The organism is Paenibacillus sp. YSY-4.3 (assembly GCF_054767475.1).
This window is the reverse complement of record NZ_BAABMC010000001.1, coordinates 1,381,057-1,493,591: the sequence shown is the minus strand read 5'-3', so window position 1 is coordinate 1,493,591 and position 112,535 is coordinate 1,381,057. Positions and strand designations below refer to the sequence as shown.

Genomic DNA, 112,535 nt, shown 5'->3' with positions numbered 1-112,535 from the left:
TGTTTGACTTGCTCATTTTGAATCTGACGAGATCAGATTTGCATCTGACTCTAATTTTTAGATTTCACTTGCGTGAAACCCGCTCACTCGTTGTTCAGTTTTCAAAGATCAACTTTGCTTCTCGTTTCGGCCTTTAAAAGCGCCGGAAGATTAATATATCATGCCGATAAGCTTCATTGCAAGAAGTAAAACCTTCCATTTTGCTTACCGCCCCACCAGTTCAACCGGTAGGAAAACTAATGTAACATATCAGCCAAGCTCATTTCAAGGCGTAAGTTTTTCCAACTTACTGCTTCGATTGTTTGCTTCTCCGGTTTCAGTTGGCATTAATACCATCTCTCAATTGGCCGGAATATTAATATACTACTTTCACAAGCTTCAAGGCAAGAAGAAAATCCTTCCTGTTCGCTTATCGTCCAACCATTTCGCGGCTGGATGATTAATATATCATGTCCTGCAGAGACCAACAAGTATCACTGTTTTCCACAGATGGTAAACCATTCATCCCCCCTCACAAACCGCTTATACTCGATATCTATTAAAAGAAGCCTTCGTTCATCGGACAATCAGTCTTTCTATTAAACTAACATGATACAGCCAAAATGCAAGAATCGGGAAGCAGAATAATTCAATTGGGAGAAGGTAATACTACGTGCATTCGGCTTTGGCACTATTTATAACCAGACGGGAGTGCGATAAATGAGCAACACTGAAAAACGCGGACACGTAGAATTTCACTCGTCCGTGAAGCTGACGGCTGAGTTACCTACTGATAAGAATATGCGGGAGCACCTCGATGAACTGAAGATGAATGACGGTTTTCAGGGCTCCTGCACCACCGTATCGCCGAATGCGCTCACGAAACGAAAGGTAGACGAGGCTGATGAGTGAAAACCTGCAGTCCATAATGGACTGGCTCGATAATCATATCGGCGGAAACCTGCATATTCGCAAAGTGGAGCAAGGAGATACCGACGAGGTCCAACTCAAGCTGGAACATAAGGGCATACATGATGATCATACCCATGCATTAGATGGTTACACGAATGAATCGGTGTTGATTTTGCGAGGAGAAGGCCGGGTTATCCAGCCGGGTGGTACAGAGCTTCCCCTGCCAGAGAATACATTTCTAATTCCGGTGGAGAAAATAATGCAGACCCGGATGGACAACCAGACGATGATGGTGGAGACAGAGCGAGCCCGTTACGATATTAGCGAATCCGAATAGGAACAGCATTTTTCGAAAACACTCCCGAATAGCAGCTACGCCTGCGTGAGGGAGTGATTTAGGTTTGGACATTTGTTTTAATCTACAATGTTTATCATGGTTCAACTTATTCTTTTTCCACTCCAGCGTTACCTGCGATAACTTGTGCCTCAGTATATTGCGAAATGGCGACTTCGAAAGTCTCCCCATGAATAATATGATTATCTTCTAATGTAATTCCCTTTGGCGGTACATCGAAACCTTGCGGATGTTGATCCCAATAGTTCTTTTTATAAGTTATATTTTGAGCTGGAGGCATGACATGCAGGACGACAGGTGCATCGCCTCCGTAGATCACGTTGTTTTCAATTAAGATCCAGCGAGCACCATAATCCACATATAAGCTGAAATTGTAAGACGTTATTGTATTGTATATCACATTGCCTTTGACGATGGCAGCATCGGCTTCAGAAGTCCCTTGGCTTTCTGCAAGATAAATGCCTCCGCCGTCGGCCAACTTCTTCATGGTGTTAAACACGAGATTATTTAATATTTCAACTCCGCGAGCCATTTTCCCGCCATATACAACAATACCGCAGTGTGGTACGTCATTGATTTGATTATGAGCTATAGTTGAATACTGTGTGTTCATGAGCAATATGGCGGAGGAGCCATGATACTCGCAACCTGTATTTTGAATATGATTGTACTCCATGTAATTGTTCGACGTTTTACCCTCTTCAAAACCAGCAAGATCCGTACCTATCATAATTGCTGTAGCCGAGATATCGTGGAAACGATTGTGCTTGATGTAATTAGAGGAACTTCCTGTAGTAAATTCAATCGCACCTGTTCCTAAATGAATGAATTGGTTGTACTGTAATAAAATATTCACTGCACTTTCAAATCGTAAAGCGCTTGGCGTAACTTCGGGATGACTTGGAACGTTCAATGATGCGCCCGCCGCCCATTCTACGGAATGGACATCGCCTCCGTTGTAATAAGTGGCTCCGTGATAATGCAGGAATCCATCCGGTCCGCTAGGACGATGCCATGTAGCATGTGCAAAGGTAAAGCCTTGAAACACAAGGTTTCTTAGTGGATTATCAGGAGTACCTCTACCGTCAATCAGGGATTCATGTACGGGAATTACAGCTTGAATCAGATCCATATCCTCACCCTCACGAGGTATATAATACAAGAAATGGTTTCCTGGTTGTGAAGAGCCGACCGCGAAGGAGCCAGGCTTCTGAAGATAATCCAAAGCATTTTCGATCTGGGTTGGGCGGGAAAGTCCATACATTTCGTATTCTATATAGTTGTCACCATCTGTGGACGCCTCAGGCATTGTACTTTGATACAGTTTGACAGCATTATCGTAAGCAGGCTGTGTCATGGTGAAAATAGTCTCGGATCCGACGGTTTCAACCGAAGCGACGCCCATACGCGCTTCTGACCACGGATAAATGCCCGTGTATACGAATTCCAGATCTTTGTCATTGCTCCATCTTCTTTCTGTCAGCCCTGTCACCTTATAACCAGTATCGGTTTGGATCCATGCGCCCTTTAAACTGTCCACTGCAGCACGTTCTGCTCGTTTGTCATTGATGAACAATTGTCGTGGTTTACGATCACCGATCGAGGTCTTCCAAATATTAAATTTCGGATCATGTAATGTCCAGCCAGTAAGCGGTTTGCCTCCACTAAGCATAACGGACTCCTGCTGTTTCGTACTAAAGCCGAAGGCTTGATAAATAACTCGAAAGCCTTCTCTTCCAGAATCCCCAGCATCGCTTAGAAATTCAAGCGGCTCATCAAGAAAGTAATGACCCGCCCGAAAGTTAACCGTAATATCTGAATCCATTAAAGCACTCATCTTACGAACGCGAGCTTGTGCCTCTCTGAAGGTAGCCAGCGGTGTCTCAAATGATCCATTGGCCGAATCGTTTCCATCCATTGCGACAAAAATGTGGTTCTTATTTAGGTTTGTAGACAATTGATCAACCTCCATTAATCACATTTTATTAATTACATATTAATTTTATTTCATTCATGCAAATGCTAAGGTTTATTCATTTATTTCTTTTATTATAGAACTAGTAATCATGCAACCCGTCATGTAGTTTAATATTTAACTTTAAGTAATTTGAAGAAAGGCAGCCAATCTTCTGATCAGCTGCCTACTTAAATTGAATTTTCGTTTCCCCATGGCCGTTATACAACGTCCATTGTTCCCTATTGACTCTAACTGTCGATTAGAATTTCCTACTGTACTTCCTTCTTTGCAATAACATCAAGAAGATGATGTAAAGAAGCGATGCCGCGTACCTGTTCAATCAAAGCTTGATCAATGAATTGTAGAGATTCACGAGCAATTTGCTTAACTTGACCAATGTTATTGTTATTATCTATCCCCGACAATACTTCACGAACAATATTCAAGGAGTAAGCTGATCTTTGAACCGTTCGGATGATAAGTACCTTACGAATATCAGAAGGACTATTCGGAATCCACTCTCTTTGTCTCGCTCGGGTCTGATTAAACCCTCCTTCTCCCAATGTCGAATCGCAGAAGCAGATACATTCGCTTCTTTAGCTACCTCTCCAATCGTAAACGTATTTTTAGAGGTGTACTTTGGGAGATCTATCAGCTCTTTTAAATCAAGCATATCAACGGTTCTTTGTGCAGCTTCCTTCTCTGCATGCAGATTAACTTGAGCTTCGTTGATTAGCCATAAAGCATCAAGTATCTCCCCATTCCTTATGCGTGGCATAACCTTTCTAATCATATCCATTCCAAAACCAGTATTCATTGCTCGTATGCATTGAAAATAAGCTTCATGTTCCTTTGTATAATTGCGATAGCCGTTTTCTGATCTCTCCACTTTAGGTATAAGTCCCCAAGCTTCGTAATGCCTTAATGCACTCGTGCTTATCTGCAATTTCTTTGCTATCTCGATACCTTTCATCTCGTTCCACTTCCTTAACCAATAAATAATACAAAGCCATCAATTAGACCTTATGTAACAACAAAAGCCGCCATTTTGGCGGCAAAGTGCGCATGGACTGAATCTATCGTTCCCGGTTACTTCAACAGTCCATAGATATACGAACCACTCCATACTGCTAATGCAATCCAAACGGCTATTATGAGTGTGCCTGTAATCCAATTGTTAGGTTTGCCTAATTTTCTTTGTTCCTCTGCCTTTGCTCTGTATTCTTCAAGCACTTCTTTGGGAAACAGTCGTAGGGCAATGTAAACACCTAACGGTACAAGAATTAAATCATCAAGGTATCCAAGTATCGGTATAAAATCTGGTATCAAGTCCACAGGGCTAAAAGCATACGCAACAACGCAAATTGCAAATATTTTCGTAAATAAGGGTACTCGTGCGTCACGATATGCAAAATACATCACCAACAAGTTTGCTTTGAGTTTCTTTGCCAGCGTTTTCAATCTATTTAATAATGATTGCTTCGTTTCATTCGCTTTAGCATCCATTGTCAATTCACTCACCCTTTTGAACTAGAAGTATCGGGAGGCACCTCTTTAATATACGCTATTAACATTGAACAATCCTGCCCACTACTTCAATGAACCAAAAAGGAAGCTTCCGTAAAGCTAGAATGGCTTAACGACCATAAGCACCAATATGGCAATCATCAGCAGCTGTACTGCCGTCTCGATGGGTACGATCTTTTTTATCAGCATTCCGAACTCGGCGGGTATTTCATTAATCTGGTCTTGACTTTCAGATATGATCTTTATGATTTTTTTCATTCGCGGCTCGATCCATCCGTCGATCATGACGACCATGAGCAGCGATAAAAGGATGGATACATTCAGCCACATTTGGGATAATCCCATCTTGGTTATGATCATAAGCCAAACCCCGGTTATAATAAGTACGGCTCCGCCAATTTTAGGCATTATGGCAAGTTTGGTCGTTATACCAAAAGCAAAGTGCAGCTGGCCGACGGTTCTAGCGGATCTCCGAATGATGGGCATCACGAAAGCGGAGCCAATTATGGTGATTGAAGCCAATATATGCAAAACGAGCAGTAATCCAAACAACCCCATTATCCCCCTTCTCCTCAGCGCACTGTAATATTGCTTTGATAGGCTAGACCGACCCTTTTTCTTTTAAACGCTCCTCCGAGCTCAAGATGGTCCAACATACATTTCGCGACATCGTCATAAGCAACATTCAGCTCTTGAAGTCGGCTGAACAAGTGACCGGCTATATCTGCCTCGGTATATTCCTTGATCGTCTCCGGAATCGGAATGGGCAAAGTTTCCGTTGTTACATGTAGATGAACTGAATCTCGGTGCTCTCTCGAATCCATCATTGTTCCCGGACACATTATGGACCAATCGAGCCCAGTCTGTTGCAGCCTTTCGAAATTCCGGTTGTGATTTTTATACTCAGGTGGGAAGCCCGGTAAATTGTTGCCGATATGATCAGTATATGGAATCTCCAACAGACCAGCTCCTCCCATGATCCATACCCGCCCAGAGAAACTAGACTCCAATTCACATTGGCTTACGATGTTATCGACCATACGAACAAATTCTTCTCCCTGGCCCGCATGGCCGGCCGCAATAATAGCGGCGTCTTGATGTGCGAGCGCCTCACCGACGGTCACCGGGTCCATAATATCGTCTACGATCACCTTTACATGCTTGGCGGAATGCTTACCTAGCTGATCATAAAGCTTCTCTGAATTTCGCACAAATGCGGTCATTTCATGCCCTATTTTTATCCCTTGTACCAACACTCTCTTCCCTGTATTCCCCGTCGCTCCAAAAACAATAACTTTCATTGGTCTTTCCTCCTCTTAAATGGATCCAATGTTTGGTTGACTCAAGCTTAGCATCGCTTCAAAATGATGTTAAGAACCTACTTTAAAGTAGGATACTTACTTAAAAGTAAGCATGACATGATCTCGAACCCAATAATTAATTCATCCGAGGAGTGTGACTGTAGGTAAACAAAAGCTGCCCGGAATCCCGTGGCAGCTTTTGTTTTAAGTGGATTGAATTAGTGTACAAGTTTATTGAACCAGGTTTATGACGCTGACTCTTCATATTTCCGCTTATTATGATTTTCTCCCCAAGCACACATGACTTCTGCTACAGGAATCAATGTTCTGCCGTATTCACTAAGAGAATATTCTACTTTTGGAGGGACAACAGGGTAGACCGTTCTATCTATTATGCCTTCTCGTTCCAAATCTCGGAGATGTTGTGAAAGCATTTTTTGTGAAACGTCAGGTATAAGCTTTTCCAGATCGTTGAATCTCTTTGTGGATCCAATCAAATGCCATAAAATCATTGGCTTCCATTTGCCGCCTAAAACATGAATGAGTGTCTCAACTGGACATTCACGCTGATGAATCATTGATAAATCATCCCCTTACTTTTAAGTAAGTACATTACCTAAAATTAACATAACAAAATTTTTGCGATAGCGCTACAATCAAGTCAATCATTGAAACCCAAACAGAAAACAGCCATCTCCCCCCAGCGGACGGAAATGGCTGTGATGACGGTACCGGGCGGACATGTTTTCCGTCAGCGCGCTTTCGCGAGTTTCGTGCCGCGAACCGATGCCGCAGCGTATACGAGTAGCGCTGTCCAGATGAGCGCGAAGCCGATGAGAAGAACCGGCGAGACCGATTCCTTGAACACGAATACGCTCAGTATCAGCATGATCGTCGGCCCAATGTATTGTACGAAGCCGAGCGTGGACAGCGCCATTCGGGCGGCCGCTCGCGCAAAGAAAAGCAGCGGTAGCGCTGTTACCACGCCGGAAAGAAGCAGTTCGACGAACGTGGACACAGGTAGCGTCCATGCCGTCGTCTTTCCCACGGCGGCCAAATAGATCCAGTAGCCGAGCGCAATGGGCAGGACTACAGCCGTCTCCGACAGCAAGCCTACAGAAGCGTCTTGTCCGATCTTCTTCTTCGCGAGGCCGTACAAGCCAAACGTCGCGGCCAGTGTGATTGAGATCCATGGGAACCGTCCGTAGTCGATGGCGATGATGAGCACCGCGGCGCCAGCGATGGCTATCGCGAGCCATTGGCCACGGTTTGGCTTCTCACGAAGGAAGACAACCGCAAGCAGCACGTTCAGCAACGGGTTCAAATAATAGCCGAGACTTGTCTCGACGACATGATCGTTGTTGACCGCCCAAATGAAGATGAGCCAATTAGCAGCGATCAGCAGTCCGCTAGCGGTGAGCGACAGCAGAAGCGAGCGGCTAGCCGCAATCCGCTTTATGTCACCCCAGCGACGCTGGACGGCGACGAGAATACCCATGAAGACGAACGACCAGACAACCCGATGTGACAGAATCTCGCCTGCCGGCACATCGTTAAACAATTTCCAATAAAGCGGGAGTACCCCCCACATGATATACGCGATAATAGCATTGACCAACCCATTGTTCATAATCAATTTCCCTCTTCTCACTCCGATGTCTTAACGGATTATACGCCTCGATCATCGTCTAAGTAAAGGGATAAATATTTTGGCGTCATCCTAACGGATTCCATTTCAAATTTCCCATTGCGGGTTCCAAACTACTTCCCATAAATGACCATCAGGATCTTGAAAATAGCCAGAGTAACCACCCCAAAAGGTATCCTGTGCCGGGACTGTAATAGTAGCACCAGCCTTCTTCGCTTCATCCATTACCTGATCAACCTCTTCTTTGCTACTTACATTATGACCAAGGGTAAATTCAGCAGGGTTCTTACAGGACGATGTTGATCGTAGGTTATAGTAAATGGCTCGTCAATGAATCTATAAAGCAAAGTCTTAAATTCATTTTCTTAAGATCATGTTCAAATATAATGTCACTGCAGCCGTCTGGCAACACCCGATCGATACTATTCTCACGGAGCGATTCAAAAGATTTAGTAGACCCCTGACCTATGATGTGACACATTTTGTTCTCGTAGCTGGGTTGGGAAGGTTTAAGATCATCTGAAGTCCATATTTCTCAAGGCCGGAGTTAAAAGGATTGAGGAAGTAAGAAGCCGGGTTCGAAACGGCCCCACGCTATGAATGCTGCCAGCGCAAGATAAATCAGGTTCCCCACCACTGGTATGACGTCGCCGTGGCGAAGGTGGATGATGATCGCGCCGATCATCACCAACACCCAGCAGACAGCAGTCACCGGCACCATCAGCGGCGCGATGCCGACTAAGGCGGGCAGGATCAGGCCTATCGCAGCCAGGATTTCGAGGATTCCTATAGTCTTGAGGAAACCGACGCTACAATCTTTGACCCATCCCCCGAAAGGGTACTCGGCCAGTTTCTCCTTGGGTAAGAATGTCTTGTTAATACCGCCGGACAGGGCTACTACAGCGAGCAGTCCGGTTGCGATCCACAGTGCGAGGTTCATTTTTCCTCAGCTCCTTTACGTTTTGCCCATATAACAATATAAGGCTCTGATTTGTGACATCGGAAACGAACGAATGATTCCTCGGGTGTTTTCTTCACATATTAATTTCAAAGACCCAACTTTTTCTACATAATAAACTATGTTTGCAGCAAAAAGCCTCTTCCAAGTTCAACTAACTTAGAAGAGGCCGTGTAGCAGCGTATATCGTTCGATTGATTTTCAATCAGCACTTCGTATAAAATTCCAGCGGCTCTAGCGGCTTCAATCTTGTCGCTCGAAATAAACGGTTTGCCAGCAAAGGCGCGAATCGGGCCGCGCTTGGCAAAAGTTGCTGAGCGGCAGGCTTGCCCATGAGCCATTGCAGCAGGCTGCCCCATCTTAAAGGACTGGCGAATTCCTGCCGGACCGTTTGCGTATAGCGTTGTTCCCATTCCAGTAAAGAAATGCTTCCCCGCAGAAAACTGTCGGCGAGCGGAGCGCATAATGCCGCCGAGCGCAGCGCCATGGACATCCCGTCACCGCACAGCGGAGCGATCATCGCGGCAGCGTCTCCTAGCCGAGGAATCCCGCCCCATGGCGATGGCTTATGCTGTAGATAGACGGGGGCGATAGCAGCTTGCGTATCGTGGACGGGCACAGCTGTTGCAAGCCGCTCGGCGAGCCTCCGGTTGCGCTGAATCGCCGCTTCCAGAATGGACAACACTGATTTTCCCGCCTTTACAAATTCGCTACGGTTAAGCAGCGCCGCAGCATTCACGCTGCCATCCTCAACCGGACATAATCCTAAATATCCACCGTGGAAGAAATACATCTCAAGCACCGGCTCCATCTTTAAACCGGCATAATGGGTTTTAACGCCAATGTAGGCTTGCTCTGAAGCTGCTGCATCTGAACGATGTCCTGCATTCGCAATCCGCGAATTCGCACCCCAGGCAGCAATGACAGCCCTGGCATGCAACAGCTTCGTACCCGTTCCCTGCTTCGTTCGAACAATATAACCTTCACTATGCTGCTCAATTCCAGTAACCGCGGTTGATAGGTGCAGTTGTGCTCCGGTCTGCATCGCGGCTGTATGCAGCGCCTCATCCATCATGTATCGGCTAAGTCCCCAGGCAGAGCCAGGGATCGGTAGCTCGATTTCACCACCCTGCTCGAAGATGAGCCGAACCCGATCAATCCGCGTTGGATGAAGAGACACGACCGTCTCGGTTAATCCTAGGGCGTGCAGCGTGCTCTGGGCTTCTGGCGAAAGGAATTCCCCGCACACCTTATGACGCGGGAAGGTCCGCCGATCGACCAAGGCCGTCTCCCACTGCTTATCCGCGAGTGCCTTAGCGATACAGCTTCCCGAGATGCCTCCCCCGAGAACGACGACATCCACATCATGCTCCAATTTGATCAGCTCCGTCCGCTTAAATATGAATCAGGCTTACCGATCACGACCGCATAACGGAACAACGGCCTCCAGGAATACATGATCTGATGGATCCCCATCACCTGCTTAAGGCGCTTCCAGTCCTGCGAGCGGAAGCCTTTAGCCACGGACAAAGGGCCATCATTCAAAATATACCTGTTCGATGAAATAACCCGGGTCGCAAACCATACCGCCGTCCAAGCGATCCAGTGCCGATGGATATCATTCACGACAACGCCAAGCCGGGCTGCCCGCAGCATGCTTGCAACTGCACGAGGCAGCTCTTCCTCTGAAAAATGATGCAGAAGCTGTGTGCCTGTCACGATATCCGCTCCTGCCTCAGGGAGTGTAAATAAATTGCCGCGCATGACCTGAACACGCGGTTCATCAAGGTATAATTGACGCGCTTCGGCGCAAGCTTCTTCCGTCATATCGACCAGCGTGATCATCAAGGCAATGCCTTGCCGCGATGCCCACTGCAGAACGCGCCGATTCACATCACCAGAGCCTGCACCGACGTCTGTAATGGACAGATGTTTCGGCTTGCCCGCCTCTCGCCACAATTGCTTAATTCCGTATAACGTTGGCGCGCTTGCTGCGAACAGCCGATTCAAGCGGCGAAGCTCCCGTAGTGCTTCACGAAGCTCCTCGCCGCCACTTGTGAAATCGTCCATGAGCTCAGCCGCCGATGCCCGCCGATGCAGTTTAGGAAACATAATGCGCATCATCCGTGCGGCGCTTGGCTGGCACGCTGGAAGCAACATAAGTAATTTGGATCATCTCCGCAGTCAACCCAGGGCCGAAGGCTAATGCGACTCCGGAGGCCCGTTCTGTACCTTGCTCCTGCAGTTGTTCCCTCATCTTCTTCATAACGAACAAAATCGTAGCGGATGACACATTTCCAATCTCTCGCAGGACACTAAGACTTGGTGCAACCTGTTCATCCCTCAGACCATATTTCGATTGAAGCGCTTCGACAATGCCTTTGCCTCCCGGATGAATCGCCCATAATTCGGGAGGCTCGTCTCCAACAAGATGTGCTACTTCGGCTGGAACATGATCGCCAATCAATCTCGGAATATTCGGGGACAGATATAGGTCAAACCCATCATTGCCGATTTCCCATATCATTTCATCGGCTCCCCCGGGCAGCAACACCGAACGATCATCGCCAAGCTGGTATACATGCTGATGCTGTGAAGATGCCACACCGATTACGCAAGCCGAAGCTCCATCGCCGAAGAATGATGCGCCGAACAAAGCTTCCCGATCGCCGGAAGGCTGAATATGGAGGGTGCACAATTCCACGCACACAATCAATACGTTCGCATTCGGATCTCCGGACACCAGCTGCTTCGACAAACATATCGCCTTCATCCCTGCAGCGCATCCGATGAAGGTCAGCGGGATTCGCATAACCGAAGGCGTAAGCCCTAGCTCTCGAATCAATACCGCATCGATGCCCGGAAGGAATTGGCCGGTACAGCTAACCGTGATCAGATGCGTGATCTGCTCTGCATCCATCTTCGCATCCGCTAAGGCCGATCTCGCCGCAGATAAAGCAAGGGGGACGGATTCCCGCTTATAGACCGCCATCCGTTCTGCCGTCGACGGCACTTTTGAACGATCTTCTTGCGGCATATAACGGCATACCGATCCTTCTTGCAGCAGATCCGGCTCGCATGTATACCGGCTCTCGACGCCGCATTGCTTAAATATTCTTCTAGCCCAACGGGCTGAATCCGGGTTACTGCTTAGCGCGTCAACGATCCGTCTTGCCGTATCAGCCTGGTCCATGTGATAAGGCGGCAACGCGGTGCCGATTCCTGTGATAGCAATCATTGGTCTAACAGCTGCCATAGCATCATTGCCTCCTAAATATTCGTATACGGCTTCAACTCTACGGTAATTCAAGTTCACTCCAAAAGCCGTTCTCATCAGCTTACCCATCTTATGAACATGACAAAACCCAGCCCGATTTGGACTGGGTTTTACCTATTGTAGATGTTTGGGTTTTCCCCGCCTTATTTCATGGTGTCCGCGGGCTCGGGTGTCACAGCTGCCAAGGACGTAAAATATGCCTGAAACCTCCGGTTCAACCATAGGGAAGCCGCAATAAACAACGCCACTCCGATAAACTCGACGGGTCGGTTGATAAAATCGGACAGATGCGTTCCGATATAGGAAACGCAGAATACCATGACTCCTTTGCCTAGAGCTACGGCTGCCGCAAAAGAAACCGTCCGCATTCGCGTTAATCCCGCTGCCATGTTAATGACGACGAACGGTCCTATCGGGAGCATGCTTAAGAGAAAAACGAAGCTAAATCCGTTCCTCTGCGCCCACACCATGGCCTTCTGTACCTTCGGTTTGGCCGCCCAGCGACGAATAAAAGGTGTATCCGACGCTTTGCGAATCAGCCAGAACGTAAGCAAGCTGCCCGTTACGAGGCCGATCCACGAATATAAAAAACCCAACCACAACCCATAAATGGCGGCATTAGCGCCAACGATCACGATGGTAGGCAGTGGCGGAACGAATGATTTCAGAAAAGTTAGCAGAATGCCGGGCAGGGGCCCCAGCGTGCGGAAACGTTCCAAAAAGAGTTCGATGTTTTGCTCCGTAAAATACTCCATGATGCTGATCTCAGCGCCAAACATTGAATGTGATCCCTCCTATAACTCCAAGTGTTTTCATTATACTACAGAATCGGAAAGGCCAGTTCGGGTCGTACTAGTGACTCGACCGCCACATCCGCATGTAAAATATCTTGAGATCCATCAGATAACTGAACTATTTACGTAATCACTAGCTTGCAATTAACTTAAACTATTTCGCTGATAATCACGAATTGTTTTCCAGGATATCAACTTAATGTTTTGGTTCTTAATCCGTTCTTTCACATCAGGATCATTGTAAAGTCGATACTCAATTTCACGATTCTCATAATACTCTGTCAATTCTTTAAGTTCATCCGATACAATAGCTGGATGTGTAGTAATTTGTGTAATCCCAGGCTTCAGATTATTAATTTGCTTTATTAACTCTTTTTTTGCTCCTTCATAACCTTCATCACTCGAAAAATGATAGGTAAGTCCAGTTATATCGTCAATCAATCGGATACCAAGTTGATTTGCTAGATTAATCCTTTGTCTAAACATTTGTTTTTGTTCTGAGCTAAAACTCGGGTGCTCCAGTATCTTGATAGGTAAACAAAATGGAAGAGCATACTTTTTGCACAAGTCAAAAACAACTTCTAAAAAATCACGACTATGATAAAGGCCTAAAATACTTCCTGCATGGCTATCTAAATGTGTTGGTTCTATTCCTAATGAAATTGCCGTCTGAATTTGAGCCTCGACTTCTATTCTTACCTCATCTGGATCTGCATTCTTTTCAAAATCGGATCCCTCATCGTAAAAGAATCCATGCTCATTGGTTAAACTAGAAGACCTCCTCAGTTTATTTATTGGTTTATAGTAACGGCTTTTGTGACTGGTCAAAGTTATATGTATTCCGACATTCATAGATTTTTCCTTTGTACATTGTAGCGCTGCTTCATGAGCAGCATCTGCCGATACCATTATTGATGTTGATGTAATGGCGTTACTTTGGAACATTTGCATAATTGCTTGATTCGTGGAACGCGTCACTCCCAAATCATCCGCATTGATGATGACTACTCGATCCGTTGGGCTAAACCCTAATTCTTGAATCATTCTTCACTACCTCCCACCTCTTAATCTGGTCACCGATCATGGAAAAAAATAAGGGGCACAACATGGTGTTGTGCCCCTCTTATTTTAGAGGATGGTATTGGTTCATTGGTAGTATACACCAATCTTCTGAAAAGTAAATAGCGGTTAGATCAATTGAACTTATACCCGAGCCAGCTTATCCGGGTTACGCACGGCAAACATTCTAGCTAGCTTTCCGTCTTGGAGCTGTATAAATATAGCGGCTACGATTTCGTTCTCCGACCTGATTACGATACCGGTCTCACCGTTCAGAGGTACGGTCTCAAACTGAAATGTTCCCTGAATAGTTCTGAATCCGTCGAGCAAGACCCGAGCCACTTGTTCGCGCGTTTGTATTGGGTGCTTGAACGCAAGAACTTTGCCGCCTCCGTCGGCAAAGAATATGACGTCCTCATTAAGCAGCGACAGCAAATGATCGATATCCCCTTGCTCGAGTGTTATGAGGAAGCGATAAATCCATTCCTTTGCAGTTTCATCGGCCTTTACGGGCTCCTGCTCGGATATCCCGAGTTTGCTTCTTGCCCGGCTCATCAGCTTGCGGCAATTTGCCTCCCGCTTGCCGATCAGATCAGCGATTTCGAGATAATCGAAGCCCAGCGCTTCACGCAGGACGAAAACCGTCCGCTCTGACGGCGTCAGCCGTTCCAGTAGTACGAGCATAGCGTAAGATAGCAGGTCGAAGCGAACAACTGTTGTCTCGATCGTATCCTCATCAGGCGTCCGAACCGGTTCGGGGAGCCAAGGACCGACGTACATCTCCCGCCTCTTTCGAGCCGATTTCTGCTGGTTGAGGCAGTGATTGGTTACCATTTTGCACAAATACGCCTTCGGTTCCTCCAAACGTTCGGGATGTACGTCGCACGCCTTAACAAACACGTCCTGTACCGCATCTTCCGCGTCTGCCGCGGACCCAGTTAGCTGATAGGCCAGCGTGAATAACAGTGCTCTATATTGCTGGTATAGTTCTTCCATTCTGAGCTCCACCTTTTCTTTGCTGTTCAAAAATGCAAAAACGGTCCATTTTTTATTCTATAGAAGCTTACTGCCTGCTTTCCATGCAATATTCCTGAATTTCCACGCAATCTTGCCCGTTAATATCATATTAATTCCTCGTTTGCGTCCCCACACCAACCCGCGATTTTCCCCAAGTCCAATACAGAAGAACTCCAAAGGAACCTTTTTATGAACTGGGGCGGGGCGTCCCTCCAAATCGGCCATCACGATTTTCCCCAATCGATCTGCTTGTATGCCACCCTCTTTGCATGTCATTTGATCCGCCTCGCCGTTTCTCGGGTCGACGATCCTCGCGCAGTCGCCAATACTGTATACACCCGGCGCTCCTTGAACGCGATAAGATTCATCAACCAGCACCTGGCCATTGGGGGTAAGTGGCAAGCCCATGCTGCGAAGAGCCGGATTCGGAATCAAACCAATCGTCCATATACATAGACCCACCGGGAGACAATCGCCATTGTTGAGCGTCAATATTCCTGCTTTCTCCCCCGTTGCCTTGCGATTGTGAAGCACCGTCACACCACATTCGCCGAGTAAGGATTCCAGCTTGAGTCCAACCTTCTCCGGCCCATCCGGGAACAGCCGTTCCTGCGCATTCAACAAATAGACAGAAATATCGGACGAGTTCAATCCTAACGACGATGCTTCCTTCTGCATTTCAATTGCCAGCTCAGCGGATGTCTCAACGCCACTAATGCCCGCCCCCGCAACTGCGACTGTCATTAGCCGCTTACATTCTTTAAAATTAGTTTCACGAACAGCTTGCCGCAGATTGGCACGCCAGCGCTCCCGGATGACTTCCGCGTTTTGCGGATCAGTTAAGGCAATTCCCCCCTGATCAGGATCCGGTTGCCGAACACTGCTGCCAACCGTCACAACTAAAAGGTCATAATGAATTCGGGCTTCAATTCCTTGTGAATCCGTATACCGAATTTGTTTTCCCTCACGATCCACGAACGTAACCGACCCTTGCACGAACTCGATTCCTTCTGGGAACCAATGCGTCCAGGGAATCATAATCTCTTCCTCGCCAACGGCCGGCCGGAACAACAGCATTTTGCGAACATGACCGGGCTGCTTATCGATCAGGACAAAGCGAATCCGTCGTCCATTCGCCATGCCTCGGGTCGTTTCCTGAATTGCCTTGAGCGCCTGAAGCCCGGCATGGCCACCTCCGATGACGATGCATGTCAAGTCGTTCATCATTCATCAGCTCCTTTACGTTTTGCACATAAAACAATGTAAAGGCGTGATTTGTGACATGGGTAACCCGTCATATATTTCGTTAGACAAAAAAGCCGCGTTTAAGCGACTTTTAAGTATGTACACCCATTAGTTGGATTTAGTTATTTTGGCCAGCCACTCCAGAGATCTATCTTGTTACCGGCCGGATCATAAGCAGTGAAATTACGACCGCAGTCACCATGATCTTCGATGTCCGCCACACGTGCTCCATTTTGTTTCATTGCCTGATCCTCTTGCACGGGACGCAACAACTTCAATTCGAGGTATTCAATATACCATTTGGCCGACTCTTCCATATTAGTTGCGGGCAAATAAACACAGTCTATTCTCCTGGTAATTATTATACCTAAAATTGGATTGATCTCCTAGATCATTCTACTTTACAACTATGATCTTATCTGTCCTATACAGATGCTGGTCTTTAGTCGGGGGCAATCACCTCCCGTAGTCTGTTCCAAATCACTGAGGATTTCGTTAAAATATTGTCATGTGTTCTTGAAGGAGCGATGGATGATGAATTACGAACGTAAAATACGGAGGGAACTTGCCGACTGGGAACAAAAAATGTTCAAACCGCCGGGATGGCTGGAAAAAACATCGAAAACAATCGGAAATCGAATAAACCACATCATTCCCCCGAAGGTACATGACATCATTACGACCACCATCCGATCGATCGTACGCACGGCCTTGTTCGGCGCGGAATATACGCCTAGCCGTTCGGTAAAGTATTCTCCTGAACTCGAGTCTGCCGATCAAGAAGCGAAAGAGTTGTTTGCACTGTACCAAAAAATCGCAGTTGCCGAAGGTGCCGGCACTGGAGCAGGCGGCATTGTGCTTAGCATGGTAGACTTTCCGGCATTAATTGCGATCAAGATGAAATTTTTGTTCGAGCTAGCGCATGTTTACGGCTATGACACCAAACACTTTTCCGAGCGGGTGTTCATTCTAAAGGTATTTCAAATGACGTTTTCGGGGCCGGAAAACCGTGCAAAGCTGCTCTCTTCCATCAAGAATTGGCATATTGAAAAAGAAATATGGCTCTCTGACGCCGAATATTCCCGCAATATGGACTGGGAGACATTCCAAATCGAATATCGCGACGCCATCGACTTCCGGAAAATGCTGCAGATGCTGCCCGGTATAGGCGCTTTTGCAGGCGCATGGGCGAATTACACCATTCTCGAGGAACTGCGCGTATTCGCCATGAACGCATACCGGCTCCGCAGATTGCACGATGATTTCATGGTTATGGGATAATCTTTTTTCTATAGTTTCTTAAAAAAACAAAAGGCAGCTCATCTCTATGATGGACTGCCTTTTGATTTATGCGGACATTATCGGTTAATTCACAACATGAATGAATCTCTAAATTTTCAACAAAATCTCGATTCTGGTTCCTTGATGGAGCTCGCTCTCCACTTGGATTTCCCCACCGTGAGCCTTCACGATATCGTGCGCGATGGCCATGCCAAGGCCGGATCCCTTGTGAAGCTCCCCCGTATGGGTCCCGCGATAATACCGGTCGAAAATCCGCTCAAACTCCTCTTCTCGGATTCCTTTTCCATGGTCCTCGACAACGATGCGAACGAAATCCCCTTCTTTCTCGACACTGACTTCAACCGCCACATGCTCATCGTTATGGACGACCGCGTTGTAGATCAAATTGGCGACCGCGCGACGAATCAGGATTTCGTCGGCTTCGACGAGGATCACTTCGTCGCTGTACCGGAAATCGATATTCCGGTTGCCGTACTGAGCATCGTTCAACATATCGATGACAGCGTTCCGGACGAGGCTGACGATGTTTACGCTTTTCAAATTAAGTGTCAGTCCCTTGTTTCTCAGACGGGTGGAATGGTTCAGATCCTCGATCACATCTTTCAAATAAAGTGACTTCCGTTCAATAATTTCCGAGTAATCCCGCAGCTCCTCGGTTAGTACGTTGACGTTGTAAAATACGTCCTTGTAGATGCCCTTCGTTTCGTAGTGAACGCGGTAGTTTTTATGGGCCAGCTGTTTAATCCCGTCAATGAGTGCGGACAGCGGCCGGGTTAACCTTTTGCTGAACAGATAGGCTATGCAGAGTGCAATGAGGCCATCAACGCAAAGCAAGGTGAGCATTCCGATTTGAAGGAACCGTCCGACCGTTCGGATATCATAGGTAAATATATTCCGCTCTAAGTAAGGATTCTCAAAGCCAATCAAATAGCTGTAGCGTTCCCCGTTTCCCTTCTTTTCCCCGATAAAAACGGTCGACATCAGTTCTTTTTCCATATACTTGTAGGTCTGAATGATATCTATCGGCGGATAAGGCCAGCGGGAGCAGGATGTTTTCCTTGACCGTCAACGTATCGAGCAGATTGTAGTCCTGAAAAATAAACCCGAGTTTATTGCGACGGAAATCGGACAGCTTCTCCTCGTTCATGGCAACGATGTTTTGCCCGTCGATCGTGATTTCGCCGGAGGTCGGCGTATCGATGGTCGAGAAGATGTTCAGCAGTGTCGATTTTCCCGCCCCGGAAGGACCCATGATGCCGACGACCTCACCTTCTTCAACGCTTAGATTGATGTTTTGCAGCGCTGTATAGAGATTTCCTTTTGTGCCAAAGATTTTGTTTACGTTTTTTGCTTACAGTATAGTTTTCATTAAGGTCTCTCCTTAAAATCCATAGATTCATAAGCACAAACCTAATCTTAAAGCCCCAATCTTACAGCATTTTAATGCGAACCTTACATCAACCTTAAAATTATTTTTGATAGATTTGTTCATGGAAAAATGGTACATTATTATGGATAAAACAGCACAAGTGTTCGTGTTTAATTGTGCTGTTGGGATAATGTGCAAGTCGGAATATCGTTTAGGCTCATATTATTTATATTTTGGGAGGACGTCGGCATGGACAAGAATTCTGTTAATAGAACAAACATTATAGGCGCTGGCGAGGTTGGCAGCGCCATCTCGGTCGACATGGATAAGGATTCTATTCATAAAACAAACAGCAACTTTTGGGACACAAAAGGAAATGAAATCTTAGGAGCAACCTCACTTCCTCTTTATGGAGCATTTGTCTCAGAAGAAAAATGCCAGCTTTTTGGTGATGTCTCAGGAAAAAAGATGCTGGAGATCGGCTGTGGAAGCGGTCAATCTTTGCAATATCACGGGGAACGTAAAGCATCTGAACTATGGGGTATGGATATGTCAGAAAACCAAATCGAAAAGACAAGGCAGCACTTGGCGACGTGCGGCCTTTCAGCGCGATTGATCTGTTCTCCCATGGAAGAAAAATGCGGCATACCAGAGAATTATTTTGACTTTGTTTATTCGGTTTATGCCATTGGCTGGACCACCGATCTTGAGGGTACTTTTTGCCGGATTGCTTCTTACCTTAAAAAAGACGGTGTATTTATTTTCAGTTGGTCTCACCCTATACACAAATGTGTTGTTGCAGAAAATAATATGCTTGCTTTTAAAAAATGTTATTTCGATGAATCTTGGTATTCGGTTTCTCTTGAAGACAGCACGTTAACATTATCGGACCGTAAACTATCAACCTATGTGAATGCGCTCTCAAAAGCGGGATTTGTCATTGAGCAAATGATTGAGCAATCTGATGAAGAAATCATACAATCTTGTGGAGATAACAATGAATTTGCAAAAAAAGCGAAGATGCTTCCTGTAACTTTTGTATTCAAAGCAAGAAAACTATAGTATTTGTCAGTGCAGTAAATCACTTACTAAATGCCATTTTTGATGTATATACAAATTATGGTACTTATGCAAATTATGAATAATATGAAAAATGGGGTGAGTAATTCAATGAGAAAACAATTGTTTTTTATGAGTATTGTCTCAATTATTGTATTAAGCGGGTGTATAAGCCAACAGTCAGAAAATAACGCAGGGCTCTTAGAAAGTGACGTAGAAATTAAACAGTTAGTAAGTGATTATAGTAATGGCAATATAGAAGGCCAATCTGCTTCAATCAATTCTACGCAACTAATAGTTACAAACCAGGATAATAGCCAGTTAATCTATACGTTGCCGAAAGACGAGTTCTTTGTTTCTATCGCACCATACATTGATCAAACACATCCTTGTGCCACCCATAGCTTGACTGGATGCCGAGGAGAATTGGTAAGTAAGGAGTTCGAGGTGTATATTGAAGACAGCGAAGGAAACGTTATACGAGATGACAAATTAACGTCAAATTCCCATGGATTTATTGATTTATGGCTGCCGAGAGATAAAGAATATCATATCTCAATTACCCAAAATGAGAAAACTGTGGAATCCAAATTTTCAACGTTTGAAAGCGACGATACATGCATTACAACCATGCAGCTGATATAAAAGGGCTGGAAAACCTCTTCAAAATTAAAGGAGCAGTTGTCATCGACACATCTGCTCCTCCATTCATTTATAACTCCCTCGCTCTTTCTAGCAGCCACAACATTTTTATTTCCGCAAAATCTTCTCCATTGCTTTTCCCTTAGCTAACTCATCGACCAGCTTATCCAAATAGCGAATTTCCTGCATTGTTGGTTCTTCGATGTCTTCTACTCGAACACCGCAGACCACACCTTTGATTAACGACCGTGAAGGATTCATTTGGGGAGCTTCCGCAAAGAAAGTCTCAAAGTCTGTCTTTTTTTCCAGTTGCATTCCGAACTCTTCTTGGCTATACCCTGTCAACCAACAGATGATTTCATCGACTTCTGTTTTCGTACGTCCTTTTCTCTCCGCCTTCGTAACATAATGGGGATAGACACTTGCGACACTCGTTGTATAAATCCGATGTTTGGTCATGATGTATCCTTCCTTATATGGTTTTCTTTATTATAGTAAATAAAATTGTATCGGGGAATGTATAATGCGGGAACAGAAAAACAAATAATAACCCTGATTCATTACCATTTATGAAAAGGAGATCTTTCATCATGCATTCGGGTTTCGAAAGTCCATTTTCACGAATTCACCTGTTGTATCATGCAAATATAAATGCAATTACACCTGAGGAGATCCAACCTGAAATCAACAGCCACGGCTATCATTTTAGTCCGCAGCAAGTTAAGCAAGAGCTGGATCATTTGACGAGCGAAGGTTATCTGACTAACAAAGGTTCCCAATACGATATTACATTAAGAGGAAAAGATGAACTTCGAAGTGTCCAGCAACATCTGGAAGCATTGTATCAAGAAGTCATCAAGAATAAATAACGCCTCATTCCCAGGTCCGCAATTTAACTGGAATGGAGACGTACAGCGCAAGGAAAAGAAATAAGCCTTTCACGAGAGATAAACTACCCTATATCCATATATAAAAGCCGAAGACCGTGATTCTTCGGCTAATTGACCATATAAAATAAAAAGAGCCTGAAATATCAGGCTCTTTTCACTGCTACTTTCCTTTAGAAACAGCTGTACCATAAAATAGTGGATGAAGGAAATCTTCCAAACGAATACGTTGGAAATATGAAGCCCTGTGTGAAACCAAATGGGTCAGTCGATGTGACAAACATAAGAAAAACATTAAAGGTACGAGTGACAATAATTGTCCATCGGTTCTGACAGCCTGCAGCAAATGCCACAGCTCCTTGGGACGGTTGCTGGAAGACAAAGTTCTGCACTTGAGCCGGAGACTGCGATAGCTGCTGAAACGTACCCAGTAATTGAGGCGGTGGCGGTGTAACACCTGGAGGCAACCCTGCACCAGGCCCTCCCCCTGGTGGCCCCGGAATTCCAGGCGCGGAAGGCACCCCGCCTGGCGGGAATGGAAAAGGCGAAAATGGAGCGAATGCTCTATTGTTATTCATGGATCTCACCCTCTCTTGTAAAGATCGACATATATCGTTACGCTACAGTATGCACAGGCGATAGCACATGTTCTTCGAACCGAATCGGTATAACAAATATTTTCGCTCTTACAATATTTCAATGTATCCTTCTGTTCCATGCACCCGGATTCGTTGCCCTTCTTTTATCCGTTTGGTAGCATTCTCCACTCCAACAACGGCTGGTAGGCCATATTCTCGCGCGATCACTGCTCCATGGGTCATCAGCCCGCCGACTTCGGTGACTAGGCCTTTTATGGATACAAACAATGGTGTCCAGCTAGGATCGGTAAAGGCGGTGACTAATATATCCCCATCTTCTAGATCCGCATCTTCCATGTTTAAGATGACACGCGCTCTTCCCTCTATCACACCGGAAGAAACAGGCAGACCCACAATAGCATCGGCTGGGATATTTTCTCGTTTGTACTTCCCAGCAATGATTTCACCATCAGACGTGATCACACGCGGTGGAGTTAGTTTTTCATATAATTTGTACTCGTCCTTTCGTTTCACGATGATCTGATCATCCAGTTTACTCGTGCGTACGGCTTCGTGAAGTTCGTCAAAAGTGAGGTAGTATATATCCTCTTTGTCACGAATAACGCCCGCTTGTACGAGTCGTTCGGCTTCTTTCAGCAAAGCCTGCTTATAAACAAAGTAGCGATTCACCATGCCGTATTTCGGATATTCCCTAAACCCGCTGAAATTTCGGATGAGGTCGATCCTTCGTTTGGTTTCCTTGGCTTTTTGATCGCCATCCGGTAATTGTCTCAATCGATCCAACAACTCTTGCTCTTTTTCTAATGCTTCCTGTCGACCTTGCTCAAATTTCCGCTGGCTGGCATTTGGCTCAAAGTTTTTGACGTTCCCAAGAATCAACGGGATAAGCGTAATTGGTTTCTCACTCCAACGAGTTCTAGTGATATCGATTTCTCCGGCACATCTCATGCCGTATATCCCCAGATAAGAATAGATCGCGTCTCGGGTTTCCTGCCCGCCATCCAACTTAAGCAGTTCATCCCAAAAGTCATCTTCCTTGACATGTTGCAAATATTCAATGACTTCTGGATAAGGTCGGATCGCATCGGCGACATCCAATAACGCCAGGCCCATTTCTGAAGTAATATTGCCCTGTACAGATTGAGATAGCGTATCTGCCACGTTTTTTTCATCTAACCACTTGTTCATGTTTTCATTGATCCATGTTGAAGCAGCCATAGCAGCCATAATCACAGCCGAACTTTGCGGGTCAAATAAAATCTTCTTTAATTGCTGAATATCACCCAGGATAAAATCAAGTAAATCTATTCCTGACTTCGTTTGGATGTTTAGTTTTAACTCTTCGATCGAGGTTTGACTACGGTGAATCAATTCAGAGACGATGGAGGGATCGTATTCGGTTGGTGCAGGCGTCCCCGCAGACGACATATCTTTATTGCTTTCGCTGGAAGTCCGTTCTTTGTTATCATCAGGTAACGGTTTTATAAAATCTCCCCGCTCTATAATGGTCACAAGTGCGTCTTTCATGAGCGGATCATGTTGTCCCATAGTATTTAGTAAAATGTTTCTACTGACCGGTGAGGCCAGCCTATGTGTGGCATCAACAAACAACCTTCCGCCAGCTTTACGCATAGGTGCAGGAGTCGTTAACAGGAAAAAAGACAATCCCAATGGTTTCATGGGGTCAGTCATCATTTGTTGATGACCGACGGATATATAGACATGGTTTTCTTGATCATTCGCTTCGGGGATGGGAAAAAGAGTCGTGATTGGACGGCTTTGGACAATATAAAATGTATCTTGGTCCAAACACCATTCGATATCTTGTGGCTGGCCAAAATAAGCTTCGATCTGTCTTCCGACACGTGCCAGTTGTAAAATTTGTGAGTCAGTAAGTGTTTGCGTCTTTTGCTGATCAGGAGAGATCTCGTGAGTCTCTGTCCCGCCTTCTTTTCGTCCATAGATAGCCAATTTTTTGGTTGCGATTCTTTTTTCGACGATTTCCCCTTCCCGTACTTTATAACAATCAGCAGATACTAAGCCGGAGACGAGTGCCTCTCCAAGTCCAAAGCTGGCATCAATCGATAGCAGCTTGCGATTAGAAGTAATCGGATCGGCGGTAAATAAAATTCCTGAAGCTTGTGGGAAGACCATCCTTTGGACAATAACGGATAAATAAACTTGACTGTGGTCGAATCCATTTTGCATACGGTAGATTACCGCGCGATCCGTAAATAGGGAAGCCCAACATTTGCTGATATGCTGTAAGATGGCTTCTTTGCCGATGATATTTAAATAGGTGTCTTGTTGACCCGCAAAAGAGGCATGTGGTAAATCCTCAGCAGTCGCACTAGAACGCACGGCATAAGCATGTTCCTCGCCAAACTGGGAGAGATAGTGAGTAACTGCTTTTACAACATCAGAAGGAATGTTTACGTCCATAATGATTTGCCTGATCTTCCTGCTGATTTCACCAATTTGATCTCGATCTTCTACTTTTAGCATAGTTAGCCGACCCAGCAAAGCATGATATGTTTCGTTTTGTTCGATGGCTTTTTGATATCCCACTGTTGTAACACAAAACCCTTCGGGTAATTGTATTCCTTGAATTTTTGATATTTCCCCTAAATTCAACCCTTTTCCGCCAACGAGCCAAAGTTGCGTTTTTTCGATTTCCTGTAAGCCGAGAACCAATGAACTCATTCAACATCTCCCCTAACCATTGGATTGGAAAAAAACCATTTGACAAGAGTTTACCGGCATGATACACTTAAAGTGTAAGATGGATTAATTGTGCCTACATATACTATGACGGTGACGATCTGATTATATCATTGTGTTTATTTACGTGCAATAACAAAGAACCTGACAATTTGTCCAGGTTCTTTTTTGATTTTCCGCTATGCTTGGCCTCATCAAAACCAGTTCGGCTGCCCCCCCTCCCCTCCCGCTACAACAATAACTGTTCACAACACTTAATGCCCCCCGTTCACTTGTATGTTTTTGCTTCAACTGAATTGTACGTAGGAACAAAAAAGTTCCTATGGAACTATGAAGTATCTATAGCACTTAAAAGTACGTACTTTTTTTAATGGCTTGTTTATTTCATAATAACATTTGCCTGATGATTTTCACCGTGCCGCTACTCTTTCATTGCTTGGGTATGATTATTTTTATTGTTGGTCATACTACTGTCAGTTATTTTACTTATGTTTACCGATTTGCATAAGGTACTACGAACAACATACTAGGAGGACAATTTTATGATAGCCAAAAACTTACAAGACAAAACCACTTTGCATAACGGTGTTAAAATGCCCTGGTTTGGAATTGGGGTGTTTAAAGTTGAAGAAGGGCCTGAGTTAGTTCATGCTGTCAAAACAGCCATTAAGCACGGTTATCGCAGTGTTGATACGGCAGCTGCTTACGAAAATGAAGAGGGAGTTGGTTTAGGTATCCGTGAAGGGATTAAAGAAGCCGGCATTTCCAGAGAAGATCTATTTGTGACATCGAAAGTATGGAATGCCGATTTAGGGTATGAATCTACAATTACAGCCTATGAAACGAGCCTAAATAAACTTGGTTTAGAGTATCTGGATTTATACCTTATTCATTGGCCTGTACAAGGTAAATATAAAGATGCTTGGAGAGCATTAGAGACTCTTTACAAAGCAGGACGTGTAAAAGCTATTGGGGTAAGTAATTTTCAAATTCATCATCTCGAGGACTTAATGAAAGATGCAGAAATTAAACCGATGGTGAACCAAGTGGAATACCATCCCCGTTTGACCCAAAAAGAACTTCAGGTGTTTTGTCAAGAACATGGAATTCAGCTGGAGGCTTGGTCTCCGTTAATGCAGGGTCAATTACTGGATCATCCGGTGCTGAATGAAATCGCTAATAAGTATGACAAATCTACTGCGCAAGTCATTTTACGTTGGGACTTACAAAACGGCGTTGTAACCATTCCCAAATCTACAAAAGAACATCGAATTGTTGAAAACGCAGCGGTGTTTGACTTTGAATTAACCGCAGAGGATATGGAACGAATTAATGAGCTGAATCAGAACTATCGCGTCGGTCCAGATCCGGACAATTTTGACTTTTAATACACGAATTTCGGAGGGACATACATGCATTTGCACTTAAAAGGAAAAACGGCTCTGGTTACTGGGTCTACATCAGGAATTGGAAAAGCAATCGCCTTGTCATTAGTAGCTGAAGGAGCCACTGTACTCATTAATGGACGCCGCGAAGATAAAGTTAATGAGACTATAACAGAAATTCAAGCCAAGTATCCTGAGGCTATTCTTCAGCCAGTTGTCGCTGATCTAGGAACAGAGCAAGGATGCCAAAAGGTTATTGAGAAATACTCTGAGGTAGACATTCTCATTAATAATCTGGGAATTTTTGAACCTGTAGAATATTTTGATATCTCTGATGAAGATTGGTTCAAACTGTTTGAAGTCAACATTATGAGCGGTGTTCGGCTTTCTCGTTGGTACCTAAAACAAATGATTCAAAATAAAGAAGGCAGAGTCATCTTTATCGCCAGCGAAGCAGCGATTATGCCGTCTCAAAAAATGGCTCATTATAGTGCGACCAAAACGATGCAGCTCTCGCTCTCCCGCAGTTTATCCGAGTTGACTAAAGGAACAAATGTGACTGTAAATACAGTTATGCCTGGTTCCACTCTAACTGAAGGAGTGGAAACAATGTTAAATAGCCTCTATCCTAATGAGAATTTGACAATGGAAGAAGCTGAAAAACGATTTATGAAAGAGAACCGGCCAACCTCCATTATTCAAAGACTTATTCGGCCAGAGGAAATTGCACATTTTGTCACCTTCTTAAGTAGTCCTCTCTCTTCTGCAATTAATGGTTCCGCCTTACGGATCGACGGGGGATTAGTACGTAGCGTGTTTTAACTAATTTAAAAGGATGAGTATAGATCCACGGTTTCAACTGTGAATCTTGCTCATCCTTTTTTAGCATGCTGTCAAGCCCGATGACATGTATTTACGTTCAGCAAAACCTTATCACCTGCACTGCGGATCGGATATCTTATCGTTCCACCTGATTTGATAGAACGTATCTTGCAAACGAAAATCGAACTGCATCAAACCACTTCGGGCATTACACAATTAGTATTGACCCGATTTATTGAGGATGGTCATTATGACCGGCATATTCTGAAAATGAAATTACGGAAGGCCTATTGAGGATTCACCGTTTTTTGAACGATTGATTCCTGCAATTGTGTATGAAAAATCTTATAGATTCCGCTGAAATAACGAAAAGATTTGGCGCATATTTTGACGATTCTATACGAAAAACCAAACTGATTAGCTCTCCACTTTGACTCTTAGACTGATCCTATAAAAAACAGCGGCTGTCTTGGGCTGGAAAATAAAGTCCTAGACCGCCGCTTATTAATTCAGCTAACGTTCCTTTATTTACTTGTTTCCATGACAGCGAAGTAATTTTCTTCATGATCTGCGAAGTTAAAGACTCTTCCAGCGGGAAGTTCTACAATTTCTCCAACGGTGACGTTTTTGCTTGTCAAATCACGATATAATTGATCAAAATTTTCCGTAAAAAACATTAAAGATGGTGTTCCCAGATTCATTCCAGGATTCATTTGGGCAACAGCCTCTTTATTATGAAGAACAATGCTAGTTGCGGCACCCTTAGGAGCAACTTCGATCCACCTCATCGGACCATTGGTTTCCTCCGAAATTACCTCGAACCCTAGTTTTTGTGTCCAAAAATCTTTGGATTCGTCTTGGTTACTCACATACAACATAACTTGGCCAAGTTTATTAATCATGAATTTAAACACTCCTCATATAGAATAATTTATTGGGTTACTTCATTGACTCCAACAGCTCGCTCAAGCGATTCCAAGTTTCGGTGATTCCTTGCAGCATGCCCATGTCCATAACGGTTTTAAGGGCTTCTGCCGACACATATTCAGCGAGGTTTACCAATTTGGTCTTGTCGCCCAGATCGATAAATTCCATCGTGATTAGGCTCGACAATTTCATTATAAACGCCTTTCCCCCATGCTTCCATACCGTAAAACTGACCAAGATTCTAATCAACGCACTTCATACAGTAGTGCCGCACGCCGCCCGGACGGAAATCAACGTTGCAGATCTCCCAACCCTTCGGTCCCCACCAACGCTTTAGATGCTCAGCCTCCTTAAACATCTGGAATACGAGATCGCGTGGCGCATCGATTCGCACTTCCACAATCCTGCTATCGCTAAGCACTTTCAAGTGCTTCGATGCTTGTGGTTAGCGAAGACCCAGCCGATTGGCAATTTCGCCGATAAGACACTTGTTTGAAAATAAAAGATGGTTTTTCCAGCACGTTAAGGATAGGATACCCGGCTCTTATTGCTTATTATGCTATAGAAGTTAATCTTTATAGAGTCTTAACATTGATTTTCCATTTTGCTGAAATTCATACGATACAACTCTTTCTTCAGCTTTCCAGCCTAAGTCATGAATAAACATTATGATCTCTTGTAGATTCTCGTATCTGTTTCCAGTTAGATCTGCTAACGGAAATATTCTGATTTCCTTTCTGGCTACTCGAGTCATCTCTTTAAGCGTTTCTTTATGAAATTTAATATCCAACCTGTCTGAATACATAAATAGGAAGTGTGCAGATAATATCATATCAAATTGACCGTTGTTAAATGGTAATTCAGGTAGAATGGCAGGTGAATATAACTCAGGAAATTGTTTCATATGTTTAACACAATCATGTAATGCGGAGTTACGCTGTTCCTCTAGTTCATCTATAGAATTGAAATAATCCCATTTATATTTTTCTTTCACCTTTGAAATTCCTGCAATAGCATGCTCTATGTCATCTAGCCCTTTCTGATACAATTGTTCCACGGAATGAAAATAAGCTATGTCTGCTGCAGAAACCTGGTATCCTAATTGACTTGCAGTAGCAGTAAAAGAACATGCTCCAGCAGGTGCATCTAGAATTGTATAATTCTTTAATTCTTCATCTGTTAAATCAAACATTTTGACATACTCATCATAAGTCCTTCCGACGAAGATTACCCTTGCTAATTCAAGTCCAATATTTTCTTTTCTCATCTCTGCTCAACCTCTCCTCTTCTCATCTCATCTTGTTAATGTTTTGAACGGTTCTCCTTAAGTTGTCTGTAATCACAAAATGACCCAGCCATAGATAACTCTTATCTTAGGCCGGGTCAATTGTTGTCTGAGCTTCTTCCATGATTATACATCTAATAATCAAGGGAAGATAGCCCTGTACTTGAATACAGTGTTATTTAAGATTCACCATTAATTATTTAGTTTCTCGCGGATTAGATCAGATACAAGTCGATCAGGGGACCGCTTGCCCCTTCCAACCCTCATATGACTACACACTAATCACCTATTGCTTCCAGTTAGTTCAACGAACTAACACAGAGCCACAGGGTTTAATACTCTCCCTTAATGACAAAAAACGAGCCACGGATGGTTCCTGCTAGTTTAGACTTCTGTCTAGCAAACTTAAACTTCTCTTCTAACTCCTTGGGTATCTCCATCCCCTCAGAAAGCTTAAAGCCAACGGCCCGCTTCTTAGGGTCATCAACTGTATACATGACGTTGACCGAAAGTCCATCCTCATAGAAGATGTAGGCCATTTTGATATTTTCTACTTGAAAACTGGACGTCTCTAATGGTTTGCTTGAAAATTCTATATCCCGTTCTTCTTTCAAAATCCGGTTCACATAATCCAAGGTCTCCTGGCTTTCGCTGGCGGGAACAACCGTAAATTCATGCTTGTATTTGTTCATAAAGTAACGGGCTTCATTCGCACGTAAACCAGCAAGCGCTTCTGCTACAGGTGAAGACTCTAAACCAACCGTAGACACATCTTTAAAATCAACCATATAGGACATTTCCTTCTCTCCTCGCATCACTCTTTTAAAAATCACAGTATCATTTGACTCATTTGTTTCCTCTTCATCATTATTTCCAAATTTTCAAGTTGATTAACAGATAACCAGACACCATTTGGTGTCTAATTAATTATATGACACCATTAGGTGTCGTGTCAATGGAAAATTGATATACCTGATTAATGGCGTTATGGGGTTTACTATAAATTAAAACCCTGATTTTTCTACACTCAGCAGAACAATCAGGGTTATATGTTACTTCTGTACAATCTGAATAAGGTTGCCGCATGTATCGTCGAAGACAGCTATTGTGACGTCACCCATTTTTGTCGGTTCCATCGTAAACTTTACGCCTTTATCCATTAATCGTTCGTACTCATTGCGAATATCTGCAACGCCAAACATGGTTGCTGGTATGCCATCGGCAAATATCTTCTTCTGATACTCCCTTGCGGCAGGATGGTTATTCGGTTCGAGCAAAAGCTCTGTACCGCCTTGATCATCGGCTGAAACAAGCGTTATCCACCTAAATTCTCCGACAGGAACGTCCTCTTTATTACAAAGCCCAGCTTTTCTGAATAAAACTCCAGCGCCTTGTCTTGATCTTGTACGAATATACTGGTAACAATGATTTTCATACTGTTTTTGCCTCCCTAGATGAGTTATGATGCCCTGTTCTAATTATATATAAAATTTACTTATTCACCCTCCAGCATGGCCTCAAATTCAGTGAATCAAACTTTGCCAATAACATTAACGAAGAAGCACCTGCATAAGCCTAACGCTTACAACATGATGCTTCCTCGTTTTCTCGTATTTAACGATAGCGCGTTCTTTTTAAAATTTATCAGGAAACTGTTTGACAATGCCCTCTGTGAGGATATCGGCAAGATGAATTCATCTATTTATTGAATTCATTAGCTGGAAAAAGTATTCAGGTTTCTGAGTCTTATTTAGGTTATACCATGAATCTAATGTATCTGGTGCAAATACATCTAATTTTTTCAGTACTTCCATCGCAAATTCCAGAGGAGCTACTCCTGATGCAGTAACCAAGTTCTCACCAGATACCGCAGGTTCCATCTCATAAAATTTTTCTCCTTTATAATTAGGGCAAACCGTTTTAATATACTCTAAGTTATTGCTTGTATGCTTTCTAGAATCTAGGTATCCCATATTCGCAAGGGCCTCGGTTGCACCACAAATTGCAGCAACAATAGTACCGAGCTTTAAAGCTTCGCCAATTTTTTTCAAGATTGGTTGATGAATAACTTCTCCCCAAGTATTCCCTCCAGGTAAAACAAAAAGATCTTTACTCTCGAGATTACACTCATCAAGGGAAATATCGGGTTTTATGTTCAGTCCCCCCATCGTAGTAATCATTTCTTTATTAGCTCCTACTGTAACTACTATTAAAGGTGCTATATCTTTTTTGAAATATCTTCCTGTGTTTAGTTCAGCAATTAAGTATCCATATTCCCAGTCTGACATTGTGTTAAATACATAAAGATAAACTTTTTTTGTTTGCATCCAATAACACTCCCAATCACAATTGATATAGCCAATTATAAGATAACTTCCCTGACAGCTAACGTCAGGGAAGTTATCTTACTTGATGAAATTTTATTAATTCCGACAGAACTTCAATAAGAAAGCTTGCATAATTCATTCCAGCATGATTTACACAAAATGAAGTGTGTTACTTAAAAATTTTAAACTTTGCTTCATGGAAAAAAGCAATGAGACAGATGTCATAAATATAGAGCCCGCCAATGCAAATGGCGGGCTCTATGGTCTAATCTTAACTTTTCAACTTATACATATTTACTTCTCCGACTTTGTACTTTAACACAAACTACATCAAATATTTTCCCGTAATCGATTGCTCCGCATGGATGATCTGCGCTGGTGTGCCCTCGAACACGATCTGGCCGCCCTTGCTCCCTCCATCCGGTCCCATATCGATAATCCAATCCGCTTGGCTGATCACCTCAAGGTTGTGCTCTATCACGATCACGGTATTGCCGGCATCGACAAGGCGGTTCATTATACTGAGAAGATGGCCGATATCCGACATATGCAGGCCGGTCGTCGGCTCGTCCATCACGTAGATGCTGCCCTTCTTGTGCAGCTCGCTTGCCAGCTTGATGCGCTGGCATTCCCCGCCCGAGAGCGTGCTAAGCGGCTGGCCGAGCGTAATATAGTTCAAACCTACATCGCTCATCGCCTGGAGCTTGCGTACGACCTCTTTGAGCTGGAAAAATTCCAATGCCTGCTCCACCGTCATCTCCAGTACATCTGCAATCGATTTACCGTTCAGCTTGTACTCGAGTACCTCTTCCTTGAATCGTTTCCCTCCGCATACTTCGCATGGCAGTTTGACGCTTTCGAAGAATGATAGATCCAGATATACAACGCCCAGCCCTTGGCAATTCTCGCAAGCGCCCTTGGAGTTGAAGCTGAACAAGCTTGCGCTCACCTTGTTCGCAGAAGCAAACGCTTTGCGTACATCATCCAGTATGCCCGTATAGGTCGCGGGATTCGAGCGAGTTGACACGCCTACCGCCGACTGATCGATGACGATTGCATCCGGATGCTGGCTGAGGAATACGTCGTTAATCAGCGTACTCTTCCCCGAACCGGCTACACCCGTCACTGCGGTCAGCACTCCGGTAGGAATGTCTACGCTTACGTTCTGCAGGTTGTGCAGTTTGGCGTCATGGATAGACAGCTTGCCGGATGGCTGCCTGCATTCACTCTTTAGCTGCAGCGGCCGCTTCATATGAGTGCCTGTCAATGTACCTGACTCCAGCAGGCCTGGGTAGCTTCCTTCATACACGATGTTACCCCCGCGGCTGCCGGCATGGGGCCCGACGTCGACGATATGATCTGCCACCTTGATGACATCGGGATCATGCTCAACGACAAGCACGGTATTGCCTTTGTCGCGCAGCTTTTGAAGCAATTCATTTAACCGGTGTACATCACGGGGATGAAGGCCAACGCTAGGTTCATCGAAAATATATGTGACATCGACCAGGCTCCCGCTCAGGTGCTTCACCATCTTGACCCGCTGCGATTCGCCACCGGATAAGGTATCCGTCTCACGGTCCAGCGTCAAGTAGTCAAGTCCGATATCCACCAGATGCTGCAGCCGCTCCGTCAGCGACTTGACCATCGGCGCGGCCGAGGCATCGTCAATCTCTCGAATGACATCAATGAGCCTACCGACCTCCATGGAGGATAGCTCCGCAATATTGTGTCCATGGATCCTGCAACTCAGCGCGGCTTGACTGAGTCTAGCACCGTGACAGCTGGTGCAGGGACCCTCGGTAATGTACGGCGCTACGGTTTGTTGAGTTCGTTCGGACTTCGTCTTCACGTCCTGCTTGATGTATTTGTTGGTGAACTTTTCGATGACGCCTTCTACGGTAATATTCGTTGCCTTCCCAGCGAAATCCATCTTCACTTTTCTTGCCTTGCCATATAGCAGCTGCTCTAGGTCGTCATCCGAATAATCGCTGAGCTTCTTATCGAGATCATAGGAGCCCGACTGAACAATCATGTTCCATTCCCATCCGTCCACTGTATAGCCTGGAAGCATAATTGCCCCTTCATGGAGCGACTTGGTCATATCTACCGCTCTGCTCATGTTGACGCCAAGGCTGCGGCCAATCCCGTTGCATTCAGGACACATGCCATGCGGATCATTGAATGAGAACATATTCGCTCCACCAACATGAGGCTGACCTACTCGTGAAAAGAGAAGACGGAGAATTGGAGAAATATCGGTAATTGTGCCCATCGTAGAATGGGAGCCGCCTCCCAGCCGCTTCTGATCTACGATAACCGCCATGCTCAGGTTCTCGATTGCGTCCGCATCCGGCTGCGGATATTTAGGCAGGAACGTGCGTACGAACATGCTGAAATTCTCATTCAACAATCGCGTGGACTCTGCAGCAATCGTATCAAAGACGATCGATGACTTGCCCGATCCGGATACCCCGGTGAATATCGTGATCTTCCGCTTGGGAATTCGCAAAGATATGTTCCTGAGATTGTTTTCCCGCGCAGCTGAGATGACAATATATTCTTGATTCAATTCGCTCATGGCCAACTTCCTTTCTGTCGTGTTCATTTCTATATCAAATTTGCTAAGATGATATTGATAGCTCCTTCAAAGCAGACATAAAACCGGCTGCATCGTCTTGCAGCCGGCTTATGTGGATTCTGTTCAAGCGGTCTTCTTATTGTTCCAATACCTGTTCAAGCTTATCGACCCAGCTGCTCCAGCCATACTTAGCACCTTCGAGCCCTTGCGTATTCGAGAATCCGGTTTGTTCGAGGTGAAGGTTCACCTTACCGTCCCCTAAATCCTGCAGTGTCAACGTAACCGTTTGCTTCTCTTGTCCGGTAGCCCATTCATAGGACAACCGGTTTGGTTCGTCCACGATCAGTACTACGCCATCGACGATTCCATCCCACCATTCGGACGGTTGATGGCGAAATTGAAAGCGATGTCCTACCTCGGCCTTAAAATCATTTTCCGCAATCCAGTTGGCAAGCTTGTTCGAATCGGTAATGGCGGACCAAAGCTTCTCAATCGTTGTGGTGAACTGAAAATCCATAGTTAATGATAAACTCATTCTTCCTCTTCCTCCTCTAATAGTTGTTTCAGACGCAGCATATTCGTACTCCAGTACTTGCTGTAGAAAGCCACCCAGTCTTGAACCTCTTTGAGTGGAAAAGCGTTCAGCCGAAATCGTGTTTCTCTGCCGACTTTTCGGTCAAGTACCAGCCCGGCCTCCTTTAGGATCGTCAAATGTTTCGATACCGCTGTGCGGCCCATTTGAAAGTGTTCCGTTAATTCATGGAGTGGTACTTCATCGGCTTCAGCCAACAATTGAATCAATCGGCGCCTTGTTGGATCTGCAATTGCAGCAAACACATCCCGCAACTGGTTATTCTCGCTCACGACACCCTCTCCTAAATATTATTGCCAAGGGGCAGCCGCTATTTTCACAACTTTCTCAAAAAACAAGCTGCTAATTGGACACCATTTAGTGACGCCTTGATTATATGCCACCATTTGGTGTCGTGTCAACATCGCTGTGGCTTTGTTCTTCTTTGCTTTCACCATACCCGATAACGCTCCTCCCGTTGCCGCAGCGAGATCGATTAAAATCTTTTAGGTATTACAAAAAATCCTTCATCTTCATGAAGGATTTTGGAGTATGATTAAATCTTGTAGGTAGAAATTTTAATATTTAGATATGATACTGAATTTTAAATTCGAAAATCTCATCAACAGCTTGACGATACCCGCCTGATTTTCGAAGAGATTCCTTTATATTTGTAACAGCTTCCACATAAGAAGAGCTTAACACATGATCTACGCTTTCACGCAGTTGATTTGCAGTCAAGCTATGCATCTGTAATTGCATGCCAGCTCCGATATGGGCGACTTGTTTCGCTATGACCGGCTGATCCGCGCTTTGCGGGATCACAATTAGCGGTACTCCGAAATAAAGTCCTTCATGGGTGCTGTTCATTCCGCCATGTGTAATAAATAATTTAGCGTGCTGCAGAATATCGGTTTGTGGAACATAATTTTTGACGATGAAGTTATTAGGAATTTTCCCTAAATCAGATATTGGGGTTTTACTCCCGATCGACATGACAATCGAATGCTCCGTGTTGCCTAATGCCTCAAAACAAAGCTTATAGAAATGGGTAGCCTGGTTAAAGACAGTACCCAATGAAATGTAAATGGGGTTATTCCCCTGGATTGCCGCAAAGTCGAATTTTTCTTGAGTTATACGTGTAGAGAGGGATGGGCCGACGAATTTATAAGTTTGGTCGAATGCATCTCCATATGGCTGAAATTCCCTGGTTGTATAGACGATAGTTAGTGGTGCGGGATTACAAAATACCTCATAAGGAGAATGGATTTCCACATCATATTGTTCCTTGATCTTTTCCGTCAAGCTTTGAAATTTATCGTTTATAGGTTGAACTATTTCTGCGGGGACGTTTTTGAAGATTTGTTCCATGGAATGATCGAAGGATGCTTTTGTCTGAGCAAAAGAAGTGCAAGAATTGATGGCAGGAAGCTTAAGAATTTGAGCAAGCAATCGTCCGCAGCCAAACATGGAATCATGGATGATGTAATCGTAATACTCTCCTTTGATCTGTTCAAGAACGCTTGGTATTACGATATCTGCCGTAAGTAAAAGGCCGTTGACTCTTTCGAGTAAATAGTCTCTACCACCTGAGATAAAGGCTTCTATAAATTTCTGACCGTCAAATGTTCGTACCGAAGCCCCTGTCTTCTCTACACGCTCCCGAAATGCTTCTATACAAAAGTAGACTACCTCTTCACCGCGCGAAACAAGCTCCTCTACAACTCCAAGCGTTGGATTGATATGTCCCTCTGATCCACCATTAATAAACAAAACACGCGCCATTATTATCTCTCCTTAATGTATTCTGTTGTCTATATGCATTATAAAAGACTGCCGGCTGCTCCGACAGTCTTTCTGTTACATGAAGCATACTCTCGTACTAATCGCTGGACAACTCCTTGAACGATTTGATTTTACCATGAGGACGGCGATCTTGCTTTCGAGACTTCCAGGCAGCTTCTTTCCTTCTCTTCTGGTGAGTCATAACAAATATCCTCCTCCGGAAAATGAGATGTATACCACTTCCTTATGTTGTCATTCCTGGGTCTTGTTCATGCATGAGCGACAATTTTACATCTTTTCATTTATCTTATCGGACCATACCGGTTCTGTTGCGTATATGAAAAGTTACCTTTGTCCCTACGCCTAACGTACTTTCAATATGAAGCCCTGTTCCGAAGTGCCGTTTTAAACGCTGATCCGTATTGATCAATCCGACTCCTGAATTACGCTCTGCACTTCTTTCTAGTATTCGCTGCAATTGTCCCTCGTCCATTCCGATTCCATCGTCTTCAACTGTGATCTCTGCATGCTCTTTATAGACGAAAATCCGAATAAAAATCTTTCCACCACGAGCACGTTTCATAATCCCATGGAGTATCGCATTTTCAACTAAGGGCTGGATCGAAAGAAAAGGGACTTTCAACTCCTCATAGTCATTTGCCTCCCAAACAAGCTCTAACCTATCTTCAAACCGGACCTTTTCAATATACAAATAAGAACGCACAAGACTGAGCTCTTCTTCGATGGGAACAAGCCCATCCATATTTTGAAAACTGAATTTATTTCTCAAAAAATGGCTGAATTCTTCAAGTAAAGTACGCATCTTGTCCAAATTGACATCACTTAAAGCTGCTATAGCATTTAATGCATTAAATAAAAAATGAGGCTGAATTTGCGCTTGCAGCCAGGCAGCTTCTAACCGCAATTGCTCTTTGACGACTTGTTTTATCGTAGTCAGCGCCTCGATCCGCGATCTGATTTCTAAGGGTTCTACCGGCTTTGCTACATAATCGTTGGCCCCTGCTAAAAAACCGCTTTGAATATCTTTCGGCTGGCTTCTTGCCGTAAGCAGCAAAACAGGAAGCTCTGTAAGTGTAAATCGCTCGCGAATCTTTCGCGTTAGCTCATAACCAGACATCCGGGGCATCATAATATCTGAGATGACCAGGTCCCATTCCTTCGTATCCAGTATAGCCAGCGCCTCTTTACCGCTTGTTACCATCACTGCCTCATATTCGTCTTGGGGCAGTATTGCTTCAAGCACTTGAAGGTTGACCGGATCATCATCAACAATAAGTATGACTGGCCGATTATTATTGATTTCTATTGAAGTTGATTCCTTTGCATCCGGCAGAATTTCCGATTTTGCCAAACCGGCTGAAACTTCCTCAGTCGGAGGGGTATAGGCTAAGGCCAACTGTTCGAAGAAGTGAGGTGCATCATCTTCCTCTCCTTGCAGACTCGCCATCTCTAATGAAAATGTAAATTTTGAGCCTTCTCCTAAAACGGAGGACACATCTAACGCACCTCCATGAAGCTCAACCAACTGCTTGCTTATACTTAAGCCTAATCCAAAACCGCCTTCAATCAACGTCTCGTTCGTATCCGCTTGCTCATAAGGGCGGAATAAACGCTTCACCATCTCCTCATCTATTCCGATCCCGGTATCGGTAATAGCAATATAAGCTCTCTCGTCCTTAGCATAGGCTTGAATTGAAATTACGCCTTCATTCGTATATTTCACAGCATTATGCAGCAAATTGAAGACGATTTGGATAACCCGGTTCTCATCCGCAATGACGGGTGGAAAATCCTCGGGAATTTGATTTACAATTTTTACGGACTTCACTTCTACGTTAAACTGCAGCATGTCCAGTACTCCGGTTAGGATCGGCTGAATTCGTATGGCTTTTTTCTGAAGCCGCGGATGGCCATCCTGTAAACTCATCACGTCGATCAAATCATTTAAAATCAAGGTCAGCCGGCGTCCTACGGATAAAATCGTTTCAAGTTCTTTGATACTCCTGTCCTGCATGTAATTTCGTTCTCTTTTCAAGACGGATTGCGACATGTTAAGCATACTATGTAACGGATTTTTAAATTCATGAGAAGTATTGGCTAGAAATTGATCCTTATGATCATTCATTCTTTGCAGTGTTGCGGCAAGCTCCTTTGTATTCGCATGCATGATAAAATAATCCCTAAACCATACAGAGGCCAAGCAGCCCATCGAAAGAATCATATCAAACGGATAATAGACAAGACTCAAACCGCTTTCCCGCCAAAATAACGACCAAACAAAATGATGAATCAACACAAAGATTGAAATAAGCAGCAGAAGATTGCCCTTTTTATCCTTGATGGCTTTATTAGAGATGGCAAATATCGTGATCACTGCAGCAATGCCAGCCAGTAGATAATATACCGGGAAGAGCATAATCACCTGACGAGGGTTTAGAAACAACGTGATGCCAGCAGTCCCGAAACTTATTACTCGATATACAGGATACATCTTTCTCCAGTAAGGGAGTTCGCGATGATTCGTACACTCCAGCAAAGCATAGGTTCCAATAACAAGAGCGACATTAGATAACCGGAAATCCCAATCACTGCCTATGTAAAATAATTGGTGAAACAACTTCTCATCATTGCTTAGAACATTAGTAAGTGTTATGGATAACATCACCACAGAAAAATAAAGCAGCCTTTTCTCCTTATTTCCCAGCAAAAACAAAATCAGCGCATAGATAGAATGCATAAAAAATATAATAGCCGCCAGGAGCTGCATAGAAATGGAGACTTTCATCTCCTTTGTAATCGTTTCTTCAGAACCAAATTTGATGGACCGGGCAATGCCGCTGCTTCGGCTATCCACATAATTGGCCGCCTGAATCACTAGATCGATTACCCCGTTTTCGTCTGCCGTAAAGGTTGTCGAATAAGGCAAGTTTTTTGCAGTATAACTATCCTTCGTTTCCGCCACTTGCCCGGATTGGGCAATCGAACGGCCATTTACGTACAATTCTGATGAGGTACGCACGCTAGGCACGCGAATACTATAATTAATGTCCTCTTGCGGATTTACATAAAGACGCAAACGATATGACGCATATCCATATGGCGTTGGCTTGTCAGCACCCAGAGCTTCATTCCATCCTCCCGGAACCTGAATAAGCCTTGGCATGTTTTCACTTAATTCCTGCAGCGATCTGCCATCCATCAACCATTGATAGGGATAAAACTCCCATTCCCCATCCAGCAAAAGTACGTCACCATCTTTTGCATTCCAATCTCGCAAATCTAATTGCCCATTTTGAATGGAGACGTGTTTTGGATCAGCGAAAAAATCCATCCAAAAAATACGCAAACTGGATAAGATGATAAGTAATAACCCCAAGAATAAAATATGGCTTTTTTTAAATCGGGACTTTGCCGGATCTCTGGTCAAAAAATATTCCTCTCCTTTGCTGCTCATACGAATGCTACGAATTAGCCCTTAAACACCAAGACATTGAAGCAGGAGACACCCCATAATATACTATAACAAACATGACCTGTCAGCGGTCGATAGATATACGATATGATTACGTAAGGCTTCTCCAATTAGGAGAATCAGAAAGGAGATTGTTGAATGTCTGTCTTTCCTTATACATCCTATGACGCTGTAGGGCTTGCTCAGTTGGTTCGAAATAAAGAAATTTCTCCTATTGAGCTCGTAAATGCTGCTATTGAACAAATCAATCACCACAATCCCAAACTAAATGCGGTCGTGCATACCCGTTATGAAGCAGCTTTAATTGAAGCTGGCCAAGTCAACGTCGGCGAACAGCCGTTTGCGGGCGTACCTATTTTGCTCAAAGATATTTCTCAAGCCATCGGTGGTGAACCGCTAACTTCCGGCTCTCGTCTGTTCCAGCATCATAAAGCCCAATCGGATTCCCATTTTGTCGCCAAACTGCGACAAGCGGGCTTTATTCCCCTTGGGCATACCAACACTCCCGAGTTCGGACTGAAAAATATTACAGAGCCGCAATTGAACGGCCCTACTCGCAACCCATGGAATCCTCTCCACTCACCTGGCGGTTCAAGCGGAGGCTCCGCAGCTGCAGTCGCTTCCGGTATGGTCCCGATGGCAGGCGCGAGCGACGGTGGCGGATCAATCCGCATACCAGCTTCATTCAGCGGCCTATTTGGCCTTAAGCCGACACGCGGCAGGACTCCGGTAGGTCCCGGCGTCGGTAGACAGTGGCAAGGCGCCTCGATCGATTTTGCTCTATCCAAGACCGTTCGAGACAGTGCGGCGCTCCTTGATGTACTCCAGGTCCTGCAGAACGAAGCTGCATTTCAGGTCCCCTTGCATCCGGGGAAATATCTCGAAGACATGTACCGGAATGAAGATAGAACATATCGTATCGCCTATACCACCGATTCTCCTGTAGGGACTGCGGTCAGTGATGAGGCCAAACAAGCCGTGCTGCAGTTAGTGAAGTTTCTGGAAGCAGAGGGTCATTTTATCGAAGAGAAACCAAGCCCTGTCAACGGTGTTCAGCTTATGGAAAATTACTACATGATGAACAGCGGCGAGATGGCTGCCATGGTGCTTAATATCGAGCACTTACTCGGAAGAGCGATAACATCGAAAGATATCGAAATTGAAGGTTGGGTGCTGCTGGAAGCCGGACGCAAGCTATCAGCCGCTGAGTATGCACTTAGTCTTGCGGATTGGGACGTGGCCGCTGCCCAAATGAATACGATTTGGGATCGGTATGATTTCTATATTACGCCGGCGACGGCCTTTCCTGCTCCACGTGTCGGTGAATTAACACCGGGCCCAGAGCAGATCCAGCATTTGCTAACCGTGAGCGGGCTTTCAAAAGAAAGGCAGCAGGAATTGATTTACAACATGTTTGAGCCAAGCCTGGCATACACACCGTTCACCCAGTTGGCTAACCTGACGGGGACACCGGCCATGAGCGTTCCGGTATTTCTTACCGAGACAGGGTTGCCTTTAGGTGTGCAAATCATGTCCTCCAAGGGACGGGAACATGATTTGTTCTCCCTAGCTCACCTTCTGGAAAACTCTTCGTTATGGGTCAGCAGCTCAACATTCTAGCCATGAGTCATTAGTTCATACCATTAACTATAACGATTGGCGTCTGTCGGTTAATATTACCTAACGATAGACGCCTGACGGTTGATATTGCCTACTTATAGCCGCTGACAGCGTTGACGCTACGTAACGATTATCGCTGACAGCGTTGACGTTATCTAGCAATTGCGGCATTTGACGTTATCTAGCGATTGCAGTCTGACAGTTGACGTTACCTAGTGATTGCCGCCAGATAGTGTTAGCGTTGACCTTACCTAATGATTGCTATCGATGTTATTTTACGGATTATTCGCTGTTTGAGAATCTAACGGTTGTATATGCTGCTATTCTAACCTTTTTATACTGTTGCGACGATTTTCGAATGAATAACGCGGATTACAACCGTTAGTTAGAATTCCTAAAGCCTCATTTTCGACGGATTAACGACTGTGGCAACCGTTAGAGCCCCTCGCTTAAACGATAAGTGCGGTATCTCAAGTTTCCGCTAGCAACAGTAAGCAAGTTTTTCGCCACAAGAGAACGTAGAATAACTCTAGTGCGACTCACTGAGAGAGCCAGATGAGCGGATAGCTCGCGAGCTTCAAATACGCGCATCAATCTGCGTGCATATCGTAGCGTTTCTTTTTCCGCCCAGTTCAAACCTAACGTTACATCTATCGATAAAAACTTCCCGATATCGATAAAAACTTCCCGACGAAAGACAGTACTAATTGCTTGCACATCCCGGGATCGTCACGAATGGACAAGTAAGCAATCGGCAAAAAGGACCAATCATCAAGCACCAGCATCGATTGCTTCATGCATAAATCTTTGAAGCGCTCAACCTCAACGTCCCTGGCGTGACTTCGATAATCGTGAATTTCGATGCAGCCTTTTGCGCCACCGGGCATATAGGCTAGATCGAGATAGCGGTACCGGTTATTAAAATCGCGGACTTCATACTCAGGATGCAGTTCGTTCAAGTTGCCAATCACGGGAAACCATATCGAACGCAGAAATGTAACCGTTCCATGGCTCAACCCTTTTCCCAAAAGCCCACGTCTTCTCGGGTTATCCTCTTCGGCTATATGCCTTGTTAACCAGTTCTCATAAACTTCATCAAACAACGTGCCCATCTCCTCCCCCCTCATATTAAGCTAAATACGAAAAAACCGCTCTAATACGACTATGCATCTGCTGCATCGTATTAAAGCGGTGTATGCTTTACACCGTGATATTGCAATCATTGTACTATGCCTGGCACCGTCGAGCAATCATTTTCTACGCTTACCTACTTAGCAAGCCTGATGATGTTTTGAGTTATCTTCTACGAAATAATAATAGGGTCATTGCCGATATACGGTTGATGTTACCTAGCGATTGCAGCCTGACAGCTTGAGTTGACCTAATGTTGTCGCCTGACAGTTCAGGCCACGTAACGATTGCTATCGTTGTTATTTCGCGGATTATTCTGTGTTTGAGATTCTAACGGTTGTATATGCGGCTATTCTAACCTTTTTATACTATTGCGGCGATTTTCGGCATGAATAACGCGGATTACAACCGTTAGAATTCCTAAGGGCTCAAACCCGACGGATTAACGACTGTGGCAACCGTTAGAAATAACCGTTTAAACGCATCGTGCATTCACGCAATAACCGATCACACATATCAAAACCAAGAAAAAAACTAGCCAATATTTCACGGCTAGTTTTTTACTATTATTCACAATGCGGGATATTCATCCTCAATATCCGGTCACGCCATGGATATAGGTGAGCCAAGGAGTATCCAGAGCCCCTTGCCCTGGATTATAGGTAAAGAAGTACTCAACCGTATCCGCGTGTTGCAGGTTATTTAGAGGATAAGTATAATTACCGTTTCCCGTTGATGTCATGGCTACATTCATTTGCCCACCATTATTGACCTTATAGTGCAGATCGGCAAAGGTTGCTCCATTAACATAGAACAGCAAGTCATTGCCTGTTTTCTTCAGGCCCCGCTCCTCATCACCGATAATGATTGCAGTGGAAGGATCCGGCACATTGCCATTTCCATTGCCATTTCCGCTTCCAGGATTCCCGGCGCCGTTTTCTTTATAGACGCGCACATAATCGACCTGCATTGTCGCAGGAATATCGGACGGATTCGGAGTAATCCCGCCGTCAAAGCTTCCGCCGATCGCCAGATTCATAATGAGATAGAAAGGCTCATCGAAAGGTGCATTCGGATTGTTCGGCGCTGCTAGCGAATACCATTGTTCGTTGGTCACTTTAAAGAAGAACTTGCCATCCACATACCATTTGATGTTGTCCTCTTCCCACACGACGGAATATACATGAAAATCATTGTCGATAGTTTGGCCTGCTGGGAAGTTATATTCGCCTGAAATATGCCGGTTCGCCGGCCAGGTTCCGCCAAAGTGTACGGCACCGGTCGACATGCCAGGTAAACGTCCTCTCGCTTCCATTACATCGATTTCACCGGATGCTGCCCATGTTCCGTAAGGGCTGTCTTGCGGAAGCATCCACAATGCCGGCCAAACGCCATTGCCTGTAGGCAGTTTTGCACGGAAGTCGACTCGGCCATATTTAAGGTTAAAATGATCCTTCGTGTTAATTTTGCCGGATGAGTATTGTGCGTACCGGTTTGGATCTTGCGGGAAAGACTTGGATTCATGCAGAGCACGAAGATTCAGCTTCCCGTCCTGTACGAATACGTTTTGCGGACTGTCGGTATAGTGCTGCAGTTCCGCATTGCCCCAGCCCCATGTACCAGGATCATCATTGAGATAATAGCCCTGCTCGTAGTTCCATTTGCTCGTATCAAGCGCACTTCCATTAAATTCATCCTGCCAGATCAGATTCATGCCCGCTATCGCTGGGTCGCTTGGCGTTCCGATGGCAATATCCTCATGATCACTTACATCCGGACGGGGAGCATTCGGATTGCCGATAAATGTGTAGTTCACATAATTGTTACCGATGCTGCCGCCCTTTTGCCCGTTTAATGGATAGCCGATACGGATCTGCATATCTTCCTGGATCGGCTGAAACCATAATCCATAAATGTAATCAGCCCAATATCCCCATTGATTCTTATCGGACATATTGTTGTAGCCGTTGGCAGAGTATGAAAATCCGCTCTGACCGGAATCTCCCAAGTTAACCCATTGCCCGTTGATGTTAATCTCGTATACAAAATTATCAAGCTCCGTGCTGATTGGCGCGCCTCCGTCAATCTTAGGCAGCGGTATGCCGATCGCACCGCTTGTATCGGCCGTAAAAGTCGTTCCTTCATATGGAGTAATGACATATGAATTCCTTACGGCTTCATTAAAGTTGATAGTATACACGACGTTAACCAAAGAAGTCTTCGATTCCAATTTGACGTTGATCGACTCCGTTACGTTAAACCAGTAGCCGCCGCCGCCTTCGGTAAATTGACCGAAGTTTCGATCATAGATCCAGCCGCTCGCCGCATTATTGTCGATATCGATCCATGTGCTGCTGTTTACAGGTTTTACATACACCTTCAGATCATCAGCGACGGCTTCATAAGTTACGGCCGGATCGTTATTGAACGTAGGATAGGTAAAGCCGGCCCCACCTGTAAAGCTTGCTGTAATCTCCGGCCCTTGAGTAGGAGTCATCGCTGTGATCGTGGTTTTGTTGATGTTCTGAAACACAAGCGTGTATTCAAGTGTAACCCCATTCGCTTTGGAGTACAGCTGAATCTCGGTCGTTGCGGAGAGAGTGAACCAGTAGCCAGTAAAGCCACCGTCACTCCAGTGACCCCAGTTCTGGTTGTAGATAAAGCTGCTGACACTGTCAATGTCGACCCAGTTGCCGCCAACTTTCACCTTGACGCCTACATCATGGGCAACATCATTCCAAGTGGCGGAGCCTCCGTTGAATATCGGCATAACAAAACCATAGCTGGCTTGTCCCACCCCCGATTTGGAGATGACTGGTCCGTCTGCTGGTGAAAAATAATCCATAGAGGTAACCGCAGTTTCCGCGGCCTGTACCTTCGAAGCTGGCCATAGGCCAACACTTGCCAGCATGAGTACGACTAAGAACAAAGTCAATCCCTTCTGTAAATACCGCCTTTCCGTTGTGTAAAATCCCTTCATAAATACACTCCCTTATCATAGTAATAGATGCACCCAGCCTAAACGAGAGTAAGTAAACGCTTACAGCAGAGGACGACTCCATTTTATCGAATTCCCATTCCGATGAATAGATAACATATTTAGGGTTATGCCCCAATATTTCGGCTCGAAAAAGAACCCCTGGCGGCGCTTGGTTTACTTCCGTCCCCAGGGGCTCTCTATCTTTTCATGCGTTAAGCGGCTTCAAGCCTAAATCAGACTGTAAAGACATGGTCAATGATCTGCCCCGACGTACCTGTACAGTGTAAGGTAACCGTAAGAGCTATAGGTGACGTATCTGAGAATTGGATATCTCCGCTAGCCTGTCCCGAGCTGCGAAGCTGCCCATCTGAGGTGGTTAGATGAATTGTTTTACAGTTTGCTACATTCCACTTCAAATAGTACTTGTAACTGCCATCCTTCTGACGGATGCCAGTATATGACAAATTCTGTACTTTTAAAAAATCCGTAACCGTGATCGTCATGCGCTCCTGGACAAGACGATCCGGTCCCATACAACTAAGAATGTATTCTGTAGATGCATCCCCAGGCACAACGGTTATCGAGCCACCTGACACTCGCCCAATGCCTTGATTCAAGTAAATCCCATAGGCATCTTTTGCTTCATAGGACAGGATAACCGGATGACCAAACAGCGTTTTATGATCTGGACAATTGGATGTAAACCTGCTAATAACGGGACGCTCCACATAGACCGCTGCAGTACGGGAAATTTGCTCATTTGCGCCAAGAGCATACAATCGGAACGTGGTATCTGTGAAAACCTCTACCTCAAGACTCCCCACACGATCAACCCTAATGTCTCCCGGTGTGAGTACGCACTTTACGGCATCCCCAGCTACAGCCCATTCAAGTTTAACCATATCGCCGACAGCAACTTTAGTTCGGCTGCACTCGAAGTCTAGAATCTTAAGAGGCGATCTCTTCTTAAAATAAGCAAGAAAATCAGTCCCATCCAAATCCCCTTCTAACCCGTCAGTCCGAGATGGCCATGTTGCTCCGCCGCTCATCGGAATGTTAGTAAAGCGAACGGCCACGTAGACCATTTTCTCCATTCCGCCAAAAGACACCAGATTACCGATGCTAAAATACATCTTCTCCCTTGGAACCAGGTCATAATCATTAAGTGGGTATAACTTGAAATACACACCATAACGATCAGGATCATAAGCTTGCTCCACATCCCAGTTATACGGAGCATAGCAGATCATTTTCTCCGCCCATTCCTTCGTGGTCAGATAAGCCTCTCCGTCGCCAATTGGAAAATAAACATAGATGACCGAAATTTGAGCTTGTTCCGCTCCAATATCAGGGATAGGCGCTCCCTCGGGCAAATGATTGATAAAAGAGGCCGTCTCCACACAACTGACATTGACGACTTCAACATCCAGCGAGTTGGGAAACAATAAATCCTTCCCCTGTTTGTGCTCGCTGAGCAGAATCCCTTTCTCCCCCAAAGCGTTAGCTTGGATCAAGCGGTCCATTACAAGACCTCCCCCTCGAGCAGCAGCACGGGATAAGCACTTCCATCACTTTTGGTACAAATTAATTTTGCACCAAGCAGTTTTTCCGGAATTTTCGGTTTATCAGGTCTTACCGATAAATATTCAAACTCCCCTGTGCTGTCTATTGCAGTATTATGCCAGCTAGATTCGTCTTCCGTAAACTGAAATACAACCTCCTTAACGCCCTGGGTTCTCCATGTCCACTTGGTATGGATATAATGAGGGTAGACACGAACATAGCTTCTAAATATTTGCGGCTTATCTAAAGTGAGTCCCTGCAGATGTAGGGTGGCATACTCTGTATAAATGTGGCCTTGAGCACGTAAGACGATCTGAGGTTTGGCAGGCATCTCAATTTCCATCGAACCATTCTCATTTACCGGCTTATAAACTGTGCCCACCGCAAGCTGCAGTTCCTCACTATACTTTGTTCGCCAAATCACTTGCTTTGCTGCAGCGTCATAATCCAGCTGCAAGATGTCCGGAGGCTGCACATACAAGTTTACGAACGCATTCGTCTCCAATGCATTTCCCTTTAACGACAGGCGGTATTCCATACTGCGATTCAGATCAACTTCCATACCAGGAGCCGGCAAAGTAAAAATGTTAATCCCGCCGGGTGTAATCTGCCCGTCTTTTGCCCCGCTGATCTGCCATTGCAAGCGCAGCTGCCCACTCTCGCCAGTCGTCGTTTTATCGCTGAAAAATCGATGAATCTGAGGAACAGCCGGCTTCTTCTGGATGGGAAACACCTTAATGACATCATCAATGCCCACCACATTTTTAATCTCAGCATACACATAAGTTAAACCAACCGGCGCATAAGACTGGATATTCTTGCATCTGAAATAAACGCTAAACAAAGTTTGAATGATTTTTTGATTATAGCAGCTAATGACAAAGCTAATATGCCTCTCTTCTATAACTCCTTCTGCGACTGACCAATCGCCGGACTCCGTTTCGAAAGTGATCAGTTTCCCTCGCTGCGCATCGATGAAATCCCCCACTTCTGTTCCATAAGGAAAGAAAAAACGAATATACGACGTATCTTCCACCGGTTCACGGTTTTGAAGTTTTTTTAGAATGTCTTCGGCATCGAGCTTCTGGGGATTATTAAATACCATTTGATGTACCCGGTCCGGATTAAGGAGCTGAAAGGTTAATACACTTTTCACGGGATTATCAGCGTCTAGAATCGCATGATCGTTCACTGCAATATGATTGTCGTCAACGTCAAGCAAGTATCGGCAATGACTAGGATACCTCTGTTCATTTTGTAGTTTCTGTTCCATGCGTCCCCCCTACTTTTAACTTCAGCCATCCTTCTACCACCCGGAAAGGAGGTTTGGCCAGAAAAGCATTTCCATTGGACGGATGAAGATTTTCGGTTTCGATCCATTCCTCCGCCTCACCAGGTGTAATAAACTCCCAGTCCCGATTAGGCAGTTTGGTCAGCGGCATGACGTAACTTTCTTCTCCCACCAGTAATGGCCCCGCATACAAAGTCAAATAAAGCCTATCCAGAGCAGCTTCAATGCGATCCAGCGGGATGCGCTGTTCCGAAACGGGCAGCATTCCGCTGATCAGATGTATACTTGCGAACGGATCCATAATTAGGGAGATGGTTGTTCCTTCCGCTTGATCATCTGCTGGAACTTCAACCCGGTGGTTTTGTTTCAAATAGTCAGTCGCCGCATCAGATTCGGCAAAAGCGCTGTTGAACTGCTTGTAGTCAGATTGGCCATCTTGAATGAAAAAACCAATGACCCCGTCTCCTGTATGGTGTTGTTCCCCAATCCATAAAGGCATCTCAAACTGCTTAATAGATGTATCCGGTACAGGAACAGGCTTCTTCGTATTGCCTTCAAGCAATTTATAGCCTTCAGGCGGCCCGGCTTGCATCAGCTTGACGTTGGCTTTGGCCAATACAAGCGGTTTCCCCACAAACAGGCTTAACCCGCTTGCACTTGCTGATTCTGGCTGATGAATATCCCATAACGCAGAGTCAATCAACTGAAGAAATGGTGTAAGCACATCTTCGTGACGCTCGTGACTGCGGCGTAAAATCTCACTCAACAATGCTTTCATATCCGCATTCATCGTAGCTGGAAGCTCTTCCGAGCCGGCTGCAAATAATGGCTGGTCGTTCGTAGACGGCATACCTGGCGCGTTTCTCCATTGAACGCGATCCCCATCAAACGCCGTTGCAACCAGACTTCCGAGCATCACACCCTCTTCGTCATAGATCAATAGGCTCTGGTCTGCATGATTTGGAATCATCCAGCCGCAGATCGGAGAGTCCGGTAGGTTAAAATCGCAATACTCGGCGCTTCTTGCCTTGATCCAGTTGAACTCAAGCCGGGTAGGCTGCATGAAACGAGGAGGCAGCATAATGTACTGTCCCATCGGGGCCTTCGACATTCTCAAATTTTCTGAGATCGCATACTCGTTACAGACTATATCCTGAAATTGGCCAAAGGTATCAATCAATCTAAGCTGGTTGAATTTAAAGAAGCCTCCCCTTAAAGGTGAAAAAAACTCGTTGAACAACGGCTTTTCAATGGCAAAGTCCTTCAATGCATTGCGTACTAGAGCTGCTAAATCGGAGCTTCCCTTTTGAAGCACCAGGACGGGAAAGCGCAGCGCTAGCTCACTCATCAAAAATGTTTCATTAAATCCATCTAACGCCTGCGACAAGTAATCCAATTGATCCAGCGCCCCAAATGTCTGAGCAAGCTCAGCTCCGAGCTGCTTGACGGCCATCGCTTGCAGTTGTTCCGCGATATGAGGCGTTATAAAAATTTTCCCCTTCATCGCTATTGAATCCTTGGTATCAGGCATGGAGCCTTGAAATACATAATCCGTCCCTTGAAATGTCCAGTTACTCAGTTTCGGATGATTTCCGATAAGCTCTTTGTCTGGATAATACAGGCCGCGCCAGCAGAGCAGCACAGGATTCCAGGGCGGTTTCCATAGATTTATAAACAAGCGGTCTGGAAACTCTGCTCCTTTCCCCACCAGTCCATTCTCCATCTCGCGCTGCACTTGACGAACATACTCGGTCATCTGAATCCGTTCATCTTTTGAAAAAGGCAATAATCCTATCTGCTGTCCGATCAATGTTGTAATCAGCTCAGCACTATTCATAATAAACAGCGCGCCCTCAAGCAGTAATTCCGAATAACTTCCCCTTACTTCCGCTTCAGGCAGTAGTTGATTTGTGCGGATCACTGCAGAATAGGTGCTTCCTCGCAATGTAAAATCAAACTGCAGGGCTTGCACCGTTTCCTTCAGAAGTCGGCATTTTAATGGACGTCCCTCTCCGTTTACCAGATTCGAGTCGAAGAGCGATCCTCGCTTAGCACCTGACAGAAGCAGAACAGGCGGATTCGGCTCATAGTATCGGTTTCCCGCAGTCTGCTGCAAATCATAGAACTCTTGAATAGAGCTGGCTAATTGTTGCTCCAGTATCTGAAGACGTTCTTGAATCTCTGCAATTTCGATTTCGGCTTGATCCAGCGCCAGAATTTCTTCCGCTATTTTCTGCTGATACACGGCCATCCACTTTTTCGCTTCTCCGCTTTCATAGGGATCTGTGATGTGAGCCTTAATCATGTACTTGCACCAAAGATCATAGATCGCCGACCGCTTGGCATCCTTACCAAATAGCTGCCGATACAGCGCATGAATCCCCTGCTGCAAATTACGGAATAGAATTTGATCGACCGGTGATAAATCCGGCAAGTCTTTGTAATCTTTGTCATTAATCTTGCTCTGAAGCTTGTACGTATTTTGTGCAGCAGCCATTTGAAAACGCCTGTCATGTTCTGCATAGTCTGCTTGATAGAGCCCGTTTAAGTTCAGCAATTTGTGACTTTGGTCATTCAATAGCACACGCATCAAATGCTCGTTCAAACCGTCTTTCACACCATGCAATGCCGAGAGCGCTTCTGCAGACGTATTACCCACTGCCAGTTTGGGCATAGGTAGATTGCGGATGACTGGACTATTATAATCCGTTCTGTCATTACTCCAATGCATACCGGTTACAACGCCATGCAATGCTAGGGAGGCAGGATATATCAAGCCATCCGGGGGCTGCCAGCCGTACCGGTCCCGGCATATATGTGCAGATTCCACTAGAGTCAGTCCATCCTTGTAATAACCTCGCACCACATAGCTGATCCTTATATTTTCGAGGCGCTTGCCCAGCTGATCGGTCAGTTCATCATAAAAACCAAATACATTGCGATGGTATGGGTACATAGCAGAAAATGCGGGATTTCCCGGACCCAAAGCAGTTAACGTGTCCAGTCTCTCAGCAGGCTCGGCCATGTTCGCTTCATAGGGATAAGACCGGCCCAAAATCCGATAAGGCCTTACTGAATCATCGAGTTTAGGAAACGTCAAACTGCCTTCATTTCCGTATTCAGGGGCGCTTGCTTTTTCCAGTGCATCACTTTCCACAACCCAATGCTTGCATAATAAAACATCGGCTTGTTCGTCAGATGACCATAAACGAGAGATAATCCACCTCTCTGGCACTTTTGGATATTCAGGCTCCTGGTCCTCGCTTTCTTGGGAGCCCTGCCTCAAGCCTTCAGGCAGAATCCAATGCAGATGAACTCCTGGCTTTTCCTGTGTTTTTTCACTCATGATGCCGGAAGGCACTTCATTGCCCAAGGGTGTTATAACGATTCGAGAAAAGTCGTCAGGTATATTGGCGAAGACCGTCGGCACGGGACTGGCTCCAACCATCATCGCTTGGACCTTTATCGGAACACACAGTAGATTCATATCCGGTCCGGTTACTGTCATGGACTCCTCACCTCTTTACAGGTTCCACATAAACTCAACAAAAGTATCGTCCTTCCCGGTATCAACAACGATATTCCGATAGCCTTCCTCATCCTCAGAGCTGACCTCCAACGTGACACGGATCTCGAGCTTCATCTTGGCAATACTGGCGCTGAAGTCTTTCGTAGAAAGCCTGTTCTTCCACTCCGGGGCCGCTTTGAGATGAATAACCCCTGTTGCCAGATCCGTTTGCAGGTTTACAAACTTGGAGTTGTTGCAGTATCTGAATACTTGTCCTGAGGGCAAAGGCTTCATCGAGATACTAAGATCAGCATAATCTAGCATTTTGAACCCATCCGCCAGTTTCAACTGCAGATCGATAGGAGCATACAAATCTAGATGGGCATTACCTTCCTGCGAAATATACATGGCGTTTAACGGGTAGTTATAATCAGCGCTTCCACTTTCTGAGCCATTCACAATTTGTATTATCGGCCTTTTGTTTCTACTGTACGGTTCCAATAGATCCTGACTCACAATGATTGCTGCACTTCCGATGATCGAGTACTCCTTCTCGAACGTCTCTTTCCTCGACCTGCCTTGCTCATCTTGCCAGATCAAATCCATCAGGGCAACCAAGTTCTGATTTTGTTCTGGAATACTAAGCGAAAGCTTTTCATGGATCGTTTGTGTATTGCGGTAGGTGTAAGTGGATGAAGCAATCTGCTCCTGCGTGTCTGCATCAAAAATGCGGACCATCATGCCCAGCGATTCCAGCTTGGTCGGCAAAGAGGCGGAAATGTTAAGTTCATAGTTATCTCCATAAAAATGAGGATCAGAGGCATCACAAGTTATAGCATCTGTACTCCACTCCTGGGCATTCAACATATTGTGCGCCTCCTTTGATTTTCCCATCACTGCATCTCTAACATCTTGAAGCATCAGCAAGAAATCAAAATAGCCTTGCTGGTCCGGTTTCAAATGTGAATTAAAATCCACGATAGACTGCCGCACCGCATCTCCATCATAATCATATTTCAGGCCAGTCTGGCTGCTCCAATGCCGTTTCAAGTCTTCATAGCTGTGAGCATCCGTATTCCAACCCTTAATCAGCGTAGGCAAAAGATTATCTCTCCAGTTCTGATCTGAAGGTTGTTCCCCGCGAAAATAGCTCAAGAACCCATACACGGCCTTAGCTGCATTAGCAAAGTAATCATTATTGATCCGTGTGTAGCTGACCGGCGGTATGCCTTTAGACAGAATGAACTGCACGTTATAGTCGTCGCTGACCCCGCTTGTTCTGAATTTGCCCACATTTGGATGGGCTGCATATTTTTGCGGGTCGTATTGCTCCGTAATATTGTTGAAGGTTCTCGTATCTCTCACTTCCACTATGGTCCATTTGTTCACATCGCTCATATAACCGTTGAACGGAACATAAGCAAAGCTATCTGCGGCAATATGCAGCAGTACCCCGAGACGTCTCAAGGCATGAAGTGCGTCAGGTGCTTTCAAATTTGAACGATACTGCTCTTCTGCTCGCTCGAATAATAGTCTAAAAGTATCGCTGCTTCGGAGTGTTTGAATTGGAGCAACCCGATAATTGTTTCCACCAACTGTGACAGCATCAGAAAAGTAATAAAAAGGAATCAGAATCTCTTCCTGATTTTTGCGGCTTGTTAATGCATCCCTATCGTTCTCATCTTCAAGTGCAGACAAAAGCAGGGGAATCTTGCACATTTTTGCCCCCTTGGATGGTTCATCCTCACAAAGGCCGCGGTCTTTGATGGCTTCAGAGATTTGATCTTTCGGCAAATACAATGCCGCTTCCTGGTGATTGTCATTGATAAACTGGCAGGTTGCTGCGATCAGCTGGGCTTCCTGCTCACTGTATCCCGATCTGGAGGCGATCGTTTTCACCGTGAAATAATGAAAATTAAGCTTCATATGCAATAAGCTCCTTTACGCGGTTTTGCAGCATGGAATCGCCGAGGAGCAGGCCGTTGCCGATTAGAATCGTTTCTTGCTCAAACTCAAAGTTATACACTTTATCCTCATAATCCGACCATTCCACTGCAATCACCTCTTCTAAACCCGATACGGTTCGCAATCGCATGCCAACCTGTACATCAATCGCAGGCAGAAGACCATCTTCGGTACAAACGATATGATCTGGCGTCATCCGTACACTGCGTTCGGAAGTAGAAATTTTATAGAGTTCAACTTCATGTCCCGTCAGTACCTTTTTGACTTGAACGCTGCCTCCTTCAGCACTTCGAACCAGCTCACCGATCTGAATCTGATCTGCGCGCTTCAGCGTTCCGTCTGCCATTATGATTTCAGTATCTCGGGCAACGCATCCCCATTGAATAAAGATTTGCGCGCATTGAATGTTGAGCTTGCCATAGTCCTTGCCGTCACTTTTCACGGAAATTCCTACGGTCATAGAAGGAATACTCTTACTGGACATAGCCACGCCGAAGCTAGAATAGAAATCCACGTCCGTATAGACTCTGTTCTCGATTTTCCTGAAATCGAGTATATTGTTCCACGATTCCGGAAAAATGAAGGTCATTTTAGTACAGCGATTTTGGTCATCAAAGGCATCCTTCCGCTGAATAATAGCATCGTAATTACCATAATGATTGATCGTGCCATTCACCATATTTTTCAACCACATCCGGTAGCCGTATGTTTCATCAAAGCCGGTAATCCACCATCGATCCGCAGCCTCAACGGTAACGGAAAAAGGAACGCGGACAAGAATCCTCCTATTATCTCCATCCTGGAACGGTTGATCATCATTGGTATAATCGTAATCGGGAATGGCCCCTGCACGTCTATAGGATATTTTGACTTTAGTATGATTAGGGTCTTTGCGATGAGATTCTTTAATGACAGGGGCATTTAGTGTAAAAGATTTGATCATCTCCGTGTTGCCCTTCAACGTAAATCCTACGGATTTTGTAACGTATCCTTTCAACTGGGCAAACTCAGATTCATTTTCAGCTATTTTCGAACAATAGAACGTGCTCTGAATTAAAAATTCTCGAGGGGTATCTTGGAAATATTGAGGATAATCGGCTTGGATTGTGCCTTTGTACTTAGAGGAATTGACAACGTCTTCCGCTGTAGTATGCAGCAGCATTTGATTGGTCACGTCATAGAGCTGGGAAACAACGGCAATTTGATCCTTCACTTCAACATAGTCCGCCATAATTACTGCCATCGTTGTTCCTTCTATGGAAGCAGCTAGAGACGGATCCGTTTGAAGAGTTTGACGAGCATGAAATATCATGTTCTCAACGGCTATTTTATCTTCCGGTCCTTCATGATAACCATCCGCAGGCACATTCACGGATCGCTGTAAAGGTTTTGTTCTAAGGTTTTGAAGCGCAGACGCAAGATGAGGATGTTTCTGATTAAAACTTTCCAAGCCGCTCACCTGACTCAGAAAAAAACGGTAGTGATCATCATCGGCAAAATCAAGCTCCAGCATCCCCGTATCGGGATCAATCTGCCCCAGCACCTTGTTATGGAAATCCGGTAAAAAATCATACATGCTCATTTCCCCTTTCCTTCATAAAGATCGTGATTTATTGATCAACATCCGTCCGGATCACTTTGCCTATGTATGGGGTTTTAATCATCTGTAGAGCAAATTCGGCAGAAGTAATCTCTTTATCTAAGGAGGCTTCCATACGTTTTGCCGTTTGGCATACATCAATGGTACGCAGTTTCTCATTGTGAACGGCAACCTCAACCGTATATGTTTCAGCAAGCAGTTCTCCGCTTTCAAAACATCTTAATCGTTTATAAAATTGCCCTTTGATATGGTTGAACCCAAAATAGAAACCCTCCGGCGGTTGCGCAATTTCTATTGTATAGGGGACTCCGTCAAATAATCCAATCAGCACCTCATCGGATACTTGCTCGATTCGCAAAGCCCGTAAAGGTGTGCCTTCGGATGAGAAGGCCTGAAACTCCAGCCCTCGCCAGCCGCGTACCAAAGGGGACCGCAGAATAAACCCTCCCATGATGTGCACGCCTTCCTGAAGCTCCTCTGCTGCCACCAGCTTCTTCTGTAGAATGGGCCGAACGGTTTTCATTCGTTTGCCGATCTGCGCAAATACCGCATCGATCAATGCTTGATCATGGGACAAATCCATGGAAGCATTTCTCCCCAAGCTGCTTGCTCCATCTACAAGCGCCTGCTGCCAGTTGGGATTGACGTAAAATAAGCGAATTGCATTGCCCGGCAATATACTGTCCGAAGGGATCAAATAGTGAAAAGGCACATTGCTCAATAAACACAACTCACTTAGCCAGGCAATCAGCTCATCCTCTGGATGGTCTGGATTTACTGTTCGATCATCTGCGAGTGCAGCAAGCTCGCCGAACACGCGATGAACATGCCTGCGAAGCACAGGGGCGTAAGTTTCCCAATCAGTCCTGGCTTGCATCAGCAATCACCTCACTCAAAAGCGTTTTATAACGATCGTTCAGCTGCTGTAAAACGGTTTGTTTTCCGCTATTTTGATCGCCGTTCTCATCGAAATTCCGAGCAGCTTGTACAAACGGATATCCAATGGATTCATCGTCCTGACTATCTCCAATACTTCTGTCGGCAGGCTGAGAAGACAGATGCCTTCTTAACAGTCCGTGATAGACCGAAGTGCGGGCGAGCATTTCATTGCTCTGACGCCATGCGTATAACTTTTGTGCGTAGGATTGATCCGCCAAGGCCATCGACTTGCCGATCTGCCAAGCGCTGGAATAGCGAATATCCATCATTCCTATATCCGGATCATATGCCAGCAGTTGATCCGCAAAACGTGAGCACCTTGTCTCCTCTTTCGGATCATCATAAGGAATGAGAGGCGACTGGTACCACGAAACGGTCTGGCTGCCGTCCCTAACATGATGGTTCATCGGGAAGTACCCTTGGCGGCATAATTGTTGAATTTGTTCATTGCTTCCCTCGTAGGGGATTGACAACATAGCAGCGTCGAGCGAAGCAAACGTAGAGCCAAAATCAAAAGCAGCTCTTGCCATAGAGAAGCTCCAATTCGCCAGCACAATCATTCTGGCTGTATGACAATTAGCTAATGCTGCTTGCCGGCTCTGCTCATCTTTAAGACAATCCTCGTATCCTTCCAAGGATACCAAAAGAGCCGTGTGGCGAATGGCATGCCGATCGTCCTCAGGCTCCAGGCAGAACCTGTTCGCTACGACGGTCGCAAACCAGTCATCCCTAACGGAAGCATCGGTTACTTTATGATCCAGACTCACTCCTTTGCCATGCGCTAACAAACATAGCGCCTCAGCGTAAGGGAGAATTTCGGCTAATAAATCGACAGGAATATGTACATAAGCACAAGAATCTTCCGGCTTCTCATAAGCATCGTTCAAGACTAAAGAAGGCACGAAAATTCCGGCGGCAGGCTTAAGCGCTTCTTGGCAAGTGCTCTCGATGATTTGAACTCCTTCCGTCTCGTCAAATACGAGCAAAGCCAGCCAGGGCATATTCGGATGACTGTTCAGAAGCGTTTTCTCCCAAGGCAAAGTTCTTCGATTCAGCACAATATGGGGCAGGCAATTGGTATAGTCGCCAACTGCCTCCCGAGGCGGATATACCGAATAAATCTGATCCGGCAGCAGACGGAACCTTTCCGTTGCAACCGTAAAGTCAATCATTTCACTCGCAAGCCGGCAGTTGATATTCGTCACGGACTCAACCTTGATTTGATAGGTCCCGGCCTTCAAAGACGGTTCACATCTTTGCGAAAAACGGATTGATTCCCCCATAACACTCTCCTTCCTATGTTTTATAGATTAGCTTCCCTACTGCCTGTTGTACGAAGTTCAGGAACAGCAAATAGTACCTCTTGCGGATCATTCGCCAGTGACCGCATCTTCGCTTGATCCCATGTGCCAAATGCAGCAGCAGCATCACTCAGGAGCTTATCCCGATTTTGGTTGCTGCCGATCGTGGTTTGTACGACTTTCATCACCGTTTCGGGCTCTGTAGGATAAACTTTAGCCGGTTCAAAAATTGGAGCTCGATAAATGACTTCTCTGGTAATTGCTTCTCCCGCACTCAGAACCGCTTCATCATAGGCTCCATCCTCAGGAAGGATATGTACGAGAGAAACTGAATCTTTTGCGGTAACAGACATGCCCATAGGCATATCCTTCATTATCGGAGCGTTCGGATCTATGCCTCTCTTCCCCCAAAGTGCAGCGGGTACATTCTTGCGTTCAGGAACTGCATGCAGGCCGGATAAAGATCGCTCACCACTCAAGCTGCTGATGGTCACATGCTGCTCCATCCGAACATCGCTTAGTCCCATAGGCACGATGCCGAATCCCGCTTGTCCGCTCAGAAGTTTGTGGCCATTAAAAAACAGATCGGTACAAGGCGTCTTCTGCTCAATCAAACAGCGGACCCTGAACCCGTCCACCACATAAGCGTCCCTGCCATCAGCAGTCTGATACTGCGCTAGTAGTCCATCGGTAATCGTCACACTGCTGAGCCTGGCTTCATTCGTCGGTACAGAAAGCGAGGACGCATGCTTGGCACTTCGATCTTCAAATGCACCTGGGATAAAGCTATCGGCGAATTCCCCCCATTCAATCGGCTTTGGCTCATTCGGGCTATTAGCTCCAAAACCAACAGTGAAAGAGATAATATACCAGTTCACTCTGACTTTGCCGGAAAATTCGGGGCCCCAAAGCGACAAGCCGGCTCCTAATTCAATCTTGAATGTTTTGCCGATGCCAAAAATGCTGATGCGATAGGATGCACCGATACTGATTTGAACCCTTGCCTGATAAAAAAAGGGCTTCCAATTTAAAATAAAATCCGCCGCAGCGAAAAACCAGGCTTTGAGCCTTCCCAATTCAAACAGCAGCTTTAAACTGGCACCTGCCATCATACAGGAAGGAGTCAGGGCAAAATAGCATTCGCCTTTGATCGAAATGTTGTTATTTACGATCCAGGTCACACCGAGAGGCGGTATGGATGGATAATGGATGTTATGAAAAGCCGGATGATGACATCCTCCTAAGGTCACAATGAAATCGCCGCTATACGTTCCCTTGAACCAGAATCCGATCGCAAATCCACCCGTAAGTTTACAAGCGGGGTCAAATAAAAACGAGCGGTCAGTCAACGCGGCCATCATTATAAATTCTCCCTGGCCAGGATCAAAAGCCACCTTGAGGGCCAATTCAGCCCGCATGATGGGACTGGCCCCACTCACTTTAGGCGGGATGGATGCATTGGATAGTCCGAGCAATGAAATCACAAGCCGGTTCCCCATCTCAATATTGAGCAGCGCAAAGCTTTCCAGCACCCCGTACGTCAGAAATCGTATGCCGGCAGAAATGAAATACTGGCCGGAATCTGGGACAATCGACTTACTCAGCGCTCCTAAAGCCTGCTTAGGCGGCGTATTTGGTTTAAGTCCCGAGTCGTCTCCCATGGCCGCCGCTACCAGTGGGAAGGTTCTGACCCCATTTAAATCCGGCAATTTTAAAGAGCGATTCACCCCGAAACCAAGCGCCAAGCCGTTGACGAAAAAGAACGGCGGTCCACCCAGTGGCAAACCCAGCATCAAATAGGCAAAAAACGTTTTTTCGCCGCTGCCGGGCATCTCGCCATATGAACCAATGGCTTGAAAGCTATACTGGCTGATCTTTAAGCCGAGAATCCCGTTGTATAATTCTTCTTCGCGGGATTTATACAATCCGCCAATTAAGCTGAAGCCCGGCTTCTCCAATGTGACCATCAAGCCGCCTAACCCAAAGCCGATATCGGTCAGTTTCTTTAAAGAAGTCGAGACGTAAAGTTCATAGAAATCCATTCTTAACAACGCAATCGTAAAGCTAGCATCCAGGTAAAACGTGATCTCCGACTCTACCAAACTGACTCCTATTTTGGAAAAGTACAATACACTGAAGCCTTTATTGATATCAAGCCAGTAGATTGTATTTTTAGGACGTTCAGACGAGGCTGCAAGAGCCGGAGACATGGATCGCTTGTACTTTGGTTTTGGCTTTAAAGATTTAATGTAGTTCACATTTACATCTACAGAATGCTCTTTAATGATCAACTGCGAAAGAAAAGAAAAAATAAATTCAACCTCCGGCGTATACTGCAAATCAACGCCTTTGAAGCTAAATCCATCCCCTGGGTCACAGAACTGGCCGATAATCGGAAGGCTAGAGAAGTCTAGCTTTCGGTCAAAATTAAGATCCAACGTATAACTTCGCTCTTGATTATTCGGATTCTTCGAGGTGTTTAGTTCTAATTTACCAAAATTACGAATGACAGCTTTGAAATCCAATTGACTGCTGGACGATGTAAACTTAAGTCCAACGGTTTCAATAAACAATTCAAAATTCAAGCATTCCGGGAATACAACATCAAAGTAAGCAGCCACATCATTCATTTCAAAAGCAAAATCCCGATTGATCCACTGCCCTGAAACATTGGTTCTCTTCTTTTCCTGAAGAAAAACAATTTGAAACAGAGCGTCCTTGATGTAAAACTCACTGTGCAGCACGACGGTTAACGATTTAGCGGATTCAGCATCATATGCTTTCATCGCATGACGTCTCCTTGGATCAAGCTAATAGCTCGTCAATATTTTCAAGTTGCATGCGCTCGATGACTTTTTTGCGATCCGTATTATAGACTGCGAGCCCCAGTGATTTAATATGAAAGAGCTTTAAACTCTCATCCGGTTTTACCGGATTCAAAATAACAAAGTTGAATGCATACTCACAAGGCTTGCTTTTTCCCTCAATATTGGATTTATCAACATAAATAAAGAGCTGTCTGATTTGTACGCTAATGTCCGCAATGCTTTTCAGCCCCATAGATTCAAGGGTGTCCTTCATGCTTTCTACGGTGACTTCCTTGCCGCCGCCAAAGGATCTGATGATCTCGTTGATCTCCTCAATAAGCTCCAGCAGAGTCATACTTTGAGGTTCCGCATCTGTTGGCATAACGAGAATTTTCGTTTTCGTTTCCTTTTCCTTTTCCTCAGGTTTGCCCTCGATCACCTGATACTGATATACGCCTTTCAGGTTACAATTCAACAGCGTCAAATCAATAAAAGCTTGAACATTGATGCCTGGAGCCGCCCCAAAACTTTCCACAACTTGACTTTGACTCATCTTATTCATCCTCTCCCAACAATTAATTATAATTTGAACCGATGTATATGAAAGCTGCGATGCTGAATCGCTATAGAAAAGCCAAGCGATGTGGAGAACGACAATAGAAAGTAATAGTATGTACAGAGATTATCATACTCTATTGTGATTTACTGGTAAATAGAGCTTAAAAATTTAAATATTATGCATGAATAATTTTCCTCCCTTAACAAACACTACAGTTATGAGGAGGCTGATGCTTCATGTGTCAACGTTTTTCCATGGCGGCCGAGCTGCCGGAGGTTCAGGAGCATTTTCAGATTGAACGGGTGATGTACTACTATAAAAACCGCTTTAATATTAGCCCGACGCAGAATATGCCGGTCGTGCTTCAGCAAAACGGGGAGCGAATTTTAGATGAGTTCCGTTGGGGGTTCATTCCTTACTGGGGAAAAGATGCGATCAACGCAGATCTCAGAAATGTGCATCAAAATCCGACTTATCGCAAAATGGTGGACAAGCAGCGATGCGTCATTCCGTGCAATGGATTGTATTATTGGAAACAAGAAGGAAAAAGATCGTATGCAGTGAGGGTAGTCATGAAAAACCGGAGTATGTTTGGAGTCGCCGGACTATACGAAATTTGGCGGGATGCACGCGGTGAACCGCTCCGTACCTGCACATTGGTCATGACGGAGGCCAACCCGCTGATTGGGGAATTTGAGAGCCGGATGCCAGCGATTCTTTCACCGGAGAACATGGCCCGTTGGCTGGATGAGCAGACGAACGACCTCGATGCTCTCGATCCGATTCTGCGGCCTCATTCGGCCGAAGAGATGCATGCGTATGCAGTAACGCCATTGATTGACAACAATAGGCATGACACGGATGAGTGCATTCGAGAAATGGATTTGAACCGGGCGTGGGTCAAGCGCTGATTCCTGGCGCCCGGATCATTGATTAATCTTATTCTTCTACAGCATTCCCTTTTGCTTGTTTGCTCAAAATAAGGTTTACTTTCTCAGCACTCAGCAACATGAAAATAAGTAAAGCAAGCACAACAAGCGGAAATAAGGTTAGGCTCGTTTGCGTGGCGATGAGTCCAAAAGCTGGAGGTAGCAATGTAGTTCCCGTATAGGCGACAGCCATCTGATATCCCATCAGTTTTGCTGAATACTCTCTCCCAAACCGAGACGGCGTTTCATGCAAAAACCCAGGATAGATGGGAGCCAGACCGAGTCCAATCAGAACAAACCCTATCAAAGAAAACGAAATCGGCAGCGGAAGCAACAGGATGATTCCCCCTGCAATACTAATCAGTTGACCATAACGGATCAGCAAACGATTGCTGACTTTCAGCGTAATAAATCCGGTAATCAGCCTGCCCACCGTTATACCGCCATAGTATAAAGAAATCCATCCCGCAGCTGTTTCTGCTGTAATATTTCTTGCCCCAACCAAGTAACTGGCTCCCCACAACCCTACCGTAGCCTCTACCCCGCAATAGAACAAAAAGGCAATAAGGGTTGGTTTAACGCCATTAATATGCAGGACGTTGACTTTGGCAATCGTCTCGGATTGCAGTTTGCCGCGTTCGACTGACTCTTCGATTTGCGAATGCTCAAGTTTTCGAGCTGCAGCCACCCGTTTCCATAATGGGAGCGTAACAAGCAAAATAATAACGAGTATAAACTGAATGAGGGCAACTGCAGCATAACCTCCCCTCCAGGAGTTCTGGCCTGCAATATAGGCGGACATAATGATGGGTCCCATCGTTGCTCCTACACCCCAGAAGCAGTGTAACCAATTCATGTGATGAGCCTTATAGTTTTCAGCTACGTAATGATTTAAGGCTGCATCAACAGCACCTGCGCCTAGCCCCAGCGGAATAGCTAGAATGACAAACCAGAGCATAGACGGTGCCATAGAGAAACCAAGCAGTGCCCCCGCGGTCATTAAGCAGCTGAATAAAGTGATTTTTCCTGTACCCCATCGTTGAATGATACTCCCGCTTGCCAAGCTGGATACGATGGTTCCCCCTGCGATAATCATAGATACAATCCCAGCAGAGCCGAATGAAGAACCAATGTCTGGCCAGATTACCGGCCATGCCGATCCAAGCAATGAATCTGGAAGTCCCAGACTAATAAACGCCAGATAGATAATAATCAAAAACCAGGTTGCCAAGTATACACCTTCTCCCGTTATCAATGAAACTTAATAAAGTGTCTTTATTTAGTATGCAGAAGGCGTTTTTCTTTGTCAAGATATACAAAACAAACTACCCTCTTGAATTCATTTCAAGAGGGTGTCCTTAACTGAATTGAACCAGGCTGGGCTCTAAGGATTTGAGTGTTATCCAGCGCATGCCAGCCTCGAAATCCTGTTGAAATGTCTGCTGTAAAAGCACAGCAGGATATGACGGCATAGGCTGCCGAAGCTGATAAGATTCCCAGGCTGGGTTCCAGACATCTGCTTCCACTCTGTCCTGATAGATCACGATTTTGTCAGGAGCAAGCACGGCATTAACGGTTTGAACAATTTGGCAGACGGCATCCACAAATGCCGGCTTGCTCATCTCACGCTGCCAATCTGGACCGTGTGGAAGAAATTTGATTTCCCCCGACATGCCATTCTTTCCTTTGACAATCTTTCCATCCAAATAAATGCCCATGCCTGGCGGATACCTCCTTGGGAAATAGATGCCAAGCACACATTGCTCCAAATCGACATCCCGCTTCGTACAGTACCCGCTGATTGCTGCATTAACATCGTTCTCGACCATAACAGGCAGCCCAAACTTCGATTCAATTTCTTCAATTATGCGAGAACCCCTCAGCTCCTGATGACTGCTTACCGTAATCTCGCCATTGACTGCCTGTCCAGGGATGCCTATGCCAATTACCTTAATGGAAGGATGTAATGTGAGAAATTGCTCTATAATCTCATAAAACCTCTGACGATCAAATGCAGCCATCATATAATCTTCTTTTGACACAATACGATCTTCCAAATTTACAACCGTTGCTGACACCAGCTCCTGACCCTGTTCCTCTTTCAAGTAAAGAACGAGCGCAAGGCTGAAATCATAGTTGTAACGATAGGTTTGGGCAGGTCTTCCCCCGTTCGAGGGAACGGTATCATCTTCAAACAGTTCCCCCAACTCATGAAGTTCCTTGACCAGGGAGTTTATTGTAACTACGCTCAGCTTGGTAAGTGAGGCCAGTTGGGGTTTGGTTGCCGTTTCAATCCGTTTCATGACATGACGTACATTGTTCAGATTGATTTCTTTCATCAAATTGGCGTTTGCTATTCTCATAGGCCCCCTCCCTTACTCATACTTTGAATCATTGAAAACAATTATAACTTGATTCTACATGAATGTCGTTTGGTTTTCACTAAATAATAGTCGGCACCATGCCCCCATCCATTCGGATCGGAGAACCTTTAAATGCGGATGCATGGGGACTACATATAAATGCAACCAGTCTACCTATTTCGAAAGGCCTGATAAATCGCTGTATTTCAGATTGAGGCAGATTTGTAGCCATAAATTGTTTCTCTTTTTCTGCAAAAGACATATCCTCATCAGTGTAGATCCCCTCAATGATTTGATGCACATTTTCAGAAAGTGTCGGTCCTGGCATGACCGTATTGACCGTGACTTCTGTTCCTATAGTTAGCTTAGATAAGCTTTTTGACAGGGATAATAGCGCGGATTTGGTCATTGCATACTGAGGCATTTTCCCCGAAGGCATAATAGCTTCTTCACTCGCCATAAAGATAATGCGGCCATAATCATTTTGCAACATTTTAGGCAAATAATATTTAGTTAAGCCGTTTGCAGCAAGAACATTAGTCCGGAAGTATTTGTCCCATACTTCATCATCGGCGTCCTCGTATTGCATGATTTCATATATTCCCATGTTATTAACTAAAATATCAATGTTAGGGAATTTCTCGAATAAAGCTTCTCTGTGCTCTTTATCTACTATATCGGCTGTAGCATTTTGAGGAGAGGTCGCCGGGAAATCTGACTTGATTTCATTTACAATTCGTTCTACTTCTTCGTAATTACGTCCATTAATGAGTACATTAACGCCTTCCTTGGCAAGTTCAATAGCAATGGCTTTACCTATGCCTTTCGTTGATCCCGTAACTAAAGCGGTTTTATTGTTTAATCCCATGTCCATAATATAATCGATATCTCCTTTATGCTCGGATAGTGATTATATTACCTTGTCTGAATTGTTCGGTAACTAGCCTGCTGCGCCAAAGTTCTTGTTTTACACGCCAAATGAATATCAGTTTGTACCTAGATGTTGAGTACGCCAATTTGATGGGGTAACACCTTCCCAAAGGCGGAAGGCCCGGTAGAACGAGTTCTGATCTTCATACCCAAGCAAATAAGCCACTTCTTTAATATCGAATGCGGGGTTTGCCAAGTATTCACGTGCTTGCTCATGTCTAGCTTGTATTAACAACTGCTTGAAGCTCGTGTTCTCCTCAGTAAGCCGACGCTGTAAGGTTCGATCGCTCACGCTGAGCTCCTTCGCGACAGCCTGAATGTTGGGACGCCCTCCCGTGAGGCTGCGTTTCATAATCCATTTGACCATCTCGGTCATGGTAAGGCTGCGCTGTTGTTTATCAAGCGATTGATCTAGAGCGGGGGTCAGGATCTCCAGCAGCTCTTCATTATATGAGACAAAGGGGCGATCCAGATCTCTTCGATGCAGCGTCAATCGGTTACGCTTTGCACTAGTCTGGATACGGCAGCCAAAGTAAGCTTCAAGAGCCTGTACATCGCCCATGGAATGCGAAAATTCGACGAACTTCGCTGTCAAAGGGTAACCTGTGCCTCGGCGCCCAAGCTCCAGAAGGAATGCCAGCGTGATGCCAACCAGTATCGGCGGACCTTGCTGCTCGGTATCCTGCCATTCCAGCTCGATTGTACAGTGCTCGTCCTCCTCAGTAATACGTAAGCTTTCGGGTGGGCACATCTGCTTGTACCGGGCCATTCGGTTCAGAGCGTCGCGGTAGTCACGAGCGTGGTAAGTCGCTAAGACGGTCGGCGGGTACTTCGCTGTTTCAAAAGCGGTCGCAAGTTTGATAATTCCTTTGGCAGTATCGCCAATGAGATCGGAATAGGCCTGCCAAATCGCGAAATATTGGGCGGTGGTGACTTCCGGTTCAGTAATAATAGTGAGCGGAAGCTTTGCTTTAACAGCTACGTCATGGGCGGCAATTCCTAGTTGACGCAATCCTTCCCAAAATCCTGCCGGCATTTTAATACGGTCTGAGGAACGTGACTTCATATATTTGGCCTCCCTTTCTGCATCATCCATTCCTTTACCTTATCAAAACTTTTCTAGAAAACAGACAAACAGATTTTTCCTTCTATATAGAAAAAGACAGCCGGATCTTCGGCTGCCCGTTCAATCTTGATTATATGACTTCTTTCCGCTTGAATAAATAAGTATATAAAATGATTCCCGCAACCGAACTTAGCGCTGCGCATAAGCCTATAACGCCATAGCCCGCCTGAAGCCCTCGGAACAGGCCAACTTGCGAATCTGCCCCGAAAATGCCTTTCGTGATTTCGATAACTCCCCCAATCAGATAGTTGCCGATGACGCTGCCTACTCCCATCAGTGTAACGGTAAACGTAATTGCAGTATCACTGCCCTTCGGATATCTCTTGGCGATAAAGGCCATGACCGTTGGATAGATCATCGCAATGCCTACACCGGCGGCAGCAAATAAAAAGGCTAAGCTTTCTCCGCCAAATATCGCTGCAAAAGTACATGCGGCCGATAACCCCGAAAATACAATCAAAGATAAAGTAAAGCCAATTTTGTCGGTTAACGGTCCAAGCAAAAGCCGGGCAAGCGCGAAGCATAAGAAAAATGCAGATAACATTCCTGAAGCGGATACCGTGGTCCAGCCATAAGCTTTTTCCAGGAAGTTAACAAGCCAGCCTCCAACAGCCAATTCGGATACGACGCCAAAGGTTAATACAAGCACCATTAGCCATAGAACGGGATCCTTAAGCAATGTTTTTAGAGATACCCGTTCTTCATGATCGATGTCATCTCCAGGAAAAGTACTGAACAATGCAAATACAATCGGGATGACAGACAAGAGCAGCATGACAAGATACATGCCTCGCCAATCCAGCGTATAGCCGTTGATCGTAACCTCCATTAGTCCCGTTGCAATAAGCGGTGCAACCGTCGAGCTAAGACCATAGAATCCATGGCTTAAATTCATCATCGTACCTGTGTTTTTCACAAAGATGCGGGCACCCAGAATAGCCAGCCCGATCTCCAGCATCCCGTTTCCAATATACATTAAGAAATAAGACGCCGAGAACAAAGAATAGTGCTGCGAGAAAAATATGAATATACCTGAGACGGCCATCGCTGCAAAAGCAATAATCGTTACCCGCTTAATTCCCCATATCTTTGTCAGATAGGCCGTGAAAGAGCAAGCGATTAAATAGCCAAGCGCATTCAGGGACAACAAGGTCCCAAGCTGTCCTTCGTTTAGCATAAAGTCCAGTTGAATTCGCGGAATAGCAGGTCCTTTGATATTTTCCGAAAATCCGAAAATGACGAATCCTATAAATATTGTTGCGAGCTGCATTGCATATATTTTGTTGAAATTTCCTGATCGTTTACCCACTCTTAGCTGCTCCTTTATCCGTTATCTTTTTTCGATGACTCGCAGGTGATAGGCTAGGCTCTCCAGCGTCTCCGTCACCATGCCTTTCATATATTCCTCGTTAGTATCGTTTTTAACAAAAAGTTTAGGCATGTGCTCCTGCGGGATGTGTCTCATACAACCCTCATATATTGTATCCAGCTGTGTCTCACGGGGCAGATCCCCTGTTATCGCAATGGATACCGGGTTAATCAATGCAATGATGGAGGTGAGTGTTTGGACTGCCAGCCGGACAAAGCCTTCATCGGTGTGTAATTGCAGCAGCTGCTCCTCCCGGGAGATTCCAAAAGGCAAAAAAGAAGCTTCCCCAGCGAACTTCGTGTTGCCGGATAGAATTTGGCCGTTTACGATAAAGCCGGCACCGGGAAAATGTTTCTTTGGAAATGTAACGACGGCAAATGTCTTTTCCTCTTCAAAGTTTTGTAAATGGTAAAATCCATAGACCGTCATATTCATATCGTTTTCAATAATAACCGGAATTTCATATTTTTCTTCTAGATACGGACCCAATGATTTGCCTGCAAGATCAGGGACATCACAAACACCGATTACGCCGCAATGGGCCACCCCGGGCACTCCAATACCAATGGCCTGTGCATTGCCGTGCTTGTTAAGCAATTTGCCGACAAGGTTATCGACCTCATCGACATCGATATGCTTTAGATTTATTATCGCATCTTCTACAGTCTCCCCCACTAGATTAACGATACTGTATCTAATAGAGTGGATGCCTCCTTCCGTCTTGATTAGCAAACAAACGACGCTGCCAAAGTCAGCGTTATATTTGTATTGCATCGCTGGCCGACCGCCGCTTGATTCATCCGGTTTCTCCTCGATCACTTCGCCGATTTCCACAAGTTCGTTTAAGATGGTACCGCATGTGGCCACGCTTAAGCCGGTTAAGTTGGCAATGGATGCTTTGGTTGCTGTCCCCTGCGCTTTTAACGTATTTTTTACTAGCTCAACGTTCAATTTTTTTACTTGACTCGTATTATACGAGACAGGCTGCACTGTGCATAACCCCTTTTCAATAGCACTTTTTAAAAGTGTTTTAATAATCGGATTGTACCCTCCCTTTCTGGATTCGTCAATGGCGAATTGGAGTAAATCAGCGTCTAATCAGCCCAGGGCATATTTCGTAATTGTCGGAATAATATAAATGATTAGATAGGGTTTGCAGGGTGAGGATCATCCAATTGATCTAAATGGATTTATAGTAGTTAGTTTCTGCGGCAAAGATGGGGAAGTAGATTTAAATGGATTTCATGTCGTTAGAATAAGTGGAGTTGCCAAACATGCCCTGGACTCTTGATTTTAAGTGCATAAAATCCATCTAATCCCCTGAAACATTCGATTTGAGCATAATTAGATACATGAATTCCATTTAGTGTACGACACAGCTTAACGACACAGCTAAGTTTAAAACAGTATGTCCTGTTCTTCATTTTTTCTCGATATTGTCAAACTGGCATTTCACCACACTGTGAAGGACTATATTTGAATATGCTTTTCCGATATTGGTTAAAATTAGTTTAACTACTTAAAGGAGGGGTTCTTTTGGGAGAGAATAATGACATGAAAATACCTCACGAACACGACGTGAAGCGTGAAACGTTGACAACACGCCAAGGCCATCCGGTAAAAGATAACCAAAATATTCGCACGATTGGTGACCGCGGTCCAGCTACACTTGAGAATTACCATTTTATCGAGAAGATCTCCCATTTTGATCGTGAAGAGGTGCCGGAGCGTGTAGTACATGCTCGCGGGACTGGAGCATTTGGGTATTTTGAAACCTACGGCAAAGTTGGAGATGAGCCGGTGGAGAAATATACTCGAGCCAAGGTCTTCTCAGGCGCCGGAAAAAGAACACCGCTAATGGTGCGCTTTTCCACGGTGGCAGGAGCCAAAGATTCCCCGGAAACCGCACGAGACCCACGGGGCTTCGCTGTGAAAATGTATACTGAAGACGGCAACTGGGATCTGGTTGGCAACAATTTAAAAATATTCTTTATTCGCGACGCGATGAAGTTCCCTGATATGATTCATGCCTTTAAAGCTGATCCCGCTTCGAATGTAGCGCATCCCCAGCGGATGTTCGACTTCGTCTCCCGCTCCCCGGAAGCAACACATATGATTACCTTCCTGTTCTCTCCATGGGGCATTCCAGCGACATACCGCCACATGCAGGGTTCTGGCGTTAATACCTACAAATGGGTCAATGACAAAGGCGAAGCTATGCTGGTCAAGTATCACTGGGAGCCGAAGCAAGGAATTCGCAACTTGACGCAAGAAGATGCAAACGCAATCCAAGCGAAAAACGTCGGACATGCGACGCAAGATCTGTATGAAGCGATTGAACGCGGCGATTATCCGGAATGGGAGCTATTTGTCCAGATCATGGAGGATGGTTATCATCCGGAGCTGGATTTTGATCCACTCGATGATACGAAGCTGTGGCCGGAGGATAAATTTCCATGGCTGCCGCTCGGCCGAATGGTTCTGGACCGAAATCCCGTCGATTTTCACGCGGAAATCGAGCAAGCCGCCTTTGGTACCGGAGTGCTGGTCGATGGGATGGATTTCTCCGATGATAAAATGCTGCAAGGTCGTACCTTCTCTTACTCCGATACGCAGCGTTACCGTGTAGGCGCGAACTATTTGAAATTGGCAGTGAACGCGCCGAAGGCAGCTGTCCGCACGAATCAGCACCGCGGTCAAATGGATATCCGTGACCCGAAGGAATCTGGAGAAAATCCACATATTAATTATGAACCTTCTATGATTGGCGGCTATCAGGAAGCCGGACAGGAGGATCGCCCGCAGCATCGTCCGACGTATAATGCAGCGGCCATGAGCGCGCCGATCGACCGTCCCAATAATTATGGGCAAGCGGGCGATACGTACCGCTCATTTGAGGAATGGGAGCGCGATGAGTTGATCAAGAACCTGTCTGAGGCGCTCGCGGTATGCGACAAACGAATTCAAGAGGCCATGGTCCACCACTTCACCCAAGCAGATGAAGACTATGGCCGCCGCGTTAAGGAAGGGATCGACAGGGTCATAAAAGAAACACAAGAAATGAAGAAGGACAGCCCGCTCCCTGGCCGTGAATCCGGCCAATCGAAATATGGCCAAGGCTCGTTAGCCGCGAACGAAGCCACAAAAGAGGCCGTGGAGAAAAGCCACGAAGCTGATCCATATTGACGTTATAAAAAGGCTGCAAACGTCCGTGAATACGGTCGCTTGCAGCCTTTTTTGTTCCTTTTCACCCAATCTGCTGCTGGAATACCAGCTTCTTCCTCTCTCCCGACATATAACTTACTGGGTTTAGCCTAAAAGAAAATAAGCAGTAAAGTGGCAACTAAGAAACAATAATAAGTGAAATAAATGAGCTTGCCTCTTTTCATAATTCCCATAAACCATTTCATGGCAAAGTAGGTCATGAACAGTGTCGCTATAAAGGCCGCTATATATGGAATCGCTAGCTCGCCCTTATTGGGTTCATTGATAAAATCGGAAAATCCGAGTACAACGCCACCAAGACTTACTGGGATATAGAGCATAAAGGCAAAACGTAGAGCTGTATCCTGTTTGATGCCGCAAGCTATGGCGGAAATAATTGTAGCACCCGAGCGGCTAATGCCAGGTGTAAGTGCGACGGCCTGCCCCAAGCCAACTAAAATGGCATCCTTTAGCTTCATATCTGCCTCGCCTTTAGTACCTTTCATATTACGGATTAAAAATAAGGCGGCACCTGTAACAAATAACATGATAGCAATCGTCGTCATGCTGACACTGTCTGCAATAAAATCCTTTAGAAGCACTCCAAGGATTCCTGCTGGAATCGTACCGATGATAATATACAGCACAAACCGGAAATCGCTTTTGTAGTGTGTATCCTTCGTCTGCAGGTAGCGGATTGAATTTTGGATTAAGCGAAAGATATCGTCGCGATAGATCCATAATACGGCGAGTAATGAAGCGGTGTTCGTTAGAATCGCAAACGTGAACCCTTGTTCACCTAGCCCTAAAATCTCACTCGCAATCATCACATGTCCGCTAGACGATACTGGAATTGGTTCTGTGAACCCTTGAACAAGCCCAATTACGATCATTTTTAAAACAAATAAAATGTCAATTTCTCCCATAAGTCCTCCATATTTTATTACTGTATGTATCCTGCTTCTAGTTTTGGATACTCACTTGCTTTATCTATTGTAAATAATTTTGAAGATAGTTGCACCTTTTTTCGGTTTCGTAGTGTGGATAATAAAAATAAAGAATCCATTTTGATTAAATAGCTCAAAAATGGATTCTTATGCAATCAGGCGTGATTGTTTACCATAACCGTTCTGAATAAGTAGTTAATGCTTTCTTATACCATGCTTCATTAGCCTCCATTACGTCCTGCTTTCCGATAAACATAAGTAGGGTATATTGGCGCGAAGAAAGGGTGATGGCTAAAGTAACAGTGGCCTTTGTTCCACTGACCGTTCCGCTACCTTTAAAGTAGATTGCATCATATGCTTGGATCTGTATTGGCTCAGGCTTTGTCCATTCGAGAATTTCTAAACCAGAATCGCTAATATATAGTTCAAATAAATCCTCTACAGTCAAGGCGAAGTCTTCAGAAACTTTCTCGCCATAAGCAAAAAAGACCGTATTGTCTCCTAGATGCATTGCCTGTAACTGCGCATCTTGATCTATGTTGACTTTCTTCCATTCTTCTGTAAGTTCGATCTTCATCGAAGCCAGTTTATTATCAAATACTTGAGGCTGTTCATTTTCCATTCCAAGAGATTTATTTTGCTCTTCCACCTTTTTCAATACTTGGAAGGACTCTATAACACGTTTATACTCTCTTTCGTATGTAAGAAAATCCTCAACAGGGCTAGATATCACCATTAAATAATAGGCATTATCTTTCCGCAGTGCTGTGATTAGTAAACCATGCGTCTCTCCCTTATATTCACATCTACCTTCCAGTTGATATGCAGGTTGTCCATCAATAAGAAGCTCCCTCCAGCCAATCATTTCGCCTTGTTGGAATTCTTTAAAATTCTCAAATCTTCCACCTACAATTTCTTGAAGGGTTGTCTCCTCCGTCATTCCTGAGGCGAACTCCCGAATAAGCAGCAGTTCCGCTTTCTGATCATTTTTTAGGGTGAATTCACCGATTTGCTTAATATCAGTTTTATCTTCCCACCAATTCAAGGGTACAGTAATTTGTAGCGACTGATCATCATTAACCATCGTTTGACTATTGCTGGAGTTAAATACTTCCTTCTCAGCTGGCTTAAGCACTTTAAAGGTCTCCGTCATTTTCTGAAATTCCTCTTTATCGTTAGAAAAAGCCACTTGTGCCCCTTCAATCGAGATTAGATAAAATGCGCCCTCCTTTTCCAAAAAAGTCTGCATCCAATAACGTCCAGCATTGTTCTTTTTTGCAACGAGTCGTTCTTTAGCCCGAACGCCATCGATTTCCAGTATGCGTTCTTCTGAGATCATGACTAACCCTGTGTCCGTATCAAGTTCCTCTGCCCATTTTTCCAAAGTCATATCCTCGTTTGCGTCGGCATGAAGCTCCTCTACAATGCTTATAACGGCAGGATACCGCTCCCCGTCAACTACTAGGCGTACATTCCCTTGGGTTGCGTCCTCCGCTATTATCCAATCTTCAGGAACAGAAATTTGCACTGTTTCGTCTTCGCTCATTACGATTTTCGTTTGCTTGTCAAAAAGCGTAAAATCGGGTATCTTCGCTGCTGCCTCCCCTGATATTTCTTTCTCAGCCGACGTACAAGCCGTTAGCAATATTAGCATTGCAATGACGGCTATCCACGTCTTTAATCTCATAAAATTCATAATTTCTCTCTTCCTTCCCCATACTTTAACTGAACTCATCTAATATCGGTTAAAAAAAGGAAATTTGTTATTCTCTAGGATACAATTGTGATTGTTCCTTGCTTCTCGCCGGGTGATGTTGTAACATCAACTATGAACATCCGTCGAAATGTTTAAACATTTAATCCTATTAAGTGAGGTCATATATGATATGGGAAAAGAAGCGCTAAACATCTTTCGGGAATGCCTTCCTGTACTTCAAACCTTAAGCGATGCGCACCGTCAGGATATCTTACTGCTGCTATCCGAGAACGGCAGCTTGACGGTAAATGAAATCACGGAACGAGCGACTCTGTCGCGGCCGGCGATTTCCCACCATCTCAAGCTGCTCAAAAATGCGGGTGTGGTCAAGGTCGAGCAACAGGGCACACAGCGGTACTATTCTCTGTCTCTGGAGGAATCCGTGCAGTTGTTAAGACGATTATTGCTCACATTAGAACGGGATTGTTTATAATAATTAACCTATCGGGAGGATGCATATGGATTATTTAACATCGAACCAGGCCGAGCAAATCCTGCAAGAACATCACCGGTATTTTCATCGCGGTCAAACGCGGAGCGTTCATTTCCGTTTGGAACAGCTGATGAAATTGTCCGATGCGATCCAGCGCCATGAACAGAATCTGCTCTCTGCCTTATACAAGGACTTGCGTAAGAGTGAATTCGAAGCCTATACGACGGAAATTGGTTATTCCCTGAACAGTATTCGCCATACCATGAAACACTTACGCCAATGGGCAAAGCCGCATAAAGTAAAAACCCCTTTCTATCATGTGGGATCCCGAAGCTATTTGTATAAGGAGCCCTACGGAACCGTTTTGATCATTGGCCCGTTTAATTATCCGTTACAGTTGTTGATCGAGCCGCTGATTGGGGCCATTGCAGCAGGAAATTGCGTCGTCTTAAAGCCCTCAGAAAATACTCCTACCGTGGCAGCCGCCGTAAAGCAGTTGATCCAGGAAACCTTCGATGCGGATTACATTCGCGTGATTGAAGGTGAACGAGAAACAACCTCGGCCCTAATACATGCTCCTTTTGACTATATCTTTTTTACCGGAAGCGTGCCTGTCGGCAGAATCGTTATGGAGGCGGCTGCTAAAAATCTCATTCCCGTCACGCTCGAGCTTGGCGGCAAGAGCCCTGTCATTGTAGATCGTGCAGCGGATATCGATGCAGCAGCCAAGAGAATTATATGGGGCAAGATGATCAACACAGGCCAGACCTGCATTGCTCCGGATTATGTACTTGCGCATACGGATATTAAAGCGGAATTAATTGAAAAAATGAAAATGGCCATCACATCCTTTTACGGGACGGATGCACAACAGAGCAGTGATTACGGCCGCATCGTGAATGCACGACAATTCGATAGATTAGCATCGATTCTGGAAAAAGATCAAGCTAACGTGCTATTTGGTGGTGAAACACATAGAGAGGATCTTTATATCGGACCAACCCTTCTTCATGCCACTTCATGGTCGAATGCAGCGATGCAAGATGAGATTTTTGGCCCGATATTACCCATTATGGGCTTTCAACAATTAGAGGATGCAATTCAGATGATTATTTCTCGTCCCAAACCGTTAGGACTGTATTTATTTACAAATGATAAACATATCGAAAATGAAGTGCTTACCCGTGTATCATTCGGAGGCGGCTGCATCAATGACACCATCACACATGTGGCCAATCCGAATCTGCCGTTCGGCGGAGTTGGGAACGCAGGTATTGGCGCCTATCATGGAAAATACAGCTTTGATCTGTTCTCACACACGAAGAGTATCATGAAAAAGAGCACAAAGTTCGACCTGAACATCTTGTTTCCGCCTTACGGCGACAATCTGAAATGGATTAGAAAAATATTGCGTTGATTATTTTATGATCGCGACTTCAGGTTCTGGAATGAACCCATACTCCTTGTATATGGCTTCAGAAATGATCGTTTGCAGATGAAGAATATGTTCCGCCGTAGCATTATTTACATTGATCAGCATATTGCCATGGTGAGAAGAAATCATTGCACCACCATACGATATCCCTTTCATCTGCAGACGATCGATTAATGCGCCTATGGACTGCCCGATATCATAATTATTTTTAAAATAGGATCCGCATGAATGATTAACAAAATGCTTGTTTTTGGTTCGGTATTCTTCGATCTCCTGGATGAAAGCCGGTGTATTTGCATGCGTAAGTTTTTTCATTTCGCCAGAGAAAAATGCATGAAATTGCATCAAATCCGATTTATTGTCTTTTAGCAGCAAATACCTTTCCAGAACCAATTCTATCTCCGCTTGGCTCAACAATGGATAGCCTTTTACGGGAATATCCGCCCCTAATATGATCCAGGGCTTATCTTGAAATATGGATTGTTTATAACCATACTTGCATTCTTCGACAGGTAGGCACTTGATTTCTAGGCTCGGTTCAGTCCTATCCAAATAATAAACACGGGAGATGATATCTCCTATTTGCCCATGATAATATTTAGCATTCATGAAAATGCCTGCGCCAAAACTGCCCGGTAACAAATGCGTAAATTGATAATCTTTGCTTTCAATTAGCTCACCTGCAAGAGCCAGCATAGCCATAGGAATCCCAGCTGACACAAACCACTCGTTATCTTTCACATCAAATTGCAGCAGCTCTTTTAAAGAGATATACATGATGTTTGAACTCGGTTGGTCTGAAAACAAAATATTACTTCCAATACCGAAGATGGTATATTCTAAGTCATGTTGTTTACAATAGCGTAAAAGCTCGATTAGTTCTGTTACATGCCTTGGGGCTGCAAAATACTCAGCATTTCCTCCAATAGCGTATGAACAATGGTTAGATAGCCTTTCTTGCTTTTTAATGAATTGTTCCAGTTGACGTGGAGCTTTATGGGAAATCAATCAGAGTCACCTTTCCATTCTTACAGTTGTTTTGTTATGTTCACTACCTATTTTATCATATGAAGCTCCTTTTGCATTTGCTCTAACACGGTGACGCCGGATGTTTCGCTTGCCTTTGCCTGCTCTAGAAGACGAATCGCTTCTTCCGCATTTACAGGATCGTTCGGCTCCCCGCCGTGCGGATGCGGAAATAGTTGCCGAAACGCGATGAATGCTTCAGCTGCCTTCTCATAATGTGCTGCGGCTTCCTCTGCCAACTTCCTAACCCGATTATCCAGAGAGTTGTTTCCCTGCCATTTCGCTGACAAGGATCGTAAAAACTCGGCTGCAAATTCCCGGGCATCTCCGACGACCTCCGCATTGTAGGCATTGCCGAAAGGGTTCACCGTGCGATTGCGGAACGCCTGAATCCAGGCGTCGTAACCGGCTAAACCATGCCTGTATTCTTTGGAAAGAGTCGGGGCTTGTTCACGAGCAAACAGTACGATACGATCTAGCGCCATTTTCCAAGCGTGCTTCAAATCAACCGGAATCGACTCCTGCACTCTCAGCATAAAAACGAAGTTTAGCGGCAGCTCGTTCAATTTTGCGTAAGCCAGCGGCCCTTCATAGGAAGGGTCCTTGCAATACAGCTCCTGCTTATCATCATCGTAACCGTAGATCACGCCAAATTCGGGAATAAACAAGCTCCAACCGATCGCCGGAATGCCCCGGTCAATCGTTTCTTGGGCAAATTTGACGGCCTGCTCCAGCTTCTCCGGCGGCGCAGGGGTCGAAAATCCATGCAGCTGATCGCAGGTGAATCCGAGATTGCTGAGACCTGCCTCCAGCAGCTCCGTCGGCGAGAACATCGTCGGTCCCGCAGGACTAACATCGTTCGGATGAATGTTGATGCGAAAAGCATGATCAGTGAGACCCATTACATCAACCAATGAATATGTATCTTTTTTATCTGTGTATTGCAAAATGGCATAGATTGATTGTGCTGCTTTTGGTGGTGGGGGAATTTTAGCTCTGAGGTAGATTTTAATTGAGACTAACTGTATTTCTTACATCTATTTAGTCTTCATTCAGGGCAATTTTGCAATTTAAATGTATTTCCTACATCTAAAATATCCCTTTTCACCTTCGTAACCCGTAATCGTCTAATTTAACTGTATGAAATACAGTTAGTTACGCCTCCGCGTGTAGAAGCCTCATTTTAATTGCAACAAATGCAGTTAGTATGCGTATATCCGTGTTCACCACTGTACTACAGCCCCTGTCACTATGATTACTAAACCACCGTCATCAACACCATAGCTAGTTCAACTATTTCAGCTACTTAAGCCGTAAAGCTACCTAAAGTCACTACAGTAATTGTGGTAATTGTGGTAATTGTGGTAATTGCAGTCATTGCAGTCGGTTAGCCTTGCTCTTTCCCGATGCCTTCGCACCAATTCGCCGAATGCCTCCCGGTCGCCGGTGCGCGCATTCTCGACCATTTTTCTATTTTTCTAGTACTTCTTAGTTCAACCTGTATCCTCGGCATTCCTTCCGTTAACTTAAACAAATAAGCCGAGCTATAGCACCAAAAAAACGGCTGTTCACTGATTTTCAATCCAGTGACAGCCGCTTCTTGGTCAATCAAGCTCTTTTTCCATGACGTAGTCGTCCATAACAAAACCGTTCCCGATATCCGCGACTTGCGTGCGAATGGTTTTAAATCCTTTTCTCTCATACACGGCGATCGTGGATGCATTGTGCCTGTTTACCGTAAGCCAAATGGCTCCTAAATTGCGATTTCGGCAAATATCTACAAGCAGCTCCATCGCCTGGCTGCCATACCCTTTGCCGCGATGCTCTTTTTGAAGATAAAACTTGCTGAGAAACAACTTGTTCTCTTCTTGCTTGACGCCTAGATAACCAATAGGATCACCTTCGGCGGTCATAAAATAATATTCGTATCCCTGGTTAGTTATTTGATCTGTCAACGCCGGAAAGGATTGAAATTTCTCCACCATGTAATCGATTTGTTCGTTGGGAATAATGACAACAAAATATTCATGCCAAATGTCCGAAGCCAGATCCGCCAAGGAAGCAATCTCCTGCTCGGTCTCTATTTTCGCTAATGACAGCTGCATATAGAATCCTCCAATATAAAAGTTTCAAAGGCAGCCATTTCGGCTGCCTTCAGAAAATATATATTTATTTATAGATAACCAAATCAATTTCCTGAAAACGGCTCACTTGTGTATTCCAACGCTCCTCAACATATTTAATATGTACCGGATGGTTATTGTACGCATCGTAAGCATTTTGATCAGCAAACACCATGGAGAATCCATAATCAAACTCATTCTTGCTGCTCACCTGATGAAACACCTCGAATTGTTCAACACCAGGTATTACTGCCAGTTCTTCTCTACTTACCTGCAAAAAGGCTTCTGACTCTGGATTATCCTTACCAGAATGCAATGAGAATGTAACCATGTGTTTAATCGAACTCATTCAATTTCCTCCTCAAATTCCGTTCAATGCGTTGCGCTTGGTTTCTACCATGGTATCAAATATTTTCTCATTTTAAAATAAGCAGTGCAGGAAACGATTAAAATCCTGTAGTGTATTGTTTAGGGACAGTAATATCCTGCTTTAGAGTTGCTGCTGCTTCAAGTGTCCAATAAGGATTCCTTAACATTCCTCTTCCGATTGCTACAAGATCCGCATCCTCATTGCCAATAACGGCATTGGCCAGAACTGGGTCTTCCAGTCTGCCAACAGCGATTACCGGAATATCCAATGAAGCCTTAATTTCTCTAGCCAAGGGGACCTGGTAAGCTGCATGTGTGCCTGGTTTTCCGGAAGCGCCAATCGGGCCTTCTCCGCCAGAAGAAATATGAAACATATCTACTCCAGCCTCTTTAAATTGCTTAGCAAATTGAATACTCTCGTTGATCCCGTAGCCGCCATCAACATACTCTTTAGCTGAAATACGCATAATTAAGGGCATGTTATCGGGCATCTCGGCTTTAGCCGCTTCTATGATCTCCCGGCCAAATTTCGTAAGATCCTTTCCATATTCATCATCTCGCTGATTGGTTAACGGGGAATGGAATTGATGAATTAAATACCCATGAGCACCATGAATCTCAATCGCATCAAATCCAGCTTTAACTGCACGTTTTACAGCTTGACGGAATTTCTCTACCATATCTTTAACTTCTGATGTAGTCAGAGCTCGCGGAGTTTTCCAATCTGCGTCAAACGGAATGGCTGACGGTGCAACCGGCTCTGCCGCGTCCTCCGCTTTTCTCCCAGCATGAGCAATTTGGATGCCAACTTTGGCGCCGTATTTATGGCAAGCTTCTACGATTCTCGCCAGAGCTGGAATTTGCTCATCAGACCACAACCCTAAATCATAATCACTAATACGGCCATCAGGTTCCACATCGGTCATTTCTATTATGATAAACCCAGCTCCCCCAATTGCCCGGCTAACATAATGCTGATAGTGCCAGTCGGTAGCTATGCCATCTTTATTCTCGACAGAATATTGACACATCGGCGGCATAACCACACGATTTTTTAATTCCAAACCTTGAATTTGATATGGGCTAAACAAATGGTTCACAAAAACCACTCCTTCATGATCAGAATGCTTAATAGATGCATGCGCACGCATATAAATTATCATGGAACATTTTCTTTGTCAACTTCATCATATACATTTCACATAAAGAAAAAACCTTCAGAACGTATCTGAGGTTTTCAAGTATCATAACTATGTTTTATAGTCTTAGCGATTGAATTCAATTCTTGCAATAACTGTTCCTTGGAGAGATTATCCCGTAGTAAAGTCTCAACCGTAGCTAGCGATTCCTGAAACTTCACTTCTCCCGATGGAGTGAGACAAGTGTATATTCCCCTGCGGTCATTTTCACATACATCTCTTTGCAGCGTTCGGCAATTTTTGGCCTCTAATCTTCCAACTAGCCTTGAGATGGCGCTTTGACTGAGGCCAACCCACTCCTGGAGCTCTTGCAAACGCAGCTTTTTATCCTCTGTTTGGGCTAGGAGATATAGAACAAAAAACTCCTTCAATGAAAGATCATGCTTATTTTGCAGTTCTGCTTCAATGCTGTTATTGATCTGTGTCTGGAGATTTGTTATAGACATCCAGCTGTCTATAAGATCGCTTTTATTGCGGCTGCTCATGCGTACTCCATTCACCTCATCTTTCCCATCTTTAGGCATCGTATCTTCATTTAAATATGTTAATTAATTATTCTATCTATCTTATTTTGAATAGTCAATCAGGTTCACATTTTATGAATTGGGAAAGCTTGCTCTTTGGAAATACGGATCATTTCGCTGGGGTAAAACTGCTTAAAGTACTTTTCAACCCTCATATGAATATCCTTTTGATACCATTTCGCTAAATCATGCTTCTCAAATAAATGAGGCATCCCCAATCTTTCTGAACGCTTCCCCCTCTGACCGTCTCCGATCATTAGCGTATCGATCCAAATTCGATCTACAATCCCTTCCAACACTTTAGGGAAGTCAGGTGTAAAAGGCAAGACCGGAGAAAGCGCTGCCTGGGTAAAGACCTCTGCGTCATGCAATTCTCTCAGCGCTTTTAGCCGCAATTTGATTCCTGGGGCATAAGGGGAAAAAACTCGTTTCATATCTTCACGGTCTGTTTCCACCGTCATAGATACCAGCACTTCACATTGTTCCTTCAAGGTGATCAGCAAATCCAGATCCCTTGTAATCAAAGGGCTCCGCGTTTGAATTTGAAGCAGATCCGGCGGATTCTCAATCATTTCCTCCAGTATCCGCCGGGTCACGGCTGCCTTGCCCTCAATCGGTTGGTACGGGTCCGTCGCCGAGGACATAAAAATATTTGCCGGTTTGTTTTTGCGGCGGAGTTTAATCATTTCATTCCGGTAATTTTCAGCGGCGTTTGTTTTGATGTCCACCCATTCTCCCCACGGAATCTCTTTGAACTTTTGAATGGGCATTTCTCTGACATAGCAGTACTTACAGGAAAATGCACAGCCACTATACGGGTTTAAGGAATGAGTAAATCCGATATCCAAGTAACCCTTGGCCTCGCTAAGGATCTTTTTCGAGATAATATCTTTGATTTCAATTGGCACTGATTGGTTCCCCTCCCTTTAACGATCCCTTTACCCCCTATGGTTAACGTGATCTAACGGTTGTTATCTCGGTTATTTCGCGGATTATTCATTGTTTGAGAATCTAACGGTTGTATATACGGCTATTCTAACCTTTTTTTACTGTGGTGACGATTTTGGCATGAATAATGTGGATTACAACCGTTAGAATTACTAAGAGCTCGTATTCCATCGATTAACGTTTGTGGCAACCGTTAGAAATAAACGAATTTTGCAATAGCAACAGTAGCCGCAATACCCGTTGCAGCCGCAAAACCAACAACCGTAACACCCGCAGTAACCGCAACACTAGCATCACACTTACCGAACGACGAAATAACCCTCTAGATATCTCCAAAACTAAACTTGGATAAATATCTAGAGGGCGTATTTCCTATACTCCCGTCCAAACATCCTTGGCGTATTGTCCTCTTAGAAGAAGATCGTCGAGCCAGGCAACAGCCTCTTCTTCAGTCGTTTGACGGATCTCCCTATACGCTTCGCGGATTGTGGCCTCTACATCTGGAGCCATGCGTGTGCCGTCTCCGCATATATACAGCCGTCCTCCCTGTTCCAGCAATGAAATAATAGTCTCCCGATCCTCATTCAACTTATGCTGAACATATTGCTTGGCTAATGGATCCTGCCGGGAAAAGGCGGTGTGCAGCTTCACGATGCCGGAATGGTTATAGCCTTCAAGCTCCTGCTTGTAAATAAAATCTTCATCAGACTTTCTGCAGCCAAAATACAAATGAGCCTCGCCAAGCTTCGCCCCTTCTGTCCGCAATGCCTCACGAGCCTGAAGGAAGCCGATGTAGGGCGCCACGCCTGTACCCGGACCGACCATGATGATCGGCGTTTGCGGATCCGCAGGAAGCTCGAATCCTGCCCCAGGTCTGCGCAAAAATACGACAACCGATTCGCCCGGCTGACGGTCTCGCAAATAATTCGAGGCGATTCCCCGGTATTGGCCGTTACCGCTGCGGGCGGGCCCTTCGACTACACCGACCGTAATACTGAGCCTGTTTCCTAGAGCCTTAGGCGAACTTGAGATCGAATAGTATCTCGGCTTCAAAGGTGGAAGCAGCTCCAAGAAACGGTCAAACGGCATCTCACAAGCCGGATACTTCTCGATCAGCTCCAGCATGCTGACTCTTTTGTGGAGCACCTCTGTTTTGTAGGTATCCTCCTCCAGCAGCGCTTCAAGCTCCTTCTTATGCGGCGGGCAAGTCGTATACGCCATAATTTCGCGCAATTGCGAACGGCTGGCCGCCTCCTGCAGCTCGACGCTGTAACCGAGCAGATCCAGCAAGCTGATCGGTCTTCCCAGTGGCAAGTGGGCGATGCTGCGCCCGCCGCCCTCCAACAGCAAATGGTCATCCGTATTCAGACGAAAGCGTTCAACAACCCGCTGAATCAAAGCAGCGGGATTTCGCGGCAGCACACCCAAGTGATCCCCTTCCTGATAATCAGCGCCTTCCGGCAATTCAATCTCGATGTACCGCGTGCTTCTAGGGCTGTCAGGGCTCTGCAGCTCCTTGTTCTGTACGACCATTGCATGAAAAGCGTCATAGCTTTCCGCTAAAGGCATCCCCGCCATTCCGCTGACATAGCTAATCGAGAGGGAGCTTTCTTTTTTATCCACTTTCTTATAGGTGAGTCCAAAAGCGTCCATGATGCCAGCCCATAGCGCCTCTCTCCACGCTTCATACTCTTTCTCGAAGTCGCCGCTGGCATCGCCTTCCCCGCGTTCAACCAAACGTGCGGCGCCGAGCGCTTCAAGACGCTCATCAATATATACCGGGATCCGTTGATACGTACTGGCCCAGTTATGATCTCCGCAGCCGAAGACGGTATAACGCACCCCTCGCAATTTTCCTTCTTCCTCGCCGCTCAGCCATTCCACAAACTGCTTGCCGTTGTCCGGCGGGTTGCCGTTATACGAAGCGGATACGATAATTACCGCTCCCTCCGTGGGCAGTTTGCCGATTCGCGAGTCCATGCTCGCCGATTCGCTATTGAAGCCGAGCATCTTTCCATGCTCCGCCAGCTCGCGTGCTATGCCTTCGGCCGTCCCGAGATTGGAGCCGTATAGTACCAGCAAAGGCGTATCATGTCCCTTCAGCTCTGGATTGGCTGTGATATTCAGCGCGCTGTCCTGCGGTTTAGGCGTATTTTCTTCAATCGCCGCGGCAGCCATCGGCTGCTGTCTAACTTTCACCTGGATCGTAAATTGATCCGGCTTTAGCGTCAGCGTTTCTTTGACTTTTAGCTCGTAATTGGTATGGTCGATCAAGTCGAAGTGCTTGAGTACCATCCCCAGCGTCAGCGTGGCCTCATGCAGAGCAAACTGCTGCCCGATGCACGCCCTCTGACCATTGCCGAAGGGCTTGAAGGCATGATGCGGAATCTTCCCATCATCTTCGAACCGTTCGGGACGGAACACTTCGACGTCGTCTCCCCATACCTCCTTGTCGCGATGCAGTTGAGGGATTAACACCGTGACCGTATCATCCTTGGGAATGGCATACTTCCCGCCGATGACGGTATCTTCCTTGGCATATAAAGAAAACGCCGGTGCCGTCGGCCATAACCTTAAACTTTCGTTCAAAATCATGCGAATGTATTTCAATTCCCTGACCTGCTTGTAGGTCGGGACAGAGCCGGTAAGAATCCGATCGACCTCCTCCTGGGCTTTCCGGAGCTTATCCGGGTTTTTCAGGAGATAATATATAGCGAAGGACAGCAACCCGCTAGTCGTCTCGTGGCCGGCAATCAGGAACGTAATGATCTGGTAACGAATATTTTCGTCATCCAGCATCTCCCCGGTTTCCGGGTCTTTGCTCGTCAGCATATGAGCCAGCAAATCATCCTTGCTGTCCGTTTTACCGGCGCGCCGTTCCGAAATGATTTTGTCCACAGTGGAGAACATCGATTGAATATCGTGCTGGAACTGACGCTTCGTAATGAGCATCAATTTATTTTGAATGCCGAGCCGCTGCCCCTGATTCATCGCTTCGTCCAACGCACGGGTCATACTGACGACGAACGGATGCGGCTGATCCCGGTAGAAACTGTTGAAACGGAAATTAAAACCACAGAGCCCGATCGTATCCAGGGTTAGCCGCGTCATGTCATCCGGGACATGTACCCCCTCGTCCGGATTGAGCCGTGCCCATTTCTGAACGAGCTGCAAGGCGATATCCACCATCATGTTATGGTAACCTTGCATCGCTCTTTGACTGAAGCTCGGGAGCAGAATGTGATGGGCCTTCTGCCAATTCGGTTCGTAAGTCCAGCTGGTGAACAAGCCGTCGCCCGTAAAAGCACGCACTCTTTGCAGCGGGCTCCAGACATTTTTGTCAAACCTGGACTGATCGCACGCCTCCTCGACGAGCTGATGCCCGGATATGAGCGTCAGATGTCCACCCGGCAGTTCTACTCTGAAAATAGGTCCGTATTCCTTAGCCAGCTTCACTAAAGATTGGACGGGCTGATCCGTATCAATGTCGGGGAGGTTGCCGAGAATACCTTTGGTTTTGGGTTGGGGAATAACATGATTCGTTTGCTTGTCCATCCGTGGTTTCTCCTTTTGTTTTTAACCTCGATTAGATCTTCTATTGCCATAAAATTATACACAAATTTACAACAAAAGCAAAAAAAGGCCTGATTTCTCAGGCTTAATACGTCGATGGACGTTTTGCTTATTGATTCCTAACGATCTCAACAACCTCTTTCGAGATTTGGTCTCCACCCTGCCTCTTCCATTCCACTACAAAATCATCAAAAGCACTTAAGGGCAAATCGCATAATACTCCTATTTATGCAAATATATCGACATTAGCCTGTCGGCTGTTTGCCGCCATGTAAAATGCTGAATTACACTGCTTCTTGCTTTGGTTCCCATACTGCGTCCCAGCTCCTTCTTCTTTCCAAGTCTTATCAAATATTGTGCAAACCGTTCAGCACGCCAGTAATCTTCTACCAAAAAACCACTGCCCTCATGCTTCACAATTTCAGGAATTCCACCAATTTTCGAAGCAATCACGGGCAATCCTGAAGCCATGGCTTCAACATTCACCAAGCCAAAGGCTTCGTGCTTTTGGGAGGGACAAACAAAACAATCCGCAGCCTGATATACCTTATGAATATCGGAATGTTTCTGTTTGCCCAGCCATTTTACAGGTACGTTTAATTTGGATGCCATAGCTCGCAGCTGTTTCATGTACGAAGCGCTCCCCCGTCCCGCGACGACCACTTGAAGAGGAATTTCTTTCCTGGCAATGCTGGCCGCTTTGAGCAATATCGGAACACCCTTACGCGGAATAACTCGCCCTACAAACAGAGCTGTATATCTATCGTCTATGCCATGCTTTTTCCTGTATCTGGCCCGATCAGCCTGGGTTGCCGGGTGAAATCTGCCCGTATCCACCCCAAGCTCAACGGTGCGGATTTTTTGTGCCACATCTGGGAAACGGTTGATTAATTTTTGTTTCAGTGAACTGCTGTTAGCGATGATGAGTTTGGCATGCCTCAAGCTTCTTGCAACGCTGCTCGCAGCCGGTACAAATGTGAGTGAATGCAAGAATAAGGTTACTTTCATTTTCGGAAAAGCCTGCTGGATGGATGCCATATAATGAGGCCGATTGTCAACCTGAATGACGTCAAAAAACTTCCCCTGAATAAAACGAAGAACAGAGGCTATATAAACCTTTGCGCTGCCCGATGGAACCCTGGCGATGGTTACGCCACCCTCGTTGCTTTGAGCAGGCAGCCCCTTTGAAGCTCTGCTTACGATAGTCACCTTATGTTTATTTGCAAGCTGTTTGGCGATAGCGATAATACATATTTCTACCGATCCGTTTCCAGGAACAGGGATCTGTTCCGGAGCAACGATTAAGATGTTCATGTTTCCCTCTCCTTCTCGGAGCACAAATTCGGTTTGAACACTAATATACGTATTCAATCTTTTGGAATGAGTATAGTCTGAGGATTTGTTTTTTGTAAAATGTATAAAATGCCTACTCGCACATGGGTGAGTACACATAGAATGTGAGAAGATGAACGTCATGCTGCAACAAGTTAATCAGGAGGGATCCAGAGGATGAGCACAAAGAAATCATTTAGAGTAGTGATGAATAAATGGGTCAAAACAAAAGTACTTCTAAAAAGCAAACAAGTTCTCCCTTTTATTCCGGATACCCGGAAATTCAGTGACTCCACCTTGAAGAAAATGCTGAAGCTTTATAGCATGGTATACATTAAACCTGAGATCGGACTTCATGGGAATGGAGTTATACGTGCAAGGCTGCTAAAAACTGGTGAATATACGTACCAAATTGGAACAACGGCAAAAACCTTTAAGGATTACAAATCATTTTACAAATCGATACAAAATTATACGAACAAGAAAAGCTACCTTATTCAGAAGGGCATTCATCTATTGAAGTATAACAAACGGCATTTTGATACCCGAGTCATGGTACAGCTAGATCCAAAAGGAATATGGGAAACGACGGGTATCATCGGAAGGGTAGCCCATCCTAAAAAAATCGTGACCAATTATCACAGTGGCGGTACACTTATGGATATCAAACGCCTCTTCGCTGCTCACACCTCAAATCGCGAAATTCAAAAGAAGATTCATACGCTTAACGAGCTAGGTGTAACTACTGCAAAGTCTCTCCACAAGAAATATCCTGGAATTCAGCAGATTGGCATGGACATTGGATTCGATCATACCTGGACACCATGGATTATTGAAGTAAACACCAATCCGGATCCCTATATATTCAACAAATTAACGGATAAATCGATGTACAGAAAAGTGATTCGTTACAAAAAAGCTGCTGCTGCGAAATAATGACTAATAACGATCTGGCCGAATAATATAGCAAAATGAAGCGGCAACCTCTTAGGGTCACCGCTTCATTTTGCAATTACCTTATATATTTAACGCAGCCCCCGGCTGCAAGGAATACATCCCTTGCCCCCCCTCCTCCGCCAGCCTCATCACCACTTGATCGGTTGCCGGTTTGGGAGCATGAACCAGAACCGTATGCCGACTAGGGACTTCATGCAGCATAACCCGGACATCATTTAATCCCTGATGGATTTTGTAGCCCATCTGGATCACCTCACAGTATGTCCCCTCGATTTCTCCTATTAGCAGCTGGCGAGCGAAGGTTCCTTCACTTGCATGGCCGGAAATGACAATAGCATGGACTGCCGAAGAGGAAAGACGCTCCACATACCAGCGGGCTCGAACCGATTCCATCATGCCGTCCGTTGTAAAAATGATAAGGGGATTCTCTCCCAGCAGCAAACGAAGTCGATCTTCCTGGCTGCCAGGTACATGAACATTCGGAGAAACCATCGCCTCTTTAATATCATGAATAATCCCCGGCCGAAGCCAATCCTTCCACTCTGCCATCTGTTGCAATCCTTCACGGATTTCTTGTTCAAGCAGGATATGTTGTGTCGGGAATGAACTTAATACCCATAACAATAAATCCTGTCCCCGGCCAAAAGCAGGAACCGGCAGCAGTACATGCCCTCCTCGCTCCTGTACTTCGAGAATAAACTGCCGGAGCCCGTGCAGCTTCTGATTTTGCGATTGTTCATCTATGCCGTACGCATTATCGATGATCGATAGGGTCGCCTCTGGCGGGAGCTGGTTTGGACTTTCAGATGATTCGTAGAAAGTATGCACACCAGGTGAATCATTAGCCAGCAGAGCGGATTCCCGGCTGAAATCTCCGGAGAAAAATATACGATTCCCTTCCAGCTGCAACCGCAGCCATACGGAACCAAGCATATGGCCGCTCCGCCCCCATTGCACACTAAGCCCATCCGAGAGAAGGAACCAATCACCAGCTCCCGCTTCTTCCTCCAGAATGCGAAAACGCATGGCTGAAATATGCGTATGGTCATAAGGAAGCTCCCCGCCGCGTCCCTCTACATATTTGCGCCAATTAGCAAAATAAGATTTCAGCTGCAAAACGGTTGGCTTGGTCGTCCAGATTTCTCCTTGATAACCATGCTTGTATAGCAGCGGCAAAGCCATGGAATGATCCTCATGCGCATGCGACAGAAATACTGCTGTTAACTGAGGAATCAGCTCTTCCTCAAGCAAGGGATACTGTCCGATCCCCTCTTTCTTTACGCCGCAATCGAGCATGATCCGATGCTGTTCTCCTGTTAGCACATAACAAGAACGGCCATGCTCGCCGGCACCGCCCCATATTCTTAATTCCATCAGGACGAGGTCCACTTTCTTTTAGAGCCCATAGCTTCCAACAGGATGAGCAGAATAGTCGTTAACCCTACTGAGATAACAGCCATCGCCATACCGAGCGATACTTGACCCTGCTCGAACTGAGCATAGATATACGTAGCCGAGGTCTTAACAGACGGAGGCAATATGAGCAAGGAACCAACCAGCTCACGAGATGCAATCGTGAAAGTCATCATCCATCCGGCCAGCATTCCCGGAATAATGAGCGGCAGCAGCACTCTGCGGAAAATGTATCCCGGTTTTCCGCCAAACACCTGACCTGCGTGAAACAACGAAGGATCAATTTGGGTGAACGCGCTTTTGACGTACTGTACCGTATAAGGAACAAATAATACAACATAGGTGAGAATGACCATGCCGTAAGTGTTATAGAGCGGTATCGGCATCCAAGGAGAATTCCATAACAGAATCAGACCTACAACGAGCACAATCCCCGGTACTGTATTCGGCAGCAGACTGAACAAATCAATCGTTCGCTGCAGTCGGGTCCTGGATCGCTCGATCACCACGGCGAACCAGGTGCCGAGAAATACGGCGATGGTGGAAGCGGCCAAAGACAGCCATAGACTGGTCAGCAGCGCCTTCATGCTGGGGGAATTCCAGCTCAACAGCTCTTTGTAGAAATCGAGCGTAAAGTTGTTCCAGGCTAAGCCGACTCCCCGCAGCTTCATTGTAGAAGCCGCTACTATGGAAAAGTACGGGATGCCAACCGACACGAGCAGAAGCAAAAACGCGTAGATCCCTCCTGCCCAATGCAGCCAGCTTCCGCTGTCCATCGCGGAACGGCGTACGCCTTTTCCTCCGACTAGCCCATAAGTATATTTGCGGTTCACCAGAGACTGCGCGTACCAGACCAGCAGGCAGGTGGTGAGCAGCACGGATGACAGTGAAGTTGCTTTGCCGAAATCGATCGGCCAGCTGGATATATACTTATGAATTTCAGAGGTCATGACCTCGTAACCGATACGTTTGCCAAACGTAACCGGCGTTCCGAATTCAGCAATCGTCTTGACGAAAACAAGCATCGCTCCCATGCCAAAAGCCGACAACAGCAGCGGAGCGACAACCCGGCGGAAACGGTACATGAACGGCGCTCCCATGACAGCAGCTGCTTCTTCCATATTTCCGCCTACTCTTTCCAGCGCACCGCGCAGCAGCAAATACAGGAACGGATAAAGATGCAGACTCATGATCGCGACCATTCCACCAAAGGAGAAGAACGCCCCCCCAAGCCCGGCAAGACCCGGAGCAAGCTGCTCCAGGTAGCCGTTCTTTTGCATGAACAGAATCCAGCCCATCGAACCGATATAAGGCGGTGTCATAAAAGGGATCAGGAATACGATTTCGAGCCAGCGCCACCGGCTGAGTCTGGTATTTACCATCACCCAGGCCAGAGGCAGTGCAAGCACTGTCGTTCCCAGAATGACACATACACCTAGCCAGATTGAAGCCAGCAGTACGCCCATCATTTCTGAATTTGCCAGGGTGCGCAGCGGGGCTGACCACTGCAGCTGTCCATCCCGGTATACGCTTTGAATGAAGATTTCGGCCAGAGGCACGACGATAAGCAGACCTAGAACTAGTAGTGCAAGCACCATCGACCAGATTTTGAACTGACGTTGTTGTAAGGGTTTATTCATGTTATTTAAATAGCTTTGTGAATTTATCCGTTACATCCGATCCTTGCTCGCCCATCCAATCCCAGTCCGTCTTCAGCAACGGGATTTCATCCAGGTTGGCGCGGTTCTCCGCTTTGATATCCGTACGGCCCGGCAGCAATGCCGCATCGGAGACCAGCTTTTGTGCCTCATCGGAGAGCAGATAATCGATAAATGCTTTTGCGTTCTCTTCATGCTTGGTGGACTTCAAAATAGCGGCAGGACGCGGGCTGATCACGGTACCTTCCTGTGGATAGACGATATCGATCGGCTCGCCTTTGGCTTTGGCTTTGTAGGTCATATAATCGACCGCACTGGCAACGATACTCTTGGCACCAGTAATGACAGGATCAAGCGCTTCCTGGTTGGCGCCGGCCATGGCTACGCCGTTAGCCTTATACTGCTCGAACAAGGACCAGCCGCTCTCGCCTTTGTCGCTGAGATAGCCTGTAATGAAATCAAGTGCAGAGCCGGACAGCGACGGATCCGGAATATTGATCTGGTCTTTGTATTCCGGCTTAGCGAGATCACTCCAGGATGTCGGCGGTGTCGTGATGAGCTTCGTATTATAGGCGATGCCAAGCGCCGATGCACTGGTGCTAAAGTAGTTGCCTTCCGGGTCGGACCAATCCTTGTTCAGTTTGTCCGCATTTTTAGCTTCCGGGTATGGCAGCGTCAAGCCTTCGTTCTTAAGGCCTTGAGCGGATGGCAGTGAGGCCAGAATAACGACATCGGCTACCGGGTTGGACTTCTCAGCTTCCAAACGGGCCAGAATTTTGCCGGTTGTGCCTTGAAACATTTCTACTTTGATGCCGGTTTCGGTTTGAAACTCTTCGATCAGCTTGTTCGCCAAGCCTTCCGGGCCTGCCGTATATACGGTAAGCGTCTTGTCTACTGCTTGCGCAGGCTTGTTTTCTGCACTTGCCGGAGCTGCTGTATCTTGGGCGGTATTGCCGTTTCCACAGCCGGCCAATGCAGCTCCTAGCGTCAGAGTCAGCACAAGTGCGCTTCCTTTTTTCCATGCATTGCGTGTCAAGTTAAACATCATCATTTCCCCTTTTGTTCGTTTTCTTGAATCGAATGATTAATTCCCGTTCAATCGGTGAATGCAGCACTGCGGCAGATAAACGGTTACCTCTGTTCCTTCTTTCAGCCGCTCCGGATAATAGACCAGCCATGACTCGGCAGCCTCGTCCGCCTTCAATCTCACTTCATACCTGTCTCCAACATAACTGACCTGCGCAACCATGGCATTATAGGATTGAACATCCTGTCCTCCCGGCTTGAACCGGATATGCTCCGGTCTGAACATGGACTGTCCGTCTGCCAGCCAATTGGACTTCCCGATGAACCGGGCAACGAACGGATGGTTCGGCTGATTGTAGATTTCTTCCGGCGCCCCTTGCTGCAGCACCTGTCCGCTATGCATGACAATTACCTCATCCGACATGGACATCGCTTCGATCTGATCATGCGTAACATACAGAGCGGTTAACCCCATTTCCCGCACCAGATACATCATTTCCAGACGCATCTCATCCCGCAGCACCGCATCGAGCGCACTCAGCGGCTCATCGAAGAGAACCAGCTTCGGCTGTGTGGCGACCGCTCTCGCAAAGGCCACCCGCTGCTGCTGCCCCCCAGACAGCTGGTGCGGATACCGCTGCTCCATGCCGTTCAGCCTAACTTTATCTAGTGCTTCCATTACCCTGTCACGAATCCCGTTTTTTCGTCCGGTTGCCCTTAATCCGAAAGCCACATTTTCAAAGACGGTCATATGCGGCCAGAGCGCAAAATCCTGAAACACCATCCCGAAGCCGCGCCGATGAGGCGGTACTTCTCTCGCCCCGCTGTACAGGATCTCCTCGCCGAAGCTGATGCTTCCCGTATCCGGCCGCTCAAGACCGGCGATGAGCCGCAGCAACGTGGTTTTTCCGCAGCCCGAAGGTCCGAGCAGCGTCGTGAACTTTCCCTGGCGGATGACTAAGTCCGTTGGATGCAGCGCAATATTCCCGCCAAAGCTTTTGCTCACGCCGCGTATGTTCAAATCCATTCTGATGATTCCCTTCCTAGTTCAGCTTTTGGCACGTCTCATTGCTCTGACGTTCCTACAATAACCAGTCTACCTGGGCGAGTGCAGGACAGTATTACCGTTATGTAAAACGAGAATTAATTATTTCGATGAACAGCATTTACATTCATAGATTAAATCTATATAGAGAATAAGCTCATAGAGATACAAGGAGGGAACTTCAGATGATGAATCTTAACTTATTGAAGCTGCAGATTGTCGAACTGCTGGAGAAGCACCATAAAATTACCACGGTGGCCGACCTGCTCGGACTCAAACAGCCCACGGTTACCTTTCATATGAAAAATCTGGAACGCGACTTTGGCGTCAAATTGTTTGATGCCCGCATGGGACGTATTATCCTGACAGATGCCGGCCATGCCCTGCTTCATTACGCGACCAAAATCAACGCCCTTGCGGCGGAAGCCCAAAGAGTCGTCAACGATTTTGATACACTGCGGCAGGGAACGCTGTCCATCGGAGCCAGCTATGTGCCTGCGACCTACATATTGCCGGCAATACTCGATTCTTTTACCAAATCTTATCCGGGCATAAGCATCTCGCTATCCGTCAAAACCGCGCCAGCCGTCACGCAAATGCTGCATTCCCATGAGATCGATGTCGGTCTTATTTCAACCGGCCCTTTTCGCCATGCCACGCTGAATGCTCAAGCGCTCTGCAAGGACGAGCTTGTTCTGGTCTGCTCCCCTGCTCATCCGTTTGCGGAAGCTGCCGAATGGACGCCGGAACTGATTGCTGCCTCATCCTTCGTGCTGCACGGCAAAGCATCCAGTACGCGGCGGATTACAGATCAGTGGCTGGAGCAGCGGGGCATTAGCCCCTTCTCCAGACTTGAGCTCGACTCACTGGAGACCATCAAGCAGGCGGTTATGCTGGGCGAACATATCTCCTTCATCTCACGGATGGCTGTTCAGTCTGAGGTGAATCGGGGACTGCTGCAGATGTGGCCGATTCCCGGCCTTCCTGCCGAACGCCAGATATACGCGATAACTAATCAGGATCGCTATATGTCGGCAACAAGCAGCGGGTTCATTGAGCTCCTGGATCAATGGCGGCAATCCTTTCAATAATCTCTCTTGGCCTGCCAAGAATTAATCGTGCTTTTTTTAACCGGAGCGCTTCATTCTGTTGATTTGGGTTTGACAAAGTACCCTTACAGTAGATAACGAACCACATATTTCCATATTAAAGGAGCTGAAATGATGAAGTTAAAAACGAAAACGGTCAAAACAATTATTATCGCCGCATTAAGCGCGGTCATGCTGTCTGCAAGCTGGCAGGCCCCTGTCAAGGTGGAAGCCGCAGCCAACGCCGTTCCAACGTACGAAGTTAAATTTCTGCTGAATTCCGATCTTGTATTGAAAGATGATCTTACGTTACGGGATCAAGTGAAGAATGCTTTTCATATGGAGGAGCCAGCTGCACGATTGCTGGTGGAATACTTCGATACAGCATCCCTATCGTTGAACGATTCGGGCTGGAATGTACGCTTCCGCAAAAAAGAAGATAAAAAGAAGTACGAAATGACCTACAAAAAGCGGTACACCGTGACGAACGGGAATATCACCGCCGCTTTGGATCAAGCCAACCGTGAAGGCTTCAGCGCGTCAGATACGAATTATGAGGCGGAAATCGACTGGGGGTACAGCAAGCAAACGCTCAGCTTCTCGAACACGAAGGACGTAACGGCATCTACAGGGCTGACTTTGCCCAGCAGCAAGGATGCGCTGGAAATGCTGGTAAGCAGCATTCCCGGCAAGCTTGATAAGACCAATGCTCCCGGCTGGGGAACAACCGCATTGAAGCAAGCCTACGCGCACGGCCCTGTTCTAGTTAGCAAATACAGCGGGACTTTCGAAGGCCTGGAGACGGCGATTGAATTATGGCCCATTGTCAGCGCGGATGGCACAGGTACGGAGAATATTGTAGAGATTTCATTCAAGACCAATCAGTATCAGACAGCAGCATCGGGCCGCGATCAACTTTTGCAGCTGCTGGAAGCCAAGGGCTGGCTCGTGCCAGCCGACTCACTCAAGACAAATCTGGTGCTGGAACGATATTAAGAAGGGGCTGTCCAATAAATCCCTAAAATAAAAGCTGGACGGAAAACATTACATTTTCCGTCCAACTTCTTTATACACCTGACATTACTGGTGTGAGGTAGTTGATTGTCGGCTGTGTGGCCAGTAGTGTGGCCAGCTGTGTGGCAGGTGGGCAACGGGATATTTGCTATCCTATCGGACACAGGCGACGCTATTTGTGAAATAACGAGGAATTTTGAGAGCTAACGGACCTACGTTCCGTTATTGATCTCAAAAACCTGATTATTGAGTCAATTTGGTCGAATAACGGAACCAGGGTCCGAAGACATTCCAAAGAGGGCCTATTTCAACAAATAACGGAACTCCTGTCCGTTAGTGGGTGAACAGTCCTACGAGTTCAGCCATTATCATCAGTTTTATCAGTTTCATCAATTCACAAATTCACAAATGCCAGCCCCCAAACCACACTATGAAGTTATTGAACATCTTTGCCCGTGAAAAGCGTGACTCTCGCTTTAACAAGCTCTGTGTATTCTTGCTCCATCTTCTCGGCGCCGACCTGGTTTAATTCGGCGATAAAAGCATCATAGATTTTATCGAAGTCGCCCGATTTGGCTAATACGGCTTCAGGAATCCGTTTGCGAACGATATCCTGCGTTTTTTTATAAATGATTTGGTAATCCCCGTCTGTCGGTACCTGCATATTGTACAAGGCGCCCCACTCTTTAACGGGAAACTCATCTTCGCTAGGAAAAAGATCTTTCCAGGTGGTGGCGTTATACGCGGCCAATGTTTCCTTCTCGGCATCCGAGTAGCTGGCGATGATCTGTTCAGGGAAGTTGGCCGTGTAGTAATTGCCCGTAGAATCTTTTACGCCGTCACCATAGCGGACCCCGAAGATGGGATACAGATTAATGCCGCTTTGCTTGGTGAAATTGGTGGCATCATTTACTTTTTGGTTAAGAACATTTGCAGGAATAACGCGTTTGCCATCCTCCATGTTGTAATGCTTGCCTTCAATTCCCCAGTTTCTCAGCACTTGGCCCTCGTCCGAAGACAGCCAGTCGATAAATTTGATCGCGCGTAGCGGGTCTTTACATGCCGTCGTGATACTTATGCCGTAGCCATCGACTCCGATGGACTGCATGGTGTGATCCTTGTACTGCTCGCCCATCGTCACGGGAAAATGTCCGTAAGTATACTCCTCTTTGCCCGCGGTTTTTAGAGCATTCTCGGCGTCCTGGTATTCCCATTTCACAGAAGTTAGGCCCAGCACGCGGCCGCTGGCGATTTTCGCTTTGTACTGGTCTTCTTTTTGTACGAAGGAATCCTTGTCCAGCAACCCTTCATTATACATGTGGTTCAGCCAGCGGAAATATTCCTTCTCTTCCGGTCGTTTATAGTGAAGCATAGCTTCATAGGTATTCGGATCTACAAAATATTCACCGTCGCCGGGAATGCCGGTTGTGAAAGCCGCTTGATTCGTTACCGTAATCATGATCTTCCAATCGTCGGCATTCAGCGTGAGCGGAATGGTAGGTTGTCCATCGGTCGTCGGATGCTTGGCTGTGTATTCTTTGAGCACGCTTTCAAAATCCTGGACCGTTTTGATTTCCGGATAGCCAAGCTCTTTCAGCACGCGCAACTGAACCTGGAAACCGCTGTTGGCGTCAAAAATCTGCTCACCGACCCCGACATTGGTAGGAATGGCATAGATCGCCGGATCGTCATTGCTATATTTCATGCGGTTCATGTTATCACTCATGACCTTCTTAATATTAGGAGCATGTTGGTCGATGAGATCGGTTAAATCAAGAATAGCTCCGGCGTCTATAAGAGCTCCGAGCTCCCCTTTTGCATAAATCAGATCCGGATATTGCCCGCTGGCTGCCATCAAAGCGATTTTGCTTTGTCCGCCGCCGCTGCCGACATCGTATTCCGCCTCAAGGGTAACGCCTGTTTTGGCCGTGATTGCTTTCCCTACATCATCCTGCATGTTATTCCAGTTCGGGCTTGCGTCAGCGCCGAAAAAGGTAAACGTAATCGGACTCGCCTCATCCTTGCCAGCCTCAGAATTGGCGGTGCTGCCTCCTGAGCTGCTGCATCCAGCAGATATGAGCAGCATACCGCTAACAATCAGAGCTGCAAGTTTATTTGCTATTCTCCCTCTCATCTTCATCATTTCCCCCTTCATGTTATAAGGAATTTATTTGCTTACTCATCATTTTAGTTTACGGATTAAAGCTAAAACCTTGATTTTCAAGTCATGCAATAGCATGATATAGACATTAATGATTCTTGGTCGGGTGGGGTATTTTTTGAGCAATGTGTATTTAAACTGGTTTACGACGGATGCGCAGTTCCCCTTTTTTATTCAATACGGCGGACATGAAGCAGACACGTCCCTTCATCAGCATATGGACTTCTCCGAGCTTGTTATCGTGCTGAACGGGAATGCGACCCATATTGTCAATGACGAAGCGTCATTTATCAAGAAAGGCAATGTTTTTGTCATAAACGGCGGTACTACGCATGGCTTTAAAGACCCCGTTGATTTTAAAATTTGCAACATTATGTTTAAACCGGAGATGCTGCGGTCTGCCGGTCCTGATCTAAAGACTTCCAACGGCTTTCAGGCGCTTTTCATTTTGGAACCGTTCTATCGCCATATCCACGCCTACAAAAGCAAACTGAACATGTCCATATCCAGTCTTGAACACGTCTCCTCGCTCATTTCCGTCATGATCGAGGAGTACAGCATGAAGCTTCAGGGCTACCAGACGATGCTCGCTTCCCGCTTTATGGAGCTCATTGTCTACTTGTCCAGACAGTATGACAATCAGGAAACAGCCTTGGACAGCAGCCTAATGCATCTAGCGAATGCGATCTCCTATATAGAAGATCACTATCTCGAGGCGATGACCCTGGAAGAAATTGCAGCGAGATCGAATATTTCCGTGAGGCACCTGAACCGGATATTTAGGGACTATTACCAAACGACGCCGATTGCTTATCTGCAGCGGCTCCGGTTAGAACGGGCGTGCTCCCTATTAAAACAGACAACTCTTCCGATTACGGAAATATCATACGAATGCGGGTTTAATGATAGCAATTATCTCGCGCGATTGTTCAAAAAAACATATGGCGTCTCGCCGAAATCCTACCGGCAAAATCGTTAATCGAGCGGTTCATAATCGAACCAATCGAAAAACGCTGGCGTAGCCGGCTTCGTTTTACAGGCGGCATACATTGCAATATATACCCCCGTAAAGCCGCCTGCTACTTCAGTAGACAGCAGATGAGCCTCCCCCCATCCCATTTCAATGATATCGAACTGATGAGGCCGAATCGAAAACTCGAATTTATCGGGGCGGGCTTCTATGTTGAGCACCACCGGCCCTGCTGGGCAATTGCGAATCTCCTCTACCCTTAGCGATCCAACGGTCCGGCGGAAAACAACCATTTTCCGTCCTTCCATGGATCTTACGGCAAGATCATAATGATGCTTCTCATTCATATAAACGGTTAAGCCCGCTTCTTCCCCCTCATGCATCGGTTCAAATTCCATCGCCGCGGAAGCATGGCAGGAGAAATGGCATAGCCGGCGGCCGACAAAGGCTGGAGAACCGGCATCATCCAATGACGTCTGATTTCCACGCAGCGTCAAATACCCCGGACGTTCCAGCAATGACCAGCTTTCCGGCTCCGGATTCCGCAGAAACGTCCAGTCCAAACCTAATTGTGCATCGTTGAACTCATCCCGGACGGGTCGATCCGGCCACCGGACTTCAGGCAGCAGCGGCGCGTCCATGACGGGCTCGATCCGGCCGCCATTGCCAATGACTGGCCAACCGTCATCCGTCCAGCTCACTGGGGCGAGGAAAACCTCTCTTCCAAGATGATGTCTCATCGGATAAGAGACGGGTCTGATGCCTAAGCAAACACTCCACCAGCTGCCGTCCTGAATCTGAATTAGATCCGCATGCCCCGTCGCGTGTATGCTGCTCTTCATGCTCCTGTTCGAAAGAATAGGATTATTCGGACATCCTTCATAAGGACCGTACGGATCGGTGCTTCTGGCGATCGTCACCATATGGCCGTATTCGGTTCCGCCTTCGGCGATCATTAAATAATAATAGCCATTCATTTTGTACACATGCGGAGCTTCCGGATGCGCTCCCCCTGTCCCCTTCCAGATCAGCCGGCTCTCTGACAGCATGCTCCCCGTTTCAATATCAATCTCGCATTGATAAATACCGTCCCCCTGATCGCCTGTACGGGTCGATTGAAAGAATACACGGCCGTCAGCATCAAATAGCAGCGACGGGTCTATGCCGTTCTGCGCCACCGGTATTGGGTCAGACCACGGCCCGGAGGGCTCTGTAGTTTTTACATAGAAATTTCCGATACTGCTGACGTTACTCGTCGTCATATAGAACCAACCGTCATGATAGCGGATTGTCGGTGCGAAGATTCCGCCCGAGCTCCATGCATTAGCAAGAGGCAGTTGGCGCTTTGACGTAAGGCAATGTCCGATTTGCTGCCAATTTACAAGATCTCTGCTGTGAAAAATAGGGACTCCGGGAAAATATTCAAACGAGCTTGTCACCAAATAGTAGTCGTCGCCCACCCGGCAAATGCTGGGGTCAGGATAAAATCCGGGGATTACGGGATTGGCATACTGCATCAAGGCTGCACTCCTATTCATACCGAAATTTTTAAATCTCGATGTTCATTGTAGTTCACGAATAGGAGATTAACCTTGATTTTCAAGTCACTCGCATAGCATGATATAGACTTTAATTTTCTGTTTTCAGCGTTTTGACTAGTAAGACATCAACAGGTTGTCGGTCATTTTTAACAAATTTGACTTCGCTTGAACTATGAAACTATGATTATATTTAGCATTAAATTGCATAAAAGGATAATGTTATATGAAAGGATGGTCGTCATGAACAATTCTAGTGGAATCGCGCCAGAAAAAGCAGTATTCAGCTTATTTAGCGGAGAAAGCGGAGATAATCCGTTCCCGCTATTTGCCCAGCTTCGAGGAATGGGACCCGTTATTCCGATCCCGTTCCCCATGGGCGGCTCGGATCGTCCGGCATGGATGGTCACGCGTATGGAGGAAGCCATGCTTGTACTGAAGGATCATCATCACTTTACTGTGGACAGCACCTCCATTGCTGGAGGCAGCCATTCGAAGCTCTCATTATCCAGCAATGCCGATCCCGACTCGCCTCCTACCTTCTTTACCGGCAAATCCATGCTGAGTGTCGATGAACCTGATCATCGCCGGTTACGGAGACTGGTATCGAAGGCCTTTACGCCTCGATTTATAGAAAGCCTGCGCCCGCGCGTGCAGGAAATTGCCGACGAGCTGCTTGACCAGGTACTAGCCCAAGGCGAGATGGATCTCGTGAAGGACTATGCTTATCCCCTGCCGATTAACGTGATTTCCGAAATGCTCGGCGTACCTCAGGAGGACCGGGAACAAATTCAAGTCTGGTCGGCAGCGCTCGCGCACGGTCTCGGACTAGGACGGCGTGAACCCGGGGTCGATGAACATATGCGGGCTTTCGGCGAATACACCGCACGGCTTGTTGGCAAGAAACGCGAACAGCCTGGCGATGACCTGATCAGCCAATTGATCGCGATCGATGAAGGGGAAGACCAGCTAGACGAAGCAGAGCTTGTCTCCATGATTACGCTGCTCATTTTTGCGGGCCATGAAACCACCTCGAATTTGATCGCTACCGGCAGCCTCATGCTGCTGGATCATCCCGAACAGTTGGAGAAGCTTAAAGCGGATCTAAGTCTAGTTCCATCGGCCGTCGAAGAACTGCTGCGCTTCAATGGGCCCGCCACTATTGCAGGACCACGTTTTGCCACGGAAGATATTGAACTCGCCGGACAACAAATTAAGAGGGGCGATCCCGTAATTATCGTATTGAAGTCGGCAAACCGGGATGAAATACAATTTACAGAACCCGAAGAACTGGATATAACGCGCGCACTCAACCGTCATCTTGCTTTTGGACATGGCATCCATATGTGTTTAGGGGCCCCGTTGGCCCGTATGGAAGGTGAAATTGCGTTTACATCTTTATTGACACGAATGCCTGACCTGCGGCTGAACATCCCTCGGGAAAATGTAGTGTGGAACTTTACTTTAAGTTCACAAGGGCTAACTACACTCCCTGTTACTTTTAAAATGGACTAGGTTGGAGTAAATCCGCTTCAGTCTACGATACAATCGTCCATTCCGCATCTCCATGTTTGCCATACGATATAGCAAACCAGGAGGTGTAAACCCATTGAGTATCAACCACTGTAGAGTGAGAAAAACAAGAAAGTCGATATGCCGGATAAGAAGAGGAAAAAAGCGATTTGTGGTGAAGAAAAAATTTGTTTGTCCGCCACCTAAAATTGTCGTCAATGCCCCAGCAGGACCCGCTGGACCTACGGGTGCTACAGGTCCCGCCGGGCCGGCCGGATCCCCTGGAATTCAGGGCGCCACTGGAGCTGCGGGGGTAACAGGCCCTCCAGGATTGATTGGACCTCAGGGCATTCCAGGACCAATTGGGCCTGCGGGCCCCGCTGGTGCTCAAGGTATCCCGGGAGCAACAGGTCCCGCCGGACCGGTTGGAGCTACGGGTGCGACAGGACCGGCGGGAGGACCGCCCGGAGCTACAGGGCCAGCAGGGCCGGCTGGCGCTACGGGTGCCACTGGGGCCACAGGAGCTACGGGAGCTACAGGAGCCACTGGTGGAACAGGCGCTACGGGGCCAGCTGGAATCTTTGCATCATTTGATTGTACACGATTTAGCGGCATTACCCTAACCTCAGACGCGCCGACGGCAACGCTGGGAACCGTCACAGTCACTGTAGCTGCACCAACCAACACAGTTTGGTTAGTGGCATCTTCGACTTGGACACCAAGTTCAGCTAACCCGACGATTACTTTTACGATTCTTCGCGATGGAACAACGGTTATTGATACGGCAAGCGATACACCTGTATCCGCCAATAGCCCGATTACGACTGCTTTTACCACATGCGATGAAACTCCGCCTACAGGTACGCATACGTACACTTTGCAAGCGACAGGCAACGCCTTGTCAGGCGGCCAAACGATTACCATTAATCATGGAGCAATTACTGCTGCGGATATTAATATTTAACCACTATCCAGATCAAGGCGTTACTTCAGCAACTGTAACGCCTTGTTCCAAAGAAGGCCTGACCGTCTCCAAGTATTTCTTGTTATGCATAATCTGCGGATCAGTGGGACGATATTTTCTCGCTAATTCGTTATGTTCGTACGCTAATTCATATTCTCCGATATTGGAGTAACATACGCAAAGCTGCAGATGTGGCAGCCATGTCCAGCATGCGTAGTTAATGAATCCTTGCATCTCTTTGGGCAGATCGAGCCTTGACGCCGTTTTATACCAATAAATAGACCGATCCCATTGCTTCTTTTGCATAAAATAATATCCGATTCGGCAACAATGATCTGCCCTGGGAGCATCATAATGGAATGACCTAAACGCCCAATCTAAAGATTTGTCATGCTCCCCCAAGAAGTGGCAGCAATCGGACAGCTTTCCGCAAGCATTGATATTGTCCTCCACCCAGCCTTGGCCAGTTCTTAGAAATCGGAGATAAAACCTTCGCGCCCTTTTGTAGAAGCCATGATCGTACAGCTCATTTGCATAATAATACAAATCACGTGGCGAGAAGCGTTCTCCTTCTCCATAGTGTTTTTCGTATATTTTAAGATTACGGTCGGACGTGCTTTCCTTTATGCTATGATGCTCGATCTCAATATCGGAATCAATAATATTGCCACCGACTTCCAGATATTCATGAACAAATCCTTTCCATTTGAAATCTCTTTCTCTACGAACAAGCCTATTCCTTTTAACGCTAATATTCGGCTTGCCGTACTCATCCCGAGCCAGAATATACTTCATCATGACCGAATCAACCGATGCATCAAGCGCGTTCTTTAGAAGGAGAAGCTTTAAGCCATTTTCCTCGGACAGAACGTCGTCGGCATCCAACCATAAAATATAATCCATGGCCGCTTTGCTGAAGGAAAAATTCCTTGCTGCAGCAAAGTCATCAATCCATTGGAAGTGATATACATTGGGCGTGAATTCGCTGACAATTTCGATGGTCTTATCTGAAGACCCCGTATCTACAATAATCATTTCGTCTACGATGTTTTGAACGGATGCGAGGCATCTCGCTATGGTTCCTTCCTCATTCTTTACGATCATGCAAAGGCTTATCGTGGCCAAGCCTATCCACCTCCGCTTCTTTTACTACAATTAGTTTATGACTTGCCGCTCAAATGGTTCAGCATTGCTAAACAAAAAGCACCCCCGATTACTTAATCACATTCAAGGTAATCGAGGGTGCTTTTTTTCATTTTACTTATATCCGACGATGGGATGAGGAATATACGGTTCTTCAAGCGAGGCTATTTCCTCAGGCATCAGCTTAATAGCCAAAGCCGCTGCTGCATCCTCGAGATGGGATATCTTTGTAGCGCCGATAATTGGCGCCGTAACCGGCTCTTTCTGCAGGAGCCAGGCAAGCGCAATTTGGACGCGTGGAACGCCCCGTTCCTCTGCGATAGCTGCAAGACGCTCAACGATATGCCGGTCAGCATCTGCAGTCGCATCGTATTTAGATTTCTGAACCTGGTCCGTTTCAGAGCGATGGGTCGTCTCCGACCAATCCCGTGTTAGTCTGCCTGAAGCAAGGGGACTATATGGAATCACGCCGATTTTTTCTTCCTTACAAAGCGGCATCATTTCCCTCTCCTCTTCCCGGTATAAAAGGTTGTAATGATTTTGCATGGATACAAACCGGGTCCAGCCATTTCTTTCGGCGATATAGTTCGCCTTTAGAAACTGCCAGGCATGCATCGCGGAAGCGCCAATATACCTCGCCTTTCCAGCTTTCACGACATCATGCAGCGCTTCCATCGTTTCTTCAATCGGCGTATTGTAATCCCAGCGGTGAATTTGATATAGATCTACATAATCCGTCCCGAGCCGCTTCAAGCTCTTGTCAATTTCGCTCATGATGGATTTGCGGGAAAGCCCAGCGCCGTTAGGTCCTTCATGCATTTGGAAATAAACCTTCGTCGCGAGGACAATTTCATCCCGGTTGGCGTAGTCCTTTATGGCTCGTCCCACAATTTCCTCGCTTGTCCCGTCGGAGTATACATTCGCCGTATCAAAAAAGTTAATGCCCAGTTCGAGTGCTTTTTTAATAATCGGACGGCTGCGCTCTTCATCAAGCACCCATGGGTGAATCCAGCGTTCTGCTACACCGAAACCCATGCATCCAAGGCACAGACGGGACACATCCAACCCCGTATTTCCAAGCTTCACATATTCCATTAGATCCTGCCTCGCTTTCCAAATATATTAGGTTATCGTGTATATCCAATATTATGGCATCTGGAGTTAACTCCAGGTCAAGCGAAGATGCTTGAAAAAAACAAAGCGTTACAGATAGCACTGTAACGCCTTTATAAATCGATGTTATTTTATTATTGATACAGCGCGAATTATTTCAATACATTGGCAGGCCAGCTGCCGTACCAAGCATAACCGGTTCTTCTTTCTTTCTCAATCTCGCTAAGATTGTACTTCACTACACCGTCTCGGCCTACAAATATAGGTTTGTTCGTGCCGATTTCATAAAAACGGGCCCAGATCGGCGTTGTAACGCTGGAATCTTTCACGACCACAACATCATCGCTTGTTTTGACGACCTTGACCCCGGTAATTTGGACGGCCCTAAACCAGTTTTCCGCCGCTTTAATAGAAGCTGTGATTTTTGAATTTGCCGTTCTGGTCTTAAGGAATTTTACGATCGTCGTGCTTTCTGATGCGCTTAAAGAAGGAACCTCATAGGCACGCGCTCCTGCTGGCTTCAAGGTCGATGAGTCATGCTGCTGTCCCCAGGCGGTCAGTTTGCCGTTCGCAACGACTTGGGTATTAAGTATGCATTCAATGCCTTTATCAACGGCCTGCTTGCTCTTGCTCGCTAAGCTGCTATCCACGAAAGAGAAATCGCCTTTCCTATTAGCAACCTCATCTAGCAAAATCATGACATTGATCATCGCATCATCGTTATAGGTAATATGTTTATGATAACCGGAACTCTGATACACTTGCGGCCAGCCACCGTTGGAATACTGCATGTTGATCAGAAAATTGATGCCCTTGACGGCTGCGGTCGAATATTTGCTGTCCTTCGTCTTCTTGTATTCACTCGCCAGTCTGCGAATCTCCGAATATGTAGCTTTATTATCGATTGTTGACTTCGCCCATTCCCCGCTGGTTACAGCGTAATCCTTCTTCCATCCGCCGTCCTGCTGCTGGTTCTTCAGGATATCGGAAATACTCGCCGTCGTCCCTGAGGCATCTGCAGCCATGACCGTGGATGACGGATACAGCACTACTGCCGGTACGGATAGAATCATTGTAATTGCTAGAGCTAGGGATATTGTTGTCTTCTTCATTTGATACACTCCCTTACTAATAATTGTTTTAAATCCAATATTTATGTCAATATTGTAACTTTATCCGTTATATATGTCAATTATTGGAGCAGAGGACAAATTAATGTCCTCCAACAGGATTCATTAACAACAAATATGCTATTATATGACTTGAAAATTTTTTGTATGGGAGATTGGTAGAAATCATGGTATCACGAGAAAAAATTGAAATGAATCAAGTATGGGTTTATATGGTCACCCTGATTGCTGCCGCTGGAATTGGCCTATGGCGGCCGGAATTCAGTTCGAATTTGGAGTCTTCGCTTTCATTCGTACTTGCCGTTCTAATGTACGGGATGTTTACGCAAATCCCCTTCTTCCGACTAAAGGAAGCTCTGCAGGATCGGCGGTTTTTTTATGCTTTGCTGATTATGAACTTTATCGCAGTCCCGGTCATTGTATGGGGACTTTCTCGTTTCTTGCCTACCGATCCTGCCTTGCTATTAGGGGTATTGCTGGTGCTGTTAACGCCTTGTATCGATTATGTCATCGTGTTTACACATCTTGGCCGTGGAAATGCACAACTCATTTTAATCTCAACACCGCTGCTCTTTGTTACCCAGATGCTTCTCCTGCCACTTTACTTATGGTTATTTATGGGGGGACAAGCATCCGGGATTGTGAGTGTCGGTCCATTTCTAGAGGCATTCATTGGCTTAATCGCTATTCCTTTAATATTTGCTTTGCTTACCCAATGGTGGTCCAATCATAAGGCGGTAGGAGCGCGCGTTCTTAATGCTTCAGGATGGCTTCCTGTTCCATTCATGGCAATAACATTATTCGTTATTGTAGCCTCGCAAATCTCTAAGCTGTATATCTCACCGGATTATGTGCGCCATGCGATCCCCATATATGTGGCCTATATGATCCTTGTTCCGGTAATTGCCCGTATCTTGGCGGGAATTTTCCGATTAGATGTCGGTGCAGGCCGGGCGCTTATATTTAGTGCTGGAACCCGCAACTCTCTTGTCGTCCTCCCGTTTGCGCTTGCGCTTCCTGAAGGCCTAAGAGAAGGCGTAACTGTAGTTATCGTAACGCAGACGATTATAGAGCTGATCGGCGAACTAATTTACGTTCGAGTGGTTCCCCACCTGCTCATGCGTGACAAACCACGCTGACTGAAACGGTACAAATGAAAAACACCATTAGGTTAATTATTAGTCCATACGTCTTTGGCATAGCGCCCTTCTCTCTGAAGGGTCTCCAGCCATTGCCGGGCTTCTTCTCGACTTGCTGAATGAATATCTTGATATGCTTCCTGCAAGCTTGCCTCCACATCCGGGGCCATTCTGCTTCCGTCTCCGCAAATATACAATTTGCCCTGCTCCAAAATACGAATGATCTCTGCTGAATTCTCTCGCATCAAATGCTGGACATAGATTTTAGGGTTCTCCTCTTTACGTGAAAATGCCGTGTGTACAGTTACAATCCCCTGCTTCTCAAATTGCTCTATTTCCTCCCGGTATATATGGTCCAATTCATTGCGGCAGCCGAAATACAGATGTGCTGCACCCAATGCTTGGCCTGAATTCTTTAGAACTTGCCGTGCCTGGAGAAAACCTCGGAATGGAGCAAAGCCCGTGCCTGGTCCGACCATGATGATTGGGATCCTTGGATCGTCAGGCAATTGAAATCCGGAATCGGGGGTGCTTAAAAACACTATTACGGAATCTCCGGCTTGTCGGCTAGCCAGGTAATTGGAGGCAACGCCGCGATACTCGCCGTTTCCACTCTTCGCCGCCCCGCGTACGACGCCAACCGTAATGCTCACCCTGTTCCCCTGCAATGGATATGCGCTAGAAATGGAATAATAACGCGGTTTTAGCGGTGGCAGCAGCTCGATAAAGCGTTCGAACGGAAGCTCGCAAGCCAAATAGCGTTCTAGCAGATCCAACATCGTCAAGCGTTTGTCCAGTACATTTTCCTTGTAAGCCACCTCCTGTAGAAGCAATTCCAATTCCTTCTGATGTGGCGGACATACAGTGAATGCGGCAAGCTCGCGGAGCTGCGCCCGCGTAGCGGCTTCCTGCAATTCTACACAATGGCTCAATAGATCATGCACGTTAACAGGTCTATCTACCGGCAAGTGAGAAGTGCTGCGCCCGCTAGTTTGTATAACGACATGCTCATTTCCCTGAAGTCCGTAACGGCGTAGAACGCGCTCCACAACGACAGGATTATTCACCGGAATAATTCCTAGATGATCGCCTTCCCGATAGGTTTTGCCTTCCGGAAGCATGATTTCAATATGCCGGGTGCTTCGGCTGCTGCCTTCACATTGAAGTTCCCTATTCTCCTTTACGACACCAGGGAATGCCTCATAGCTTGCCGCAATTGGAGTTGTTACCAATCCGTTAACAAACTGCAACGTTAGCCTGCTGCGTTCTTGCGTGTTGCTAGTGAGATTCAATGCACTCCGCAATTCATTCCAAAGGGTCTCGTTCCAAACATCCATCTGATTCTCAAAATCGCCGCTTGCATCCCCTTCTCCGCGGATTGCAACGCGTAATGCTCCTTTAGCTTCTAACTGCTTATCAATGTACCGTGGAATATGCTGATACGTATCGGCCCAGTTATGGTCGCCACAGCCGAATACCGAATAACGGACTCCTTCCAAAGCCCCTTGTTCTAAGTTCTCAAGCCATTCTATAAATCCACGGGCATTTCTCGGCGGTTTGCCATTATAGGAAGCCGAGACAATGAGAACTATCCCTTTCTTAGGCAGCCTGCCTACTCCGTCGTTAAGCGGCATCACCTCGCTATGAAACCCTTGACACCGTGCCGTTTCCGCAAGTTCACGCGCTATCCCTTCGGCCGTGCCCATATTGGATCCATATAGCACCAGAAGTGGAGTATCATGCGTCTCAACGGTTGGCAAATTAACCTTTTCAGCTGGCTTAGCGCCATTCTCCGCTTTTTCTGCAATATTAAATACAATACTGTTTTGCCTCATACGAGGCCGTACCTGCATCGTGAAGCCTTCCGGTTTTAATGTTAGCGTTTCTTTTACCCGCAACTGATAATTCGTATGGTCGACCAAATCGAATTGCTTCAGTACCATTCCGAGCACCAAGATTGCTTCTTGCATCGCAAATTGCTGTCCGATGCATGCCCGTTGGCCATTTCCGAAAGGCTTGTAAGCATGGTAAGGAACTTGCTTTGCATCCTCAAATCTTTCCGGCCGGAATTCCTCAACATCTTCTCCCCATACATTCGTATCCCGATGAAGCTTGGGAATAAGCACAATTACGGTTTCCCCTTTTTTTAGGGGGTATTTCCCAGCCAGGATCGTGTCCTCCTCTGCATATAACGAGAAAGCTGGAGCCGTTGGCCAAAGTCTCAGAGCTTCATTCAAGATCATTCGAATATACTTCAGCTCCCGTACTTGCTTGTAACTTGGCACAGGATCCGTAAGGACTCGATCCACCTCTTCATAAGCCTTGGCTAGTATGCTCGGATTTTTTATAAGGTAGTACAAAGCGAAGGACAACAGTCCACTCGTTGTTTCATGTCCGGCAATCAGGAACGTAATAATTTGATATCGGATGTTCTCATCGTCCAGCCCCTCGCCTGTAACAGGGTCTTTGCCGTTTAACATATGCGCGAGCAGGTCTTCTCCGCCCTTATCGCCCGAGGCCTTTCTTTCTGCAATAAGTTTATCCACTAATGAATACATCGTTTGAATATTGTGCCTGAATTGCTGCTTCGTTCCTATCATCAGCTTATCTTGAATATTCAAGCGTTGGAGCTGACTCATGGCCTCACCCAGCGCCTGAACCATACTAGTAATAAAAGGATGCGGCTGTTCACGATAAAAACTATTAAAACGGTAATTGAAACCGCATAGGCCAATCGTATCCAGTGTTAAACGAGTCATGTCTTCAGAGACATCTATACTCTCATCCGAATTCAAGCGGGCCCACTTGTGTACAAGCTGTACGGCGATATCAACCATCATGTCGTGGTATCCCCGCATTGCGCTCTGGCTGAAGCTTGGCAGTAATATATTGTGCGCCTTTTGCCAGTTGGGTTCATTAGTTTCTGCCGTGAACAGGCCATCTCCAGCAAACGCACGAACTTTACGCAGCGCGGCGGAAACGTTTTTATCGAAAAGGGATTCATCGCAAGCTTCGGCAACAAGCTCATGTCCTGAAATAAATATGCTGCTTCTCCCAGGAAGATCCAAGCGGAAAATAGGTCCGTATTCATCCGCCAATTTAACCATCGATTGTATCGGTTTTTCCTTGTCAATGAGAGGAAGATTGCCAAGCGGACCATACGTTTTGGGTTGTGGGATCGTCATCATTTTCAAAAAAACCTCCATTTTCCTGCATTATTAATAGCGCAAAAGACTAGGAATGAATATTCATTCCGCAAATCCTATGCTCATCTTGTTAATGAACACGGATCGCATTCCAGCAACATTCTTCGACTTGATCCAGTAAACCGGGCGATTGTTCAATCATCCCCATGCGGATGACCTTAAAGAGTTCGACCAAAGAACCGTAGACAATGGCAATTAACACATTTGAGGGCAATGGACAGAGTATTCCCTGGCGTTTGCCTTCATCAAGAACACGCCGAATCGTATCCAGAAATGCCTGGAACATACTTTTGCTGCTTTCATCCAAGAACTGCGCCCCAGTATGAGAACCAATAAAGGCCAATGCTTTCTCATGATCACAAGCAAACTTACTGATTTGCATAAAAATATGCTTGAATTTCAGGCGGATGGGTGCCTCTTTAAGCGGCTCATCCAAAATCAGCGCCTGGGCCAATTGCTGCACGCATTCTTGAAATAATGAATTAACGAGAACTTCCTTATTCTCAAAATAACGATAGATCGTTCCGGCCCCTACATTAGCTTTTTGCGCAATTGTTGGAACTGTCGTCGCATCGTAACCTCTCTCAGCAAACAACTCTAATGCAGCTTCAAGTATATCCTCCCGCTTGTTGTTGGACATTTTTCCAACTCCCTCCCATCGGAATGAATATTCATTCAATACATTTTTACTATTTTAAATTTTTGATGTCAATTACTTATGTGTTATTTCCTACCATTTTACTAGCGAAATGAGGAATAAATTCCTAGTAAGGATTTTGGCAAAATAAAGACCGTTTTCCGAAGAAAACGGCCTGGTGCTAACTCTAAACATTGGGGATAATATATTCTCCCTCTGGGTAAACTATAAATCATTCATTACCAGAATCGAGGTTCAAAATATGATCGATCATAACTGCAACTCTTCCTCGTTAAAAGAACATTTGGCAAAACGCCTCCATGAAATATCTTCATTAGCCCAGCATAATATCGAACTTTTGAGTAACGAAAACATATGCCTCGTACAGCAGTTTGAAAATATGCGAAATATGATGACCGATATCGTCGAGAGCGCGGCGTCTTTTTATTTGAAATGTTATTTATCGCCCTACACGTCTAAATACGAGGATTTGACGATTAGCGTGCGAAATTTATCGGAACGCAAGCATGGCGCGTTAATCGTCGTGGAACGGCAAGACCCTCTTGAATCGCTCATTCGCTCCAACATTCCGATTGGCGGGACAATATCCCATGCCCTGATCGAATCGATATTTTATCCGGGAAACCCGCTGCATGACGGCGCTGTGTTGATTCGCTCCGCAACGGTTGTGTCGGCTGCCAACGTACTTCCCCTGTCCAACATTCGCGTAACGGACAGGAAATTGGGAACAAGGCACCGTGCGGCGATCGGTCTGACGGAACAATGCGATGCTATCGTGCTTGTCGTATCAGAAGAAACAGGGCAAGCCTCTTTTGCCATCAACGGAACCTTGCATCCCATTAATGTGGATAGTTCTTAAACTGCTTTCCGTGATTCGAACACATTACATTTTCCCCCGTTCCCTGATCGTTAATCGTGACGCGCCTCCGAATTGAAGATGATATAGCCAAAACATCGTCACTGCCATCAAGCACATGACGATAAAAATGTTGCTGTACACGTAGGCTTGTTCATTTGCCACGAAGGGGTTGAGGCGAAGTACTGTTTGCTGCTGATCCAGCACCTTCCCTATGACACTCATGGATATTGCGCCAGAAAGAAAATTCAGCATTGAAAATAGCCCCATTCCTACACCCACCTGTTCCTTAGCGAGCGTTCGGGAAATCGTGTTCGACATCGTAATCTGCATGAAGGTTTGACCGACATTTCCCGCAATTAATATTACTGCAATAATATATGGCGCGGCACCCACGAAGCTAGATAGCAAGGCATAACATATCAGCATAAACATCGAGGCAGCGGACATCAGGAAGCCATTGCCGCGCTCATCGGCCATTTTGCCTCCGATACGCCCTAACAGCGCAGAAACGATGGCTGCCGGGAATAATACAAATCCGATGTTTCCTGGCGAGAGATCGTTTAGAGCGGCCAAATACTGCGGAGTCATAAATGTAAGCGCAAAATTCATTGAAGTCGTTATAAATGCAATGAACAGTCCGATGGAGAAATTTTTATTCGCAAAAATGCTAGGCTGGATAAACGGATTCAAGGCTACTCGTATCCTGAAGACAAATAATAGGAACAAAATTGCTCCGATGACAAACAGCAGCCAATGGCTTTGCGTAATAGCCAGCAGCAAAAAGGTTACTGTTCCTGCCAATAAACCTCCGCCCAGATAGTCGATATGTCCGCCTTCTCTTGTTTCATCGTCCAAATATTTACGGAACAACGGAAGCGTAACTAAAGAGAGCAATGAAAGTAAGAATAACCATCTCCAGCTGCCAAAGCTAGAGATCAACCCGGCAACAACCGGACCTAACGCACTTCCCAGTGCTAATCCAATCGCAGACGTGCCAAGCGCTCTTCCTCTTTTCTCGGGCGCAAAGTAACGAATGGGAATAATCATCGCCGTTGCAGGTAACACGGATGCCCCCGCAGCCTGCAGTATACGACCGAGAACAATCATCCAATATTCGGAGGCAAGCGCACCGGTAATTGAACCAACGGCAAAGAGCAGCAGCCCGAAGGTCAGCAGGTTCTTCAGCTTGTATTTGTCCGCAAGCTTCCCGAACACGACCGATCCGATAGCATATAGAACCATATAACTCGTCATCACCCAGCTCACCTGGGATGGAAGCAATTCGAACTCTTTCTGGATCATCGGCA

General features: G+C 45.9%; 93 protein-coding genes and 4 pseudogenes (1 of these 97 running past the window's edge). 22 read left to right on the top strand and 75 right to left on the bottom strand.

The annotated features are described in order from the left end of the window. Positions 1–699 precede the first annotated feature (699 nt). Positions 700–891 carry a hypothetical protein gene (locus ACYUJT_RS06870; RefSeq protein WP_460319709.1) on the top strand — a complete coding sequence of 64 codons (192 nt, stop codon included), beginning with the start codon at positions 700–702 and terminating at the stop codon, positions 889–891. Positions 892–907: 16 nt separating this feature from the next. Further along, on the top strand, positions 908–1,228 hold the full coding sequence (locus ACYUJT_RS06865; protein ID WP_460319708.1) for a hypothetical protein: 321 nt from the start codon (positions 908–910) through the stop codon (positions 1,226–1,228). Between the two features lie 106 nt (positions 1,229–1,334). On the opposite strand, the gene ACYUJT_RS06860 is transcribed toward ACYUJT_RS06865, so the two are convergent. The 18 genes and pseudogenes from ACYUJT_RS06860 to ACYUJT_RS06775 form a co-directional block, all read right to left on the bottom strand. Further along, positions 1,335–3,203 carry a right-handed parallel beta-helix repeat-containing protein gene (locus ACYUJT_RS06860; RefSeq protein WP_460319707.1) on the bottom strand — a complete coding sequence of 623 codons (1,869 nt, stop codon included), beginning with the start codon at positions 3,201–3,203 and terminating at the stop codon, positions 1,335–1,337. A 269-nt stretch (positions 3,204–3,472) separates the two neighbouring features. Then, positions 3,473–3,649 carry a hypothetical protein gene (locus ACYUJT_RS06855; RefSeq protein WP_460319706.1) on the bottom strand — a complete coding sequence of 59 codons (177 nt, stop codon included), beginning with the start codon at positions 3,647–3,649 and terminating at the stop codon, positions 3,473–3,475. Beyond that, the gene (locus ACYUJT_RS06850) at positions 3,646–4,176 is read right to left on the bottom strand and encodes a MerR family DNA-binding transcriptional regulator (protein WP_460319704.1); all 531 of its coding nucleotides are present in this window, start codon (positions 4,174–4,176) and stop codon (positions 3,646–3,648) included. The genes ACYUJT_RS06855 and ACYUJT_RS06850 overlap by 4 nt, the downstream gene beginning before the upstream one ends. Positions 4,177–4,292: 116 nt before the next feature. Further along, the gene (locus ACYUJT_RS06845) at positions 4,293–4,715 is read right to left on the bottom strand and encodes a YkvA family protein (RefSeq protein ID WP_460319819.1); all 423 of its coding nucleotides are present in this window, start codon (positions 4,713–4,715) and stop codon (positions 4,293–4,295) included. A gap of 114 nt (positions 4,716–4,829) precedes the next feature. Continuing rightward, on the bottom strand, positions 4,830–5,288 hold the full coding sequence (locus ACYUJT_RS06840) for a DUF2269 family protein (RefSeq protein WP_460319702.1): 459 nt from the start codon (positions 5,286–5,288) through the stop codon (positions 4,830–4,832). Between the two features lie 14 nt (positions 5,289–5,302). Next, entirely contained in the window at positions 5,303–6,031 is a 729-nt protein-coding gene (locus ACYUJT_RS06835; RefSeq protein ID WP_460319701.1) for an NAD(P)-dependent oxidoreductase, read from the bottom strand. Positions 6,032–6,276: 245 nt separating this feature from the next. Further along, complete coding sequence (locus ACYUJT_RS06830) at positions 6,277–6,609, bottom strand: winged helix-turn-helix transcriptional regulator (RefSeq protein WP_460319700.1); 333 nt, start codon at positions 6,607–6,609, stop codon at positions 6,277–6,279. Between the two features lie 173 nt (positions 6,610–6,782). Next, complete coding sequence (rarD, locus tag ACYUJT_RS06825; RefSeq protein ID WP_460319816.1) at positions 6,783–7,661, bottom strand: EamA family transporter RarD; 879 nt, start codon at positions 7,659–7,661, stop codon at positions 6,783–6,785. Between the two features lie 105 nt (positions 7,662–7,766). Beyond that, positions 7,767–7,961, bottom strand: a pseudogene (locus ACYUJT_RS06820) (VOC family protein); the annotation flags it as partial. A gap of 265 nt (positions 7,962–8,226) precedes the next feature. Then, positions 8,227–8,619: a DoxX family protein gene (locus ACYUJT_RS06815; protein ID WP_460319699.1), complete on the bottom strand. Its 393-nt coding sequence runs from the start codon at positions 8,617–8,619 to the stop codon at positions 8,227–8,229. A 223-nt stretch (positions 8,620–8,842) separates the two neighbouring features. Next, positions 8,843–10,012, bottom strand: coding sequence for an NAD(P)/FAD-dependent oxidoreductase (locus ACYUJT_RS06810; RefSeq protein ID WP_460319697.1), 1,170 nt, complete (start codon positions 10,010–10,012; stop codon positions 8,843–8,845). Between the two features lie 5 nt (positions 10,013–10,017). After that, positions 10,018–10,749: a methyltransferase domain-containing protein gene (locus tag ACYUJT_RS06805; RefSeq protein WP_460319695.1), complete on the bottom strand. Its 732-nt coding sequence runs from the start codon at positions 10,747–10,749 to the stop codon at positions 10,018–10,020. Continuing rightward, positions 10,739–11,893 (bottom strand): type III polyketide synthase, encoded by a 1,155-nt coding sequence (locus ACYUJT_RS06800; protein WP_460319694.1) that lies wholly within the window; start codon positions 11,891–11,893, stop codon positions 10,739–10,741. Before ACYUJT_RS06800 ends, ACYUJT_RS06805 begins: the two co-directional genes overlap by 11 nt. A 164-nt stretch (positions 11,894–12,057) precedes the next feature. Continuing rightward, positions 12,058–12,693, bottom strand: a complete 636-nt coding sequence (locus tag ACYUJT_RS06795; RefSeq protein WP_460319692.1) for a TVP38/TMEM64 family protein — start codon at positions 12,691–12,693, stop codon at positions 12,058–12,060. 159 nt (positions 12,694–12,852) lie between these two features. Further along, entirely contained in the window at positions 12,853–13,752 is a 900-nt protein-coding gene (locus tag ACYUJT_RS06790) for a polysaccharide deacetylase family protein (RefSeq protein WP_460319690.1), read from the bottom strand. Positions 13,753–13,911: 159 nt separating this feature from the next. After that, positions 13,912–14,763, bottom strand: a complete 852-nt coding sequence (sigJ, locus tag ACYUJT_RS06785; protein ID WP_460319688.1) for an RNA polymerase sigma factor SigJ — start codon at positions 14,761–14,763, stop codon at positions 13,912–13,914. A 57-nt stretch (positions 14,764–14,820) separates the two neighbouring features. Then, complete coding sequence (locus ACYUJT_RS06780) at positions 14,821–16,008, bottom strand: NAD(P)/FAD-dependent oxidoreductase (protein WP_460319686.1); 1,188 nt, start codon at positions 16,006–16,008, stop codon at positions 14,821–14,823. Between the two features lie 143 nt (positions 16,009–16,151). Further along, positions 16,152–16,346: a VOC family protein gene (locus tag ACYUJT_RS06775; protein ID WP_460319684.1), complete on the bottom strand. Its 195-nt coding sequence runs from the start codon at positions 16,344–16,346 to the stop codon at positions 16,152–16,154. A gap of 217 nt (positions 16,347–16,563) precedes the next feature. Between ACYUJT_RS06775 and ACYUJT_RS06770 the strand changes: the two genes are divergently transcribed. Then, positions 16,564–17,310, top strand: coding sequence for an EcsC family protein (locus tag ACYUJT_RS06770; RefSeq protein ID WP_460319682.1), 747 nt, complete (start codon positions 16,564–16,566; stop codon positions 17,308–17,310). 108 nt (positions 17,311–17,418) lie between these two features. Here the strand turns inward: ACYUJT_RS06770 and ACYUJT_RS06765 are convergent, their stop codons facing one another. Together ACYUJT_RS06765 and ACYUJT_RS06760 are read right to left on the bottom strand one after the other, a co-directional pair. Further along, a complete protein-coding gene (locus ACYUJT_RS06765; protein WP_460319680.1) occupies positions 17,419–18,312 on the bottom strand; it encodes a sensor histidine kinase in 894 nt (297 codons plus the stop codon). A gap of 46 nt (positions 18,313–18,358) precedes the next feature. Then, a pseudogene (locus ACYUJT_RS06760) lies at positions 18,359–18,664 on the bottom strand (ABC transporter ATP-binding protein); the annotation flags it as partial. A gap of 285 nt (positions 18,665–18,949) precedes the next feature. Between ACYUJT_RS06760 and ACYUJT_RS06755 the strand changes: the two are divergent. After that, positions 18,950–19,762, top strand: coding sequence for a class I SAM-dependent methyltransferase (locus ACYUJT_RS06755; protein WP_460319679.1), 813 nt, complete (start codon positions 18,950–18,952; stop codon positions 19,760–19,762). A 108-nt stretch (positions 19,763–19,870) separates the two neighbouring features. After that, positions 19,871–20,404 (top strand): CueP family metal-binding protein, encoded by a 534-nt coding sequence (locus ACYUJT_RS06750; RefSeq protein WP_460319678.1) that lies wholly within the window; start codon positions 19,871–19,873, stop codon positions 20,402–20,404. 105 nt (positions 20,405–20,509) lie between these two features. On the opposite strand, the gene ACYUJT_RS06745 is transcribed toward ACYUJT_RS06750, so the two are convergent. After that, positions 20,510–20,860 carry a DUF2200 domain-containing protein gene (locus ACYUJT_RS06745; protein ID WP_460319676.1) on the bottom strand — a complete coding sequence of 117 codons (351 nt, stop codon included), beginning with the start codon at positions 20,858–20,860 and terminating at the stop codon, positions 20,510–20,512. A 131-nt stretch (positions 20,861–20,991) separates the two neighbouring features. Between ACYUJT_RS06745 and ACYUJT_RS06740 the strand changes: the two genes are divergently transcribed. Further along, a complete protein-coding gene (locus ACYUJT_RS06740) occupies positions 20,992–21,270 on the top strand; it encodes a hypothetical protein (RefSeq protein ID WP_460319675.1) in 279 nt (92 codons plus the stop codon). A gap of 334 nt (positions 21,271–21,604) precedes the next feature. Further along, on the top strand, positions 21,605–21,742 hold the full coding sequence (locus ACYUJT_RS06735) for a hypothetical protein (RefSeq protein WP_460319674.1): 138 nt from the start codon (positions 21,605–21,607) through the stop codon (positions 21,740–21,742). A 232-nt stretch (positions 21,743–21,974) separates the two neighbouring features. Here the strand turns inward: ACYUJT_RS06735 and ppsA are convergent, their stop codons facing one another. Next, positions 21,975–24,590, bottom strand: a complete 2,616-nt coding sequence (ppsA, locus tag ACYUJT_RS06730; RefSeq protein ID WP_460319673.1) for a phosphoenolpyruvate synthase — start codon at positions 24,588–24,590, stop codon at positions 21,975–21,977. 560 nt (positions 24,591–25,150) lie between these two features. On the opposite strand from ppsA, the gene ACYUJT_RS06725 reads away from it, so the two are divergent. Together ACYUJT_RS06725 and ACYUJT_RS06720 are read left to right on the top strand one after the other, a co-directional pair. Then, entirely contained in the window at positions 25,151–25,996 is an 846-nt protein-coding gene (locus ACYUJT_RS06725; protein WP_460319672.1) for an aldo/keto reductase, read from the top strand. 24 nt (positions 25,997–26,020) lie between these two features. After that, on the top strand, positions 26,021–26,815 hold the full coding sequence (locus tag ACYUJT_RS06720; RefSeq protein ID WP_460319671.1) for an SDR family NAD(P)-dependent oxidoreductase: 795 nt from the start codon (positions 26,021–26,023) through the stop codon (positions 26,813–26,815). A 524-nt stretch (positions 26,816–27,339) separates the two neighbouring features. On the opposite strand, the gene ACYUJT_RS06715 is transcribed toward ACYUJT_RS06720, so the two are convergent. The 13 genes and pseudogenes from ACYUJT_RS06715 to ACYUJT_RS06655 form a co-directional block, all read right to left on the bottom strand. Beyond that, positions 27,340–27,717, bottom strand: coding sequence for a VOC family protein (locus ACYUJT_RS06715; protein ID WP_460319670.1), 378 nt, complete (start codon positions 27,715–27,717; stop codon positions 27,340–27,342). 37 nt (positions 27,718–27,754) lie between these two features. After that, positions 27,755–28,169, bottom strand: a pseudogene (locus ACYUJT_RS06710) (SRPBCC domain-containing protein). Between the two features lie 141 nt (positions 28,170–28,310). Then, positions 28,311–29,009, bottom strand: a complete 699-nt coding sequence (locus ACYUJT_RS06705) for a class I SAM-dependent methyltransferase (protein ID WP_460319669.1) — start codon at positions 29,007–29,009, stop codon at positions 28,311–28,313. Between the two features lie 350 nt (positions 29,010–29,359). After that, the gene (locus ACYUJT_RS06700; RefSeq protein ID WP_460319813.1) at positions 29,360–29,824 is read right to left on the bottom strand and encodes a phage tail protein; all 465 of its coding nucleotides are present in this window, start codon (positions 29,822–29,824) and stop codon (positions 29,360–29,362) included. A 255-nt stretch (positions 29,825–30,079) separates the two neighbouring features. Next, a pseudogene (locus tag ACYUJT_RS06695) lies at positions 30,080–30,462 on the bottom strand (VOC family protein). 259 nt (positions 30,463–30,721) lie between these two features. Continuing rightward, the gene (locus ACYUJT_RS06690) at positions 30,722–31,354 is read right to left on the bottom strand and encodes a type 1 glutamine amidotransferase family protein (protein ID WP_460319668.1); all 633 of its coding nucleotides are present in this window, start codon (positions 31,352–31,354) and stop codon (positions 30,722–30,724) included. Between the two features lie 325 nt (positions 31,355–31,679). Then, positions 31,680–33,935, bottom strand: a complete 2,256-nt coding sequence (locus ACYUJT_RS06685) for an ATP-binding cassette domain-containing protein (RefSeq protein WP_460319667.1) — start codon at positions 33,933–33,935, stop codon at positions 31,680–31,682. Between the two features lie 136 nt (positions 33,936–34,071). Further along, complete coding sequence (locus tag ACYUJT_RS06680; protein WP_460319666.1) at positions 34,072–34,470, bottom strand: SRPBCC family protein; 399 nt, start codon at positions 34,468–34,470, stop codon at positions 34,072–34,074. After that, entirely contained in the window at positions 34,467–34,799 is a 333-nt protein-coding gene (locus ACYUJT_RS06675; protein WP_460319665.1) for an ArsR/SmtB family transcription factor, read from the bottom strand. Before ACYUJT_RS06675 ends, ACYUJT_RS06680 begins: the two co-directional genes overlap by 4 nt. Positions 34,800–34,817: 18 nt before the next feature. Continuing rightward, entirely contained in the window at positions 34,818–34,964 is a 147-nt protein-coding gene (locus ACYUJT_RS06670; RefSeq protein WP_460319664.1) for a hypothetical protein, read from the bottom strand. A 127-nt stretch (positions 34,965–35,091) separates the two neighbouring features. Continuing rightward, positions 35,092–36,291 (bottom strand): macrolide family glycosyltransferase, encoded by a 1,200-nt coding sequence (locus tag ACYUJT_RS06665; RefSeq protein WP_460319663.1) that lies wholly within the window; start codon positions 36,289–36,291, stop codon positions 35,092–35,094. A gap of 97 nt (positions 36,292–36,388) precedes the next feature. Continuing rightward, positions 36,389–36,493: a DUF6254 family protein gene (locus ACYUJT_RS06660; RefSeq protein ID WP_460319662.1), complete on the bottom strand. Its 105-nt coding sequence runs from the start codon at positions 36,491–36,493 to the stop codon at positions 36,389–36,391. 105 nt (positions 36,494–36,598) lie between these two features. Beyond that, complete coding sequence (locus tag ACYUJT_RS06655; protein WP_460319660.1) at positions 36,599–39,739, bottom strand: ATP-binding protein; 3,141 nt, start codon at positions 39,737–39,739, stop codon at positions 36,599–36,601. 183 nt (positions 39,740–39,922) lie between these two features. Between ACYUJT_RS06655 and ACYUJT_RS06650 the strand changes: the two genes are divergently transcribed. Next, complete coding sequence (locus ACYUJT_RS06650) at positions 39,923–41,404, top strand: amidase (protein WP_460319658.1); 1,482 nt, start codon at positions 39,923–39,925, stop codon at positions 41,402–41,404. A 650-nt stretch (positions 41,405–42,054) separates the two neighbouring features. On the opposite strand, the gene ACYUJT_RS06645 is transcribed toward ACYUJT_RS06650, so the two are convergent. From ACYUJT_RS06645 to ACYUJT_RS06595, 11 genes are all read right to left on the bottom strand, one after another. Next, complete coding sequence (locus ACYUJT_RS06645; RefSeq protein ID WP_460319657.1) at positions 42,055–42,516, bottom strand: hypothetical protein; 462 nt, start codon at positions 42,514–42,516, stop codon at positions 42,055–42,057. A gap of 611 nt (positions 42,517–43,127) precedes the next feature. Beyond that, positions 43,128–45,515 (bottom strand): glycoside hydrolase family 16 protein, encoded by a 2,388-nt coding sequence (locus tag ACYUJT_RS06640; RefSeq protein WP_460319655.1) that lies wholly within the window; start codon positions 45,513–45,515, stop codon positions 43,128–43,130. A 233-nt stretch (positions 45,516–45,748) separates the two neighbouring features. Next, entirely contained in the window at positions 45,749–47,038 is a 1,290-nt protein-coding gene (locus ACYUJT_RS06635; RefSeq protein ID WP_460319654.1) for a hypothetical protein, read from the bottom strand. Then, a complete protein-coding gene (locus ACYUJT_RS06630; protein WP_460319653.1) occupies positions 47,038–48,351 on the bottom strand; it encodes a hypothetical protein in 1,314 nt (437 codons plus the stop codon). The genes ACYUJT_RS06635 and ACYUJT_RS06630 overlap by 1 nt, the downstream gene beginning before the upstream one ends. After that, entirely contained in the window at positions 48,329–51,877 is a 3,549-nt protein-coding gene (locus tag ACYUJT_RS06625) for a hypothetical protein (RefSeq protein ID WP_460319652.1), read from the bottom strand. Before ACYUJT_RS06625 ends, ACYUJT_RS06630 begins: the two co-directional genes overlap by 23 nt. Before the next feature lie 15 nt (positions 51,878–51,892). Then, positions 51,893–53,803, bottom strand: a complete 1,911-nt coding sequence (locus ACYUJT_RS06620; protein ID WP_460319651.1) for a DUF6765 family protein — start codon at positions 53,801–53,803, stop codon at positions 51,893–51,895. Then, a complete protein-coding gene (locus tag ACYUJT_RS06615; protein WP_460319650.1) occupies positions 53,793–55,418 on the bottom strand; it encodes a Hint domain-containing protein in 1,626 nt (541 codons plus the stop codon). Before ACYUJT_RS06615 ends, ACYUJT_RS06620 begins: the two co-directional genes overlap by 11 nt. Positions 55,419–55,452: 34 nt before the next feature. Next, positions 55,453–56,319 (bottom strand): hypothetical protein, encoded by an 867-nt coding sequence (locus ACYUJT_RS06610; RefSeq protein ID WP_460319649.1) that lies wholly within the window; start codon positions 56,317–56,319, stop codon positions 55,453–55,455. Then, positions 56,303–57,664: a hypothetical protein gene (locus tag ACYUJT_RS06605; RefSeq protein WP_460319647.1), complete on the bottom strand. Its 1,362-nt coding sequence runs from the start codon at positions 57,662–57,664 to the stop codon at positions 56,303–56,305. The genes ACYUJT_RS06610 and ACYUJT_RS06605 overlap by 17 nt, the downstream gene beginning before the upstream one ends. A 20-nt stretch (positions 57,665–57,684) precedes the next feature. Next, positions 57,685–60,468: a DUF6603 domain-containing protein gene (locus tag ACYUJT_RS06600; RefSeq protein WP_460319645.1), complete on the bottom strand. Its 2,784-nt coding sequence runs from the start codon at positions 60,466–60,468 to the stop codon at positions 57,685–57,687. A gap of 19 nt (positions 60,469–60,487) precedes the next feature. Further along, the gene (locus ACYUJT_RS06595) at positions 60,488–61,042 is read right to left on the bottom strand and encodes a hypothetical protein (RefSeq protein ID WP_460319643.1); all 555 of its coding nucleotides are present in this window, start codon (positions 61,040–61,042) and stop codon (positions 60,488–60,490) included. A gap of 242 nt (positions 61,043–61,284) precedes the next feature. On the opposite strand from ACYUJT_RS06595, the gene ACYUJT_RS06590 reads away from it, so the two are divergent. Continuing rightward, on the top strand, positions 61,285–61,959 hold the full coding sequence (locus ACYUJT_RS06590; protein WP_460319642.1) for an SOS response-associated peptidase: 675 nt from the start codon (positions 61,285–61,287) through the stop codon (positions 61,957–61,959). Positions 61,960–61,987: 28 nt separating this feature from the next. On the opposite strand, the gene ACYUJT_RS06585 is transcribed toward ACYUJT_RS06590, so the two are convergent. The 6 genes from ACYUJT_RS06585 to ACYUJT_RS06560 form a co-directional block, all read right to left on the bottom strand. After that, a complete protein-coding gene (locus ACYUJT_RS06585) occupies positions 61,988–63,208 on the bottom strand; it encodes an MFS transporter (RefSeq protein WP_460319640.1) in 1,221 nt (406 codons plus the stop codon). 127 nt (positions 63,209–63,335) lie between these two features. Beyond that, the gene (locus ACYUJT_RS06580) at positions 63,336–64,340 is read right to left on the bottom strand and encodes an ROK family protein (protein ID WP_460319639.1); all 1,005 of its coding nucleotides are present in this window, start codon (positions 64,338–64,340) and stop codon (positions 63,336–63,338) included. A gap of 79 nt (positions 64,341–64,419) precedes the next feature. Next, the gene (locus tag ACYUJT_RS06575; protein WP_460319637.1) at positions 64,420–65,214 is read right to left on the bottom strand and encodes an SDR family NAD(P)-dependent oxidoreductase; all 795 of its coding nucleotides are present in this window, start codon (positions 65,212–65,214) and stop codon (positions 64,420–64,422) included. Positions 65,215–65,325: 111 nt separating this feature from the next. Further along, a complete protein-coding gene (locus tag ACYUJT_RS06570; RefSeq protein ID WP_460319636.1) occupies positions 65,326–66,336 on the bottom strand; it encodes a helix-turn-helix transcriptional regulator in 1,011 nt (336 codons plus the stop codon). Between the two features lie 130 nt (positions 66,337–66,466). Further along, positions 66,467–67,666 carry an MFS transporter gene (locus tag ACYUJT_RS06565; protein WP_460319811.1) on the bottom strand — a complete coding sequence of 400 codons (1,200 nt, stop codon included), beginning with the start codon at positions 67,664–67,666 and terminating at the stop codon, positions 66,467–66,469. 60 nt (positions 67,667–67,726) lie between these two features. Then, positions 67,727–68,755: an ROK family protein gene (locus ACYUJT_RS06560; protein ID WP_460319635.1), complete on the bottom strand. Its 1,029-nt coding sequence runs from the start codon at positions 68,753–68,755 to the stop codon at positions 67,727–67,729. A gap of 564 nt (positions 68,756–69,319) precedes the next feature. On the opposite strand from ACYUJT_RS06560, the gene ACYUJT_RS06555 reads away from it, so the two are divergent. Continuing rightward, positions 69,320–70,951 carry a catalase gene (locus ACYUJT_RS06555; protein WP_460319809.1) on the top strand — a complete coding sequence of 544 codons (1,632 nt, stop codon included), beginning with the start codon at positions 69,320–69,322 and terminating at the stop codon, positions 70,949–70,951. 128 nt (positions 70,952–71,079) lie between these two features. Here the strand turns inward: ACYUJT_RS06555 and ACYUJT_RS06550 are convergent, their stop codons facing one another. After that, positions 71,080–71,895 (bottom strand): undecaprenyl-diphosphate phosphatase, encoded by an 816-nt coding sequence (locus tag ACYUJT_RS06550; RefSeq protein WP_460319633.1) that lies wholly within the window; start codon positions 71,893–71,895, stop codon positions 71,080–71,082. 190 nt (positions 71,896–72,085) lie between these two features. Further along, a complete protein-coding gene (locus ACYUJT_RS06545) occupies positions 72,086–73,612 on the bottom strand; it encodes a hypothetical protein (protein WP_460319632.1) in 1,527 nt (508 codons plus the stop codon). A 190-nt stretch (positions 73,613–73,802) separates the two neighbouring features. Between ACYUJT_RS06545 and ACYUJT_RS06540 the strand changes: the two genes are divergently transcribed. Together ACYUJT_RS06540 and ACYUJT_RS06535 are read left to right on the top strand one after the other, a co-directional pair. Then, positions 73,803–74,105: an ArsR/SmtB family transcription factor gene (locus ACYUJT_RS06540; protein ID WP_460319631.1), complete on the top strand. Its 303-nt coding sequence runs from the start codon at positions 73,803–73,805 to the stop codon at positions 74,103–74,105. A gap of 25 nt (positions 74,106–74,130) precedes the next feature. After that, complete coding sequence (locus ACYUJT_RS06535; RefSeq protein WP_460319630.1) at positions 74,131–75,522, top strand: aldehyde dehydrogenase; 1,392 nt, start codon at positions 74,131–74,133, stop codon at positions 75,520–75,522. On the opposite strand, the gene murB is transcribed toward ACYUJT_RS06535, so the two are convergent. From murB to ACYUJT_RS06490, 9 genes are all read right to left on the bottom strand, one after another. Then, positions 75,523–76,548, bottom strand: coding sequence for a UDP-N-acetylmuramate dehydrogenase (gene murB, locus ACYUJT_RS06530; protein WP_460319629.1), 1,026 nt, complete (start codon positions 76,546–76,548; stop codon positions 75,523–75,525). It lies immediately after the preceding gene. A gap of 47 nt (positions 76,549–76,595) precedes the next feature. After that, positions 76,596–77,468, bottom strand: coding sequence for a hypothetical protein (locus ACYUJT_RS06525; RefSeq protein WP_460319628.1), 873 nt, complete (start codon positions 77,466–77,468; stop codon positions 76,596–76,598). Positions 77,469–78,170: 702 nt separating this feature from the next. Beyond that, positions 78,171–78,671 carry a GNAT family N-acetyltransferase gene (locus ACYUJT_RS06520; protein ID WP_460319627.1) on the bottom strand — a complete coding sequence of 167 codons (501 nt, stop codon included), beginning with the start codon at positions 78,669–78,671 and terminating at the stop codon, positions 78,171–78,173. A 64-nt stretch (positions 78,672–78,735) separates the two neighbouring features. Then, entirely contained in the window at positions 78,736–79,038 is a 303-nt protein-coding gene (locus ACYUJT_RS06515; RefSeq protein ID WP_460319626.1) for a Dabb family protein, read from the bottom strand. Between the two features lie 97 nt (positions 79,039–79,135). Further along, a complete protein-coding gene (locus ACYUJT_RS06510; protein WP_460319808.1) occupies positions 79,136–80,158 on the bottom strand; it encodes an NADH:flavin oxidoreductase/NADH oxidase in 1,023 nt (340 codons plus the stop codon). Between the two features lie 137 nt (positions 80,159–80,295). Beyond that, positions 80,296–80,742 (bottom strand): MarR family winged helix-turn-helix transcriptional regulator, encoded by a 447-nt coding sequence (locus ACYUJT_RS06505; protein ID WP_460319806.1) that lies wholly within the window; start codon positions 80,740–80,742, stop codon positions 80,296–80,298. 104 nt (positions 80,743–80,846) lie between these two features. Next, positions 80,847–81,689: an SPL family radical SAM protein gene (locus tag ACYUJT_RS06500; protein WP_460319624.1), complete on the bottom strand. Its 843-nt coding sequence runs from the start codon at positions 81,687–81,689 to the stop codon at positions 80,847–80,849. 412 nt (positions 81,690–82,101) lie between these two features. Next, the gene (locus ACYUJT_RS06495) at positions 82,102–85,284 is read right to left on the bottom strand and encodes a bifunctional cytochrome P450/NADPH--P450 reductase (RefSeq protein ID WP_460319623.1); all 3,183 of its coding nucleotides are present in this window, start codon (positions 85,282–85,284) and stop codon (positions 82,102–82,104) included. A 240-nt stretch (positions 85,285–85,524) separates the two neighbouring features. After that, complete coding sequence (locus ACYUJT_RS06490; protein WP_460319621.1) at positions 85,525–86,673, bottom strand: glycosyltransferase family 4 protein; 1,149 nt, start codon at positions 86,671–86,673, stop codon at positions 85,525–85,527. Between the two features lie 138 nt (positions 86,674–86,811). Here ACYUJT_RS06490 and ACYUJT_RS06485 point away from each other — a divergent pair, with 138 nt between their 5' ends. Beyond that, the gene (locus tag ACYUJT_RS06485; protein ID WP_460319619.1) at positions 86,812–87,570 is read left to right on the top strand and encodes a YheC/YheD family protein; all 759 of its coding nucleotides are present in this window, start codon (positions 86,812–86,814) and stop codon (positions 87,568–87,570) included. A gap of 81 nt (positions 87,571–87,651) precedes the next feature. Here the strand turns inward: ACYUJT_RS06485 and ACYUJT_RS06480 are convergent, their stop codons facing one another. From ACYUJT_RS06480 to ACYUJT_RS06465, 4 genes are read right to left on the bottom strand one after another with little or no spacing between them, the layout of a single operon-like run. Beyond that, positions 87,652–88,965 carry an MBL fold metallo-hydrolase gene (locus ACYUJT_RS06480; protein WP_460319617.1) on the bottom strand — a complete coding sequence of 438 codons (1,314 nt, stop codon included), beginning with the start codon at positions 88,963–88,965 and terminating at the stop codon, positions 87,652–87,654. Continuing rightward, a complete protein-coding gene (locus ACYUJT_RS06475) occupies positions 88,965–90,644 on the bottom strand; it encodes an ABC transporter permease (protein ID WP_460319615.1) in 1,680 nt (559 codons plus the stop codon). Before ACYUJT_RS06475 ends, ACYUJT_RS06480 begins: the two co-directional genes overlap by 1 nt. A gap of 1 nt (position 90,645) precedes the next feature. Then, positions 90,646–91,707 carry an ABC transporter substrate-binding protein gene (locus ACYUJT_RS06470; protein WP_460319613.1) on the bottom strand — a complete coding sequence of 354 codons (1,062 nt, stop codon included), beginning with the start codon at positions 91,705–91,707 and terminating at the stop codon, positions 90,646–90,648. 39 nt (positions 91,708–91,746) lie between these two features. Then, on the bottom strand, positions 91,747–92,721 hold the full coding sequence (locus tag ACYUJT_RS06465; protein WP_460319805.1) for an ABC transporter ATP-binding protein: 975 nt from the start codon (positions 92,719–92,721) through the stop codon (positions 91,747–91,749). 200 nt (positions 92,722–92,921) lie between these two features. Between ACYUJT_RS06465 and ACYUJT_RS06460 the strand changes: the two genes are divergently transcribed. Together ACYUJT_RS06460 and ACYUJT_RS06455 are read left to right on the top strand one after the other, a co-directional pair. Beyond that, positions 92,922–93,824: a LysR family transcriptional regulator gene (locus ACYUJT_RS06460; protein WP_460319804.1), complete on the top strand. Its 903-nt coding sequence runs from the start codon at positions 92,922–92,924 to the stop codon at positions 93,822–93,824. Positions 93,825–93,956: 132 nt separating this feature from the next. Continuing rightward, a complete protein-coding gene (locus ACYUJT_RS06455; protein ID WP_460319611.1) occupies positions 93,957–94,817 on the top strand; it encodes a hypothetical protein in 861 nt (286 codons plus the stop codon). 454 nt (positions 94,818–95,271) lie between these two features. On the opposite strand, the gene ACYUJT_RS06450 is transcribed toward ACYUJT_RS06455, so the two are convergent. Continuing rightward, positions 95,272–96,969: an ABC transporter substrate-binding protein gene (locus ACYUJT_RS06450; RefSeq protein WP_460319609.1), complete on the bottom strand. Its 1,698-nt coding sequence runs from the start codon at positions 96,967–96,969 to the stop codon at positions 95,272–95,274. Between the two features lie 145 nt (positions 96,970–97,114). Between ACYUJT_RS06450 and ACYUJT_RS06445 the strand changes: the two genes are divergently transcribed. Continuing rightward, on the top strand, positions 97,115–97,975 hold the full coding sequence (locus ACYUJT_RS06445) for a helix-turn-helix domain-containing protein (protein WP_460319607.1): 861 nt from the start codon (positions 97,115–97,117) through the stop codon (positions 97,973–97,975). On the opposite strand, the gene ACYUJT_RS06440 is transcribed toward ACYUJT_RS06445, so the two are convergent. After that, a complete protein-coding gene (locus ACYUJT_RS06440) occupies positions 97,972–99,483 on the bottom strand; it encodes a glycoside hydrolase family 43 protein (protein ID WP_460319605.1) in 1,512 nt (503 codons plus the stop codon). The genes ACYUJT_RS06445 and ACYUJT_RS06440 overlap by 4 nt on opposite strands. 264 nt (positions 99,484–99,747) lie before the next feature. Between ACYUJT_RS06440 and ACYUJT_RS06435 the strand changes: the two genes are divergently transcribed. Both ACYUJT_RS06435 and ACYUJT_RS06430 read left to right on the top strand, forming a co-directional pair. Continuing rightward, entirely contained in the window at positions 99,748–101,019 is a 1,272-nt protein-coding gene (locus tag ACYUJT_RS06435) for a cytochrome P450 family protein (protein WP_460319604.1), read from the top strand. A 169-nt stretch (positions 101,020–101,188) separates the two neighbouring features. After that, positions 101,189–101,980 carry a BclA C-terminal domain-containing protein gene (locus ACYUJT_RS06430; protein WP_460319603.1) on the top strand — a complete coding sequence of 264 codons (792 nt, stop codon included), beginning with the start codon at positions 101,189–101,191 and terminating at the stop codon, positions 101,978–101,980. Positions 101,981–101,992: 12 nt separating this feature from the next. On the opposite strand, the gene ACYUJT_RS06425 is transcribed toward ACYUJT_RS06430, so the two are convergent. The 3 genes from ACYUJT_RS06425 to pelA all read right to left on the bottom strand — a co-directional run bounded on the left by ACYUJT_RS06425 (position 101,993) and on the right by pelA (position 105,348). Further along, entirely contained in the window at positions 101,993–103,105 is a 1,113-nt protein-coding gene (locus ACYUJT_RS06425; protein ID WP_460319601.1) for a tetratricopeptide repeat-containing glycosyltransferase family 2 protein, read from the bottom strand. Positions 103,106–103,237: 132 nt separating this feature from the next. Further along, complete coding sequence (locus ACYUJT_RS06420; protein WP_460319599.1) at positions 103,238–104,218, bottom strand: aldo/keto reductase; 981 nt, start codon at positions 104,216–104,218, stop codon at positions 103,238–103,240. 170 nt (positions 104,219–104,388) lie between these two features. Beyond that, positions 104,389–105,348 carry a pectate lyase gene (pelA, locus tag ACYUJT_RS06415; protein ID WP_460319597.1) on the bottom strand — a complete coding sequence of 320 codons (960 nt, stop codon included), beginning with the start codon at positions 105,346–105,348 and terminating at the stop codon, positions 104,389–104,391. A gap of 185 nt (positions 105,349–105,533) precedes the next feature. Here pelA and ACYUJT_RS06410 point away from each other — a divergent pair, with 185 nt between their 5' ends. Next, the gene (locus ACYUJT_RS06410; protein ID WP_460319595.1) at positions 105,534–106,505 is read left to right on the top strand and encodes an arsenic resistance protein; all 972 of its coding nucleotides are present in this window, start codon (positions 105,534–105,536) and stop codon (positions 106,503–106,505) included. A gap of 32 nt (positions 106,506–106,537) precedes the next feature. On the opposite strand, the gene ACYUJT_RS06405 is transcribed toward ACYUJT_RS06410, so the two are convergent. Both ACYUJT_RS06405 and ACYUJT_RS06400 read right to left on the bottom strand, forming a co-directional pair. Beyond that, on the bottom strand, positions 106,538–109,693 hold the full coding sequence (locus tag ACYUJT_RS06405) for a bifunctional cytochrome P450/NADPH--P450 reductase (protein WP_460319593.1): 3,156 nt from the start codon (positions 109,691–109,693) through the stop codon (positions 106,538–106,540). Positions 109,694–109,781: 88 nt separating this feature from the next. Beyond that, positions 109,782–110,351 carry a TetR/AcrR family transcriptional regulator gene (locus ACYUJT_RS06400; RefSeq protein ID WP_460319592.1) on the bottom strand — a complete coding sequence of 190 codons (570 nt, stop codon included), beginning with the start codon at positions 110,349–110,351 and terminating at the stop codon, positions 109,782–109,784. Positions 110,352–110,610: 259 nt separating this feature from the next. Here ACYUJT_RS06400 and cdaS point away from each other — a divergent pair, with 259 nt between their 5' ends. Further along, positions 110,611–111,228, top strand: coding sequence for a sporulation-specific diadenylate cyclase CdaS (gene cdaS / locus ACYUJT_RS06395; RefSeq protein WP_460319590.1), 618 nt, complete (start codon positions 110,611–110,613; stop codon positions 111,226–111,228). A 24-nt stretch (positions 111,229–111,252) separates the two neighbouring features. Here cdaS and ACYUJT_RS06390 read toward each other — a convergent pair whose 3' ends face one another. After that, positions 111,253–112,535: the 3' portion of an MFS transporter gene (locus tag ACYUJT_RS06390; RefSeq protein ID WP_460319589.1), read on the bottom strand. The gene runs 100 nt beyond the window's last position; 1,283 of the gene's 1,383 nt are visible here — the last part of the coding sequence; its start codon lies beyond the right edge, outside the window; it ends in the stop codon at positions 111,253–111,255.

Coding starts and splice junctions, on each gene's coding strand:
- ACYUJT_RS06475 (WP_460319615.1), bottom strand. CDS start 90,644: ATGAATAAACCCTTACAACAACGTCAGTTCAAAATCTGGTCGATGGTG.
- ACYUJT_RS06865 (WP_460319708.1), top strand. CDS start 908: ATGGACTGGCTCGATAATCATATCGGCGGAAACCTGCATATTCGCAAA.
- ACYUJT_RS06590 (WP_460319642.1), top strand. CDS start 61,285: ATGTGTCAACGTTTTTCCATGGCGGCCGAGCTGCCGGAGGTTCAGGAG.
- ACYUJT_RS06790 (WP_460319690.1), bottom strand. CDS start 13,752: ATGATTCAAGAATTAGGGTTTAGCCCAACGGATCGAGTAGTCATCATC.
- ACYUJT_RS06750 (WP_460319678.1), top strand. CDS start 19,871: ATGAGAAAACAATTGTTTTTTATGAGTATTGTCTCAATTATTGTATTA.
- rarD (WP_460319816.1), bottom strand. CDS start 7,661: ATGAACAATGGGTTGGTCAATGCTATTATCGCGTATATCATGTGGGGG.
- ACYUJT_RS06780 (WP_460319686.1), bottom strand. CDS start 16,008: ATGAACGACTTGACATGCATCGTCATCGGAGGTGGCCATGCCGGGCTT.
- ACYUJT_RS06650 (WP_460319658.1), top strand. CDS start 39,923: ATGTCTGTCTTTCCTTATACATCCTATGACGCTGTAGGGCTTGCTCAG.
- ACYUJT_RS06410 (WP_460319595.1), top strand. CDS start 105,534: ATGGTATCACGAGAAAAAATTGAAATGAATCAAGTATGGGTTTATATG.
- ACYUJT_RS06680 (WP_460319666.1), bottom strand. CDS start 34,470: ATGAGTTTATCATTAACTATGGATTTTCAGTTCACCACAACGATTGAG.
- ACYUJT_RS06755 (WP_460319679.1), top strand. CDS start 18,950: ATGGACAAGAATTCTGTTAATAGAACAAACATTATAGGCGCTGGCGAG.
- ACYUJT_RS06495 (WP_460319623.1), bottom strand. CDS start 85,284: ATGGACAAGCAAACGAATCATGTTATTCCCCAACCCAAAACCAAAGGT.
- ACYUJT_RS06690 (WP_460319668.1), bottom strand. CDS start 31,354: ATGCAAACAAAAAAAGTTTATCTTTATGTATTTAACACAATGTCAGAC.
- ACYUJT_RS06485 (WP_460319619.1), top strand. CDS start 86,812: ATGAGCACAAAGAAATCATTTAGAGTAGTGATGAATAAATGGGTCAAA.
- ACYUJT_RS06870 (WP_460319709.1), top strand. CDS start 700: ATGAGCAACACTGAAAAACGCGGACACGTAGAATTTCACTCGTCCGTG.
- ACYUJT_RS06605 (WP_460319647.1), bottom strand. CDS start 57,664: ATGGGGGAATCAATCCGTTTTTCGCAAAGATGTGAACCGTCTTTGAAG.
- ACYUJT_RS06635 (WP_460319654.1), bottom strand. CDS start 47,038: ATGGACCGCTTGATCCAAGCTAACGCTTTGGGGGAGAAAGGGATTCTG.
- ACYUJT_RS06505 (WP_460319806.1), bottom strand. CDS start 80,742: ATGAGCAGCCGCAATAAAAGCGATCTTATAGACAGCTGGATGTCTATA.
- ACYUJT_RS06805 (WP_460319695.1), bottom strand. CDS start 10,749: ATGTTTCCTAAACTGCATCGGCGGGCATCGGCGGCTGAGCTCATGGAC.
- ACYUJT_RS06740 (WP_460319675.1), top strand. CDS start 20,992: ATGCATTCGGGTTTCGAAAGTCCATTTTCACGAATTCACCTGTTGTAT.
- ACYUJT_RS06630 (WP_460319653.1), bottom strand. CDS start 48,351: ATGGAACAGAAACTACAAAATGAACAGAGGTATCCTAGTCATTGCCGA.
- ACYUJT_RS06600 (WP_460319645.1), bottom strand. CDS start 60,468: ATGAAAGCATATGATGCTGAATCCGCTAAATCGTTAACCGTCGTGCTG.
- ACYUJT_RS06405 (WP_460319593.1), bottom strand. CDS start 109,693: ATGATGACGATCCCACAACCCAAAACGTATGGTCCGCTTGGCAATCTT.
- ACYUJT_RS06525 (WP_460319628.1), bottom strand. CDS start 77,468: ATGGGTCTCACTGATCATGCTTTTCGCATCAACATTCATCCGAACGAT.
- ACYUJT_RS06535 (WP_460319630.1), top strand. CDS start 74,131: ATGGATTATTTAACATCGAACCAGGCCGAGCAAATCCTGCAAGAACAT.
- ppsA (WP_460319673.1), bottom strand. CDS start 24,590: ATGAGTTCATTGGTTCTCGGCTTACAGGAAATCGAAAAAACGCAACTT.
- ACYUJT_RS06775 (WP_460319684.1), bottom strand. CDS start 16,346: ATGGAAGAGTCGGCCAAATGGTATATTGAATACCTCGAATTGAAGTTG.
- ACYUJT_RS06440 (WP_460319605.1), bottom strand. CDS start 99,483: ATGCAGTATGCCAATCCCGTAATCCCCGGATTTTATCCTGACCCCAGC.
- ACYUJT_RS06420 (WP_460319599.1), bottom strand. CDS start 104,218: ATGGAATATGTGAAGCTTGGAAATACGGGGTTGGATGTGTCCCGTCTG.
- ACYUJT_RS06685 (WP_460319667.1), bottom strand. CDS start 33,935: ATGAGCGAATTGAATCAAGAATATATTGTCATCTCAGCTGCGCGGGAA.
- ACYUJT_RS06815 (WP_460319699.1), bottom strand. CDS start 8,619: ATGAACCTCGCACTGTGGATCGCAACCGGACTGCTCGCTGTAGTAGCC.
- ACYUJT_RS06565 (WP_460319811.1), bottom strand. CDS start 67,666: ATGCAGCTCGCAACAATATTTATAGGATTCGTCATTTTCGGATTTTCG.
- ACYUJT_RS06610 (WP_460319649.1), bottom strand. CDS start 56,319: ATGCAAGCCAGGACTGATTGGGAAACTTACGCCCCTGTGCTTCGCAGG.
- ACYUJT_RS06795 (WP_460319692.1), bottom strand. CDS start 12,693: ATGTTTGGCGCTGAGATCAGCATCATGGAGTATTTTACGGAGCAAAAC.
- ACYUJT_RS06850 (WP_460319704.1), bottom strand. CDS start 4,176: ATGAAAGGTATCGAGATAGCAAAGAAATTGCAGATAAGCACGAGTGCA.
- ACYUJT_RS06570 (WP_460319636.1), bottom strand. CDS start 66,336: ATGAAGTCACGTTCCTCAGACCGTATTAAAATGCCGGCAGGATTTTGG.
- sigJ (WP_460319688.1), bottom strand. CDS start 14,763: ATGGAAGAACTATACCAGCAATATAGAGCACTGTTATTCACGCTGGCC.
- ACYUJT_RS06450 (WP_460319609.1), bottom strand. CDS start 96,969: ATGAGAGGGAGAATAGCAAATAAACTTGCAGCTCTGATTGTTAGCGGT.
- ACYUJT_RS06645 (WP_460319657.1), bottom strand. CDS start 42,516: ATGGGCACGTTGTTTGATGAAGTTTATGAGAACTGGTTAACAAGGCAT.
- ACYUJT_RS06555 (WP_460319809.1), top strand. CDS start 69,320: ATGAAAATACCTCACGAACACGACGTGAAGCGTGAAACGTTGACAACA.
- ACYUJT_RS06640 (WP_460319655.1), bottom strand. CDS start 45,515: ATGAAGGGATTTTACACAACGGAAAGGCGGTATTTACAGAAGGGATTG.
- ACYUJT_RS06725 (WP_460319672.1), top strand. CDS start 25,151: ATGATAGCCAAAAACTTACAAGACAAAACCACTTTGCATAACGGTGTT.
- ACYUJT_RS06705 (WP_460319669.1), bottom strand. CDS start 29,009: ATGAGAAAAGAAAATATTGGACTTGAATTAGCAAGGGTAATCTTCGTC.
- ACYUJT_RS06580 (WP_460319639.1), bottom strand. CDS start 64,340: ATGAGAATAGCAAACGCCAATTTGATGAAAGAAATCAATCTGAACAAT.
- ACYUJT_RS06835 (WP_460319701.1), bottom strand. CDS start 6,031: ATGAAAGTTATTGTTTTTGGAGCGACGGGGAATACAGGGAAGAGAGTG.
- ACYUJT_RS06620 (WP_460319651.1), bottom strand. CDS start 53,803: ATGAAGCTTAATTTTCATTATTTCACGGTGAAAACGATCGCCTCCAGA.
- ACYUJT_RS06575 (WP_460319637.1), bottom strand. CDS start 65,214: ATGGACATGGGATTAAACAATAAAACCGCTTTAGTTACGGGATCAACG.
- ACYUJT_RS06455 (WP_460319611.1), top strand. CDS start 93,957: ATGAAGTTAAAAACGAAAACGGTCAAAACAATTATTATCGCCGCATTA.
- ACYUJT_RS06480 (WP_460319617.1), bottom strand. CDS start 88,965: ATGGAATTAAGAATATGGGGCGGTGCCGGCGAGCATGGCCGTTCTTGT.
- ACYUJT_RS06840 (WP_460319702.1), bottom strand. CDS start 5,288: ATGGGGTTGTTTGGATTACTGCTCGTTTTGCATATATTGGCTTCAATC.
- ACYUJT_RS06595 (WP_460319643.1), bottom strand. CDS start 61,042: ATGAGTCAAAGTCAAGTTGTGGAAAGTTTTGGGGCGGCTCCAGGCATC.
- ACYUJT_RS06720 (WP_460319671.1), top strand. CDS start 26,021: ATGCATTTGCACTTAAAAGGAAAAACGGCTCTGGTTACTGGGTCTACA.
- ACYUJT_RS06745 (WP_460319676.1), bottom strand. CDS start 20,860: ATGACCAAACATCGGATTTATACAACGAGTGTCGCAAGTGTCTATCCC.
- ACYUJT_RS06660 (WP_460319662.1), bottom strand. CDS start 36,493: ATGACTCACCAGAAGAGAAGGAAAGAAGCTGCCTGGAAGTCTCGAAAG.
- ACYUJT_RS06765 (WP_460319680.1), bottom strand. CDS start 18,312: ATGTCGACCGTTTTTATCGGGGAAAAGAAGGGAAACGGGGAACGCTAC.
- ACYUJT_RS06515 (WP_460319626.1), bottom strand. CDS start 79,038: ATGAGTTCGATTAAACACATGGTTACATTCTCATTGCATTCTGGTAAG.
- ACYUJT_RS06800 (WP_460319694.1), bottom strand. CDS start 11,893: ATGGCAGCTGTTAGACCAATGATTGCTATCACAGGAATCGGCACCGCG.
- ACYUJT_RS06770 (WP_460319682.1), top strand. CDS start 16,564: ATGAATTACGAACGTAAAATACGGAGGGAACTTGCCGACTGGGAACAA.
- ACYUJT_RS06625 (WP_460319652.1), bottom strand. CDS start 51,877: ATGACAGTAACCGGACCGGATATGAATCTACTGTGTGTTCCGATAAAG.
- ACYUJT_RS06550 (WP_460319633.1), bottom strand. CDS start 71,895: ATGGGAGAAATTGACATTTTATTTGTTTTAAAAATGATCGTAATTGGG.
- ACYUJT_RS06715 (WP_460319670.1), bottom strand. CDS start 27,717: ATGATTAATAAACTTGGCCAAGTTATGTTGTATGTGAGTAACCAAGAC.
- ACYUJT_RS06615 (WP_460319650.1), bottom strand. CDS start 55,418: ATGTATGATTTTTTACCGGATTTCCATAACAAGGTGCTGGGGCAGATT.
- ACYUJT_RS06520 (WP_460319627.1), bottom strand. CDS start 78,671: ATGCAGCTGTCATTAGCGAAAATAGAGACCGAGCAGGAGATTGCTTCC.
- ACYUJT_RS06435 (WP_460319604.1), top strand. CDS start 99,748: ATGAACAATTCTAGTGGAATCGCGCCAGAAAAAGCAGTATTCAGCTTA.
- ACYUJT_RS06665 (WP_460319663.1), bottom strand. CDS start 36,291: ATGGCGCGTGTTTTGTTTATTAATGGTGGATCAGAGGGACATATCAAT.
- ACYUJT_RS06540 (WP_460319631.1), top strand. CDS start 73,803: ATGGGAAAAGAAGCGCTAAACATCTTTCGGGAATGCCTTCCTGTACTT.
- cdaS (WP_460319590.1), top strand. CDS start 110,611: ATGATCGATCATAACTGCAACTCTTCCTCGTTAAAAGAACATTTGGCA.
- ACYUJT_RS06670 (WP_460319664.1), bottom strand. CDS start 34,964: ATGGTGAAAGCAAAGAAGAACAAAGCCACAGCGATGTTGACACGACAC.
- ACYUJT_RS06400 (WP_460319592.1), bottom strand. CDS start 110,351: ATGTCCAACAACAAGCGGGAGGATATACTTGAAGCTGCATTAGAGTTG.
- ACYUJT_RS06545 (WP_460319632.1), bottom strand. CDS start 73,612: ATGAATTTTATGAGATTAAAGACGTGGATAGCCGTCATTGCAATGCTA.
- ACYUJT_RS06470 (WP_460319613.1), bottom strand. CDS start 91,707: ATGTTTAACTTGACACGCAATGCATGGAAAAAAGGAAGCGCACTTGTG.
- pelA (WP_460319597.1), bottom strand. CDS start 105,348: ATGAAGAAGACAACAATATCCCTAGCTCTAGCAATTACAATGATTCTA.
- ACYUJT_RS06460 (WP_460319804.1), top strand. CDS start 92,922: ATGAATCTTAACTTATTGAAGCTGCAGATTGTCGAACTGCTGGAGAAG.
- ACYUJT_RS06830 (WP_460319700.1), bottom strand. CDS start 6,609: ATGATTCATCAGCGTGAATGTCCAGTTGAGACACTCATTCATGTTTTA.
- ACYUJT_RS06700 (WP_460319813.1), bottom strand. CDS start 29,824: ATGTCCTATATGGTTGATTTTAAAGATGTGTCTACGGTTGGTTTAGAG.